This window comes from Streptomyces sp. E11-3, from assembly GCF_046540415.1.
Classification (GTDB): Bacteria; Actinomycetota; Actinomycetes; order Streptomycetales; family Streptomycetaceae; genus Streptomyces.
Window position 1 is genome coordinate 258,039 of record NZ_JAZGRL010000003.1, and the last position, 113,681, is coordinate 371,719.

Consider the following 113,681-nt stretch of genomic DNA (forward strand, 5'->3'; position numbering starts at 1 on the left):
GGGAGGGGGTGCGCGGGGCCTCGTCGAAGGGGGAGCGGTAGGCGGCCGTGAAGCGGTGGTGGTCCAGATAGGCGCGTACGCCGGTGATGCAGTTGGCGAAGGTACGGAAGGTGGCGACGCGGGACGAGCCGAGCAGGGTACGGCGGTAGGCGTCCTCGGTGCCGACCGGCGAGCCCCACACCACGCACACCAGTTTGTCCGTCTGCTCCGCCGCGTCCACCAGGTCCTGCGCCAGCTTGTCGCTCATCGGCGGGAAGGGGCCGGTGATCGGGCAGATCAGTACGCCCACGGACGGGTCGGCGAGGATCGCGTCGATGATTTTGCGGCCGCGCCAGTCGCCCACCGGGTGGCCGCCGTTGTCGACGGGGTTGGCGACGTTCAGGTACTCCGGTATCCACTGGTGGAGCTCGTCCTGCTTGGCGGCGGGCAGGGTCGGCAGGCTGAGCCCGGCCTCCGTGGCCAGGTCCGAGAAGTGCGCGCCCGTGCCGCCCGAGATCGAATACACGACGACGCCGTCGGCCTGCGGGGTGCGCGCCCTGGCCAGCAGGGCCGCGGTGTCCTGGAGTTCGTCCAGGCCGTCCACGCGTAGCACGCCGAACTGGCGCATCGCCGCGTCCACCACCGCGTCGGCTCCGGTCAGTTTGCCGGTGTGTGAGGCGGCCATCCGGGCCCCGGTCTCGGTGCGGCCGACCTTGACCGCGACCACCGGGACGCCGCGTCGGGCGGCGCGGTCGGCGGCGAGCAGAAAAGAACGGCCGTCCTTCAGGCCCTCCACATAGCAGGCGATGGCGCCGACCTCGGGCCGCTCGGCGAAGTACGCGAGGAAGTCGGAGGTCTCCAGGTCGGCCTCGTTGCCCGTGGGCGCCCAGTGGGAGAGGCGTACGCCGAGCTCCTGCATCGCGAACACCGGGCGGCCCTGGTGTCCTGACTGGGTGATCAGGGCGATCGCGGGACCTTCCAGGTCGTCCCGGAAGGTCTCGAAGGCGTTGAGGTTGGTGTTGGGGCCGAGTAGCCGCATCCCGGAGCGCTCGACGGCGGCGGCGAGACGGGCCTGGGCGAGGGCGCCCTCGCTCCCCGTCTCGGCGAAGCCGGAGGCGAAGGCGACCGCGAACCTCACCTTGGCCTCGGCCAGTTCCTCGATCACCGGAAGGGGGTCACCGACCAGCAGTACGGCCAGATCGACCTGCTCCGGCAGGTCGGCGACGGAGGGAGCGCAGGGTATGCCGAAGACGGACTGACGGGTGGGGTGCACCGGGTACAGCCGGGCGCCGACCCGCTCGGCCCAGGCGATCAGCTGGCGGGTGATGCCGGTGTTGGGTCGGCCATCGGTGTCCGATGCGCCGATCACGGCCACCGACTCGGGGCGGAAGAAGCGGTCCAGGTCGGGTACGTCGGCGTGCAGCGGGCGGCCGCTGACGTCCAGGTCGGCGGCTGGTCTTTTCGGCCTGCCGGTGCTGTCGGTGTCGGCCGTACTGCTGTGCACGGCCGGCGCCGGGCGCTCGCCGCAGGCCACCACGCGGGCCGGGCGGGAGTCGGTGGTGAGGGTGCCGTGGGTCGATCCAAGCATCGCTGACGCCCGCCTCCTGTAACGGTCAACAGAACTGACGCATAGTCAGATTACTTAACTGACACGCCGTCAGGAACAGGCTTGCGCGGAATGCCGTGTGGAGGGGTCGTGCCCTCCTGTGCGGGCGCCTCGGTCGCGTCCTACTACGCGGGCGCCTCGGTCGCCCCCTTGGCCGCCCTGTCGGCAGCCTTCGTGACTGTGCCCTCGGCTGCCCCCTTGGTCGGTGGCTTGGTGCGGGCCTTGGTGCGGGCCTTCGGCTGTTGCTTGGCACGCGTCTTGGCCTGCTCCCGTGCCACCGTCTTCGCGATCTTCCTGGCGTCGAGGGCCAGTTCGCGGAGCATGCCGCTGATGGGGGTGGTGAAGCCAGTGAAGTACAGGCCGGGGGCCGCGTCGGGTGTACGTCGGCCGTGGGTCACTGGGCGGCCGTTGGTGTCCAGTACGCCGAGGTGGCCGACCAGGGGCTCCAGGGCGGTGCGGTAGCCCGTGGCCGCGATGACCGTCTCGGGGCTGATGCGGGAGCCGTCCGCGAGGGCGACCTCCCCGCTGCCGAACGAGGCGACGGCGGCCACCGGCTCGACGCGCCCCCGTCGCACCGCGTCGACCAGACCCATGTCCAGGACCGGGACCGTGCCCTCCCTGGCCCGTACGCGCGGGCCGGTGGTGGGGCGCGGCAGGCCCTGCGCGGACAGGTCGGGGGTGGCGAGCTTCGCGAGCGGACGGCTCAGCCGGTCGGCCAGGCCTGCCGGGACGCGCCAGAACAGGACGCCGCTGCGCTGTGCGGACCAGCCGAGTGTCGAGCGCCGCAGGATGTACGGGGCGGTGCGGACCGCGAGCCTGACCCGTGCCGCGCCGCCCTCGACCAGGTCGACGGCGATCTCGGCGCCAGTGTTGCCGACGCCCGCGACGAGGACGTCCTGCCCGGCATACGGCGCGGCGTCGCGGTACTCGGCGGCATGCAGCAGCGTGCCAGGGAAGGCGTCGTGGCCCGGCCAGTCAGGGAGGCGGGGGGTGTGGTTGTACCCGGTGGCGATCACTACCGCCGAACCGGTCAGCTCCCGGCCGCCGCTGCCGTGCAGCAGCCAGCCGTCGCCTGCGGGCGCGCGGTCGATCCGGGATATCTCGACGCCGGTGACGATCTCCAGGTCGTGGAAGTCGGCGTACTTCTCCAGGTAGCGGACCACGTTGTCGCGGGACACCCACCGCCCGAAGGAGCGCGGCATGGAGAGTCCGGGCAACCCGGAGAGCCGTCGGGTGGTGTGCAGCCGGAGCCGGTCGTAGTGCCGGCGCCAGGAGGCGCCGATGGAGTCGGACCTCTCGAGCACGACGGCCCGTACCCCCTGTGTGCGCAGGGCGGCCGCGGCGGCGAGTCCGCCTGGACCGCCGCCGATGACGTATACGGGGTGTTCCGGGTGAGGTTGCGAGATGTCGGCCATGAACCGGAGCGTAATGGTCCAAGTGGTTGAGGTGGCCAGGTCAAGAGGGAAACCGGTTGCGAATCGATCACGGTGCGTGGCTGGGAGGTGCGGTCTGGGTGCGCACCCCTTGCGCACCCCTTGCGTACGCTGCGCCTCATCCGTAGAACTGACGTACCGTCAGATAGGGGTTGGGGCATGCAGACGATCTGGCTCGGTGGCGCCGAGTGGCTCGCGGTGCTGCGCATCGGACTCGGCCTGTGGTGGCTGGAGAGCTGGCGACACAAGGACAAAAAGGGCTGGTTCGAGCGCGGTACGGGTATCGCCTGGGCCGCGGACGTGGCGGGCAAGCACAGGTGGCCGGTGGTGAAGACGGGCTTCGCGACGGTCGTGGAACCCCGCCCGAAGGTCATGGCGTACCTCGTCGTATACGCCGAACTGGCGGTGGGGCTGGGCCTGATATCCGGCTTCCTCACGCCGATCGCCCTGGTCGGCGGGCTGCTGCTCAACCTCCTCTACCTCGTCCTGATGATCCACGACTGGGCCGAGCAGGGGCAGAACGCGATGATGGCGCTGATCTCCCTGGTCGCGCTGTTCGCGATGTCCTGGCAGACCTGGTCCCTCGACCACGCGATCGGACTCTTCTGATGCCGCCCACGGACGTACGGTTCGATCTTCCCGAAGCCGACGCCTTCACCCGGCCGTACTGGGACGCCGCCGCCGACGGGCGACTGCTGCTGCGCCGCTGCCGCGCCTGCGCCCGTGCCCACCACTATCCGCGCGAGTTCTGCCCGCACTGCTGGAGCGAGGACGTGCGGTGGGAGACGGCGAGCGGCCGGGCCACGCTCTACACCTGGTCCGTCGTCCACCGCAACGACCTGCCTCCGTTCGGCGCGCGCACCCCGTACGTCGCGGCCGTCGTCGACCTCGCGGAAGGGCCGCGGATGATGACCGAGGTCGTGGACTGCGCGGAGGCCGAGCTGCGGATCGGGATGGAGCTCGCGGTGGCGTTCCGGGAGGAGGAAGGGGCGGTCTCCGTGCAGGTGTTCCGGCCCCGGTAGGTCCCGGTGTTCCGGCTCCGGTAGGTCCCGGTGTTCCGGCCCCGGAAAATCAAGGTGCAACGCCTCCAACCGTGTTGATACGTTCCTTCTCGACGCGGGCGGCTCTCAGGTGTGCTTCCTTCTCTCACTCTCCTTATGAATGAGCGCACCACCCTTCCGCCCGCGCCCAGCTTCGGCACCGCGCCCGCCACACCCGGCGGGCGCGATGCTTTTTGCGGCGCGACCGCCGCCGGACGAGGGGGAACGGACGGACATGACCACCACGACGCGACAGGACCGCGCACAGACCGGCACCCGCGGCCTGGCCGCCGTGCTGCTGTCCCGTCGCGGCAGCGTCTACCTGCCCGGCGTCGACGCCCCCAGGGCCGCCGACGCCATGGCCGCCGACCCCGTGTCCTCGTCCGCGGACGCCGTGTCCTCGTCCGTGTCCGCGTTCGCGTCCGCCGGTGTCGTACTCCTCGAAGCCGATCTGCTGGAGCGCGGTTACCTGCTCTCCGCGCCGCTGCGCGCGGCGTACACCGCTCTGAGCCCCACCGACCTGTCCGCCGCGGGCCGTGCGCTGCTCGCCGACCTCGACGAGGCGCTCGGCGCCGACCGGGACCACACGCCGCTGTTCCGCGGCTTCCCGGGCAGCACGCCCCAGGACACGTACGCCTTCTACGTCGACCGGGTGCTGACCCTGCTGCTGCAGAACCCGGAGCAGCCGTGCGTCCTGTGTGCCGCCGTGGGCACCGTCCACGCCGTCTCGCCCTGCGCGCACCTGGTGTGCCGTAGCTGCTTCGACGGAGCGGACTTCGCGGCCTGCCCTGTCTGCCACCGCCGCATCGACGGCGACGACCCGTTCCTGCGGCCCGCGGCACGCCGCCCCGAGGCCGATCGGCACCGCGCGCTCCCGGACCGGATGCGGGTCCTCGCCTTCGGTGGGGACTCCGCCGCCCGTGACACGGCGGCAGGCGAAGAGCTGCGCGGCCTCCTCGGCCGTACCGCCGCCCTCTCCCCGCAGGATGCCGACGACCTTGCCGCGCTCCTGGACACCCGCAGCCGTACGGACCTCAGCTGGCTGCCGGAGTCCCTGCCCGGTCGGGAGACGAAGGCGCGCGTACTGTCCTGGCTCCTGCGTCCGTTGGCCGTTCGGGCCGTTCGGGCCGATCGGGGTGATCAGGTCGACCAGGTTGATCAGGCCGGTCCGGGTGATCGGGCCGATCGGGGTACGCAGGTCGATCGCCCCGCTGCGCTCGCGGCCGTCACCGCGCGGCTCGACACAGCGACCGACATCCTGCGCCTGCTCGCCGTCTGGTCCGGCGGCGACCCCGGCCTGGTGGACAGGCCGCGCCTGGTCGCCGTTCCGCGCCCCGTACGCCGCTGCCTGCTCGCCGCGCTCGACGCGCTCGACCCGGCACTGGCCGTCCCCGACATGCGCCGTCGCCGCCGCGCCTGGACCGCGGCGGCGCACGCCCTGCACCCCTTCGAGTACGCGACCCGCTACCCGCGTGCGGCCCTCGCCGTCGCGGCGCTGCGTGACATCAAGCTGCCGGACGACCAGCGCGACCAGCGCGACCCGCTCGGCGCCGCCCTGCGTTCCACCGCGGCCCCGCTCCCCGGCATCGACGCGACCGGCACCAAGGTCACCGTCGAGACCTGGGGCGGCAAGGTCGAGTCCGCTCTCGCCGACGGCGACACCGCTGCCGCTACCGCCCTCCTCGCACAGCGCCCCGGCGAACTCCTGCGCCGCCTCGACCACTTGCTGCGCCTGGCCGGACCGGACGCGGACCACGTACTGGACGCGCTGCCCGCCGCCCTGCCGCGGGTGTCGCCCGCGGTGCTCCTGTCGGCACTCGGCGCGATTCGCAGCCGCCGTCAGCCGCCGCGTACCCGGGTGTTCTTCCCCAAGGGTGGTGACGCCAGGGCGTACGTGACGGCGGACGAGCGCGCCAAGCCGACCCCGGCCGCCGTGGAGGCCGCCGTCGACGCCCTCACCACCGAGGTCCTGCGGCGTGCGGCCGCCGAAGGACCGGCCGAGCTGGCCGTCATCGACACCGCCCTGGACGGCGTCATCGCGCCGTTCACCGAGCGCACCGCCTCGCGCGCCTTGGTGACGCTGCCGCGCGGCAGTGAACTGGCCCTGCCCGAGGGCAAGTCGCTGCGCCTCTTCCTGCACTGGATGGAGAGCGCCGAGTCCGGCACATCCGATCTGGACCTGTCCCTCGCCCTGTTCGACGAGCAGTGGCAGCACATCGGCACCTGCGACTACACCGAGCTGCGCTTCGCCGACACCGCGGCCGTGCACTCCGGCGACCTCACCAGCGCCCCGGCCCCCGCGGGCGCGAGCGAGTTCATCGATCTGGACCTGGACCGGCTGGAAGAGGCGGGCGCCCGGTACGCGGCCGTGGTCTGCTTCTCGTTCAACGACATCCCCTTCGTCGAACTCGCCGAGGCCTTCGCCGGGTTCATGACCCGCTCCGAACCGGGCGACAGCGGCCCGGTGTTCGACCCGCGCAGCGTCGAGCAGCGCTTCGACCTGATCAGTGGGTCGCGGGCCGTGGTCACGCTCATCGTGGACGTCCCCGGCCGGACCATGCGCTGGCTGGACACCACCCAGGGCGTGTCCGGCACGCACCACGCCATCCACCGGCACGCCGACCTGCTGGCCGTACAGGGCCAGTCCCTCACCGAGCTGTTCGCCTCCGGTGCGCGCGTCGGCCTGGGCGAACTGGCCACCTGGCAGGCGGCGGCCCGCGCCGCGACCGTCGCCGTCCGCCACACCGACGGATCGGTCATCGCCTACCGGCGCCGCGACGGCGAGACGCCCGTCGCGTTCGCGGCCCGTATCGCCACCCCGGACCACGACGACGCCCACGGCATCGACCTCACCCGGGCCGACCTGGCCTACCTCCACCGGGGAGACGTCCGGCTCGCCGACGGCTGCGAGGTGTACGCCCTGCACCCGGGCAGCCTGGACGCGGGCTCGGTCCGCCTGCTGACGGCGGCCGATGTGGTCAACGGGCTGGCGGCGCGCGGGTAGGGCCGACGGGGGTGCGGCGCGATGGAGGTCAGCGCGACAGGGGTCGGCGCGACGGGGTGCGGGCCGCCGCGTTGCCGTACGAAATCGGGGTGCCCGCGGTACGGCAGCGGGTTTGAATGGCCTGATGACCGAGACCATCGAACCGTCGCCGCCCACCGAACTGCGGGCCGACGAGCTGCTCCTGCGCCCCTGGCGGCCGGACTCCACCAGCGACGCCGAGGCCGTGCTGCGCGGCTTCACCGACCCCGAGTTCCGGCGCTGGAACACCCCGAACAAGCCCGTCGACACCCTCGCCGACGCCCAGGGCATGCTCCAGCGGCAGGCCGAACGCCAGGGGCGCGGCGAGCAGGCGTCGTTCTGCGTCGCCGACGCGAGCTCCGGCACCGTACTCGGTCACATCTCCCTCAACTCCATCCAGCCGCACATCCGCACCGCGAACGTCGGCTACTGGGTCCTGCCGGAGGCCCGCGGCCGCCGCGTCGCCGCCCGCGCCCTGGAGCTGGTCAGCGGCTGGGGCTTCGGGACGGCCGGGCCCGGACTGCACCGCATCGAGCTCGACCACGCGGTCGGCCACGACCTGTCCTGCCGAGTCGCCGAACGCTGCGGCTACCTCTACGAAGGCACCCTGCGCGGCGCGTCCCCAGCATCCGGGAACGGCGACGCCTTCCGTGACGCGCACCTCCACGCCCGCCTGGCGACCGACCCCTGGCCCGCACAACCCGGCGCGTGAGCCAATCCCGCCACCGCGGCTACGGCCACAGCAGGCCGGTGCGCCAGTCCGTACCGTCCCGCTGGTACCGCAGTCTTACGTGCTGCCGGCTCGCGTCCCCCTGAAAGAACTCCACCTCGTCCGGCTCCAGGACGTACAGCGTCCAGGACGGCACCGGCGCCGAGGGTTCGGCCGCGGCTCGGTCCCACGCCGCCTCCGAGGCCCGCGCCAGCTCATCCCGCGATGCCAGCGCCTCGCTCTGGTGCCCGACCAGTGCCGCCGCCAGCGCGCCCGTCGAGCGCGCGTGCAGGTCGGCCTGGCCCTCGGCGGGCGACGCGGTGGTGACCCGGCCCCGTACCCGGATCTGGCGGCCCTGCGTCACCCAGTAGAAGTGCAGCGCGGCAGCGGGGTTGGCCGCGATCTGGCGGCCCTTGCGGCTGCTCGCGTGCGAGGCGAAGTGCCAGCCGCGTTCGTCCGCGTCGTGCAGCATCAGGGTCCGCACGTCGGGCCGCGACGGCGACCCGGACCTGGACCCCGGCTCGGACCCGGACCTGGACCCCGGCTCGGACCCGGACCTGGACCCCGGCTCGGACCCGGCCCCGGACCCCAGCTCAGACCCGGACCCGGATTCGTCCACCGTGGCCAGCTGCATCACATGGGGCTCCGGCTGCCCCGCCGCCACGGCCTCCGCGAACCACTGGCGGAAGAGCGGGAGCGGCGCGGAGGGCGCGGCCGCCACGTCGAAGGCGGGCAGCTCGGTGTCCCACACTCGCTGGGCGTGCAGGAGGCGGCGAAAGGTGGTCGCGGCGGCCTGCGAGTCGTCATTGCGCATAAGGCCCATTGTCGCTCTGCTGCGGACCCGGGGGATGTCCGATATTCGCCGTATCTGGCTTCATACTGAGAAGTAACGGACCCGTTTTCGTTGCGGTGTGGCTTCATCTCTTGACGCTGCGCGGACCGCCGAGTTTGGCTTCGAGCCACCTCGGCCGCACCTCCGCGGCCATGTCAGGGAGGTATCCGTAATGAACTCGCGAATGCGATGCGCTGCCGCAGCCAGTGCCGCATCCGTCTTGGTGGTCTCGCTCTCGGCCTGCGGTGGTGTGCTGTCAGGCGACGACAGCGACAGCAGCGCGCCCGTGCGCAAGGGCAACGACGTGAAGATAGGTCTGCTCCTTCCCGAGAAGGAGACCGCACGCTATGAAAAATTCGATCACCCCATCATCAAGAGACAGGTGTCGGAACTCACCGAGGGTGAGGGGCAACTGGTCTACGCCAATGCCGGGAATGATGCCGGCCTCCAGAACAAGCAGCTGGAGAAGATGATCGAGGGCAAGGTGGACGCGCTGATCGTCGACCCGGTCGACGCCAAGCTCATCTCGGCCTCGGTACAGAAGGCCAAGGACGCGGGCATCCACGTCATCGCGTACGACCGCCTCGCAGAGGGTCCGGTGGACGCCTACGTCGGCTTCGACAACGAACACGTCGGCCAGACCCAGGCCAGGGAACTCGTCGCGGCCCTCGGCGACGAGGCCGGTAAGAGCAGCAAGATCGTCATGATCAACGGCTCGCCGACCGATCCGAACGCGGCGGGCTTCAAGGCGGGCGCCCGCGCGGCACTGTCCTCGGTGACCATCGCGAAGTCGTACGACACCGAGGGCTGGAAGCCGGAGAACGCCAAGGCCCATATGGAGCAGGCCATCTCGTCGATCGGCGCCTCCGATATCGCGGGGGTCTACTCGGCCAATGACGGCATGGCGGGGGGCGCCGTCCAGGCGCTGAAGGAGGCGGGGCTGACGGAGCTGCCGCCGATCACCGGCCAGGATGCTGAACTCGCTGCGGTTCAGCGCATCCTGACGGGGGATCAGTACATGACCGTCTACAAGCCCTACTCCGACGAGGCCGCGACGGCCGCCGAGATGGCGGTGCGCATCGCTCAGGGCCGCAACATCGAGTTCGAGTCCCTCGCGCCGGACAAGACCGACAGCCCGACGACCAAGAACGTCCGGACGGCGAGCGTACGGGTGGTCGCGCTGACGCAGGACAACATCAAGGAGACCGTGGTGAAGGACGGCTTCTTCAAGGTGTCGGAGATCTGCACGCCGAAGTATGCGGCGGCCTGTGCCGAGGCCGGGCTGAAGTAGTCCCATTGAGGGAGCCCTGCCGCCTGGAGGCCCTGCCGGTCCGTCCGGCCCGGCAGGGCCCTCCTGTGGGCCCTGCCCGTCTCGTGCTAGCTCTGACCAGCTGAGGGCAGCGTGCCGAGCTGCTTCCACTCGCCGTCTTCGAAGCGGTCCAGCCAGAGGGGCCGTACCGCGACGGAGTAGCCGCCGTTCGGCGAGTAGGCGCCGTCGAGACCGTCGACGTGCCCGCTGGACAGTGCTTCCCACAGCTCCGTCCTGGCTTCGCTGACCGAGGACGTCGACTTCACCGACTTCAGCGCCGCCGCGACCGCTCTGGCGGCCTGGAGCTCCTCCAGCGCGCCGGGCTGGTCGGGCAGCTCGCGCACTTCGCGGCAGAAGTCGCGTGACGTGTTCACACAGTCCGCGTCGGATACGTCGCGGGAGACGGGCCGGAAGCGAAGGGTCCCCGGCGGGGCGGCGGCGTCACGATCGTCCTCGCCGGTGGCACAGCGCGCTGGGCCGTGGTCGTCGGAGACGAGGATCTTGCCGGTGAATCCCGCGTCCTTAAGGAGCCGGGCGGTGGTTCCGCTGACCTCCGGTGTCGCGCCGTCCACCACCACGGCGTCCGGGCGGTGGTCGTCGAGCAGTGTGCGGGCGTCCTTTGCGGTCTTCACGCTCTGGAGCCCCGCGAGGGTCGAGTGGTGTCCGGGAGAGTTCCTGGCGAACACCCGGTTCAGGCGGTCGGGCAGGGCGCGGACGATGTTCGCGGTGCGATAGTCGCCGTTGTCCCACAGGACCAGCAGCCTCTTCGAGGAGAGTGTGGTTCTGAGGTAGGTGTTCAGCTGGTCGGCCTGCTCGTCCAGATCGGGCTGCAGGGCGAGATGGCGGTCGTAAGCGGCATCGGACAGGATGTTCCCCCGGTAGCAGGTGCTGATGACCGGAATCGAGGGGGCACTCCCGGGTCGCACGTCGGACGTCTGGCCGACCACGGCGAGCAGTCTCGGGTACCTGTCGCTGATGTCCTCTACGGAGCCGAAGGCGCCGCGGGCGTTCACGTTCATGCTCACGATCCGTGGAGGCGGCTGTTTGGGGTCGATCGCCTCCTCCAGGTGCTTCCGCAGCAGGCTGTCGCGCGGGTAGTTCTGATCGCTCGTGACGACCGCGATGACGTCCCGTCCCGGCCGCTCGTCCGACCCGTCCGACCCGACCGACTCGGGGTTCTCGGCGCCGGAAGAGCTGGTGTAGTGCTCGACGTTCTTGCCGACGAACAGCCCGGCGAAGATCAGGAGCACTGTCACCGCGATCGCCACGGTGCGTCGGCGCGGGTCCGTCGGAGCGTCCGGACGGGAGGCCGGTACCGGAGTGCTCCGGACGTACCGGACCCCTGCTCTCGGTATGGGTCTCAAGGCGGGCTTCGGCGCCTCGCCCGGTACGGGTGCGCTCCGGACATACCTGGGCCTGGACGAGTCTGGCGGCGCCTCGACCTGGGGCTGAGGCTGGGGCATCGGCGTCGAATCCGGCTCGGGCGCGGGCTCGGGCTCGGGCTCGGATGCAGCGTCCGCCTGCCGTACCCCCTGTGCCCCCCGAAGCCCCCGAACCCGTTCCAGCGCCTCTGCCGCGTCCCGGGGCCGGTCCTCCGGGTCCTTCGCCATCAGGTCGAGGATCAACCGGTCCACGTCCGGGCCGAGTTCGGCGCGGGCACGGCTCGGGCGGAGTGGCACGTCGTTCATGTGGTTGTACATGACCCCGGCCGCCGGGCCCACGAACGGCGGGCGCCCGATGAGGAGTTCGTACAGCACGCACCCGAGCGCGTACAGGTCGACGCGTCCGTCGCCGCGCTCCATGCGGAACTGCTCGGGGGCCATGTACAGCACGCTGCCGATGGGCATGTGGCCCGTACGGGTCAGCCGGGACGCCGACTCCGCGCCCTCCAGGAAGGTCGCGATGCCGAAGTCCATGACCTGGACCGTGCCGTCGGCCCCGGCCATCAGGTTGGCGGGCTTGATGTCCCGGTGGACGACGCCCGCCCCGTGCGCCACTTCCAGCGCCCGGCAGATCTGCTCGGTCCAGTCGAGCGCGGTGTCGAGCGCGACCCGGCCCTCCTCGCGCAGGACTTCGTGGAAGGCGCGCCCGGTCAACAACTCCATGACGAGGTACGGGATCTCCGTGCCGCCCTCGCTGTCACCCTCGCCCTCGCCGTCGTCTGCCCGCCCCGTGCCGTGGTCGAAGACCGTGACGATGTGCGGGCTGCTCAGGGCCGCCGCCGCACGCGCCTCGCGCCGGAAGCGGGTGAGCAGCTCGGCGCGTTCGGCGGCCTCGATGTCGCCGGGCGGCGAGAAGAGCTTGACCGCGACCTGGCGCCCCAGTTCCTCGTCCCGGGCCCGCCACACCTCGCCCATGCCACCGGCCCCGACGGACTCCTCCAGCCGGTACCGGCCGTCGAGCAAGCTCCCCCGCATGACGTTCCCCCGTCCCCGTACGCCGCTCTCCGCGAGCGTAGTCGAGGAGTCGGCAGGCCGGGCGGTTAGCGTCGCGGTTCTCCGAGGTCCCGCCCCCGGTACGCTGCGGATCTTCGCGGGGCAGCTAGGGGGCGTCCCGAGACGCGTGGGGGGTTGCCTTGAGCGGTAAGAGCGGTAAGAGCGGTAAGAGCGGTAAGAGCGGTAAGAGCGGTAAGAGCGGCAGAGCTGACAAGGCGAGACCCGCGAGCTGGACGGCGGCGCGGAGTCGTCGGCGCCGCAGTCTGATCCTGATGTTCATCTTCGTGCTGGTGCTCGCCGGAGTCGTGGCACTCGCCGGGGTGGTCGGGAACACCGAGCGGGTCAGCAGGATGTGGGTCAGCGCCGAGGTCGCCAAGGACGGCAGCGCCCGCATCACCGAGGTGATCGACTACGACTTCGGGTACCCCGAGCACCCCAAGCATGGCATCTACCGTGACATCCCGGGCCTGTCCTACGACGATTCGGAGACCGAGACCAGCGCCACCGTGGACGGCGCCCCGGTCCCGTACGAACTCACCTACGGCGAGACGACGGACCGGAGCATCAGGGTGGGCGACCCCGACAGCACCGTGACCGGCCTCCACCGCTACCGCATCCAGTACACGCTCCAGAACGTCGTCCGTGACGGCAAACTCGCCTGGGACGCGGTCGGCACGGGCTGGCAGACCGACCTCGACAACGTCGAGATCCATGTCGTGGCCCCGTACGACGTCACCGGAACGCGCTGTGTGCAGGGCAGGACCGGTTCCCAGCAGAGCTGTACGGTCGCCGAGCCCGAGCCGGGTCATCTCGTCGTCGAGCTTGACCAGCTCAAAGCGGGCCGGGGCACCACGCTGTACGCCTCCGGTGCCGCGAGCGGGACCGGAGGCCAGGTGGCCGCTCCCATACCGCCCTCCGGGGCGGCCGACGGCGACGTGATCGTGCACCCGTTGCGGACCATGCTGTGGGTGGCAGGCCTCGCCCTGGCCTGCGCGCTGCTGGTGGCGTGGCTGTTGCGCTTCGTCGGCCGCGACCGGCTCGCGACGGACGGACCCGTCGGATCCCCGTCGGATATCAGCGGTGGCGGCCGGGAGCGGCGCGTCGACATCGACAGGATCGCGGCCTCGCTCACCGCGAGGTCCGTCCCGCCAGAGGGGTTGAGCCCGGCGCAGGGCGGCATTCTGCTCGCCGAGCGGGTCGTGCCCCGGCACCAGGTGGCGTGGCTGCTCAGTGCGGCCATCGACGGTCACATCACTATCGAGGGCGCCGAGCGGTATCCGACCGTGCGCCGTAACGCCGAGAACACGCCGACCGATCCGGCCACCGAGGCCGTGCTCGCTGAGATGTTCGCGGGCCGCGAGGAGTTCACCCTGGGCCTGTACGACCAGCGCTTCCGGACGGCCTGGCAGACCCTCGGCGCCCGGATGACGGAGTGGCAGCGGACCGGCGGTCTGTGGGACTCGACCGACGAGGGCCGGGAACGCACGGAGCAGCGGATCGGCACGGTCGCCACACTGCTGGGCCTTGTCGCGGCTTGCTTCGGCAGCGTGCTCAACGCCTCGACGAACTCGGCGGGTTGGCCGACAGCCATCGTAGGCGCGGTGGCCATGGGCACCGGCCTCGCGGTGCGCCTCCGCTCCTGGGAGCTGCGGTCCCGTACCGCCCGCGGCACGGCCCTGTGGCTCCAGGTGGAATCGTTCCGGCGCTTCCTGGCCGACTCGTCCTTGCAGCCGGCCGACGCGATGACCGATGACGACCAGCTGGAGCTGTACACCGCGTGGGCGGTGGCACTGGGCGAGGTGTCCCGCTGGCAGCCGGCGGTCACCGCGTCGACGTCGGCACCCGCCGCCACCCACACCGTCCGCCGCTCGACGGCGTTGGCACGGTACGGTCCGGCACTGGCGGTGGGTCTGGTCGCCGCCGCGACGATCTCCGGAGGATCCTCGTCCTCCAGCGGCACCAGCTCTGGCGGCTCCGGCGGTTCCGGCGGCTCCGACGGAGGGGTCGGCGGCGGCGAAGGGGGAGGCGGCGGAGGTTCGTGGTGACCCTCCGCGCGCGGAGGCAACGATCGGCCTCAGATCGGCGGTCGCCGGATCAGCCCCTATGGCCGGGCCAGCGGGCGCCGCGGTGCCGCGGTGCGGCGGGAGCGGATCAGTGCCACCCGGCCGAGTACCACGGCGATCAGCCCCACCATCAGTGCCACGATGGCCCCGCCCAGCCCGTTGCCGGTGCCGAGGCCCCCGTCGGCCGTGGCTACCACCAGGCCGCCGATGGCCATGGCGATCAGTCCGGCCGTCTGGGCCACGGTCGCTCCGAGTGGCCCGTTGCCGGTGCCGAAACGACTGGCGGGGCGGGCCAGCGCCAGTCCCCCGATGACGGCGCCGAGCAGCCCCAGCAACGCGGCCGATGTGGCCCCGATGCGCCCGGCGCTCACGGTGGTGACACTGGCGGCGGTCTGCTGGACCGAGACGTGCGCGGCTGCCGGTGCGGCGAGCGCGAACACCACGAGCGGGGCGGCTCCGACCACGGCAAGCACCCGTCGTACCCGTTGTACTGGCCGTACCCGTTGTACTGGCCGTACCCGTCGTACCGGCCGTACCCGTCGGGCACGTATGACTGACGCCAGGGATCCTGATGAGCTCATGTCCCTGTCCCCCTTCTCTTCTCTTCCGCTTCTCGGATGTCTTCCGAGCATGTCGCCGGGCGCGCCGCCGGTCGTCGTGCGGACGGAGGCACTTCGCGCTGCCGCGGCTGGCGCACCCGGTTGCCGCGGATGCCGCAGGCGCCGCGGAAGTACTGCGTGCGCGGTAGGCGACCGCTCGTCCGTAAGCCGGACTCGACCGCACCGGCATCCGGTTAGGGTGCGCGCATGAGTACGGGACTGACCGGTGTCGGGGCCGGTGCCAGAGACTGGGCGATCGCCGTCTGCGTGGCGGCGACGCTGCTGGTCACCGGGGTGTCCGGGCAGCGCTCCGGAACGAACCTAGACCTGCTCGGCTACGTGCTCCTGGTGGCCGGAGGCCTGGCCCTCGCCGCGCGCCGCCGAGCCCCGGTTCCCGTGCTGGCCGTCACCGGGCTGTCCGCGCTCGGATACCAGGCGGCGGGTATCGACGTGCCCGCCGTGGCGTTCCTGTTCGCGGTGTACGCCGCTGTACGGGAAGGACACCGCACCCTCACGATCCTGGCGAGCGTGACCCTGGTGGCCGCCCTGCCGCTGGCCGCCCTGGCCTCCCTGCGCGATATGGGCGAGGCGTTCGCGCAGGCCCGAGGCGCCCTTGAGATCGCCTGGCTGGTCGCGGCCGGTGCCGCGGGGGAAGCGCTGCGGCAGGCCGAGCGGCGGGCGGACGAAGCCGAGCGCACCCGCGAGGAGATGGCGCGGCGCCGCGCCGACGAGGAGCGGCTGCATATCGCGCGGGAGCTGCACGACTCCCTCACCCACCAGATCTCGATCATCAAGGTGCAGTCCGAAGTCGCCGTCCATGTGGCCCGCAAACGCGGCGAGGAGGTGCCCGAGGCCCTGCTGGCGATCCAGCAGGCCGGACGTGAGGCGAACCGGGAACTACGCGCCACCCTGGAGGCGTTGCGCGACGACGACACGGCCCCGCCGCGAGGGCTCGACCATGTCCCGGAGCTGGTGCGGCGGGCCCGTACGATCGGCCTGGACGCGACGCTGACGATCGACGGACAACGGGACGACGTTCCGGCCGCGGTGGGCCGGACCGCCTACCGGATCGTTCAGGAGTCGCTCACCAACATCGCCCGGCATGCCGCAGCCGGTTCGGCGTCGGTACGGATCGACTGCCGTCCGGACGCCCTCGCGATACGCGTAGACGACGACGGCAAGGCGACCCCGGACACCACCCCCACGCCCGGCGTCGGACTGCTCGGGATGCGCGAACGGGTCACCGCACTCGGCGGTCGCCTGCGCGCCGAACCGCGCGGCGATGGCGGCTTCACCGTCCAGGCCGAACTCCCCGTGGACCGTACGTCGTGATCCGTGTCCTGCTGGTCGACGACCAGCCGCTCCTGCGCAGCGGATTCCGCGCGCTCCTCGACCTCGAAGACGACATCGAGGTGGTCGCCGAGGCCGCCGACGGGCAGGAGGGCCTGGCCCTCGTCAGGGAACACCTCCCCGACATCGCCCTCATCGACATCCAGATGCCGGTCGTCGACGGTATCGAGGCGACCCGGCGCATCGCCGCGGACCCGGCCCTGGCCGGGGTGCACGTCGTGATCCTGACCAACTACGGCTTCGACGAACACGTCTTCAACGCGTTGCGCGCGGGTGCGGCCGGGTTCCTCGTCAAGGACATCGTGCCGGAGGACTTCCTGCACGCCGTACGTGTGGCCGCTCGCGGTGACGCCCTGCTCGCACCGTCGATCACCCGCAAACTGATCAACCGGTACGTGGCCGAGCCGTTCCCCACAAGCGCCGACACGGCGTTGGAGGGGCTGACCAACCGCGAACGGGAGGCCGTCGCCCTGGTCGCGCAGGGCCTGTCCAACGACCAGATCGCCGACCGCATGGTGATCAGCCCAGTGACCGCGAAGACCCACGTCAACCGGGCCATGGCCAAGCTCCACGCCCGCGACCGCGCGCAACTCGTGGTGCTCGCCTACGAGTCCGGCCTGGTGGTCCCGCGGGTCCCGCGGGCTCCGCGGTGACGCTCAGACCGAGCCGAGGTCCGCCGACAACCAGCGCTGGGGGCGCATCCGGACAACCACGTTGTCGCCGAGGCTCTCCTCGGAATACTTCACATACCCGTCGACCTTGTCGGCGGGCAGGTAGCGGGCCGTCATCTCCACGAGCTGGTCATGGGTCCCGGGGGTGATGTCCAGGACCGGGCCCTCGACGGAGACGTACCGGATGGTGGGCGTCTCGCGGTCCACCATGAGACTGAACCGGCCTGCGGCGGCCAGGAATTCATGCTTGCGTGAGTCGCGTCCGGTCAGCACCCAGACATCACCACCCGGCGTGTACTGGTACCAGATCGGGACGGTGAGCGGGGCCCGCCCCTCTCCGGCGTCCACGGCCAGCGCGGCGATGTGGGACTCGGCGAGGAACTGCTCACGCTCTTCACGGGTCAGGGCCACCGGAACACTCCTTCTGCGGGCATGCGTAGTCCGTACGCATGCCCAACGAGCGCCGCAGACACGGGTATTCCGCCGTCGCTCATCATCCTCGCCCCAGTACGACCGTCCCCGAAGAGCAGAACCAGCCGCCCGTGCCCGAGGCCACCGCAAGCTCCGGCAGTCGTCCGCCCGCCTTGTGTACCTGCCGCTCGCCCGCCTCGCCGCGCAGTTGCCGTACTGCCTCGACCAGCAGGAACAAGCCCCGCATGCCGGGGTGTTGGGCGGACAGGCCGCCGCCGTCGGTGTTCACCGGGAGGTCGCCGGTGAGGGTCAGGCGGCCCTTCTCGACGAAGGCGCCGCCCTCGCCCTTGGCGCAGAAGCCGAGGTCTTCGAGGGTCACCAGGGTCATGTAGGTGAACGCGTCGTAGATCTCGGCGATGTCGACGTCCTGCGCGCGTACGCCCGCCCGTTCGAAGGCGATGCGGCCGCTGACGGCTGCCGGGGAGACGGTGAAGTCGTCCCACTCGGACATCGTGGTGTGCGAGACGTGCTCGCCCGCGCCCAGGACCCACACCGGGTCCTTCGCGCAGTCGGCGACGTACTCCTCGGCGACCAGGAGCACCGCCGCGCCGCCGTCGCTGCGGATGCAGCAGTGCAGCTTGGTGAAGGGGTCGGCGATCATCGGTCCTGACAGGACGTCGTCGACCGTGATCGGGTCGCGGTACATCGCGTCCGGGTTGTGCGCGGCGTTGGCCCGTGCCTGTACGGCGACCTCGGCGAGCTGCTCCAGTGTGGTGCCGTACTCGTGCATATGGCGGCGGGCGGCCATCGCGTACTTGGCGATCAGCGAGTGTCCGTAGGGGACTTCGAACTGGAGCGGGCCGCGGGCGCCGAAGGAGAGGTTGGAGGTGCGGCGCTTCGCCTTGATGTCGGCGCGGGCGGTGGAGCCGTAGACCAGGAGCACGGCGTTCGCGCGCCCGGCGGCGATGGCGTCCGCGGCGTGGGCCGCCATGACCTCCCAGGTGGAGCCCCCGACGGAGGTCGAGTCGACCCAGGTGGGGCGGAGTCCCAGGTACTCGGCCACCTCGATGGGGGCGAGGGTGCCCAGGCCCGCCGAGGCGAAGCCGTCGATGACGCTCTTGTCCAGGCCGGAGTCGGCCAGGGCGCGGCGGGCGGCCTGGGCGTGCAGGGAGTACGGGGTGGCTTCGTCGACGCGGCCGCAGTCGGCCAGGGCGGCGCCGACTACCGCGACCTTGCGCGCGGGGCTGGCTGGTGCTGATGGCGACGGCATGAATCTGACGGTACATCAGATAGTCGGTGCGGGGGTCGAGAGTCGCCTGTACGGGCTCTGTGCATCTGGGGGCTATCGGCCTAGCATGACGGCCCGTCAGATCGAGGTAGGTGCAGCCGCCTGGCCGCGCCCGCCTCTGAGGGGAGGACCCGTCGATGGATGCCGCCTTCACCGCGGAGCAGCACGAGATCCGCCGCACCCTGCGCGAACTGATCGCCAAGCGCTGCGGCCCGGACGAGGTCAAGGCGGCGGTGCGCACCGCCGCCGGGCACGACGAGGAGCTGTGGCTGACCCTGGCGCGGGAGCTGGGCCTGCCGGGGCTCGCGCTGCCGGAGGAGTTCGGCGGGGTGGGGTGCTCGGTGACCGAACTCGCCCTGGCCTGCGAGGAGACGGGCCGCGCGCTGCTGCCGTCGCCGCTGCTCGCGACGGCGGCGCTGGCGGCCCCCCTGATCGCCCGGCTGGGGACGGAGTCGCAGCGCGCAGCGTTGCTGCCGGGTGTCGCCTCCGGGGAGCTGACGGGGGCGTTGGTGGTGCCGGGCGCGGTGCTCGCGACGGCGCTCGGGCTGTCCGGGGCCAACGCCGGTCCGGCCGCCGGGGACTGGGCCGGTGGCGGGCGGGCCGGGGGTGTGCAGGCCCGGTGCGACGAGGACGGTTGGCGGTTGTACGGGCAGGCTGAGCAGGTGCTCGACGGGCACCGGGCCGGGCTGCTGATCGTGGCCGCGCACACCGGGGGCTACGCCAGGTCCCGTACGCTCCTCTTCCTCGTACGGGCGTCGGGGGCCGGGGTCGCGGCGGTACGGCAGACCTCGCTGGACGAGACGCGGCCGCAGGGTCGGGTCGAACTGCGGGACGCGGCAGCGGAGTTGCTCGGGGAGGATGACGCGGGGCTGGTGGCGGATGCGCTGGCCGCGACCGGGCGTACGGCGGGCGCGGTGCTCGCGGCCGAGGCGGTGGGGGCGGCGGACCGGGCGCTGGAGCGGACCGTCGACTACGTACGGCAGCGGGAGCAGTTCGGGCGGGCGATCGGGTCCTTCCAGGCGGTCAAGCACCGGCTCGCGGATGTGTATGTCGCGGTGCAGGCCGCGCGCTCGGCGGCGTACTACGCGGCGTGGGACCCCTCGGCCGCCGGGCTGGCGCTGGCACAGGCGCTGGAGGCGCTGCGTACGGCTGCGGCGGAGGCGGTGCAGTTGCACGGGGGGATCGGGTTCACCTGGGAGCACGAGGCGCATCTGTACTTCAAGCGGGCGGCGGGGGACGAGCTGCTGTTCGGGCCTGTGCACCGGCTGCGGGCGCATGCGGCGGAGGGGGCGGGGCTCTTCGAGGTTCCCGGCGCCGCCGAGGGGGTGGCGGTCTGATGTCGCCTGTGGGGCTCCGGATGATGCAGAAGGTGTCATCGACGCGGGCCTTCGCGAAGGTCGCGCCGCATTTCGTCCCTGCGATGGACCGGGTGGTGCACCGGCTGACGCGGGGCAAGGTGCTGCTGAGCGCGCGGATGCTGCCCGGGGTCATACTCACGGCTCGCGGCGCGAAGAGCGGCCTGCCTCGGCGTACGCCGCTGGCCTGCATGCCGGAGGAGGCGTCCGGGACGTGGGTGCTGGTCGGGTCCAACTTCGGGCGGCCCGGGCATCCTGCGTGGACGGCCAACCTGCTGGCGCATCCGGAGGCCGAGGTGAGCTGGAAGGGGGCGGATATTCCGGTGCGGGCTCGGTTGCTGGTGGGGGAGGAGCGGGCGGTGGCGTGGGCGGCGGTGCTGGAGTTCTGGCCGCCGTACGCGACGTATCAGGCGCGGGTGTCTCGGGAGATCCGGCTGTTCCGGCTGGAGCGGCGGGGTGCGGCGGGCTGACGGTGGTCGTCGGGTCGGGGGGCAGGGCCGCGAGGCGAACCGGCGGCCGCGATGTTGCGGGAACTCCTGGACTCCCGGATCCACACCGGCATATCCCTGCGCGAGGCCGCCACCACCCTTCACGTTCACTCCACCCACGTGATCCGCTGCTTCAAGCAGACATACGGCCTGCCGCCGCACGCCTACCTCACCGGCAAACGCATCGACCAGGCACGTCGGCTCCTCCTCGACGGCCGCCGGCCCGCCGAGGTCGCCACGACGGTGGGCTTCCACGACCAAGCCCACCTGAACCGCCACTTCAAACGCCATGTGGGCACCACGCCCGCGCGTTACGCGCGCTAGACCCAGCTGGTTCTTGATCATGGCGAAGACCCCCGGTGTGGTGGCCGAATCTCCCCCCACAAGCCAGATGCCGGCAGCGGCCACCTGAAAACACGGTGGCCGCTGCCGGCATCGGCAGACAGGACAGAGAGAGGCAGGGGGCGAAGGGCGCCCGGGCTACTTCGTCGGCTTGCGGCCCGTGATGCCCAGGTGCACCAACAACGCCAGGTTCGGCTTCAGTTCGGCCTGCTTCACGCCCCAGGTCTGGAAGCCCTTCTGGTGTGACGCGACCGCCGCCAGCATCGCGACCAGCGAGCCGGACATCGCCGCCGCGCTGACCTCCTTGTCGACCTTCCCCTTGGCCTGCAGTTCCTTGACCGTGTCCGTAAGGGAGTTGGTGACCGAGTTCAGGATCTTCATGCGGATCTTGTAGAAGCGTTTGTCGCCCTCGGCCGCGCCCAGGTCGACCACCCGCAGAATCGCCTCGTTCCTGCGCCAGAAGTCGAGGAACCCGTCGACCAGGTCCTGCGCCGCCTGCCAGCCGGCCTTGCCGACCCAGGAGCGGCCGGTGAGGACCTCGGTCAACCCCGCGCCCTCCGCCGCCATTTGCTCGGCGATCTCGAGGACCGCGCCCTCGACGTCGGGGAAGTACTGGTAGAAGGTCGCGGGCGAGGTGCCCGCCTTCCGGGCGACGTCGATCACCTTGACGTCCCGATAGGGGGACGAACTGAGCATTTCGCTGAGGCAGTCGAGCAACTTCTGACGCGTCGCCTGACCGCGCCGCCCGGCGACTCGGCCGTCGACGGTACGTACTTGTCCTGTCATGCCGTCAGCTTACCGAGGGGCGATCGAGGCGCGATTCGGCCGACTGCAAATGGGGTTCAAGCCACAGAGGGGAATGGGTGTTCGATTTGGGTTGCCGTGCGGAGCGGGAGTCCCCGTTCCCCGTTACGTTGAGTGTGTGCCGGGCAGCGCAGAGCCCCGCCGTACGGGAAGGACCAGGCCCATGGCCGACGCAGCCGCAGAAGGAGCCGCAGACAGCGCTGCAGACGGAGCCGCAGCCGGAGCAGCGGCGGGGTACCCCGAAGGCGCCCCCTGCTGGGTGGACGCGCTGCTCCCCGACGTCGAGGCGGGCAAGCGTTTCTACGGGGAGCTGTTCGACTGGACCTTCGACGAGGGCGCGGGGTCGGAGTACGGGCGGCGGTATGTGCGGGCGTACAGCGAAGGGAAGGCCGTCGCGGCGCTCGCGCCCAAGAAGGACGGGCGGATGCCCACCGTGTGGACGGTGTACTTCGCCACCCCCGACGCCCGCGCCCTCGCCGCCCGCATCAGGGACGCGGGCGGCCAGCTGGTCACGGATCCGCTGCCGGTCGGGCCGTTCGGGACGATGGCGCTGGCCACAGACCCGGAGGGGGCCGTCTTCGGGCTCTGGCAGGGCGGCAGCTATCCGGGCTTCGAGAAGAAGGGCGAGCCGGGATCGTTCTGCTGGGCCGAGGTGTACTCGCGCGACCCGGCACTGGTCGACCCCTTCTACGAGGGCGTCTTCGGCTTCGGCGGCTTCGACCTCAAGGACGCGGGCGTCGACTTCCGTACCTGGTCACTGCCCGGCAGCGAGCCGGGCCCGGAGACCGCGATCGCGGGCCGGTCGGTGGTCGCGGGGACCTTCCCGGCCGAGATGCCCGCGCACTTTCTGACGTACTTCACCGTCGCCGACTGCGACGCCGTGGCGGCGCACGCCCAGCGGCTCGGCGGACGTGTCCAGGCGGCACCCTTCGATATTCCGTACGGACGGATGGCCGCGCTGGTGGACAATCAGGGGGCGGCCTTCGCCATCCTGCAGGACTGAGGGGGATTGAGCGGTACTGGGATCCTTTGCCCGTATATCGGCTCTCCTGGGGGAGACACCCCGATCCGGCCCCGGGTTCGCAACCCTTGCCCCGGACAGGAAGAATCAGGGTGCGTGCCGCCGTTGCGGCGCGGTGGTGAGACGCTGACCGAAGGCCGTGTGTCGAGGCCGTATGGCGCGGCGCTCGCGCGTTCTTGTACGGGGAGGTGGCAGGCAAGGTGATGGAGCAGCTGACGCAGCACGATCCGCGGCGGATCGGGCCGTTCGAGGTCCTGGGCCGGCTCGGTGCCGGCGGCATGGGTCTGGTCTATCTCGCGCGCTCGGCGTCCGGCCGACGCGTGGCGATCAAGACGGTCAGGACCGAGCTCGCCGAGGACCAGCTGTTCCGCGTCCGCTTCACCCGCGAGGTGGAGGCGGCCAGGGCCGTCTCCGGCTTCTACACCGCCGCCGTGGTGGACGCCGACCCGCGCGCCGCGGTGCCCTGGCTGGCCACCGCGTACGTCCCCGCGCCCTCGCTCGAGGAGATAGTGAACGAGTGCGGGCCGCTCCCGGCCGAGGCGGTGCGCTGGCTGGCGGCCGGGATCGCCGAGGCGCTGCAGTCCATCCACGGCGCCGGCCTGGTACACCGCGACCTCAAGCCGTCCAATGTGCTGGTCGTCGAGGACGGGCCGCGCGTCATCGACTTCGGCATCGCGTCCGGCGTCTCCAACACCCGGCTGACCATGACCAACGTGGCCGTCGGCACGCCCGCGTACATGTCGCCCGAGCAGGCGAAGGACTCCCGTAGCGTCACCGGCGCCAGCGATGTCTTCTCGCTCGGCTCGACCCTCGTCTTCGCGGCGACCGGGCATGCGCCCTTCCATGGCGCCAACCCCGTCGAGACCGTGTTCATGCTGCTGCGTGAGGGCCCCGACCTGGAGGGGCTGCCGCCGGAGCTGCGGCCGCTCATCGAGGACGTCATGCACATGGAAGCGACGATGCGGCCCAGCCCCGCGGATCTGCAGGCCCAGCTCGCGCCGCATCTGTTCGCCTCCGGCTCCGACGACAGCGGTACGGCGTCGGCGTGGCTGCCCGAGCGCTCGGTGGCGATGATCGAGGCGCGCCGGGGCGGACGGCCGAAGGTCAGCGCGGCCGGTGGCGGCGGTGCGGGCGCGTCGGCGCGTGGCGGTGGTGGTGCCGGGCGCGGGCCCGGCGCCGTGCTGCCGCCCCCGCCGCAGTACACGCCTCCGGCGCCCCCCGCGCACGCCCCCGATGACTGGGACGCGGCCTGGCGCGGCGGTCCCGCACCGCTGGCCCAGCCCGCCGCTCCCGACGCGGGTCCGGTGCGGCTGCCGGGTGCCGCGGTGCCGATCGGCCCCGGACCGCGTGTGTCCGACGCGCGGGAGGCCGCGGTCAAGGCCGCCGTGCCCGACGGCGGGCTCGTCGACTCCTGGTCGAGCGCGTCGAAGGCCGCGGTGAACGGCGCGGACTCCGCACTGCCGGGACCCGTCGGGCCGCCCGCCGCGCCGCCCCCCGCGCCTGACGGCGCGCCGTGGCGGCCCTGGCGGTTCCGGATGTCCAACGACGTGTGGGGAACCCCGTACGTCGCCGGTGACCAGGTCTATGTGACCTCCTTCGAGGTACACGCCCTGGACGTGGCCACCGGGCGGCGGCGCTTCAAGACACGGGACGTCGCCTGGTCGATGGCCGTCACCGACGGACGTATCCACGCGTCCGACGGCCCCTCGCTGTACGCGCTCGACGCCAAGGACGGCTCCGACCTGTGGCGGGTCCAGACCGCCGCCTGGGTCTACTCGCTCCAGGCCGACCGGGGCACCATCGTCACCGGCACCCGCGGCGGCGGCGTACAGGCCTACGAAGCGGTCAACGGCGAGAAACTGTGGGAGCTCACCGGCGCCCAGACCGACTTCGAGACGCCGCAGGCGGGGCCGGTCATACAGGACGGCACGGTCTACGTCTGGCAGGACGCGAGACTGCGCGCCCTGGAGGCCCGTACGGGCGTCGAGCGCTGGTCGTACCCCGTCGGGGACGCGGCGTCCTGCGGCGGTGCGCCGGTCCGGCTCACGCAGGCCGAGGACGGCTATGTGTACGTGGTGGCGGGGACGAGAGCGCTGGCCATCGATGTGGCCGCGGGGCATGTCCGCTGGCACTTCGAGGCCCCGGCCGTCTTCCTTTCGCCGCCCGCGTTCGCCCCTGGTCCCTCGGTGACCGGCGGCGGTGTGTACCTCGCGGACTACCTGGGCACGGTCTACGCGCTCGACGCCACCGACGGCCGGGACCGCTGGCGGATCGCCACCGAGGCCCGCTCGTCGATCGAGCCGGTGCTGGTCACGGGCGGTCATGTGCACGTCGGCAGCGGCAACGGCCTCTACACGCTGGACGCCGTCACCGGCACCCCGAAGTGGCGCTTCCAGGCGGGCGGCGAGGTGATCGGCGCCCCGGTCGCCGCCGAGGGCCGTATCCACTTCGGCTCCGCCGACCACTGCCTCTACACGCTGGACGCGGACGGCGGGCAGCTCCGCTGGAAGCTGGCCACCGGTGGCGAGATCACCGGGTCCCCGGTGGCGCAGGCGGGTGTGGTGTACGCCTGCAGCAAGGACCGGTGCGTGTACGCGCTGGACGCGGTGAAGGGCACGGGCACGGCGCGCTGAGCGCGGTGGGTGCGGTGCGACGGCCGTCGTACCAGACACGGAAGGGACTCCGGACGGCGGCCGTCGGTCACGACGCTACGCCGGGTGGGTGGGGCCCGCCAGGCGGGGAAGTGCCTGCGCCGGGCATCACGGCCTGTCGTACCGCGACCGTGATGCCCCAGGAAGGACCCCGATGACCGCGCAGCACATCGATCCCAGCGAGCCGATCGTCCCCAGACCTGAGCGGACCCCCGCGGCGCTGCGGGTCGCGCTGGCGCGGTTGGCGCCCCACCGGCTGGCCGAGATGGAGCGGCAGAAGGACGAAGCCGTCGCGCTGGCAGCGCAGACGGGCTCACTCGGGCCGATCACGCAGTTCCTGGAGTCCTGGGCGGTCGCCGTCGAGATCGCCCGCATGCCCGCGGCCGCCGCGCGCCTTCGTACCGCTGAGTACACGGCGCAGACGGCAGAGCGGGACGACTCCGCCTGGCGAGCGGCCATGGACGCGATCAAGGACATCCACACGGCTGCTCGGGCGGCGCTTGCCGATGGGTAGCTGGCGCTGGGAGTACGGCCCCGACGAAGCGCACGTCATAGGCGGCGCGACGCCCGCACCCGCCGCCTTCGTCGCGGAGGTGGAGCAGCGCGCCCGTGAGATCGTCCGGGCGGCCGAGGCCCTACACCTCGACGGCACGGCCTACCAGGGAGCGGGCGAAGGCGTACAGACCGCGTTCGTTCCCGGCGGCATGTTCCTGTACCTGACGGTGCCACGGCACGAGTGCGTGGACGTCCTGCAGGTCAGCGCCTGGCCCACCTGATCCCCGGAGCGCTCGACCACCCCGCGGGCCCTCGGCTCAGCGCACCCTGAAGCCCGCCCGCCGGGCCCCGAAGAGGTCCGCCTGCCGCTCCGGGGGCAGATTGCCGAGCGCGATGAGGTGCGGCGCGTGCGTGAGGGCCTGTGCGCGCGCCGCCTCCTTCGCGGCCCAGACGGCCCGGACGGTGCCCTGCACGGCCTCGGTCGGGTACGAGGCGATGGTGCGCGCGCAGGCGACGGCCGCGTCCCGTGCCCGGCCCGGCGCGGTGAGCTCGGAGACCAGGCCCGTCTCGTACGCCCGCTGGGCCGAGACCCGTTCGGCCGTACCCATCAGCGCCATCCGCGCCACCTCACCGAACGGCATCCGCTGGGCCATGAAGACGGACTCGTACGCGCTGACCATCCCGTAGGTCGTGTGCGGGTCGAAGAAGGTCGCGTCGTCGGCGGCGACGACGAACTCCGCCTCGCCGAGCAGATAGAAGGCGCCGCCGCACGCCATGCCGTTCACGGCGGCGATCACGGGCTTGAACAGGTCGCCCGCCTTGGGTCCGATCGTGAGCAGCGGATCGTCGATCGTGTACGGGGACGAGGGCTGCGGCACCTCGACGGAGCGGTCGATTCCGGTGCAGAAGGCCTGGTCACCCGCCCCGGTGACGACGATCGCGCGCACCGTGTCGTCGAAGCGGAACCGCCGCCAGGTGGCAGCGAGTTCGGCGGCCGTCGCCAGGTCGATGGCGTTGTGTTTCGCCGGGCGGTCGAGGGTGACGACCGCGACCCCGGTCTCCTTGTCGGTCTCGGTACGCAGCGTGGCCATGCCGCTCACCGGTCCCGGTCCAGGACCCAGCGCGGTACGGAGATCCCGCCGAGGTCGCTGAAGACGACCTGGACGCGGGCGCCGATCCGCAGCCGGTCGCCGGGCACGGAGTTGAGCGGCGCCTCGGGGCCGGTGACGAGGTTGCCGACCAGGCGGATACGGGGCGCGTCGGCGAGCTCGACGACGATCGCGTTGTACGGGGCCTGCTCGGCGTAGGCGGGGAGCAGCGGCGGGTGCGCGACGACGTACGACCAGATGCGGCCCTTGCCGCTCATCGCGCGCCACTCGCTGTCGAAGGACTGGCAGCGCGGACAGCAGGGGCGGGGCGGGAAGCGTAGTTCGCCGCAGTCCGGGGCGGCGCAGGCCTGGACGCGTAGCTCGCCGCGGGCGGTGTACTCCCAGAAGGGGGCGCCGTCGTCGTCGGGGACGGGCAGCAGGAGACCGTCGGGCGGCAGCGGTCCGTCGGGCGGCAGCGGCCCGTTGTCAGTGGTGGCCTTCATAGTGGAGGGCATGAGCGATCAACTCCTCAGCAGGACGGCCGAAGTGGGTACGCCCTCGCCCGCGGTGACCAGGCAGGTGGCGGCGTCGGGTATCTGCGCGGTGCTGGTGCCGCGCAGTTGCTTCACGCCCTCGGTGATGAGGTTGAAGCCGTGGACGTACGCCTCGCTGAGTCCGCCGCCGCCGGTGTTGAGGGGCAGCCGTCCGCCGATCTCCAGGGCGCCGCCCTCGGTGAAGGCCGCGCCCTCGCCGCGGCCGCAGAAGCCGTAGCCCTCCAAGGACAGCGGGATCAGCGGGGTGAAGGCGTCGTAGATCTGGGCCACATCGACGTCCTGGGGGCCGAAGTCGGCCTGCTTCCACAGGTGTCGGGCCGCCGTCCAGGCCGGTCCCGAGAGCGGGTCGTCGTTCCAGTAGTTGACCATGCCGTGGTGCTGGGACGGCAGCCCCTGGGCGACGGAGTGCAGGTAGACGGGCTTGTGGCGGCAGTCGCGGGCCCGCTCGGCGGACACGATGACGCAGGCCAGGGCCCCGTCGGTCTCCAGGCAGTTGTCGAAGAGGCAGAGCGGCTCGCTGATCCAGCGCGCCGTCATATACATCTCGCGGGTGAGGGGGCGTTCGTACATCATCGCGGCCGGGTTCTGGTTGGCCCGGTTGCGGCAGGCCAGCGCGACATTGAAGAGGTGGTCCCGAGTGGCTCCGTACTCGTGCATATAGCGGCGGGCCAGCATGCCGATCTCGTCCGCGGGGCGCAGCAGTCCGAACGGCCTGGTCCACTGGGCGGGCGTGGGCAGCTGAGCGGCGGTGTTCTTCCAGGGGCGCGGCCCGCTGCCGCGCTTACGCGACCGCCAGGCGACGCCCACGCTCGCCTGCCCGGTGGCGATCGCCGCGGCCAGGTGCGCGAGGGTCGCGCAGGAACCGCCGCCGCCGTAGCCGACCTTGCTGAAGAAGGTCACCTCACCTGCGCCGATCGCCTTGGCGATCTCGACCTCGTCGGTCTCCTCCATGGTGTACGAGGCGAAGGCGTCCACCTCGGACGGAGCGATTCCGGCATCGTCGAGCGCGCCGACGATCGCCTTGCAGGCCAGGGCTTTCTCGGACTCCGGTAGGTGTTTGGCAAAGGGGGTCTGGCCGATGCCGACAATCGCTGTAGCGTCCTTGAGCCCCGCCGCCGTCATCGCCGCCATCGCCCGCCTCCGCGATCAACTCGCCTGCGTCACTGCTGACAGCGGGGAAGGCTACAGCTAATCTGACGGATAGTCAGCTACTGGGCCGGCGATCGAGTCGGCCACTGAGTGGTCTACTGCGGTGGGAGGGCTTGCGATGCGTGCGACGCCTGCGATGCGCGGCGACCTGGAGTGGGGCAGCATCCCGAAGCTGGTGCGCTCGGCGGCACAGCGGTACGGCGAACGGGAGGCGGTGGTCGACGGCCGCACCCGGATCTCGTACGCCGAACTGGGCGAGCGGGTGGAACGGGCCGCCGCGGCCTGTATCGCGAGCGGCGTACGGACCGGCGACCGGGTCGCGGTCTGGGCGCCCAACACCCTGGACTGGATCGTCTCGGCGCTCGGCGCGGTCTCCGCGGGCGCGGTCCTGGTGCCGCTGAACACCCGCTTCAAGGGCACCGAGGCGGCGTACGTCCTGGCCCGCTCCCGCGCGAAGCTGCTCTTCGTCACCGGCACTTTCCTCGGCACGTCGTATGTCGCGTCCCTGCGGCGCGCGACGACGGAGGGAAGCGGCACAGGTCCACTCCCCGGCCTCCCGCACCTGGAGCAGGTCGTGGTCCTCGCGGAGGACGCCCCGGAGAACTTCCGTACCTGGAAGGACTTCCTGGCCGACGGCGAGAGGGTGAGCGCCGCCGAGGTGCGTGACCGCTCCACCGAGATCGACGCGTCATCCCCCTCCGACATCATCTTCACCTCAGGCACCACGGGCCGCCCCAAGGGCGCGGTCATCACCCACGCCCAGACCCTGCGCTGCTACGACGTGTGGAGCGAACTGGCGGGCCTGCGCGAAGGTGACCGGTATCTGATCGTCAACCCGTTCTTCCACACCTTCGGCTACAAGGCGGGCATCGTCGCCTGCCTGATGCGCGGCGCGACGATGGTCCCGCAGCCCGTGTTCAACGTCGACACCGTCCTGGCCAACATCGCCGCCGAACGCATCTCGGTCCTGCCGGGCCCGCCCACCCTGCACCAGTCCCTCCTCGACCACCCGGCCCGCAGCAAACACGACCTCTCGGCGCTCCGACTGGTGGTCACCGGCGCCGCGGTCGTCCCCCTCCGCCTCGTCGAACGACTGCGCTCGGAGCTCCGCATCGCCACCGTACTGACGGCCTACGGCCTGTCCGAGGCGAGCGGCATCGTCACCATGTGCCGCAGAGGCGACGAGCCGACCGTCATCGCCGCCACCTCGGGCCGCGCCATCCCCGACACCGAGGTACGGGTGACGGACGGTTCAGGGCAGCCGCTGCCCCCCGGCCAGCCGGGCGAGGTACTGGTCCGCGGCCACCACGTGATGCGCGGCTACTTCGAGGACCCCCAGGAGACCAAGAAGGCCATCACCGCCGACGGGTGGCTGCGCACGGGCGACGTGGGCGTACTCGACGAGGCGGGCAACCTGCGCATCACCGACCGGATCAAGGACATGTTCATCGTCGGCGGCTTCAACGCCTACCCCGCCGAGATAGAGCAACTCCTCGGCCTGCACCCCGACATCGCGGACGTCGCGGTCATCGGAGTCCCCGACCCGCGCCTCGGCGAGGTCGGCAAGGCGTACGCGGTACGCCGCCGTGGCTCGACCCTGACAGCGGACGACCTGATCGCCTGGTCCCGCCGCGAGATGGCCAACTACAAGGTCCCGCGGGAGGTCGAGTTCGTGACCGAGCTCCCGCGGAACGCGAGCGGGAAGGTGCTGAAGCGGGAGCTGAGGGTCCACTGACCGGTTTGTCTGGACTTACCGGAACCTGGTTGGGAGGATGGTCGGTATGAGCGCCCAGCCCGCTGAATCGGCCATCCCCGCCGACTACCCGAGCCTCCGCGCCTTCGCCGACGACATCGCCGCAGCGGCGGAGCGGCGCGGCGAGCGCGCACGTGTACAGATCGCGAACCATGAGGTCACCGTCACGATGATGTCCCCGAGCACTCCTCACCGTCTCATCGTGAACGAGCTGATCCTTCAGATCGCGGGTCAGGACCCGACCGTCCGCCCGATGAACGACACCAATGTGGAGCACCCCGCCGTCGGCATCCTCAAGGTCCCGGACCTGTTCGTCGTTCCCAAGGACACCATGGACGACCAGCCCGAGGACGGCGTCGACGCCACCACGGTCCTCCTGGTCGTTGAGGTCGTCTCGAAGACGAACCCCGGCAACGACCACATCACCAAGCTCCGCGACTACCCACGCATGGGTATCCCCGTCTACGTGATCATCGACCCCCGGGACGGCACGATCACCGTCCACGAGGAGTCGACCACGGTCAGCGGCCAGGCCCGGTACGCCGACACTCCGCGCCCCTACAAGTTCGGTGACACAGCCGTCCCCATGGGGCGCTGGACCATCGACACCAGCGGATTCCGCCGCTACAAGGCGGCCTGACGGCGTCGCCGCACGGGGCTCACCACAGGGGGTCGATCAGCTCGACGGAGCGCCGTGCCGCGGTGAGCGCGGTGGTGTCGGCCACATCCACCGCCGTGTCCGTGAACTTGATGGCGTGGTCGTCGCCGTGCGCGGCGGCCGCCTCGAAGATCTCATCGGCGGTGAGCGACGCCCCCGCCGGGGAGTACGCCACGCCCTCCGCGGGCCGGTAGGCCGCGGTGACCGCCGCGGCCGCCGTCCAGGCCGCCGCCAGCGAGGCGGGCCACAGCTCGCGGGGGAGTGCGGGCAGGGTGCGCAGTACGGCGTTGGGCGCGGTCGCGGAGTGCACCAGCATGACCGGCTCGCCGTGCCCGTGGGTTGCGTACCGGTGGACGGCGGCGGTGACCAGTTCCTGGAGAGCGTCCCGCGCGGCGTCGGGGTCCGTGGTCGCGACCGCGGACCAGTCGGGGAAGGCGGAGAGCTGCGCGAACCGGTTCCAGATGCCGGGACGCTGCTCCGGAATGGCCTCCACCGCCTCCAGCGCGGCCGCTGCGTCCGGCACCGGCGCCAGGGACTTCACTTCCGGCAGCAGCCGGTGCCGGGCCGCCCAGTACCCGAGGCTGTAGGCGAGTTCGGTGAGCCGCGGGCCGTCGTCCCCGGCGTCGCCGCTCTGCAGGGTGCGTACCGCGTGCCCCACGCGGATCACCGAGTGCGTGGAGCTCGCCGCGATGCCCGGCAGCAGCCTGGGCCACCACTCGGCCAGCACCTCCTGCCAGGCCCGCCCCTCACCGATCTCGCGCTCGAAGTAGGTGATCCAGTCCGCGACGCGTCGCGGATCGCCCAGTGCCTCGGACCAGTTGGCCGCGGTCACCGGGTCCACCTGCTCGGGCAGCTCCTCCAGCTTCGTGCTGTAGCGGTCCAGCCACCGGTGCACGGAGGCCGCCTGCCCATGCCGTACGAGCGCCTCGACGGCCATCGGCCCGTGGTTGCTCAGACCCTCGTTGTACTCGGGCCCCAGGGTGTGCAGCCGCTGCAGTGCTTCGTCGAGGATGCCGGTCGTGTCGTTGTCCGTCGTGTTGGTGCGCTTGTCGCCGTCCATGATCGGAATGCTAGACGCGAGCCCGCGCCCGCGTAACGGGCTACGGCCCTAGGACTTGAGTCGCAACTCGACCCAGGGGACGCTCTCGCCCGGCAGCACATAGCGCTCGAACTCGACGAACCCGCGCGCCTGGGCGAACCGCAGCCCCGCCGTGTTGGACTCCAGGACGACGGTCTCGACCACCCGCGCGCCAAGCTCTCTCGCCCGCTCCATCCCGTGCGCGTAGAGCTGCTCCCCGAACCCCTGCCCCCGGTGCGCGGGCAGCACCCGCGCGATCACGGTGGCCGTGGCCGTGTCACCAGTAGGCGGCCGTACGGTCGTACAGCCCACAAGCGCATCGCCGAGGTAGGCAACGTCCAGGTGGTAGCGCCGATCACGCTCCCGCACGTCCTCAAGCGACATGGCGGCAGGCGGCACGATCACGTTGTGGACGTGCCGCCAGTCCTCAAGCATGGCGTCGCCGGTGGGCGCTTCGATACGGAGCCGATGATCAGTCATCCCCGTACCCAACCCGTGGGCGGCAACGGCCGTCAACACAATTCGGGGCCCGGCCCCACCGGAGACCGGACCCTGACGCACGCTCAATCCACCGGCGCGGGGCACTTCACGGTCGGGTTCCACTCGGCGAACAGGCCGCTGGGGTTGTGCTTGTGGAGCCAGACGTGCAGGTCGTAGTGGATCGGCATGCCGGGCCCATGGCCCTCCATCGGCCCGGCGAACTCCTGCCCGAAGAGCGTCGGCCGGTCGTCGTCCGTCGCGAGGTCCTGGTCGTCGTCGACGACGAGGTACTCGACCCCGACCAGCCGCCGCTTGCCGTGCTTGTCGTCCTCGTACAGCAGCGCCGCGGGCTTGGCCGGGTCGAGGGAGTCGATGTGGTCCAGGTTGATGTAGTGGTAGCCCATGCCACCCTCGGGCGACGCCGCGCACTCGTCGGTGCGCATATACCCGTCCTTGATGGCCTTCTTCTCCGAGTGGTACTTCGTCGTCGCCTTGTACGCCTTGGACAGCTGGGCGTGCACCTTGTCGTGGGCGTCAGGGACAGGCGCCGGGGCGGCACCCAGCGCCATCGAGGCGAGGGCGGTGAGGCCGATGGCGGCTATCAGCGGTCGCGGTCGTGAGGACATTGCTCTGCTCCTAGGGGAAGCGCGGATGGCGCGGACTGTGGGCGGGTCCCTCCCCGGCCCACCGGAAGCAGTCTGTGACGCATGCGTGACACTCCGCACCCGGAGCGGCTCATTGGGCTTACGCCCCAGGCGGGTGAAACCCGTGACTGAGGGTGTGCGGGCGGCTGCGGCTGGCGGTATGGTCGATGGTATGGCAACCAAGAAGTACACGGTCACGCTGCCGGAGGAGCTGGCGGAGGAGATCCGCAGTGAGGTCGGCTCGGGGAACTTCAGTGCGTATGTCACGCACGCCATAGAGCGGCAGCGGGAGCAGGATCGGCTCGGTGAGCTCGTCGTGTGGATGCTGGAGGAAGGCGGGCCGCTGACCGAGGCGGAGAAAGCGGCGGCTGAAGCGGAGCGCCGTGAGAACGAGCGGTGGTTCGCGGAACGCGCGGCGACGGAAGTCCAGGATCAGTCGGCGACGGAGCCCCCGGGCCGCCAGGCGGCTGGCTGATGGGCGATCTCTGCTACGTGCTGGACTGCGAGGCCCTGTCACGGGCGGTGTCGCGCGAACGCGTGATGTCCGGTCGCCTCAGTGACGCTCATCAGGCGGGCATCCGTGTCGTGACGAGCTCCATGACCCTGATCGAGGCCTACCACCACAAGTTCCGCCGTCCGGCTTGGAACTGGGCGATGTCCCGGATCATCGTGGAGCCGGTCACGCGGGACGTGGCCGAGGCGGGGATCGCACTGCTGGCGGAGGCCGGGCTGCACGGCCACAAGTACGCGATCGACGCGGCGCTTGCGGTGATCGCGGGGCGGCAAACAGGGAACGTGGTGCTTTACACGTCAGACGAAGACGACATGCGGCAGCTGTGTGGGGCAGGGGTGCTGGTCAGGAGGCTGTGAGGCGATCGATCTGACGCGGCACAGGAATGGGGGCCGAGCGAGAGGTCCGGTCCCCATGCCTCGCTGCCGGCGGATCAGGGGATGTGGTTGTCGAGCGGCGCGACAGGGATGTGGTTGTCAGCCATGGCCGGGGCGGCCGTGCCGACCGCAGTGGCGACCGCGATGGCAAGCGTGACGAAGGCCTTCTTGGTGCGGGCCATTCCAACTCCTGTTGAGGAGGGGCTTCCTGGCCCACAGGGGCGCTTGCGGCATTGGCCCGAACCTCCTGCGGACATGCGTCGGGCGCGGGGGGGCCCCCCCCCCGCCCCCCCCCCCCCCCCCCCCCCCCCCCCCCCCGACCCCCGTCGGTGTTGGTCTCTGGATGCCTGGTTACGGCATGTGGTTGTCCTGCGGCTTCAGGATCGGGTCGTCCGTCTTCGGCTCGCTGGGCAGCTGGTTGTCCTGCGTGGTGATGTCCACGGGCTCGCTGGGCATGTGGTTGTCCTGCGTCGTGACATCCGTGGGCTTCTGCGTCTTCGTCTTCTTCTGCTCGCTCATGGTGTGAGCTCCCCTGTTGAGTGGTGAATCGAGGTGGGAACGCCCGTCCGGCAACTCCCCCGAGGGCCGCCGGACGGGCGCTCGGAGCCGTTCACCCTAGCGGTTCGGCTCCTCGCCAGACCGTCTGCCCCCCGATGCGACGGTTCGACTAAGTAAGAGAGTGCCGTGCGGCGATAAACGAATGATGAACGCCCGGACTAAGCGGCCGTGGCGGGAACGAGCAGCCCGCGAATCTCGTCCGCCTCCTCGGCGCCGCACTGCTCGTACAGGGCGAGCGCTTCTTCCCAGCAGACCTTCGCCCGGTCGAGTTGGCCAAGCCCCGACAGCGCCTTGCCCAGCAGGGTCAGCACGTTGCCACGCATCCGGTCGCCGCCGATGCACCGTAGCGCGAGGGCCTGTTCGGCGTGCTGGGCCGCCTGCAGGTGGCGGCGGGCGGCGAGATGGACCTCGGCGATGCGGAAGTGGGTGGTTCCCTCCCAGAGCTGCTGCCGGTGGTCGGTGAAGATGTTGAGGGCGTCCGAGAGTTGGCGCAAGGCGTCGGTCAGGCGGCCTGCCCTGGTCAGTGCGATACCGAGCGAGTAGTGGCCGTTCGCCGCGCGCAGGGTCGGGCCCATCTCGTCATAGATGTCGATGCCCTGCTGAGCGATCTTCACCGCCGTAGTGGTCCGCCCCAACCCCAGGTGCGCCCGCGAGAGGTTGCACAGGGCCGTGGCCTCGCTGGGGCGGTTGCCTGCCGCGCGGGAGCTTTCTATGGCCTTGTTGAAGAAGCCCTCGCCGTCGGCGAACCGGCTCTGGTGCAGGGAGATGATGCCGCGGTCGTTGGCCACCCAGCACACCGCGGCGGTGTCGTCGGTGGACTCGGCGAGCAGCATCGCCAGCCGGGCCTCCTCGTCCGCGTCCGTGATGCGTCCGGACACCAGCAGCACGTTGGTGAGGGTCGTACGGGCCCGGCCTTCGGCGTGCACGTCGCCCGCGGTCTGTGCCGCATCCCGTACCGCGACGGCCGTCGTCTCGTACCGGCGCGAGTTGGCGCCCGATTCGGCCAGGTCCTTGGCCGCCCACAGCAGGTCGACCGCGCGCCGGAGGCTGCCGGGGTCGCCAGCGGACTGCCGTACGCAGGCCAGCAGGCAGTCGGCCTCGGTGTAGAGCCAGTCGCGGGCCGCGCTGCCGTCGGTGAAGTCCAGGCCGGTGAACTGGGTGGGTTCCAGGTGGTCGACGAGGCGGTCGCCGGGGCGCTCGATGGCGTACACCCGTGCCGTCGTGGCCAGGTAGAAGTCCAGGAGCCGGGACAGCGCGGCCGTCCGCTCGCTCGGCGGCTGCTCGTCGCGTTCGGCACAGGCACGCGCGTAGAGGCGTACGAGGTCGTGGTAGCGGTACCGGCCCGGTGCGGCGGACTCCAGGAGCGAGGTGTCGACCAGCGATTCGAGCAGGTCCTCGGTGTCCTCGACCGGCAGGTCCAGGAGCGCGGCGGCCGCGGCCACCGAGATGTGGGGGCTGTCGGCGAGCCCCAGCAGCCGGAACGCCCGCGCCTGCGCCGGCTCCAGCGCCCCGTACCCCAACTCGAACGTCGCCTTCACCGCCAGGTCGCCCGCCTGGAGTTCGTCCAGGCGGCGGCGCTCGTCGCCCAGCTTCGCGGCCAGTACAGAGACCGTCCAGGTGCGGCGGGCCGCCAGGCGGGAGGCCGCGATGCGGATGGCCAGGGGCAGGAAGCCGCAGGCCGCGACCACGTCGAGCGCTGCCTCGCGTTCCGATGCCACCCGCTCCTCACCCACGATCTTGGTGAAGAGCTGGAGTGCCTCCTCCGGGGACATCACATCCAGGTCGACCAGATGGGCGCCGACCAGGTCGACCATGCGTACGCGCGAGGTGACCAGGGCGGCGCAGCCCGCGGTGCCCGGCAGGAGCGGCCTGACCTGGGCCGCGTCGCGGGCGTTGTCGAGCAGGACGAGCACTCGGCGGCCGTCCAGGAGGGAGCGGTACAGGGCCGCGCGTTCCTCCATGGAGTCGGGGATCGCGGAGTCGGCGGTACCGAGGGCGCGGAGGAAGGAGCCGAGTACCGTCTCCGGTTCGGCTACGCGGGGGCCCGCGCCCTGGAGGTCCACGTAGAGCTGGCCGTCGGGGAAGTGGGGGCGGACCTCGTGGGCGACGTGGACCGCGAGGGTGGTCTTGCCGACGCCGCCGATGCCGGCCAGGGCCGAGACCGCCATGACCCGGCCCTCCGCAGAGGACAGGACCTCGCCCAGCTCCGCCACGAACGAGGCACGGCCGGTGAAGTCGGGCACCGTGGCGGGCAGCTGGGCCGGGCGTACCGGGGTCGGGGCGGCCGAAGCCGGGGAGGCCGCGGGCTCGGCCAGGGCCGGGTCGGCCTGCAGGATGCGCTGCTGGAGTTCGGCGAGCCCCGGGCGCGGGTCCACGCCGAGCTCGTCCGCGAGCAGACGGCGGGTGTCCGCGTACACGGCGAGGGCTTCCGCCTGGCGACCGGAGCGGTACAGGGCGAGCATCAGCAGCTCGCGCAGACGTTCGCGCAGGGGGTGCGCCGCCGTCAGTGCGGTCAGTTCGGACACCGACTCGGCGTGGCAGCCCTGCTCCAGGTCCATGTCCAGGCGGGTCTCCAGGAGTTGCAGGCGCCACTCCTCCAGGCGGGTGCGCTGGGTGTCCGCGTAGGGGCCCGGTACGTTCGCGAGCGGCTCGCCGTCCCACAGGTCCAGCGTCTCGTTGAGCAGGGTGCGGGCGTGGCAGAGGTCGCCCGTGCTCCTGGCCTTCTCCGCCTGGGCCCACAGGTCCTCGGCGACGGCCAGGTCGAGCGTGTCGCCCGGCAGCCGGATCGCGTAGCCGCCCGACTCGCTGGCCAGGACGTCAGGGGACAGCGCCTTGCGCAGCCGGGAGGCGTAGGTCCGTACGGCCGCGAGGGCCTGCGAGGGCGGTTCCTCGCCCCAGATCGCGTCGATCAGCTCGGCGGCGGTCGCCGTGCGGCCCTCACGCAGCAGCAGTGCCGCGAGCAGGGCACGTTGCTGCGGAGATCCGGTGGTCAGCGGCTCGCCACCGCGCCAGGCACGTACCGGTCCGAGCACACTGAACCGCAGTGCCTGCGACGCCTCGGGGCGCCGCTGCTCGGGTACTCGCGGTACACCGTCCATCCTTGTCCCCCTGCCGAACCCCTGACGAACCATGACGGTTCCTTGCAAACCCTGGCGACCCGCCGATATTCCCGCCCCGGCTGCCTTCCGGGCCGACCTTGTCGAACGTGGGAATCGACGCTGGAATCGACGCTGCCAGTTTGCCTTGTTCGCGGCGGATACGTCAGCCGTGGGAGACACCTCTCACACGGTCCACCCAAGGGCAACCCCCGACATCCCCGGCGGGCAAGCCGTCGACAAGCCGCGTACGACTAGCTGACGGTTCGTCAGATCGGCGCTACCGTGGTGCGCATGGAGACCTTCCCGAAGATCATCTCGGTGGACGACCACACGGTGGAGCCCCCCAACGTCTGGCAGGACCGGCTCCCGTCGAAGTACCGCGACATCGGTCCTCGTGTCGTCCGTGCCCCACTGAAGGAAATGACCTTTATGGGTGGGAAGTTCGCACCCGTGATGGGACAGAAGGGGGACGACGGGCCGATAGGCGACTGGTGGGTCTACGAGGACCTGCACCGGCCGCTCACCCGGCTTGACACCGCCGTCGGATACGACAGGGACGAGATCAAGCTTGAGGTGATCACGTACGAGCAGATGCGGCCGGGGTCGTTCAGCGTCCCTGAACGACTGGCCGACATGGACGTGAACCATGTCCAGTCCGCCGTCTGCTTCCCGACCTTCCCGCGGTTCTGCGGCCAGACCTTCACCGAGGCCAAGGACCGCGAGCTGGGCCTGCTGGGGGTCCGCGCGTACAACGACTGGATGGTGGAGGAGTGGTGCGGTCCGCAGGCGCGCGGACGGCTGGTTCCACTCACCCTCATCCCCCTGTGGGACGCGCGGCTGGCCGCCGAAGAGGTGCGCAGGAACGCCGCGCGCGGTGTGCGCGCCGTGGCCTTCTCCGAGATTCCGCCGCACCTCGGACTGCCGTCGATTCATACCGATGACTGGGACCCGTTCCTCCAGGCCTGCGACGAGACCGGGACGGTCGTCGCCATGCACATCGGGTCCTCCAGCAGAATGCCGTCCACATCGGCGGACGCACCGCCCGCCGTCGGGTCCACGATCACCTTCGCCAACTGCTGCTTCTCGATGGTCGACTGGCTGATGAGCGGCAAGTTCGAGCGCTTCCCGAACCTGAAGATCATGTACGCCGAGGGCCAGATCGGGTGGATCCCGTACATCCTGGAGCGGGCGGACGTGGTCTGGGAGGAGAACCGCGGGTGGGGCGGGGTCGCCGAAAAGGTGCACCGGCCGCCGTCCGAACTCTTCGCCGAGCATGTGTACGGGTGCTTCTTCGACGACGCCTTCGGGCTGCGGAACCTGGACGCCATCGGGGTGGGCAACGTGCTGTACGAGACCGACTACCCGCACTCCGACTCGACCTGGCCGAAGTCACGGGAGGTCGGCGAGTCCCAGATGGGGCATCTCGCGCCGGATGTGGTGGACCGGATCGTCCGCCGCAACGCGATCGATCTGCTGGGGCTGACGGAGGACGGGCTGTGGGGGCCGTCCGCGCCCTGACCGGCAGCGCATCGTCCTTCAAGGGGAGTCAGTCCTTCAAGGGGGCCAGTCCTTCAAGGGGAGTCAGTCATGGTGCACGTGCACGTACTACCGCAGGGGCGGCTGGTCTACGGGATGCAGCTCCCCGTCCAGTCGCAGAGCAGCATCTACGCGGAGCCGTGGGAGGCGGGCGCCGGGCCGGCCGACCTCGTGGAGATCGCGCGGACCGCGGACCGCTCCGGGTTCGCGTACATCGCCAACTGTGACCATGTGGCGATCCCGAGGCGGCTCGCGGCCGCGATGAGCACCGTCTGGTACGACCCGGTGGCCACGCTCTCCTTCCTCGCCGCGGTCACCGAACGGGTCCGGCTGCTCAGTCACGTCGCCATCGTCGGGCTACGGCATCCGCTGGTCACCGCCAAGCAGTACGCCACCCTGGACCGGCTCAGCGGGGGCCGCCTGGTCCTCGGCGTCGGCGCCGGGCATGTGGCGGAGGAGTTCGACGCGGTGGGCGCGGACTTCGCGGGCCGCGGGGCCGTGCTCGACGAGACGGTCGACGCGCTGAAGGCCGCGCTGGGACAGGAGGAGTACCCGGAACACCACGGCGAGCGCTATGAGTTCAGCGGTCTCGGACAGCAGCCCCGGCCCGTCCAGGAGCGGGTCCCGCTGTGGGTGGGCGGCTCGTCGCCCGCCGCCGTACGCAGGGCCGCGACCCGAGGCGACGGCTGGCTGCCGCAGGGCGATCCACGCGACAAGCTGCCCGCGCAGATCGCGAAGCTCAGGCGGCTGCGGGAGGCGGCCGGGGTGGCGGAGCCGATCACCGTCGGCGCCATCACCGAGCCGCTGTACGTGGGCGAGCCCGGCTGGGACGTGGGGCGCAGGACGCTGAGCGGCAAGCCGCAGGCGCTCGCCGAGTCGCTGCGGGCGTACGCGGCGATGGGCGTGGACCAGATCCAGGTGCGGTTCCGCAGCCGGAGCCGGAGCGAACTCACCGACCAGATGACGGCGTTCGGCGCGGACGTCGCGCCGCACCTCAACGACTGAGTAGCCGAGTATGTGAAGGGGCAGGCATGGGCAAGCTGGACGGGCGCGTCGTCATCATCACCGGCGCCGCACGCGGGCAGGGCGAGCAGGAGGCGCGGCTCTTCGCCGGAGAGGGCGCCAAGGTCGTCCTCGCGGACGTACTGGACGACCAAGGGGCGGCCGTAGCCAAGGAGATAGCCGAGGAGGCGGGCGAGGACCGGGCCAGATACGTCCACCTGGACGTCGGCCGCGAGGACGACTGGACCGCCGCCGTGGCCGCCGCGAAGGAGGCCTTCGGCAAGGTCGACGGGCTGGTGAACAACGCCGGGATCCTGCGGTTCAACGCGCTGGTGGACACCCCGCTGGACGAGTTCATGCAGGTGGTGCAGGTCAACCAGGTGGGCTGCTTCCTCGGCATCAAGGCCGTCGCGGGCGAGATCGGCGCGGCGGGCGGCGGGACGATCGTGAACACCGCCTCGTACACCGCGATGACCGGGATGGCCGCCGTCGGGACGTACGCGGCGACCAAGCACGCGATCCTCGGGCTGACCCGGGTCGCGGCGATGGAGCTCGCGCCGAGCGGCATCCGGGTCAACGCGATGTGCCCCGGCGCGATCGACACCCCCATGTCCAACCCCTCGCAACTCGACCCCGAGGCCGACTCCGCCGAGACCTCGGCGGCCCTGGACGAGCTCTACCGAAAGCTCGTGCCGCTGGGGCGGGTCGGGCAGCCGCGCGAGGTGGCGGACCTGGCGCTCTTCCTCACCGGTGCGGACTCCTCGTACATCACGGGGCAGCCGTTCGTGATCGACGGCGGGTGGCTGGCCGGGGTCAGCGTTATCTGACGCATCGTCAGTATTGACGAGTCACGCCGACGGTGGAACAGTCGACGACATCCAAATCTGACGGTACGTCAGAAATGAAGAGGCATGAAAGAGGACGGTGAACCTCCTTGGAATTCGGGCTCTTTGTACAGGGATACGTGGGCAAGCGCGCCGAGACCGACCCGCTCGCCGAGCACAAGGCGCTGATGGAGGAGACCGAGTACGTCATCCAGGCGGACAAGTCGGGGTTCAAGTACGCCTGGGCCTCCGAGCACCACTTCCTGGAGGAGTACTCGCACCTCTCCGCGAACGAGGTGTTCCTCGGCTACCTCGCCCACGCCACCGAGCGCATCCATCTCGGCTCCGGCATCTTCAACCCCCTGGCGCAGGTCAACCACCCCGTGAAGGTCGCCGAGAAGGTCGCCATGCTCGACCATCTCTCCGAGGGGCGCCATGAGTTCGGCTCCGGGCGCGGGGCGGGCTCGCACGAGATCCTGGGGTTCATACCGGGTGTCACCGATATGAACTACACCAAGGAGATCTGGGAGGAGACCATCGCGGAGTTCCCCAAGATGTGGCTCCAGGAGGAGTACCCCGGATTCCAGGGCAAGCACTGGCAGCTCCCGCCGCGCAAGATCTTCCCCAAGCCGTACGGGAAGTCCCACCCGGCCATGTGGTACGCCGCCGGGTCCCCGCCGTCGTACGCCATGGCCGCGCGCAAGGGGCTCGGAGTGCTGGGCTTCAGCGTCCAGAAGGTCTCCGACATGGAGTGGGTGCTCGAGCAGTACAAGACGGCCATCACGGACGCCGAGCCGGTCGGTGACTTCGTCAACGACAACGTCATGGTGACGTCGACGGCGATCTGCGCGCCGACGCACGAGGAGGCGGTACGGATCGCGGCGGGCGGCGGGCTCCACTACCTCCAGTCGCTGGTCTTCCGCTACCACGACACCTTCCCGCGGCCGGAGGGCTTCCCCGTCTGGCCGGAGACCCTGCCGGAGTTCAACGAGGAGATCATCGAGCTGCTGATCGCCGAGGAGCTGCTGATCTGCGGGGACCCGGACGAGGTGCTGCGGCAGTGCAAGCGGTGGGAGCAGGCGGGGGCCGATCAGCTGTCCTTCGGGCTGCCGATCGGGATCTCGCGGGAGGACACGCTCCAGTCGATCAAGCTGATCGGCGAACACGTGATCCCGAAGATCGACACGGATCCGGTGCATCGGACTACGCGGTTCCGGCAGGGCGCGGGCGCGTAGGGCTGGCCGAGAGTTTTCACCCCACCCCGCCCCTTCCCGAAGTCCTCAATCGCCGGACGGGCTGAATTTTCAGCCCGTCCGGCGATTGAGGACGAGCCCGAAGGGCGATATCCCAGCCCGGCCGACGTTTGAGGCCAATTTGTGAGCCCGGCCGGCGAGGCCTTTCGGGAAGGGGCGGGGTGGGGGCNTTGAGGACCGGGGTCTGGGGCGGAGCCCCAGTTACGGGACCCGCACCCGAAGGGAACTCGCATGCTTGACCACCTCATCCGCGGAGCGACCGTCGTGGACGGCACCGGTGCCCCCGGATACGTCGCCGACGTGGGCATCAAGGACGGCCGGATCGCCGTGATCGCCGAGCCGGGCGGCACCGTGGCCGAGGACGCCGCCACCACCGAGGACGCCACCGGCCACATCCTCACCCCCGGCTTCGTGGACCCGCACACCCACTACGACGCCCAACTCTTCTGGGACCCGTACGCCACCCCGTCCCTCAACCACGGCGTCACCACCGTCGCCGGCGGCAACTGCGGCTTCACGCTCGCCCCGCTCAACCCCGACCGCCCCGAAGACGCCGACTACACCCGGCGGATGATGTCGAAGGTCGAGGGCATGTCCCTGGTCGCGCTCGAAGAGGGCGCCCCCTGGAACTGGCACACCTTCGGCGAGTACCTGGACGCCCTGGAAGGCCGTATCGCGGTCAACGCCGGTTTCATGGTGGGCCATTGCGCGCTACGACGGCACGTCATGGGCCCCGGCGCGACAGGCGGCGCCCAGCCCACCCCGGCCCAACTCGACGACATGCTCCGCCTGTTCCACGACGCCATGGACGCCGGAGCCTGGGGCCTGTCCACCACCCAGTCATCCACCCACTCCGACGGCGACGGCCGGCCCGTAGCGTCCCGTCACGCGGGCCCGGACGAACTCCTCGCCCTCGCCCGAGCCGTGGCCGAACACGAGGGCACCCAGCTCGAAGCGATCGTCGCGGGCTGCCTCGACCAGTTCAGCGACGACGAGATCGACCTCTTCGTGGAGATGTCCGCGGCAGCCGGCCGCCCCCTCAACTGGAACGTCCTCACCATCGACGCCGCCGTCCCCGAGCGCGTACCCCGCCAGCTGATCCCCAGCGAACGCGCCCGCAAGGCAGGCGGCCGCATCGTCGCCCTCACCATGCCCATCCTCACGCCCATGAACATGTCGCTCGGCACGTTCTGCGCGCTCAACCTCATCCCCGGCTGGGGCGAGATCCTCGCACTCCCCGTCCCCGAGCGGATCGCGGGGCTCCGCGACCCGGACGTACGGGCCGAGATGCTCCGCCGCGCCGACTCCAGGGAGGCCGGGGTCTTCCGCCGCCTCGCGCACTTCGGCCGGTACGTCATCGGCGACACGTACTCCGACGAGAACAAGGGCCTCACCGGCCGCGTCGTACGCGACATCGCCGCCGAACGCGGCCAGGACCCGTTCCACTGCCTGGTCGAGATCTGCGCCAACGACGACCTGCGTACGGTCCTGTGGCCGATGCCCACCGACAACGACCCCGACTCGTGGGAGCTGCGCCGCCAGACCTGGGAGCACGAGGACGTCCTGCTCGGCGGCTCCGACGCGGGCGCCCACCTGGACCGGATGTGCGGCGCCCCGTACACCACGCGCTTCATCGGCGACTGCCTGCGCGGCCGCAAGCTCGTCTCCCTGGAGCAGGCGATCAAGATGCTCACGGACGACCCGGCGCAGCTCTTCGGCCTGCGCGAGCGCGGCCGGATCGCCGAGGGCTACCACGCGGACCTCGTCCTCTTCGACCCGGAGAAGATCGACGCGGGCAAGGCGACCCTCGTCCACGACCTGCCGGGCGACAGCCCGCGGCTCGACTCGAAGGCGATCGGGATCAACGCGGTCTGGGTGAACGGCGTGGAGTCCATCCGCGAGGACGTGGTGACGGGCGCGGTACCGGGGAAGGTGCTGCGCTCCGGCCAGGACACCAGGACGGTGAGCACGAGGTGACCGATGCCCAGGGCGCTCAGCGGCTGCTGATCGGCGGCGAGTGGGTCGAACCCGACGCCGGGCACTACGAGGTGCTCGACCCCGCGACCGAGAGCGTCGTCGGACTCGCCCCCGAGGCCACCCGCGAGCAGGTGTACGCCGCTGCCGCCGCCGCCCGCGAGGCGTTCGGGCCCTGGTCGCGTACCCGGCCCGAAGAGCGCGCCGCGATCCTCGACCGGGCCGCCGACCTCATGCAGCGCGACACGGCGGCCAACGTCGAACTGGCCCAGGCCGAGACCGGCGCCACCACCGGGACCGCCCGCGGCATGCAGGTCGCGGTGGGGGTGTCCCGCTTCAGGCGCTATGCGAGGGGGGCCCTTGAACCGGTCGAATCCGCCCATCCACCCCAGGTCAACGAGGCCGGGCCGATGGGCAAGGCAGGCGCGTTCGGTGCGCTGGCCGTACGTCAGCCGGTCGGCGTCGTCACCTGCGTCACCTCGTACAACAACCCTTGGGCGAACCCCGCGGGCAAGGTCGCGCCCGCGCTGGCCATGGGTAACACCGTGGTCGTGAAGCCCGCGCCGCAGGACCCGCTGTCGGTGTACCGGATGGCGGCGGCGCTCACGGAGGCGCTGGCGGAGGCCGGGGCGCCGCCGGGTGTGGTGAACGTGGTGTCCGGGGCGCGCCCCGAGGTCGGCGAGGCGGCCGTGGACTCCCCGGACGTCGACATGGTCAGCTTCACCGGCTCCACGGCGGTCGGGCAGCAGATCGCCGAGGTGTGCGGGCGCGGCATGAAACGGCAGCTGATGGAGCTGGGCGGCAAGGGCGCGGCGATCGTCTTCGACGACGCCGACCTGGACGCGGCGGTCATGGGCATCGGCACCACCTTCGCCTTCTACAGCGGCCAGATCTGCACGGCCCCGACCCGCGTACTGGCCCAGCGCGGCAGCTACGACCAGCTGCTCGCCAAGCTCACCGAGTACCTAGCCTTCATGAAGGTGGGGGACCCGAGGGAGCAGGGCACGGTGGTCGGCCCGGTTATCTCGGCCGCGCACCGGGACCGCGTCGAGTCGTACATCGACCTGGGGCGGAAGGAAGGCGCGCGGCTGGTGGTGGGCGGCGATCGCCCACCCTTCCCCCGCGGCTTCTACGTCGCCCCGACCCTCCTCGCCGACTGCACCCACGACATGCGGGTGGTCCGGGAGGAGATCTTCGGCCCGGTCGTCGTGGTCGTCCCCTTCGACGGCGACGAGGAGGAAGCGGTGTCGCTCGCCAACGACTCCGACTACGGCCTCCTCAACTACGTCTGGTCCGGCGACGTGGCCCGCGCCTTCCGGGTCGCGCGGCGGCTCCGCGCCGGCGGGGTCGGCGTCAACACGATCGGCCGGAACATGGAGGCCCCGTTCGGCGGCTTCAAGCGGAGCGGGGTCGGCCGTGACTGCGGCTCGTACGCCCTGCACGCGTACAGCGAACTCCAGTCGATCATATGGACTACGTAAAGTAGTACGGTTCCGGGTGACCTGTGGGTGTCCTGTGGACATCCACGGCCACCGGGACGCGGGACCATCCGTGGGGGACATCCGGTGGCGCACCAGCCGCACGACACCGGATGAAACGGGGACGCCCGACCCATGGCGCTGACCACGCTGCGAATAAAGAAGACCGCTGTACGGGGGAGGACGGCCGCGCTCGCAGGCGGCGCGGCCCTCGCCGCGCTGCTGCTGAGCGGCTGCGCGGGCTACGACTCCACCACGCCGTCCGACGCCCGAGGCAAGGCGGACGACGGGACCAAGGTCACCGCCGGGGCCGTGGACTGCGACAAGGCCAAGTGCATCGCGCTGACCTTCGACGGCGGCCCGGGCCCCAAGACCCCCCAGCTCCTGGAAACCCTCAAGAAGGAGAAGGTCCCCGCGACCTTCTTCCTCCTCGGCAAGAAGCACATCGAGCGCTACCCCGACACCGTGCGCGCCATCGCGGACGCGGACGAGGGCCACGAGCTCGCCAACCACACCTGGACGCACCCCCGCCTCCCCGACGTCTCCGAGGACGAGGTGCGCCGGGAGCTCTCCCGTACCCAGGACGAGGTGGAGCGCCTCACCGGCGTCAAGCCGACCCTGATGCGCCCGCCGCAGGGCCGTACCGACGACAAGGTCGAGAAGGTCTGCAAGGAGCTCGGCCTCTCGCAGGTGATGTGGTCCACCACGGCGAAGGACTACAAGACGAACGACTCCGCCCTGATCCAGAAGCGCACCCTGGACCAGGCGGGCCGCGACGGCATCATCCTCCTGCACGACATCTACAAGGGCACCGTCCCCGCGGTCCCCGGCATCATCACCGAGCTGAAGAAGCAGGGCTACACCTTCGTCACGGTGACGGACCTCCTGGCCCCCGCGAAGCCGGAACCGGGCAAGGTCTACAAGCCCTGAGCCTGTCCGAACTCCTGAACTCCCGAACTCGCCGAATTCCCGAACTCCCCGAACTCCCCGGCCTTCACTCCGGCGACGAAGGCGGCGTGGTCCGTTCGGCGTAGCTACGGGTGCTGCGGGGGCCGGGGCGGGGTGAGCGTGGGGGAATGATCGAGGGAGTTGTCGAGGAGAGCTGTCCCGGTGTGCCTCCTGTCCGGGAGTGGCCCGCGCAGGATCTCCAGGGAAGCNGCCGGAGCGTCACGCTCCGGCAGGCCGGTCAGGTACCACACCGGTCAGGTCCTACAGGTGCCTACCTGGCAGGTGTTACTTGCCGAAGTACGCGTCGCGGACCGACACGCTCGACTTGTTGCCCTTCTTGTCCACGACGGTGGCGCGCAGCGAGATGCTCTTGCCCTTCGCCGGGTTCTTCACGAAGATCATTCCCTTGCGGACGGTGACCTTCTTCCACTTCTTTCCGTCGTACGAGACCGACACGGCCAGCGACTTGAGGTTCTTGCCCTTCGCCGCGCCCTGCACGGACACCGGAACGGCCATCCGCTTGCCCGCGGCGGCCGTGCTGTCCAGGGCGAGCTTCGGCGCGAAGCGGACCGTGGAGACCGGCAGTCGTGCGTCGTTGGCCTTCTTGGAGGTGAAGGTCCAGCTCGCGTCGATCCGGCTCGTGGCCCGACCGGTCGTGAGGTCCCGCTTGACGGACGTGGTCAGGCGGTACTTCGCCGACTTGGCCGGGACCTTGAAGGACTGCCCGGTCAGCGGGTCGTCGTTCTCGCCGATCTTCTTGCCGTTGCGGTAGAGGCGGGTCTTGACCGACTTGTAGAGCGAGTAGCCCGCGTGGCCCTTGCCGTCGGCGAAGACCGGCAGCTCGCCCCTGATCTCGTTGCCGTCGCGGAAGACACCGAAGCCGGTGTTCAGGACGGGACCGAAGACTCCGGTGTTGGCCGTCTCCTTGTAGGTCTTGCCGCCCTTGAAGGTCTTCCCCGCGGCGAGCGCGTAGGCCGCGTCACTCAGCGGGAAGCCGTCCTCGTCCTCGCCGCCGATCTGCTCGAAGTCCAGGTCCCAGTTCACCTTGGCTGCGGTGGACAGATACAGGGTGCGGGTGCCCGGCGCCTTCTGCGGGATGCTCATCGACCAGCCGCCACCGGCGCCCGGCAGATTCCCGTAGGCCATGACGAAGGCCTTCTTGCCGGGGGCGGAGGCGCCCAGGCCGACCTTCACCTTCGCCAGCTCGTTCGCCTTGAAGCGCTTGGTGTAGCCGGTCGCGAGCCGCTGCACCTTCTTGCCGAGCGTGGTGTTGTACTCGGTCTTCTTGCCCTTGGTGAAGATGCTCTGCCACTGCTGGTACAGCGAGCCGTCGGTGATCTTCGGACCGCGGTGTGCGGTGCGGAGGTTGTCGTACGAGTCGGCCGCGACGCCGAAGCTGTAGTCGCTGTCCTTGGTCTCCAGCGAGTAGGACGGTGCCGCGAGTTCGCTCTTCGCGCCCTTGGCGGGCACGGTGATGTTCACCGGCTTGGTGGTACGGGCGTCGAGGGTGAGCTTGGTGTTCTTGGTGACGTTCAGCCTGGGCTGGGCGATCCAGTCGAAGCCCTTGGCGAAGTCCTCGGGGTCCACGGTGATCCCCGTGTCGACGAGATAACCGCCCTTGGGGAGGCGAATCTTGACCGCGCCGGGCTTGTCGGCGGTGGTCACCCACGTCTCCTTGGCCAGCCCCGACAGACCCAGCAGCTCGGTGGCGTACGACGTGGACGCCTTGCCGTCGCGCCCGATGTGCCGCAGCGTCACGTCGTACGACTCGATCTCACGGTCCACCGCGGCCGCCGTGCGGACGCTCTGGCCGCCCCCGGTCGCCACCACGTACGCCGAGTACAGGCCGTCGGCTTTGCCGCCGAGGCGGGTGTTGGCAGTCAGGTCGGCGGCCGCGGTGCCGCCCGCCGGGACCGTCAGCTTCCTGGCGCCGAGCGTGAAGAAGCCCTTCGGTGCGGGCTTGCCCTTCGGGCCGGTCGCGGTGACCGCCAAGTCCAGGGTGACGTCCTTGTCACCGAGGTTCTTGTACGTGACCTTCTTGGTGACCGGCTTGTCGTCGGTGTGCGGCCACTGCTGGACGCCGAAGGACAGCGACACCGGCTCGGCGATCACGGTCTGCTTCAGCGCCTTGTCGACGGCGATGCGTCCCGAACCCTGCTCGAAGGGCGTGTACTTGCCGGGCTTGGTGGACGCGGTGAGCGCGCCCTTCAGTTCGGGCTGCGCCCAGTCGGGGTGCTGCTGCTTGAGCAGGGCGGCGGCGCCCGCGACATGCGGGGTCGCCATCGACGTACCGGAGATGCTCAGGTAGCCGTCCGGCTTCTGGCCCACCTCGCGCTCGATCTCGCTGCCCGGGGCCGCGGCGGCGGTGGTGTCCACGCCGGGTGCGGTGACATCCGGCTTGATGGCGCCGTCGCCGATCCGCGGGCCCTGGCTGGAGAAGTCGGCCAGTTTGTTCTTGTCGTCCACGGCTCCCACGGTCAGGGCCTCGTCCGCGCTGCCCGGCGAGCCGACCGTGCCGGGCGCTCCGTCGTTGCCCGCCGCGATGGCGAACAGGACGCCGTTCTCCTTGGAGAACTTGTTGACGGCCGCCTCCAGCGGGTCGACCTCCGGGGTGTCCCAGCCGCCCAGGCTGAGGTTCACGATGTCGGCCCCCTGGGCGACGGCCCACTCCATGCCGGCGAGGATGCCGGAGTCGTCGCCGAAGCCGCCGTCGTCCAGGACCTTGCCGTCGAGGATCTTCGCGCCCGGTGCGACGCCCTTGTACGCGCCGCCCGACTTGGCGCCCGTGCCCGCGGCGGTCGAGGCCACGTGCGTACCGTGTCCGACGCGGTCAACGGCGTCCTTGGAGCCGGTGAAGTTCTTCTCCCCGATCTCCTGTTCCTTGAGGTCCGGGTGGGTCTGGTCGACGCCCGTGTCCAGTACGGCGATCTTGACGCCCTTGCCGTCGTACCCGGCCGCCCAGGCCTTGTCCGCGCCGATCTGCTTGGTGCTCTTGTCGAGGCTGGCCTTGCGGACGCCGTCCAGCCAGACCTGCCGCACCCCGGAGGCGGTGGTACGCGTCTCGGAGCCGCGCTGCTCGCTGGTGAGCGCGTCCCACAGCTCGGCCGAGTCGTCCTCGGGAGCCGTGACGGCCTCGGCGTTCAGGGTCTTGAGGGTCTTGGTGACCTCGGTGTCGCCCGCGGCGCGCACTCGCGCCTTCGCCGCCGCGACGGGCCCCTTGGCGCCCTTGTAGCCGACGATGACCCTCAGGTCGACCTGCTCCTGGGACGACTGGGACCCGCGGCTCTTGGCGGCCCTGGTCAGCTCGGTGAGGTCGAAGAGCCGCTTGTCCAGCTTGCCGGAGGCGATGAGCCGCTGGGCGTCGGCGGGGATGACCAGGGTGCGGTCCTTGGCGCGCTGCACCCGGATCGGTATGTGGGCACGGCCCTTGGCCCGCTCGAAGGCGACCGGCTTGCCCTTGGCGTCCACGACGACCCGGTCACCGGTGATCAGTACGACGCGCTGCTTGCCCGCGAGCGCGGCACCGCCGGCCGTCTGGCCCGCCGCCGTGCGGTCCGCCTTGGCCAACGCCGGGGTGGTCATACCCGCCGTCAGAGCCACGGCGGCCGCCGCGGCGATGGTGGACGCGCACGCTCTTTTCACTTGTCTGCGCACGATCTCCCCCTGGAGATGAGTGGTTCACGTCAGGGGGATGGTCAAGGCGTGTACATGCCTACCCCCTGCGCAGGAGGACGGTGGCAGGGGGCAGTTGGTTCACCGCGGGCGCCGAGAGTGGCCGGAAATCCCGGGTCAGCGGGGTTCAGGCGGGGTTCAGGCGGGGTTGAGGCGGGGTTCGGAAACAGACTCTCAGCGCCGGCCGAGGAACACCGGGTTGGTAAAGGCCGCCAGCGGCCCCGGCAGGCCCGGCACGACCGGTGGGTGGCGGACCTCGGCCCGTACGTACGCGGCGTACGCGGCCGTGGTGCGCCACTCGGCCGTACCCGACCCGTCCGCGTCGAGCGTGGTCGTGAAGAGCCGGCCCTGGTCGGTGACGAAGTGGACCGTGCAGCCGGGCGCGCCCTGCGTCTCAAGCCGTACGGTGACCGACTCGTCGGGACCCACGGCCAGCCGCCCGCCGATACCCGCGTGCTGCCCGCGGCTGCCGGCCGCGGTGAAGGCGAGGGTCACCTGCGACGACTCGGCGACATAGCTGCGGCCCGCCCTGATCCCGGCCAGGATCGCCTCACGGGTCAGGTCGTCGGCGAGTACGACGGTCTGCGGGGTGCCGACCGGGTCGGGGTCGCGGTGGGCGTCGCTGTTGCCCATGGCCGGAATCCAGGAGCCCGCCGCCTTGCCCGAACGCGCCCCCGACACCAGCGTGTTGTCCCACTCCGCGAGCGACACCTCGTCGTCCGGGGTGTACGGGCCGTTCCACACCTCGACCGCGTCCGCGTCGCCGAAGCCGAACTTCCAGTTGCAGCCGATGCAGGTGGCGTGCGGATGGGCGGGCACCACCAGACCCCCGCTGGAGCGGATCTTGCGGGCGTAGTGGCCGAAGCGGTTGTCGCGGGCGCGGTAGCGCCAGTCCACGAAGGTGCCGGGGTCGGTGCCGAGGGCGACGATGTGGCCGTTGCGCGTGGTGACCTCCTCACCGAGCAGGATCAGCAGGTCGTCGCCCGCGAGCTCGGCCCACGCGGCGTGCGCGGCATGCGTGTTGTGCTCGGAGGTGTTGATGAAGTCCAGGCCCGCGGCGCGGGCGAGCGAGGCGATCTCGGCGGTGGTGCGGCGGCCGTCCGAGTAGACCGAGTGCAGATGGCAGTCGCCGCGGTACCAGGCGCGGCCGCGCCCCTTGGCGCGCTCGGGCGGATAGACGGGCTTCGGGGCGGCGTCCGGCTTTCCGTACGTGAGGGTGATGGTCACCTCGTACGCGAGTCCGTCGGGCGCGACCGTGTAGGGGCCCAGGGCGATGTTCCAGGTGCCGCGGCGGATGGGGCCCGGGATATAGCCGGGCGTCGCGTCGTCGGCGCGCAGGAAGAACTCGCTGCGCGCGCCGCCCGACCAGCCGCGGAAGCCCTTGCCGCCGAGCTGGGTGCCGCGCTCGTCGAAGATGCCGATGTCCAGGGCGTTGCCCTGGGTGCCGGGCGGCGTCCGCGGCCGCTCGTACGTGTACGAGACGTCGATCTGCCGTACGCCGTACGGCACTTCGACGGGCAGGTACACATAGTCGGGCGACCCGGTGGGCAGGGTGCCCCGCACGGTCCTGCTCTCCCGGCCGCTTGTGTCACCCTGGCTGCCCGCGGGTTCGCGCTCGTCGGCGCCGGCGAAGCTCACACTGTTCAACGTAAGGGCGGCAGCGGCTCCCGTCACGAGGAGTGCGCGTCTGTTCGGGTGGTGTTGCGCGCCGCTTTCCGTGCCGTGTTCCTCGCACATGCCGTCGGCTCCCCAGGGTGTCGGAAGGGACAGTGGTGATACGTGACAACCCTGGTATTGAGCCCTGAACCCTTCCCGAAGGGAAGGCTGTTGACAGCTTTCCACCGCGTGGCGAACTGTTCCAGCCAGCATCGACCCCGGAGGCCTCCCGTATGCGCTTCGCGACCACGATCTTCCTGACGGACGAGACGATCACGCCGGTACGGCTCGCGCGCGAGCTGGAGCAGCGCGGCTTCGCCGGGCTCTACCTGCCCGAGCACACCCACATCCCGGTGAGCCGGCAGACCCCGGCCCCGATGGGCGGCGAACTCCCGCGCGAGTACGGCCGCACCCTGGACCCCTTCGTGGCCCTGGGCCAGGCCGCCGCGGTGACCACCACGCTCTCCGTCGGCACCGGCATCACCCTGCTCGCCCAGCACGACCCGATCGTCCTGGCCAAGCAGGCCGCGACGCTGGACCATCTTTCCGGCGGCCGCTTCACGCTGGGCCTCGGCTTCGGCTGGAACGTCGAGGAAGCCGCCGACCACGGCGTCGACTGGCACACCCGCCGCGCGCTCGTACGCGACCGCATGGCCCTGATGCGCGCCCTGTGGTCAGCCGAGCCCACCGCGCACAAAGGCGAGTTCTGCTCGGTCAGCGCCAGCCATGCCCACCCCAAGCCGGTACGCGGGCCCCGCGGCCCGGTCGTCGGCCCCCGCACCCTGATCGGCGGCGGCGCGGGCCCTCTTCTGTTCGCCCACATCGCGGAGTACGCCGACGGCTGGCTTCCCATCGGCGGCCGCGGCCTCACCGAGACCGTGCCGGTCCTGCGCGAGGCCTGGGCGGCGGCGGGCCGCGATGGCATCCCCGAGATCGTCCCGTACGCGGTACGCCCCAGCCCCGGCAAACTGGCCCACTACGCGGAGCTGGGCGTACCGGAGGTGGTTCTGCAACTGCCGCCCGGGGACGAGGCGGAGGTCCTGCGGACGCTGGACGAGTACAGCCAGTACCTGTGAGTCCGGTGCCTGTGCGTTTCCGCGCGCCCAGCGGTCGGTAATTCCCCGAGTCCGAGTGATCATCGGCACGTAACGCCCCGCAGACACTGTCAGTGGCCGCTCGTATGCTCGGTTCATGACGGATCAGCAGCCCGTACGACCGAGGCCTACCGAGAACGCCATGCGGCGTGCCCTCAAGCGTGCGCGGGACGGGGTCGCGCTCGATGTCTCCGAGGCGGCCGTACTGCTCCAGGCGCGGGGGGACGACCTCACGGACCTGGCCGCTTCGGCCGCGCGGGTGCGGGACGCGGGGCTTGAGGCCGCCGGGCGGCCGGGGGTCATCACGTACTCGAAGAGCGTGTTCATTCCGCTCACCCGGCTCTGCCGGGACAAGTGCCACTACTGCACGTTCGCCACCGTGCCGGGGAAGCTGCGGCGCGCGGGACACGGGATGTTCATGTCCCCCGACGAGGTGCTGGACATCGCCCGGCGCGGCGCCGAACTGGGTTGCAAGGAAGCGCTGATCACCCTCGGCGACAAGCCGGAGGACCGCTGGCCCGAGGCGCGTGAGTGGCTGGAGGCCGAGGGGTACGACGACACGATCACGTATGTGCGGGCGATGGCGATCCGCATCCTGGAGGAGACGGGGCTGCTGCCGCACCTCAACCCCGGGGTGATGTCCTGGACCGACTTCCAACGGCTCAAGCCGGTCGCGCCGTCCATGGGGATGATGCTGGAGACCACGGCGACACGGCTGTGGAGCGAGCCGGGCGGGCCGCACTACGGCTCGCCCGACAAGGAGCCCGCGGTCCGGCTGCGCGTACTGGAGGACGCCGGGCGCTCGTCCGTCCCCTTCACCAGCGGACTGCTGATCGGGATCGGCGAGACGTACGAGGAGCGCGCCGACTCGCTGTTCGCGCTGCGCCGGGTCGCCCGCTCGTACCACGGCATCCAGGAGCTGATCATCCAGAACTTCCGCGCCAAGCCGGACACGGCGATGCGCGGGATGCCGGACGCCGAGCTGGACGACCTGGTCGCCACGGTCGCCGTCGCCCGGCACATCATGGGCCCGTCCGGCTGCCTGCAGGCCCCGCCCAACCTCGTCGACGGCGAGTACGAGCGGCTCATCGGCGCCGGGATCGACGACTGGGGCGGAGTCTCGCCTCTCACCCCGGACCATGTGAACCCCGAGAAGCCCTGGCCCCAGCTGGACGAACTCGCCGAGCGCTCCGCGGCCGCGGGCTTCCGCCTCTCCGAGCGCCTCTGTGTCTACCCGGAGTTCGTCCAGCGCGGCGAGCCCTGGCTCGACCCGCGTCTGCTGCCGCACGTGAACGCACTCGCCGACCCGGAGACGGGCCTGGCGCGCGATGTGCGGCCCCAGGGCCTGCCCTGGCAGGAGCCCGACGAGGGCTTCACCGCGACCTCCGCCGGCCGCACCGACCTGCACCACACCATCGACACCACAGGACGCACCTCGGACCGCCGCGACGACTTCGACGAGGTGTACGGCGACTGGGAGGCCCTGCGCGAGCAGGCGGCCCCCGGCATGGTCCCCTCGCGTATCGACGGCGACGTACGGAGCGCTCTGCGCCAGGCCGCCGACGACCCCACCCGCCTCACCGACGACGAGGCGCTGGCCCTGCTGCACGCGGACGGCCCGGCGCTCGACGCGCTCTGCCGGATCGCCGACGACCTCCGCAAGTCAGTCGTGGGCGACGACGTCACCTACATCGTGACGCGGAACATCAACTTCACCAACGTCTGCTACACCGGCTGCCGCTTCTGCGCCTTCGCCCAGCGCCGCACGGACGCCGACGCGTACACCCTCTCCCTCGACCAGGTCGCCGACCGCGCCCAGCAGGCGTGGGAGGTGGGTGCGATCGAGGTGTGCATGCAGGGCGGCATCCACCCCGACCTGCCGGGCACGGCGTACTTCGACATCGCCCGCGCCGTGAAGAAGCGCGTCCCCGGTATGCACGTCCACGCCTTCTCGCCGATGGAGGTCGTCAACGGCGCGACCAGGACCGGGCTTTCGATCCGTGAGTGGCTCACCGCGGCCAAGGAGGCGGGACTCGACTCCATCCCCGGCACGGCCGCCGAGATCCTCGACGACGAGGTGCGCTGGGTCCTGACCAAGGGCAAACTGCCGACCGCCACCTGGATCGAGGTCGTCAAGACCGCCCACGAGCTGGGCATCCGCTCCTCCTCCACGATGATGTACGGCCACGTGGACCAGCCCCGCCACTGGCTCGGCCACTTCCGCACCCTGGCCGCGATCCAGCGGGATGCGTTGTCCAAAGACGTGGACGGCTTCACGGAGTTCGTCACGCTCCCCTTCATCCACACCAACGCCCCGGTCTACCTGGCCGGAATCGCCCGGCCAGGACCCACAACGCGCGACAACCGCGCGGTGGTCGCCATGGCCCGCCTGCTCCTCCACCCCCACATCCCCAACATCCAGACCAGCTGGGTGAAGCTGGGCACGGAGGGCGCGGCGGAGATGCTGCGCTCGGGCGCCAACGACCTGGGCGGCACGCTGATGGAGGAGACCATCTCCCGGATGGCCGGGTCGAGTTACGGCTCGTACCGCTCGGTCAAGGACCTGGTCGCCATCGCGGACGCGGCGGGCCGCCCGGCCAGGCCGCGCACGACGCTGTACGGCGAGGTCCCCGAGGAACGCCAGCGTGCGGCGAGGGCGTCGGACGGCCACCTGCCGGAACTCCTCCCGGTCCTGGAATAGGGGACGTTGCTGCCCATGACCCTCATCGACTGGCAGTCGACAGCCGCACACGACTTCCCCTTCCCCTCCTCCATACCGACCACTCAACTCGCCGACGAACTCTCGGCGATGCTCGTGTCCCCCGACCCCGAGGTACGCGACGACCACGCCTACACGGCCGCCGCGCGCTGGATACGCGAGGGCCACCTCGACGGGGCCCTGCCGGACCTCGGCAACACGGCGGCGGCCCGCCTCGCCCACCCCGAGATCCAGGCCCGCACCTTCGCCCCGCTCGCCCTGCGCTGCGTGCTGGCCCGAGGACAGTCCGCCCCCGGCACGGTTCCCCAGCCGACCGCGGAACGCTGGTACGCCGCGTTCGCCGCGTGGTACCCGGCCGAGCGCGACACCCGCGGCTGGGACGACTCTCTCGGCTGGCTGCACGCGGTCGCCCACGGTGCCGACGCGGCCGCCGCGTTCGCCGAGGCCCTACCGGCCCGCCGCACCGACCTCCTGGACCTGTGCGCCCACCGCATGACGGCCCCGCACGCCGACTACCGCTACGCCCAACTCGAAGACGCCCGCCTGGCCCGCGCCCTCACCCGCATCCTGCTGGGCCCCGACCTGACCGCCCCCCAGTCCACCGACTGGCTGACCGTGGTGAGGAAGGCCCTGGAAGGCGGCGGTCCAGGCCCCGTGCCCCCATGGGCCTTCAACACCTTCGCCACCCTCCAGTCCCTCCACCTCCACCTGACCCGAGGACTGGTGGAGGAGGGCATACCCGCACACGCCCCGGCCATCGCCGCCGAGGTCGCCTCCATCCTCCGCCTGCCCTACGGCTGGCTGGCCTGACCGGCTACAGGGGGCGCTCGTAGCGGAGACCGGGGCGCCCTTCGATCCTGACGTCCGCCACCTCGGCGAAGCCGCTGCGCTGGAGGACGGCCTGGGACGCCGGGGGCCCGCGCCTCCTGCGCGACTCCCGGGGTCGTCACGTACTCGCGATGAGCTCGGCCATCTCTGAGTGGTACACGCCGCACCAGACGACGTCCCGGTCCTCCCAAAAGTGAATTGCGAGGCCACATTTCGCATAACCTCGCCGCCTCCAAACGGACGTTCCCGGTCGATTACAGTGCTGCGGGACTGGGGGTACCGGAGGGAGGGGCGCGATGGGCGCAGCGGCCACGGCCATCTGGGGCCGGGCGGAGCAGCAGGACTTCCGCAGCCGAGTGCGCGGCACGCTGCTCGGTTCCGCGCTCGGTGACGCGCTCGGGGCGCCGCTGGCCGGGCTCGGGCTCGACGCGATACGTACCGCGTACGGCGCGGACGGGCTCACCGACCTCGCCCCCGCCTACGGCAGACGCGGTGCGGTGACCGCGGCGACCCAGCTCGGTCTGTTCACCGTCGACGGGCTGATACGCGCGCAGGTGCGGCGCGACACGGGTGCCTGGCATCCGCCCACCGACGTGCACCGCGCGCATCGCCGATGGGCCGCCACGCAGCACGAGTGGGGGCCCGACGAGCGGCGCAAGGACGACGGGTGGCTGGCGCGTGAGGAGTGGCTGTACGCCCGCCGCGACCCTGGCCGGGCCTGTCTCCTCGGGTTCGGCGACGAGGCGATGGGCACGCTGGACGCGCCCCGCAATCCCGCCGAGCTCGGTACGGGTGCGGCGGTGCGGTCCGCGCCGTTCGGGCTGCTCGTCGGGTGGGAGCCGCAGCTGGTACTGCAGCTCGCCGTCGAGTGCGCCGTGCAGAGCCATGGCCACCCCGCCGCGTATCTCGCCGCGGGGGCGCAGGCCGTCCTGGTGCACGGTCTGGCCCGCGGGGAGTCCCTGGACGGCGCCGTCCAGCACACCCTGGCCCTGCTGGCCACCAGGCCCGGGCACGAGCCGGTCACCTCGGCGCTCCGGCAGGCGCTGGGCGCGGTGCGGCAGGGGATGCCGAGCGCGGCGCGGGTGGAGGCGCTGGCGCTGCCGTCCGTGGACGGGGGAGCGGGGGATGTGCTCGGCGCCGCGGTCTACTGTGCGCTGGTCTGCGAGGACATCCGGCACGGGCTGACCCTTGCGGTCAATCACGGGGGTGACTCGGTGGGTACGGGGGTGTTGGCCGGGGCGCTTCTCGGCGCCCTGCACGGTGAGACCGCGCTGCCGCCGGGGTGGCTCGCCGAGCTGGAGGGCCGCCCGACGATCTTGTCGCTCGCGGACGACTTCGCGATGGAGATGACGCAGGGGCCCGCTCTGCACGGGCCGGGGGCGTCGGCGCCGGGGTGGCTGGCACGGTATCCGCGGGGTTGAGGAGCAGGCTCTGAGGTCAGAGCCCCGCCTACCGCATCAGCTCGCCTGCGTTCACCAGCAGCGATTGGCCCGTGATCGACCGGGCCCGGTCCGACGCCAGGAACGTCACCGCGTCCGCGACGTCGCCGTCCGTCGCCAGTGACGGGAGTGCCATGCGCTCCGTGAGGCGGGCGAGCACCGAAGCCTCCGGTACGCCCTCGCGCTGCGCGGTGAGGCGGACGTACGCCTCGACCGGTGGGCCCCACATCCAGCCGGGCAGCACCGTGTTGACCCGGATATGGTCCGGCCCCAGCTCTCTCGCCAGGGAGTACATCGCCGATGTGAGCGCCCCCTTGGACGCCGCGTACGCCGCCTGCCGCACCTGCGAGGGCGCGGCGACGGCGGACTGCGTACCGATGATGACGACCGAGCCGCCGCGCTCCCTGAGCGCCGGCAGACAGGCCCGCGTCATCCGCAGTGTGCCCAGCAGGTTGACATCGATGACCTGCTGCCACGTCGTGAAGTCCGCGTCCGTGAGCCCCCCGAAGTAGCTGTCCCAGGCCGCGACATGGACCACCGCGTCGATCCGCCCGAACCGTTCGAGCGCCAGCGCGGCGAGGGCCTCGCACTGGCCCTCGTCGGTGATATCGGTCGAGCGGTACGCGGTCCTGCCGCCTTCGGGGTCGATCTCGGCCGCGGACTTGGCGAGGTTCGCCTCGGTCCGCGCCCCGAGCACGGCCCGCCCCCCGTCGTGTACCACCGCCGCCGCGACCTCGTGGCCGAGCCCGGCGCCGACCCCGGAGACGAGCACGGTCTTTCCCTGCAGCATCAGCACGGACGCCTCCGCGAGTCTGGTGGATTGTCTGACGGGGCGTCAGAGTAGGTCCGTTCAGGGAAGGACGGAAGGGGACTGGGGACTGATGGGTGAAGAGACGCGCAGTGAGGTGTACGCGGAGCTGGCGGCCGTGGGGCCGTACGGGACGCATCCGGGGCACGCCCTGATCACCATGGTCGAACCGCATCCCGGCCATGAGTACGCGTACAACCGCTGGTACGAGGACGATCACTACTACGCCGGTGCGATGGCCATGCCCTGGATGTACGCCGGACGCCGCTGGGTCGCCACCAGGGACCTCCAACTGCTCCGGTATCCGGAGGAGTCGGCCGTCGCGCAGCCGGTGACCGCGGGGTGCTACCTCTCCACGTACTGGATCACCGACGGACGCTACGACGACCACATGAAGTGGACCGTCGGCATCAACAAGCGGCTCAACCGGGACGGGCGGGTCTACCAGGACCGTACGCATGTCTTCACCTCCTTCCAGGATCACTTGGCGACCGTCTACCGGGACGGGGCGGCCGGGCCGCGCGATGTCCACGCGCTCGATCACCCCTACCGGGGGCTGGTCCTGGAGGTGATCGACGCCGAAGGTCCTGAGCGGCGGGCGGAGTTGCTGGAGTGGCTGCGGGCCAAGTGCCTGCCGCGCGGACTGTCCGGGTCGCCGGCCGCGATGGTGGTGGTGTTCGGGCCGACGCCGCTGCCGGGGGACCGGATGTCGTACGTGAAGCAGGTCGAGGGGGTCGACACACGGCTCACGCTGCTGTGGTTCCTGCAAGCGGATCCGAGGGAGTGCTGGTCCGAGCACTTCGCGAACCAAGCCGAGGAGGTCGGCAAGTCAGGCCTGGGGCGGGTCGAGTTGGTGGCGCCGTTCATCCCGACCGTGCCGGGTACCGACACCTATGTCGATCAGCTACGGCAGTCGTAGGGGCATGCGTCACGCGCGCATGGCCGAGCCCCCTCGGCCGGGACGGCGGGCCAGTCGAGAGGGCTCTTCGATGATGCGATGTGGTGCTATGCGGTTGTGGTCGCCAGTACTTCCGCCTATGGCGCGATCTCTGGGATCTCTCCGCATCAGGCGAGGTCGGCAGTCCCCCCGCTGACCTGTCCGATGAACGCGTTCCAGGAGTCGGGGCCGAAGGCGATGGCCGGACCCTCGGGGACCTTGGAGTCCCGCACGGCGATCGCGTGCAGCACGGGGGACTTGACCTCTACGCACGCGCCGTTTCCGGTGGAGTACGACGACTTTGTCCAGGTGGTCGTGGTTCCTTGCTGAATTGCCATTTTTGCTCCGTCTAGCAGTTGTCGAGATTCGATCTGCCAACGAACTTGTTGGCGTGATCGACGCTACTCGCGAACTTCGGTGAGTGAAGCTGCCATTCACTCGACCGGATGGCATATTCCAGCTAGGTCTTCCCTCTTGACGCCGTGTAGGTGTACGGTTCGGCGCCTTCTGACGGAGGGTGATCCGAATCGGCCGGACCGGCGCGTGGCGTGCGGGTGTCAGGTCAGCGGTTTGGCGTACTCCTTCGCGATCTCCGTAATGAACTGGCGAGTTTGATCCACATTCAGGGCCTGAGCCCGGAGATGCTCGTACATGACGCTGTATTTCTGTACGTCATGGGCCTTTTCCAGATAAAGGTCGCTGGTGACACCCTCGATGTAGACGACGCTCGAATCGGCGGCGTCCGGGAACTCGAGTACGGCGTACTGCCCGTTCACGCCCGGGTGCGCCCCCATCGTGAACGGCATCACCTGGACCGTCACATGCGGCAGCTGCGACACCTCCACCAGGTGATCCAGCTGGTCGATCATCACCTGGCGGTCGCCGACGGTCCGGCGCAGCGCCGCCTCGTCGAGTACGGCCCACAGCCGCAGCGGGCTCTCCTCCGCGTTGATCCGGTCCTGGCGGCGCATCCGTACCTGGACACGCTTCTCGATGTCGGTCGGCGTGGTCTCCGGCAGCGCGCCGTTGATCAGGGCCTCCGCGTAGGCGCGGGTCTGCAGCAGGCCGGAGACGACCTGGGGCTCGTACACGCGCAGCGACGCCGCGTCCGTCTCCAGGCCGATGTAGACGCTGTACGGAATGTCGCCGTAGGCATGCCACCAGCCCTGCTGGCGGCTGTCCTTGGCCATTTGCATCAGCGAGTCGACGATGCGGTGGTCATCGACCTCGTACACGCCGCACAGGTCGCGTACGTCTCGCTGGCTGATGGAGCGCCGGCCGTTCTCCAGGCGGCTGATCTTCGACTGGGAGACCAGCAGGCGCTCGGCCACCTCCTCCGCCGTCATGCCCTTGAGCTCGCGGAGCCGACGCAGCTCCTGGCCCAACCGGCGTCGTCTGACGGTGGGATTGACGTTGGACGCCACGGGAAGTGCACCTCCGGCTGAAGCCTCTTTGCGTATCTGGTGTTCAGCAGATTGCCACCAAGAGGTGACTCAGCGCTGGGAAACAGCGGATGACGTGCGGGGACGTGTAGTGCTGCGCCCTGTGGGGCCACGGTGGCGGGGCCCGGCCGGACATGCGGGTGCGCGGGGCGGCGGACCGGCTCCGTCGTCCTGGACGGCCGGTCACCACCCCGCGCGACCCAGCGGCTCCCGAACCGGGTCTGTGGGGACTGCGGTGCGGCGTTGGTAGCGGGTGGTGCGCGGTGCTCGTACTGCTTGCCGTGCTTGGCCTTGGCCGTGCTTGCCGTGCTTGGCCTTGGCCGTGCTGGCGGTGCGTGCGCGTGGTGCTTGAGGGTGCGGTGCGGGTGCCGGCTCAGCTCAGTGGGCCACGGCCCGTGCCATGGAACCCCGGCGCGGCTGCATCGGGACGCCGTTGGCATTCGCGGTGTCCGGTGCGGCGGTGGCCCTGGCCGGTTGGCGGCCGACCGGTGCCGGTGAGCGGCGCGGCTGTGCGGCCACGCCGTTCTGGACGTCCATCACGGCGTGCGCCACGAGGCCGCCCATGGGGTCGTGCCTGATCAGATCCCGGAGCCGGGAGCGCGATGAGCGCCCTTCGTTCCCCGGGTAGAGGTGCTTGCCGAGTCCGACCGCGTGGGCCAGTGCGGCGAGCGCCGCGGTCCGCGGGTCCGGTGGTACGCCGGTGCGGATCGCTGAGTCCAGCCGGGCCTTGATCTCCCGGCTGATGGCCGTGTCCGTCGCCTGGTAGCGAGTCGTCGGCAGCACTCCGCACATCTGGCCCGCTACGGCATGCACCATGCCGCACCGTTCCAGATGCGAGAGATAGGTCTGGCGCAGCCCCAGGCGGGGCCCGCCGATCCAGTTGACCGCGCGTACCGGAGCGCCACGCCTGCGTAGCAGTTCCAGTGCACAGTCCAGTGTCGGATCTCCAGTCGGCCGTGGTACGACCACGGCGATACGATCCCCGTCAGGGGCTATCCGTCCGGCCAGTGCCAGCTCTACTAGCTGTGCTCCGGCCAGACCGAGGTCGAGCGACTGCGGCTGCGCTGTGGTACCCGTGGTCGGGTCCAGAGCGAGCAGCAGAAGCTCCTCCGGAATTGTTCTGCGGCTCCTGCCCATCCATGCCTCCCCGCGTGGATGAATGACAGGGTGACCCCTCTCACATTCATCTGTCGAGAGCACGAGGGTTGTTTGTACGGGAACCGGCAGGTATGTCGTTCTCGTCTACCACGGGGGTTAAGCCCCCACACAGGACACTGGTACATGGTTCGGACACGGGGTTCGGACGCGCGGGGCGCTCCCGCGAGGCGTAGGGCGTACGGGCGTAAGGCGCATTAGAGGAGGCATCGGTGGCGGGCGAGACCCCCGACAGGTCGGAGCGACGGAAGTCCTCGGGGAAGCCCGCGGCGGGGGAGAGTGATCCCCGGCTCGCGGTGTTCCGGGACGCGCCGGGTGGGGACGACTCGTCCTCCGGGGCCGATGCGTCCTCCGAGGCAGAGGCGTCCTCTGAGGCAGAGGCGTCCTCCAGGGTCGATCAGCCGACGGCGGTCTTCTCTACGGCGGATCTCGGGGCGACCGCCGCGAGGTCCGAGGACGCGCGGCTGCGGGCGGCGGTGGCGGCGTGGGTCGCGAGCTCGTCCGACGCCGATGCGTCCGCAAAGGGTGACGCCGGGGAGTCGCCCGCCTCCGCGGACGACTCCGGGTCCGCGGACCCGGAACCGGAGGCCGCGGACGCCGCCGCCTCCGGGGCGGGTGGTTCGGAAGGGGCGTCTGGCGACGCCCCGGACGCTGAGGAGTCCAGCGCGCCTGCCGGTGCCGGTGAGTTGTTGGCTGCCGCGAAGGCTGGCGGGCCCGATGGTGCTGGGGAGTCCGGTGCGCCGGACGGCGACCGTGCGGCGTCGGCTACCGCCGAGGCCGCCGAGGCGGAGGGTGCCGCCTCCGACGCCGACGAGGCCGTAGCGGGCGAGGCCGCCGCTGACACGGCCTCCGCGTCGGACGCCGGTGCGGACGACGGCTCCGGTGCTGGCGCGGCCGCGGCCGCGGAACGACCGTCCGAGGCCGATGCCTCGGACGCACAGGAGTCCGGTACGTCCGGTACGTCTGGGGCCGACCCCGCGGCGTCGGCTGCTGAGCGGGCCGCCAAGGCGGACGATGCCCACGCCGACGAGTCCGCTGCGCCAGTCGAGGACGGCACGGCGCCCGCCGCCAGGAAGGCCGTCCCGTCCGCCGACGCCGACGGCGCCGACGCGGCCCCCGTCTCCGCTTCCGGCGCCGATGCCTCGGACGCCGAGGAGCCCGGTACGCCGGGCGCTGCCCGCGCGGCGGCGGCTGGCGCGAAGGGGGCCCCGGTAGGCGACGCGGGCACCAGCGCCGCGTCCGGGGCCGACGCCGGTGGTGGCAAGGGTGCCGGGCGGCCGTCCGAGGCTGATGCCCCGGACGCCGGGCAGTCCGGTGCGCCGGGCGTTGCCCGTGCGGTGGCTCCGAAGGGGGGCCCGGTGGGCGACGCGGGCACCAGCGCCGCGTCCGGGGCCGATGCCGGTGGTGTCACCGGTGGTGGCAAGGACGCCGGGCGGCCGTCTGGGGCTGATGCCTCGGATGCCGGGGCGCCGGGTGCCGACGGACCCGCGGGGGATCAGGCCACCACCGTGTTCAAGGCCGTATCCGCATCCGCGCGCGGTGGGGATCAGCCGACCGCCATGCTGAAGGCCGTGCGGCCGGAGGGCGCGGGTGAGCGGACCAGTCAGTTCGTCGCGCTCAAGCCGTTGGACGGGGCCGAGCCCCCCACGCCGGAGGCGGCGGCGGAGGACCCCGTGGAGCCGGAGCGCACCACGCAGCAGCCGATGCCGCCCAGGCCCCCGCTCGACCTGCTCGCCGAGCTGACGAACACTCCGCCGAAGCCGGAGACCCCGATGCGTACCGCGGTGCGCCGGGTCAAGATCTGGACGCCGTTGCTCGTCCTCGTCGCCGTGGTCTTCGCGGTCGTACAGGCCGCGCGCCCGCTGCCCACCCCCGGCATCGAGCTGACCGCGGCCGACACATTCACGTTCGACGGGAAGAAGCCGTCGATGCCCTGGCCGACCGAGGGCCAGGCGGTCGTCGAGGTGGACGGGCTCGGCAGCCTCGGCACGTACGGCGAGCAGAAGCCGATCCCGATCGGCAGCGTCGCCAAGACGATGACGGCGTACGTGATCCTCAAGGACCACAAGCCCGACGAGACCCTGACCGTCGACAAGCAGGCCGAGGACGACTACGTCAACGGCCTCGAGGAGAAGGAGTCGGTCGTCAAGGTCGAGGAGGGCCAGGAGATCACCGTCAAGGAGGCCGTCCAGGCCCTGATGCTCCCGTCCGCGAACAACGTCGCGCGGCTGCTCGCCCGCTGGGACAACGACGGTGACGCGGAGGCGTTCGTCGACAAGATGAACGAGGCCGCGAACGACCTGGGCATGAAGGACACCACCTACACGGACCCCAGCGGGCTCGAGGAGAGCACCGTCAGCTCCGCCGCCGACCAGGTGAAGCTCGGCAAGGCCGCCATGGACATCCCGGTGTTCAAGCAGATCGTCCGGCAGCCCGGCTACGAGTCGACCACGTCCAACCAGAAGGAGAAGAACTACAACAAGCTCGTCCCGCTCTACGGCGTCGTCGGCATCAAGACCGGCTCCACCACCAAGGCCGGCGGCAATCTCCTCTTCGCCGCCGAGAAGAAGGTCGGCGACAGCACACAGCTGATCATCGGCGCCGTGTTCGGGCAGCACGGGGTGCCGATCCTGGACACCGCGGTCGACAAGAGCCTGGAGCTGATCCAGCGCACACAGAAGCTCCTCGAAGCGGAGACCGTGGTCAAGAAGGGTGATGTCGTGGGCGTTGTCGATGACGGCCTCGGCGGTACGAGCCCGGTGGTCGCCACCAAGGACGTCACCGCGGTCGGCTGGCCGGGCCTGACCGTCAAGCTGGAGCTGACCGACGGCGGCAAGACCCCGCCGCACTCCGCCAAGGCCGGAACCAAGGTCGGCGTACTGAACGTCGGCGACGGTAACGGGGGTGCGGTGCAGGTCCCGGTCGCCCTCCAGAACGACCTCGCGGAACCGAGCTTCTCGAAGAAGCTGACCCGCGTCGGCTGACGCGAAGAAGCCGACCCGGATTGGGGGAGCCTCGCCGGGGCTCCCCCTGACGGTGGCGCGTGCTAGCGTCCCGAGGATCGGGGCGGGGACGCGACACGGGACGGCGCGGGACGCCCCCAGAGCACGCGCCACAGCACGACACCACAGCACGGAACGACACGGGGAGAGCCTTCAGTGGCCACTGCGGGGCCGACGCGCGCAGACGACGACGCCAACCCTGGCGAGGGCGGCGCCGCCGCGCGAATACGGCTGCCAGAGCAGCGCACGGGTGCCGCCGTCGACGACGCGGGCGCGGGCGCGGACGGCGGTACGCCGGACCAGTCAGGTCGCGCCGACCAGCGTGACCCTGTCGGCGAGCCCCGCCTCCGCCGTCTCCTGAGGCACCCGGTCACCGTCGTCACCCTCGTCGCCGCCGTACTCCACATCGTCTGGTTCTTCACGTTCGCCAACAGTGGTGGCGACCTCGCCGCCCAGGACGCCTGGGCCGAGTTCGTCGGCCGGCACCCGGCGTCCGCGTACAACCTCGCCTGGTACGGCGGGATGCACCCGGTGTCGTACAGCGTGGTGTCGCCGTATCTGATGCACGTACTCGGCGTGCGGACCACGATGATGATCGCCGGGACCGTGTCGGCCGGGCTGCTCACGCTGATCCTGATGCGCAGCCGGGTGGTCAAGAAGCCGCTGCCCCCGGCGCTCGCGGGTGTCTTCGCGCTGTTCTGCAACGCCGTGTCGGGCCGGGTCACCTTCGGCCTCGGCATGATGTTCGGGCTCGGCGCGGTGGCCGCCGTCTTCTGCTGGCCGCACAGGTGGCGCCACAACCGCTGGGCGAAGGCCGCCGTGGCCGCCCCGCTCGCGGGGATCGCGACGGCCGCGAGCCCGGTGGCGGGCCTGTTCACCGGCCTGGTCGCGGCCGCGCTGTTCCTGCAGGGCAGGCGCCCGGGCGCGTACGCCCTGGGGCTCGCCCCGGTGGCGGTCGTCGGGCTGTCCTGGTGGTTCTTCCCGTTCTCCGGTACGCAGCCGATGGGGATCGCGTCGGCGATCCTGCCGATCCTCTTCGGGGGCCTCGTCTTCGCCCTCTCGCCGAAGCGGTGGAAGACGGTACGGATCACCGCCGCGGTCTACGTCGTCAGCGTCGTCCTGGTGACCGCGCTGGAGTCGCAGATCGGCTCCAACATCACCCGGCTCCCCATGCTCTTCGCGGGCGTCGCGCTGGTCGCCGCACTGCCGTTCACCGTGCCGCGCACCGTCAAGTGGTACGCGCTCGCGGTGGCCGCACTCGGGCTGAACGCCTGGATCGGCTTCAAGGGGCTCGACGACGTACGGAACACCACCCCGAAGGCCTTCTGGGCGCGCGAGCTGGCGCCGCTGCTCAACCAGCTGCAGAAGGTGGACGCCCACAAGGGCCGCGTCGAGGTGGTCCCCGCCCGCAGCCACCGCGAGGCATCCGCCTTCGCGCCGTACGTGAATCTCGCACGCGGCTGGACCCGCCAGGCCGACATGGAGCGCAACCCGCTCTTCTACGACGACACGCTGAACTCCGCGAACTACCGTGAGTGGCTGCACCGCTGGGCCGTCCACTACGTGGTGCTTCCCAAGGACGCGCTGGACGGCGACGGCGGGCTGCGCGAGCGGGAGCTGATCGAGAAGGGCCAGCCGTATCTGAAGCAGCTGTGGGGCGACAAGAACTGGCAGCTGTTCGAGGTCACCTCGCCCACGCCGCTCGCCGACCCGCCCGCGAAGGTGCAGCGCGCCGGGCAGGGCAGTTGGACGATCGAGGTGACGGAGCCCGGCCGGGTGCTGGTCCGCATCCCGTACTCGCCGTGGCTCGGGCTGGTCGACAAGGACGGCAAGCGCGTGGAGCGGCCGCAGGAGACCGAGGAGTCCAAGAACCGCGCGGAGGGCGAGCCGAAGACGTTCGACAACGTCAACGGCTGCCTGATCGAGACCGAGGAGGACGCGGCGGGCGACAAGTGGACGGAACTGCTGGCGCCGCGCGCCGGTACGTACCGGCTGGGCGCGCCGTACGCAGCCCCTCGGGGCACCCCGTGCCCCGAGGAGCTCCGCTGACCTGGTCCTAGTTCGCGACCTCCACGACCTCCACGGGGAAGGCGATGTCGCAGACCTCGTCCTCGGGGCCCGCGGCGCACCAGTCGGCGAAGTAGATCTCCCGGCAGGGCCCGGCGATCGTCATGCCCTTCTGCTGCCCGATCCACTCCTCGACCGCCTCGAAGGCCGAGTTGATCTGCGGATACGCGACCTGCGCCTTGGTGACCCGGGTGTACGCGAGGCGCCGGGCCGGTTCCACCCGGGTCTTCGCGCCGCGGGCGCCCTCGGCCCAGGCCCGCGCGGCCGCCGCGTCGGCGACCGGCACACAGGACTCGGCCGGGCCGTCGCTCTCCTGCGTCACCTCCGCGTAGTACGCGACGAACGGCGCGCCGGTGAGGCCACCGCACTCCCGCGCCGCCTTCTCCAGCCGCTCCAGCGAGGCGCCGATGAAGGTGGGCAGTTCGTCGGACAGGGTGTGCCGGGACTCGGTGATGACGTACTGCTCGGGTACGTCGACGACCTTGACCTCGAATTTTCCGTACATCTCGTGGCTCCTTCCGGAGAGTCGGCCACGGAGGTAGTCCGCGAGCGTGCGCTGTCCGGCGATGCGCTCCTCCACGTCCGTCCAGTACGCCGCGACCGCGTCGGCGGCCTGCGGGTCCGGCAGCGTCAGCACCTCGCTGATCCGCGCCAGCGGCATGTCGAGCTGCCGCAGTAGCGCGACCAGCCGGGCCCGCTCCACCTGGTCCGCGCGGTAGCGGCGGTAGCCGCTTGTCTCGTCCACGTGGGCCGGGGGCAGCAGCCTGAGGCGGTCGTACAGCCGCAGGGCCTTGGGCGACAGCCGGGCGCGGCGGGCGAACGCCCCGATGGTGAGCAGCTCGGTGTCGCGGTGGCTGGCGGCGGCGTCGTTCACGGGCCCATCCTCCGTCACCGGGCGGGCTCTCCGCCCGGTGCGGAAGACGATGGGCTCTGCCCCAAGGACAAGGTCAACCCTGGCCGTCGTGGTCGTCGCGGCCGGGGAAGAAGTCCGCGCCCTGCACGTACTCCATGGCCTTGGTGAACTCCGGATCGCCGTAGCGGCGCTCCAGCTCCTCGGCGTCGACGTCCTCCACGCGCGTCTGAATCCACCAGAGGTTGCCCAGCGGATCGCGGACCCGCCCTACCCGGTCACCGAAGGCCAGGTGGGTGACCTCGGTGACCGAGGTGCCGCCCGCCGCCACGGCCTGCCGGTGTACAGCGTCGGCGTCCTCCACGTAGAGCCGGATGAGGCCGGGCGTGGGCGGCCACTCCGGGGCCGCGTCGAACATCATGATCACCGAGTCGCCGATCCGTACCTCGGCGTGCCCGATGCGTCCGTCCTCTCCGGTGAAGCGGCCCAACTCCCGGGCGCCGAAGGCGTCCTGCACGTACGCGATGAGCCGGGCGGTGTCGCGGGAGATGATCCACGGGGTGACGGTGTGGTAGCCGTCGGGCACGGGCTTGACGTGAGGAGAAGTCATGACGCTCACGCTAGCCCTCAACTAGGACGGATCCAGTCCTAGTTGAATAGGGCTCACATGCCCCCTGCCACGCGCAGCACCGCCCCCGTCGCGTACGACGCGTCCCGGGACAGCAGCCAGGACACCGCCCCGGCGATCTCCTCCGGCTGCCCCGCGCGGCCCATGGGGATGGTGTCCGCGAGCTTCGCGGGGCGCTCGGGGTCCTCGTGGAAGCCGGTCCAGATGACGCCGGGGGCCACGCAGTTGACGCGGATGCCGTCGGCGGCGACCTCCTTGGCCAGGCCGACCGTGATGGCGTCCGTCGCGGCCTTGGTGGCCGCGTAGTGGACGTACTGGCCGGGGCTGCCGAGGGTGGCCGCCGCGGAGGAGATGTTCACGATGGCGCCGCCGCCGGACGCGGCCATGTCCCGTACCGCCCGGCGCGCACAGAGCAGATAGCCGAGTACGTTGACCTCGATCGCGTCCCGCATTCCCTGCGCGTCGGCGTCGGCCAGGCGGCCGTTGGGCCCGCTCACCCCGGCGTTGTTGACCAGCCCGGTGACCGGGCCGAGTTCGCCCGCGGCGTCGAAGAGCCGGTCCACGGACGCCTCGTCGGCGGTGTCCACGGCCACGGTGAGGCAGCGGTGTCCGGCGCCGTGGAGCTCGTCCGCTACGGCTTCGGCCGCGGCGGCGTCGGAGCGGTATCCGACGACCACCGCATGCCCGTCGGCGGCGAGCCTGCGGCAGATCGCGGCGCCGATACCGCGGCTTCCGCCGGTGACGATGGTGACGGGTCGCTGGCGCCCGCTACCCTGCTGCCCGTCTTCCGGCTGCCGCTCTCCCGGCTGCCGGTCTGGCTGCTGCTGCACTGGACGCTCCTTGCGCGGGTGCTCCGTCGGTCAGGTCTCAGGGTGACCTCATCACATTCGTCGGCGGCCGCTGGTCCTGCCCGGGCAGGTCGCGGCGGTTACGCACCGGAGAGAGGAGGACCGGCAGGAAGGCGAGGGCCATGCACACCCCGCCCGCCCACAGTGCCGTGCGCACCCCGGCGAACTCGCCGATCACCCCCGCCGCGGCCGAGCCGACGGCGAGCGCACCCGTGAGCACGAACCGGAAGGTGGCGTTCATCCGGCCCAACAGGGGACCGGGGGTGAGCCGTTGCCGCAGGCTCACCGCGAGCACGTTGTCGCAGCCCACCTTGAAGGTGACCAGCAGCCAGCCGATGCCCGCCGGATACAGCCAGGGCCCGCCTCCGACGAGCGGCACGAGCAGCGCGGCAGGCGCCGTGCACAGCCCGGCGAAGCCGAGCGTACGCCCGAGGCCGAACCGCCCGGCGAGCCGACGGGCGCAGCGGGCACCGAGGAAGGCGCCGACTCCGCCGACCGCCCAGTACAGGCCGAGTACGCCCGCCGGAAGACCCAGTTCGCGGGCGAACAGCACCGGGAGCAGGGTGTTGACCAGCTGCGCGCCGAAGTTGGTGAGGGCGGCGCCGAGAGCGAGGGCGCGCAGCTCCGGGTTGCCGAGGACATGGCGCAGGCCCTCGGCGATCTCCGCTCCGAGCCGGGGTGGCCGCTCGGCGTGGGGCGTGGGTGCGGGTGTCTTCGGGATGCCGGTGAGGCGGAGCGCCGAGCCCACGTAGCTGACGGCGGTGGCCACCACGGCCAGGGGTGCGGTGAGCAGTTGCACCAGGCCGCCGCCCGCGCCCCGGCCCGCCACGTTGCCCACGGCGTGCAGACTGACGAGGGCGGCGTTGGCCCGTACCAGGTCGTCCTGGCCGACCAGGTGCGGCAGCACGCTCTGCGAGCCGACGTCGAAGAACACAGTGGCACAGCCGTTCAGCAGCACGACCGCGTAGAGCTGCCCGAGCGTGAGGGTGCCGAGCCACCAGGCCACCGGTACCGACGCGAACAGCGCGGCTCGCACCAGATCCGCCGCGATCAGCACGCGCCGGTGCCGCATCCGGTCCACCCAGGCCCCGGCGGGCAGCCCGATCAGGAGGAAGGCGGCCGTGCTCAGGGCGGCCAGCAGGCCGACCTGCCCGGCGCCCGCGTCCAGTGCGGAGACGGCGATCAGCGGTACGGCGACGTATCCGATGTTGCTGCCGAGCTGGCTGAGGGCGGACGCGGTGAACAGCGCGCGGAAGTCGGGGACGTGCCACAGGGAATCGGAGACGTGCCGCGGGGAAAGGGGAGAAAGGGAAGAGGAGTCGGGAGGAGACTTCATGGGGCGCAACCTGCCGTACGCCCCTCGCCCGCCCGAATGATTTAGCGTGAGCTAAATGCTGCAGATCGAGTTCACGGCCGAAGATGTCGCCCGTACGCGCTTCGCCGTCTCCCCGCTGTGGGAGGTGGTGGCCTGCCTGCGGGTTCTCAGGGGCGCCGACGAGCAGGGCCTGCACCGGCGTTGGGTGGAACAGGTGAGACCGCGGATCGCCGCGGCCGGGCTCGACCTCACACCGCTCTCCCGCCTGGTACCGATGCCCACCGACAGCATCCCGGGCTTCCTGGTGCCGCCGCCCACCACGCCGCAGCCGTCACTCGCCGTCGAGCTGGCGACGCTGCGCGCCACGCCGTACGCCTCGCTGCGTACGACATCGGACCGTGCGCGGCCGGGAGTTGACGCGCTGCGCGAGGACCCGGAGCGCGGACTCGGCCGCCTCGCGGACACCATCGGCGCGTTCTGGGAGGTCGCTCTCGCGCCGTACTGGCCGCGCATCCGCACGCTGCTCGAAGGCGACATCCTGTATCGCGCCACCCGGTTCGCCGAGGGCGGCGCCCGACGGCTGTTCGACGACCTCGACCCGCAGGTCGGCTGGGACGCGGGAGCGCTGCGGATGGTCCACCGCCGTGCGCGCGGGGAGCGCAGACTGGACGGCCAGGGGCTGTTGCTGGTGCCGTCGGCGTTCATCTGGCCGCGGATCTTCTCCACGGTCGCGAGCGGCGTCGGCCAGCCGACGCTGCGCTATCCGCCGCGTTCACTCGGCGATCTGTGGCAGCCGCGCCGCACCACCGCGCCCGAGGCGCTCGCCGCGGTCATCGGCCGCTCCCGCGCGCTACTGCTCGCCGAACTGACCGCACCGGCCGCCACGAAGGAGCTCGCGCGCAGGACCGGGCTGACCCCCGGCGGGGTCTCCCAGCAGCTGACCGCGATGCGGTCCGCGGGCCTGGTGACGGCCCACCGCACGGGCCGCCTCGTCCTGTACGCGCGCACCAGCGTGGCGGAGACGCTGCTGACGGCGGCGGCGGACTGACCCGGACGACCTCAGGGACCCTGACGGCGGTTAGTTCTCCCGCTACTCCTTCTCCTTCTCCTTGAAGGTCACCGGCTGGTCGTCTCTCAGCTCGGCGAAGAGCTTCTTCGCCTGCGGGCCGTCCCACTTCACGGCGCTGCCCTTGGAGGTGCGGAAGCCGATGCTGGACACCGGGACGTTGATGCGCTTGCCGGTGCCCGCCGTGACGTTCCGCATCCCCTGGAACATCGACGTGAGCTTCCGTAGATCCATGTCCTTGTCGACGATGAGCGTGTCCAGGCCCGCGTTCATGGTCGGGTAGAGCTTGGACGGGTTGAGCGCGACCCGTGGGGTGGCGGCCTTTTCGGCGAGGGCGGCCAGGAACTTCTGCTGGTTCTGGGTGCGGCCCAGGTCGCCCTTGGCCTCCTGGTGGCGCTGGCGGACGAAACCGAGTGCCTGTGAGCCGCTCAACGTGTGACAGCCCTGCTTCAGGTCCACGTTCGCCTTCTCGTCCTTGATGTCCCTGTCCAGGCACATCTCCACGCCGCCGACCGCGTCCACGACGCCCACGAAACCGGCGAAGCCGATCTCCGCGTAGTGGTCGATGCGCAGGCCCGTGTTGTGCTCGACGGTTCGGACGAGCAGTTCGGGGCCGCCCAGTGAGTACGCGGCGTTCAGCTTGTCCTTGGAGGCGCGGTGCAGCTTGCCGGTCAGCGGGCGCGTGAAGGACGGGATGGTCACCCACGAGTCGCGCGGCAGACTCATCATCGTGGTGCCGTTGGCGCCGGTGTGCAGCACCATCATCGAGTCGGTGCGGCTGCCTTCGGCCGAGCCCGTGTGCAGATCCTCCTTGTCCTGGTCGGAGAGGCCTTCGCGGCTGTCGGAGCCGACGATGAGGTAGTTGGTGCCCTTGCCGTGCGGCGGGCGCTCGTCCACCTTGCCGAGGTCGACCTTGCGGGTGAGCCCCGTGTCGGCCCAGACGTACGTGCCGACGGAGGCGACGAGCAGCACCAGCACGAGGAGGAAGACCGCCCGGACGATCCGGCGGAACCGGCTGGGGCGGCCTCGGGAGGCTCGGGGGGCTCTGGCGGGACGGGTGGGGCGAGGCGGGACGGGTGGGGCGAGTGGATCGCGTGGGTGGGGTGGATCGCGTGGGGCCGCTCGGGCCGCCGGGCCCGGAGGGCGCCGACGGCTCCTGGAGCGGGTACGTGGCCTGGTGCCATGCCTGCCCCGGGATGACCCGCGGCCGCTGCGACTCGGTGTCGTACGGGTGGTATGTCTCGTCGTACGGGCGGTCGTGCTGTCGGTCGTACGGGCGGTCGTACGGGCGGTCGTACGGGGGGCCGTACGGGTGGTTCGTGTTCATGGTCATCGCGATGACAGCTCCGGTGAAGCGGCTGGTTGACCGATGTGCTGTGCGGCTGTGCCGGAGCGCTGCATACGCTGCCATTTCAGCCGGGTGCCGAGCAGCATGGCGACCACCGACTGGATGACCACCAGATACATCAGCTGCCGGTAGACGAAGAGTTGGAAGGGCATCACCCACAGGGACCGCACCCGCTCACCGTCCAGCCGCAGCGCGTACCCGGCGCTGGCCAGCTGGATGCCGAGGAAGCCGAGCCACACCCCGGCCGCCTGCCACGGGTCGTGGAAGAGCGCACCGTACAGCGCGAAGACGTCGACGATCGGCGCGAGCAGCGGCAACGCGACCTGGAAGAGGGCGAGATAGGTCAGCCCGCGGCGGCCGAAGCGCCCGGCCGGGCCCACCTCGACCAGGGCGCCGCGATGCTTCCACATCGCCTGGAGCGTGCCGTAGCACCAGCGGTAGCGCTGCCGCCACAGCTGGCGCAGCGAGGTGGGCACCTCGGTCCAGGCGATGGCGGACTCCTCGTAGACCACCCGCCAACCGGCCCGCCACAGGGCCATCGTGAGGTCGGTGTCCTCGGCGAGGGTGTCCTCGCTGACCCCGCCGACACCGATCAGCGCGTCCCGCCGGAAGGCGCCGATGGCCCCGGGGACCGTCGGCATGCACTCAAGGACCTCGAACATACGGCGGTCGAGGTTGAACCCGAAGACGTACTCCAGGTGCTGCCATCTGCCCAGCAGTCTGCGCCGGTTGCCGACCTTGGTGTTGCCGCTGACCGCGCCGACGGCCGGGTGGGCGAGCGGCTGGATGAGCCGGTGCATGGCGTCCGGCTCGAAGACGGTGTCGGCGTCGACCATGACCACGATGTTGTATCTCGCGTTGGCCAGACCGGTGTTGAGGGCGGCGGCCTTGCCCGCGTTGGGCTGCCGGATCACCTGCACGCGGGGGTCGTCGATCCAGGTGGCGAGGTCCGCCGTCTGGTCCGTCGACCCGTCGTCGATCACGATGATCTGCAGGTGCTGATGCGTGGAGTCGAGCAGCGAGTGGATGGTCGACTCGATGCCCGCCTCTTCGTTGAAGGCGGGGATGAGGATCGTCACCGGTTCGTTGACCTCGCGCAGCCAGGGCGAGCCGGGGCGGAAGCGCGTAAGACGCCGTACGTGGAGACGGGCGAACAGGACGAGCGTCAGCAGCCGCAGCACGCCGAGCCCGCCCGCGATCGCCAGCACCCACATCATGACGCCGGTGAACGCTTGCCCGATGGCCTTCCCCCAGATCAGGGCCTTGCCCTGCCCGCGCTCCAGGAGGGAGACCGAGCTGTTGGCCGAGGCCTGCCCGAGCCCGTCCGTCACCGTCGTGAACGCGTCGACCTTCGGGTTCCCGAGCAGCTTCTTCGTCTCTTTGTACGCGAGGTCGGTGTGGCTGTACTGACGGACCAGGCCCTGCGCTGGCTTCCGGGACGACCGGTCGGCGGCGACCAGTACATAGCCGTCCGCCGCGGCGCGCTGTGCGGCCTTCCACTCGGCGCCGCACAGGGTGTCCGCGGAGGTGGACAGCGGCAGCCGCAGCAGCTTGGTGTGGACGCCCGCGGTGCCGGCGAGCGCCTTCTGCGTGAGCGTCAGCTCAAGGCGGGAACGGATGGCCGACGACGAGCCCAGCGCGGCACCGGTGTAGGTGTTCGAGCCGATTTCATGGCCCTCGTCGCGAATGCGCCGTACCAGGTCGGGATGTTGGGCGGCCTTGGCGCCGGACAGGAAGAACGTGGCCCGCGCGTCACGCTCGCGCAGCAGGTCGAGCAGCTGTGGGGTCCATACGGGATCGGGCCCGCCGTCGTAGGTGAGCGCGACGGTACGGGCGGGCATCGCCGCGGAGTCCACCCGGTCCCCGTTGATCCGCAGCACGGGCCCGCCCCGGTCCACGCTCGCCGGTGCCGGTCTGGTGCAGTCGCGCCGCGTCTTCGCGGCGTCGACCTCGTGGTTGGTCCAGCCCTCGAAGAGCAGGACGCCGAACATCGCGGGCAGGACGAGTATCAGCAGCAGCCAGTGCGCGCGCGGATCACGGGACCGCTTGTGCCGGGCCTTCCTTGAGCGGCTCAACTTCGCGACCCCCACATGGCGTTAATCACAGTGAGGTCGGCGCTTATTCGGCGGGCAGCCGCCCTCCGGAACGCCGTTGAAGCGCACGAAAGGCCGCGACGACCACCAGCGGGCTCCCGGCGCGGAACGCACCCCGCCGCGGTGTCCGCACGCTGCGGGGCCTTTCTGTACCGACCGGCAGCAATGACGCGTAGATCGCCCGAGTTGTACTGCTTTACATTCCGGCTGCCTGAGGACATGCGAGGGGAGTGTAGCCATCCTGTGTGGCACGGGTGTGGCCGAGGAAACGACGGCGCTTACCCACGCTCGCGCCGCTGTAACACCTGGTTTCACCGGGGCGCTGGTATAGGTACAGGCGGCAGTGTGTGGTCAGTGGCGCGGGTGGGTTTCGTACATGCGGAAGGCCACCAGGAGGCCGGAGGCCGCGGTGAGGGCGGCGACCGTCCAGATGGCGGCGGTCAGTCCGTACGCTCCGGCGATGGAGCCGGCCAGCAGGGCGCCGACGGCGAAGCCGCCGTCACGCCAGAGCCGGTAGACGCCGACGGCGCGGGCGCGCCAGGCGGGGTGAGCGACGTCACCGATGACGGCGAGCAGGGTGGGGTAGACCAGGGCGGTGCCGAGCCCGAGCAGGACCTGCGCGGCGGCCCAGACGGCGAAGGTGGTGCCGAGCGCGACGAGTGCGATGGCGGCTGCCTGGACGAGCATGCCCGCGGTGATCAGGTGTTTGCGGCCGACGCGGTCGGACCACCAGCCTGTGACGAGCTGGCCCGTGCCCCAGACGGCGGGATAGAGCGCGGCCAGGGCGCCGACCTGGGCGACGGACATGCCGTGGGCGGCGAAGAGGAGGGGGAAGATGCCCCACGCCAGCGCGTCGTTGAGGTTGTTCACCAACCCCGCCTGGCTGGCGGCGGACAGGGCCTTGTCGGAGAAGCTGGTGCGCCGGGCGACCTGGGCGGTGGTCAACTCGGTGTCCGCGTCGCTCCGGGCGGGGTGCAGCGCCGCCTCCGCGCGGGCGTGGCCGCGCGTCTCCCGTACGGCGAACACGGACAGACCGAGACCCAGCGCGGCATACGCGGCGCCGAGCAGGAAGGGTTCGGGGCGCAGCCCGGCGTGTGCGGCGATGGCGCCGGTGGCCATGGCGGTGACGGCGACCGCGCCGTATCCCGCGGCCTCGTTGAGGCCCATGGCCAGACCGCGCCGCTCGGGTCCGGCCAGGTCGATCTTCATGATGACCGTGGTGGACCAGGTCAGCCCCTGGGAGGCGCCGAGCAGGATGTTGGCGGCGATGATCCAGCCCCAGGTGGGGCCCCAGGCCAGCATCGCGGGTACGGGAACGGCGAGCAGCCAGCCGCCGATCAGGACGGGTTTGCGGCCGTAGCGGTCGGAGAGGGTGCCGGCGAAGAAGTTGGTGGCCGCCTTGGTCGCCCCGAACGCCAGGATGTACGTCAGCGCGGTGGCGGAAGCGGCCAGCTGGAAGACCTGGTCGGCGAGCAGCGGCAGGACCACCCGCTCCTGGCCGAGCATGCCGCCGACCAGGGCGTTGACGGCGACGAGCAGGGTGAACTGGCCGAGGTTGGCGCGCAGTCCGAGCCGGATGCCGTCGCCGGTCGTGGCACGGTCGGTCACGTGCCCTCCTCCAGCGGGCGTCCGGTGGCCGTGGCCCAGTCGCCCGGTCCGCCGTCGAGGACCGCGAGATCCCGGCGCCCGGCGCGCTGGAGCAGGCTGGCGGCGGTCATCGCGCGCTCACCGTGCCCGCAGGCGACGACGGCGCCGTCCGGTGCTTCGCCGCTGCGTGCGGCCAGTTGACCGAGCTCGATACCGATCGCTCCGGGGATGTGTCCGGTGGAGTGTTCCGCGCGCTGGCGGATGTCGAGAACAGGGCGGTCGGCGACGCGCTCCGCGGTGAGCAGCTCGACGGTCTGGCGCTGTCCACCGTCGGCGGTCCACGCGGCCATGCCGCCGTCGAGGTGTCCGGCGAGGCGCTCGTATCCGATCTTCCATGCCTGCCAGGTGAGTTCGGCGAGATCCTGTCCGGGCGCGGTGACGAAGACGAGCGGGGCGTCGTCGGGCAGCAGCCAGCCGAGCCAGGTCGCGAACTGGTCGCGCAGCGGGATGGACAGGGCGCCGGGGACATGGCCCGCGGCGAAGTCCGCGATCGGGCGTACGTCGACGAGCTGCGCGCCCTGGGCCAGCAGCCCCCGCACCGTGGCCACCGTGAGCGGGGCGAGCCCGGCTGCTGTCGTCAGCACGGCCGGGCCGCGCCGGTTGATCTCGCCGAGGCGGGCGAAGTACGCCGGATAGGAGCCGAGGCTGCCGAGCAGGTCGCGTACGAAGGTGTCCTCGTCGGGGGCGGCGAGCAGCGGGTTGGCCCGTCGCTGGGCGCCGATGGTGGTGGTGCGCTCGGCGCCCGGTGGGGCGGAGCAGAAGGACCCGGCGCCGTGGGTGGGCCACACCCCCGTCTGCTCCGGGAGCTCGGCCAGGCGGCGCAGCGAGTGGTACTGGGCGCGGGCCAGTTCCTCGGTGCGGGCGGCGCCGAGCAGGTCGGTGCGGGCGGCGGAGCCGACGATGAGCGAGCCGCCGGTGAACACGCCGAGTTCGTGGCTGCCGTCCAGGAGCAGGAAGGACAGGTGCTCGTCGGTGTGGCCCGGAGTGGCGAGGGCCCGCAGGGTGAGCCCGCCGAGGTCCGTTTCGTCGCCGTCGCCCAGCCGGCGGTGCGGGAAGGTCCGGTGCCCCGCGGCGGAGGCGAGCACGGTGGCCCCGTCGTCGTGTGCGAGCTGCACGGCGCCGGACAGGAAGTCGGCGTGCAGATGGGTGTCGGCGGCGTACGCGACCGTCAGGCCACGGTGCTCGGCGGCCGCGCGCAGGGCGCGCAGATCCCGGCTCGCGTCCACGGCCAGGGCACGGCCGTCGCCGAGATCGACGAGGTAGGCGCTGTTGCCGAGGCCCGCGTCGACCAGCGGTACGAGGTGATCGTCGGCGAAGCCCATGAGGTCCTCCAGGTGTCGCGGTGCGGTCGGCGTGAGGTCGGCCGGGTCCGCTGCTCGCATCAGCTCCCCGCCTTAGCTACAATATTCCATGGATTTATGGAAGATGGGAGTTCGGCATGGGAGACGCCACGCGGAAGGCCGCGCTGTACGACGCCTTCGCCCGCACCGGCAAGGCGCTGAGCAGCGGAAAGCGACTGGAACTGCTGGACCTGCTGGCCCAGGGGGAGCGCACCGTGGACGCACTCGCGAAGGCTGCCGGGCTGAACCTGACCACCGCGTCGGCGCATCTGCAGACCCTCAAGCAGGCCGGGCTCGTCGCCACCCGCCGCGAGGGGGTGCGCATCCACTACCGGCTGGCCGGAGACGACGTCGCCGCGCTGTACGCCCTGCTGCGCCAGGTCGCCCAGGCCCACCAGACCGCCGTGGAACCCGCGCGCGCCGCCTACCTCGGTACGGACGAGGCGGCGGACGAGGTGGCGGAGGTCGACCGCGCGGACCTGCTGGCCCGCGCCCGGTCGGGCGAGGTCGTCGTCCTCGACGTCCGGCCCACCGAGGAGTACGCCGCTGGGCACATCCCCGGCGCCCTCTCCATCCCGGTCGACGAGCTCGCCGACCGCATCGCGGACCTGCCCGCGGACACCGAGGTCGTGGCGTACTGCCGTGGCGCCTACTGCGTCCTCGCCTACGACGCCGTACGCCTGCTGCACGAGCGCGGCCGCAAGGCGGTACGGCTGACCGACGGGATGCTGGAGTGGCGCCTGGCCGAGCTGCCCGTGGCCACCGGAGCCGCCGCCTGAAGCCCGAGCACCAGGCTCTAAGGGGCGGCCGAAGTTGCACCGCGCCGGAGGCAGGGCCACCGTGGTTGCGAGACGAGGTGGTCGGTAGTGGCTGAGACCCCGCACATCGTGAGCGATGTGATGACCCAGACGGTCGTGGCCGTCGGACGGGACGCACCCTTCAAGGAGATCGTCCGGACCATGGAGCAGTGGAAGGTCAGCGCGATGCCGGTGCTGGAAGGCGAAGGACGCGTCATCGGCGTCGTCTCCGAAGCCGACCTGCTGCCCAAGGTGGAGTTCCGTGACAGCGACCAGAGCCTCTACGAGCAACGCGAGCGCCTGTCCGACGTCGCCAAGGCCGGGGCGGTGACGGCGGAGGAGGTCATGAGCACCCCCGCCCTCACGGTTCACGCCGGCGCCACGCTGGCCCAGGCGGCCAGGATCATGGCAGTCCGGCACGTCAAGCGGCTGCCCGTGGTCGACGACGAGGGCATGCTCCAGGGCGTGGTCAGCCGTGCCGATCTGCTGAAAGTCTTCCTGCGGTCGGACGAGGACATCGAGGAGGAGGTCCGCCGCACGGTGGTGGCCTACCTCTTTCCGGCTTTCAGCCACGCCATCCACGTGAACGTGCACGAAGGGGTCGTCGCCCTTCGTGGACACGTCCACGACACGTCACTCGTCACGGTCGCCGTGCGCCTCGCGCGTGCCGTGGAGGGTGTCGTGGACGTCGAGTCCCAGCTGACCGGCGGGCCAGCCAGGCCGGGCGAGCCGGAGGCGCGCGGCGACGCGCCGGTCTGAGCGGACGGCGTCGGTCTGAGCCGACGGCGTCGGTCTGAGCCGACGCTCCGGTCTGAGCCACGCTCCGGTCCGAGCGCGGCACATCCACTAGCCACCGACACGTGATCACCACCGGCTGTCCCCATCCGGAACGGAGAGGCGACATGCACCACCGTACGGTCGCAGAGCTCATGACCCGAGACGTAGTGCGGGCCCGGCGCGACATGCCGTTCAAGGAGATCGTCAAGCTGCTCGCGGAGAACGACGTCACCGCCGTGCCCGTCATCGACGAGCTGGACCGCCCCGTGGGCGTGGTGTCCGAGGCCGACCTGCTGCGCAAGTCCTCCACCCAGGACGACTCGTTCGCCCCGATGCCCGTTCCGAGCGCCGAGGCGTGGGAGCGCGCCAAGGCCGAAGGAACCAGAGCCGAGGAGCTGATGTCGGCGCCCGCCGTGTGCGCGCGTCCGGAGTGGACCGTGGTCGAGGCGGCTCGCCTGATGGAGCTCCACGGCGTGAAGCGGCTGCCCGTGGTGGACGAGGCGGACCGGTTGCAGGGCATCGTGAGCCGCCGTGACCTGCTGAGGATCTTCCTACGTGGTGACGACGCCATCCATGACGAGATCAGCAGGGACGTGCTGCGCGGGACCCTGGGCGCCGTCGCCTCGGGGGTGACGGTCGAGGTACGCGAGGGGCGGGTGAACCTCGGCGGATCCGTCGAGGTCGAGACGCTGATCCCGGTGATCGAGCGGTTGTGCCGAAGCGTTGACGGCGTGGTCTCGGTGTCCGAGCACATCGCACGCCCCTGACGGCCGGGTGGGCCGGTCATCCTGGCGGGCGAGTGGACCGGTCATCCTGACGGCCGCGTGGGCCCTCATCCTCACGGCCGGGCGGGCCGGTCATCGACGGAAGCGCGAGGACCACACAGGTTCCACCAGGTCCCATTCGGCGTCCCACCGCGCGTACCTGCTCCGGTCCAGCGCGAGACGCATGCCACTTCGCGCGGCGACCAGGCCCACGTACCCGCCGACCGCCGTCATGGCGCCCACCAGCCAGCCGGTGGCCTGCGCGCTCTCCGAGGACATCGGCGGCTCCTGAACGGTCTCTTCCCGGTCCACCCAGATCGGGACGGTCGAACCCGCGGACTTGTCCAGCGCCACGAGGGCGGTTCCCGTCCGCTGTCTGCCGTCCGCACCGGTCCAGCTGACCTGCACCCTCTGCTTCTCGTCCGCGGCGCCGCTTCCCGCCGCTCCGGGGTCCGAGGTCAGCCGGGCGGAGACCTGGTGCCGTTCGGCGGCCTGCGCTTCGACCGTACGCATCGCGGACCCGTAGGCCGCCAGCCCCGCGCTCACCGAACCCACCGGCAGTCCGATCAGGAGCACCGCCAGCAGGAAGCCTGACCACCAGGCTTCGATCCGGTCGGAGGTACGCCGCAGCGGGTTCACTCCGTTGGAAGAGGGCTCCTGGTGCGGTCGGTGGGGCGACCCAGAGGCGTGCGGCGAATCCTGTGCACTCATGATCTGGCCTCGATCCGCTACCGGTGCGACCCCCGCCACTTCCGTCTCCCTCACCAAGGTCCAACGCCAGTGGAGCCCGGCCACAGGGCCGAAGGTCCTCGCTCACCCACCACTCGGCCCTGGCCCGGCATCGATCAGTGGCGGACGAGGTCGGGCTCGACAAGGTCACGGTGTCCGCGCTCGCGCGGACACGAGCCGCTCTACGGCCCGGCAAGGCTGCTGGCGACACTCAGCTGAGCGCGGGCATCACAATCCGGAACCGATGACGGCCCCCGGCATACGACTCCCTCGCCGACGCGCACCGCGGACTCATACACTCCGCCTCTCCGGTCTCACCGGTCTCTCCGGTCTCACCGGTCCTAAAAAGACGGCCCGTATACGTACTTGGCGTATACGGGTGGTCGCGTCCGCGCATCGCAGGGGAGAAACACATGATCACCCTGACCGTCCCAGCCATGATCACTTTCGGAGTCTTTCTGATTGCGATGGTCATGATCGGGATCATGACGCAGAGGGAAATGGCCACCTTCGCGGACTTCACGGTCGGCGGCCGCCGGCTCACCGCCCCGATGGCCGCCCTCTCCGCCGGAGTCAGCGACATGTCCGGCTGGCTGTTTCTGGGCCTGCCCGGCGCCGTGTACATGGCCGGAATCGGCGCCACCTGGATCGCCGTCGGCCTGATCATCGGCACCTATCTCAACTGGCGGCTCGTGGCACCTCGTTTGCGTACGTACACCGAGCTGGCCGGTGACTCCGTGACCCTGTCGTCGTACCTGGAGGAACGTTTCGAGGACCGGACCCGGGTGCTCCGGCTTCTCTCGGCCGTCGTCACGGTCGTGTTCTTCACCGTCTACGTCGCCAGCGGCCTGATCGCCGGCGGTCTCCTGTTCACCGAGATATTCGGCGCCGACTTCGAGTCCGGGCTCACCGTCTTCGCCGTGGTGATCGTCGCCTACACCATCCTCGGCGGCTTCCGGGCCGTGAGTATCACGCACTCCATCCAGGGCACCCTGATGCTCCTCGCGGCGCTCGCCCTCCCCGCGCTCGCGCTCTGGCAGCTCGGCGGCTTCGGCGCGCTGCACGACACGCTGACCGACACGGCCCCGGCACTGCTCGACCTGGGAGGCGAGGCGTCCTTCGCCGACAAGGCGTGGACGGCCGGCGAGCCACTCGGCGCTGTCGCGATGATCTCGCTGTTCGCCTGGGGGCTCGGCTACTTCGGCCAGCCCCACATCCTGACCCGCTTCATGGGTATCCGCAGCAGACAGGACATACCGCTGGCCCGCCGTCTGGGCGTGGGCTGGGTGGTCGTCGTACTGGCGGGTTCCTCGCTCATCGGGCTCGCCGGGATCGCCGTGCTCGACGAGCCGCTCGACAACCCGGAGACGGTCTTCATCGAACTGTCCACGCAGTTGGTCAGTCCCTGGATCGCGGGGATCCTGCTGGTGGCCGTGCTGGCTGCGATCAAGTCCACGGTGGACAGCCAGCTGCTGGTCTCGGCCACGTCCCTCACCGAGGACTTCTACCGGGCGTTCCTCAACCGACGGGCCTCCGACACGTTGCTGCTGCTGGTCGGACGGCTGAGTGTGGTGGCCGTGGCCGTGGTCGCCTACCTGATCGCGCTGAGCGGCGGCGCCGTGCTCGACATCGTCGCCTACGCCTGGGCGGGATTCGGTGCGGCCTTCGGCCCGGTGATCCTCCTGTCGCTGTTCTGGCCGCGGATGACGGCGGCCGGGGCGATGGCGGGCATGGTGACCGGTGCGCTCACCGTGCTCTTCTGGGAGGACATCGACCCGCTCCTCGGCCCGCTGGAAACGGGCGTCTACGAGATGGTGCCGGGCGTACTCGCCGCCACCGCGGCGGCACTGCTCTTCGGCAAGTACGTCGGACATCCCCCGGGGCGCACCTGGACCGGCACGATGGAGCACGCCACGACGGCGTACACCACGACGGCGCCCGGCTCAACGGAGCACGCAACGCCGGCATACGGCACGGCGGGCTACGGCTCAACGGGCTACGGCGCGGCGGGCTATGGCTCGACGGACTACGGCTCAAGGGGCTACGGCCCTTCCCAGGGAGCACCGCGGAGCAGCCAGGACCGGTGGCGCCCATAAGTGCTCGGTACTCGACTAGATCCGGGGAGAGCGGCAGGCCACGCTAGCAACGAACGTGCCGTGCAGGGACTGCGCCCCGACATCGCCCTGGTCCCGCTGGCGTCCAGTCCGGCGACCCACCGAGCCGGTGCGGCCGGACTCGCAGCAGGCTCTCGACACCCTTCTCGCCGAGCTGCGCCGGGAGAGCCCGTACAGCAGGATCGTCGTACCGGACTACCGACGCGTTTACGGGGCGGATCTGCGGCCCCGGCCCCGGCCCGGCGCTGCCCCTGGGCGGGTCAGCCGGTCAGCCGGTCACGAGCGGCATGGGCCGCGGAAACGCAGCACCCGCCGGGGCTCGACCGGCGGGTGCTGGCGGTGCGGGTGCAGGGGCAGGCGCGGGTTCGTGTGTCAGCTCGCAGCCGCGGTCGCCCGCGACTCCGGAGTCTCCGCCGCGACCGCCGAGTCGGAACTCGGCACGAGGAGCCGCTCCGCGAGGTGGCCGAAGACCAGCCCGAACGCCACCCAGAGAGTTGCCTGGACGGCCAGGGCCGCGAGCCGGAACTTCCACACCAGAGTGGCGGGGAAGCCCAGCTGTACCTCGTTGACCGAGGGGAGGAAGACGTACGCGAGTCCGACGGCCACCAGGAAGGCGGCCGAGGCGGCGACGGTGGCGTTCCAGTTGCCCAGCCGGGGGGCCAGGCGCTTGCCGAGGATGACCGCGGCGACGCCGAGCAGAACGCTGAGCGCGATCATCAGGAAGTACAGCGTGGTGCGTTTGGCCAGGGTGTCGGGGTCGCCGACGGCCGGCGGGGTCGCCGGGTACTTGAGGAACGGCACGACGTACACGGTCAACAGCGCGCCGACGGCGACCAGCGCGGCGGTGGCACGCGGGCCGAACCGGCCGATGCGGCCGAGCGCGACGCAGAAGGCGAGCGCGGCGATGCCGCCGACCGCGACGCCGAAGACCAGCAGACCGGTGGCGAGCCCGCCCGTGGACTGCATGGTGCGGCTGACGAGTTCCTCGCCGCCGTGCTCGTGGCCGCTGTTCGCCTCCTCGATCGCGATGGCGGCGTCCACCTGGGGCTCACCGAGCAGATAGGCCACGACCATGGCGAGCGCGCCGGCGGCCAGACCGGCGAGCATGCCGCGCACGAGCAGGCTTCTGACGGAGCTGGAGTTCATGCCGGAGTTCATGCTGGAGTTCATGGGGATTCCCCTGGGGTGTCAGTGGCAGGGGAAGCCGAGCAGGTGACGTCCGTCGTGGACCCACTCGTGTACGCCCTCACCGGAGATGAGGGCGGTGGCGCCCTGCTCGGCGCCGACGAAGTACAGCAGGACCAGCATCAGAACGCCGAAGAAGACCGCCCACGGAGCGATCGTCTTGAGCGAGATGGGGGTGATGGCGGCCGGTGCGGCAGCTGGTGTGGCGACTGGCGCGGTGGCAGGCGCAGCAGACTGAGCCATGGCAGAACCTCCTGGGGGAACACGCGTCCCGATCGTGGTGCCTTGGACGAAGGTGCCGGGTCTGACTTCCCGCAGGGGTGGTACGGGTTCACAGTGGCGCGACCGTGCCGGATTCTCACCGGCTTCCGTCACACCTTCGTCATGTCCACGCGACCGTACCGCCTCCCGGCCCGGGCGGCTACGGCGTACGGGGGCGTAGGGGAGCGCGTCGACACCTGTGGTGTGCTTGCGGCGTGGGGCCCTGATGGGACCCCGGAGCGGAGAGGAACGTACGGCATGACGGTACGGGTGATGGTGGTCTCACCTGCGATGAGTGCGGCGTTGCGGGAGGCCCGCTTCGACGGCGACGTGGCACTGGACGAGGCGGGCGCCCGGCGCGCGCGGTCCGCCGCCGGTGCGCTGCCGCGCGCCGACCGCCGACTGGTCGGTACGTCGGCACGCTGCGCCGAGACGGCCGCCGAGCTGGGTCTACGAGCGGGAGAGCCCGAACCGGCACTCGGAAGCTGGGACATGGGCCGCTGGCGGGGACGGCGCCTGGAGGAGGTGAGCGCGAGCGAGCCGGACGCGGTGTCGACGTGGCTGACCGACCCGTTGGCCGCCCCGCACGGCGGCGAGTCGCTGCTGGCGCTCTGCGACCGGGTCGGCAACTGGCTGGAGTCACTGCCGGGCGACACCGGCGATGTGCTGGCGGTCGCCGAGCCGGCCGCGGTACGGGCGGCGATCGTACGTGCGCTGGCCCTGCCGGTCGAGGCGTTCTGGCGCCTGGACGTCGCTCCGCTGACCCTGACCGAGCTCAGCGGCCGGTCCGGACGCTGGAACCTGCGCTGCGGACGTCCACTGGGACCCGAAGCGAACGATCCTTCGAACAGGGCCAGTTGACCCCCGAACAGGACCGGTTGAGCAGCGCCCCACGAGACTGATGTGGAGCGCCCCGCGCCAACGAGCGCCAACGAGCGCCAACGAGCGCCAACGATCACCTACGGCTCCAGATGTACCGCGGCGTTCGGGGGCAGCGCAGCGGGTGAAGGCACGACCATGCTAGTCGGCTGGCAGAGGGCGAGCGCGATGTCGTCGGTCGGCGCGCGGCCGGTGTGCGTGGCGACCATCTCGTACAGCGTGTCGAGCGCGTCGGAGGGAGAGAGTGCGGCCATTGCGTCACTGACCCGTTCCAGGAGCGGGAATTCGGCGCCGTTCGCGTCGCGCGCCTCGCTCAGGCCGTCGGTGTAGAAGAGGAGCCGGTCTCCACTCTGCAGATAGAAGCGCTGCGGCTGCGGCTTCGGATGCAGGCCCAACGGGGGCGCCGGCTCAAGTGGTTCCAACAACCTGACCTGCTTCCCTGCCCGTATGGGCGCGGGATGCCCGCAGTTGACGATGCGGACCTCGCCCGGTGCGAACTCGGCGAGTACGGCGGTGACGAAGTCCTCCGGTCCCAGTTCCGGGGTGAGCCTGGCGTCCAGGGCCGTCGCCAGGTCGGCCAGGCCGGGGGTGAGATAGGCCAGGTCCTTGAAGGCCCCGATGGTCGCCGCGGTGGCCCGCAGAGCGTCCAGGTCGTGGCCGCGTACGTCCCCGATGAGCAGGCGCACTCCGTACGGGGTGTGGACGACGTCGTACAGATCCCCGCACACCGACGCCCCCTGCACGGCGCAGCGGTGCTGGGCGCACACCTCGATGCCGCCGAGTTCCACCGACATCGGCCGCAGGATCGCGTTCTGTGACGCGTGTGCGACGTCGGTGGCCCGGGCCAGTGCGGCCGCGTTGGCCGTGCGCCGGGCGGCGTCGCGGACGGCCAGTGTGCCGCCGGCCAGCAGGACGAGGAACTCGATGCCGAAACCCGGAGTCAACATGAGACCTCTCGCGGCGCCTGCCCCGAGGGCGAGCGACAGCGCCCAGCCCGACACCGCCGCGGTGCGCCGTGCGTCCAGGCGGGCGCAGGCCAGTACGGGGCCGATGACCAGTACGGCGACTCCCAGTTGCCAACTGCCCAGCCCACTGAGGACGGCGAGCAGGACGCTCACCCCCAGCGCGAGCACCAGTCGGCCCCGGCTGCGCCAACTCCGCGTGCTCGTCTCCCGCCACCACCGCCCGACTTCGCTGACGGTCATGCGCAGCCCCTGCCTCCCCCTGCGTCTTGTGAGTTCGCGGCAGAGGGCGGCCACTCTCGTCCAACGTGCCGCTGGATGGGACTGGTTGACCGGAGTGGACCGAGAGGTGATCGGGTGTGTTTGCCGTGGTGCGGCCATGTGAGCGCCTTGCGCGAAGTAGAGGGCATCTCGTGACATGCGCGGCCCGGGGACGGAGCCGGGGGGCGGACTCGGGCGAGGTTACCGTGGCGCAGCGCGCCCGCGTCCCCGCTTCGCGACGCCGCCTCCCGCGGCGCCCGGGTACGCACAAGGGTCGGCGGTGATCCGGGACCGTCGCCCCGGATCACCGCCGCCGTCTTCTGTGACCTCTTATCCCTGGAGCTTGGCCAGGGCGAAGTCCAGCCCGGTGCTGCTCGATGTCGCGCCGCCGGCGATGATGATGTCGTCGCTGCCGGNCCCGGGCCCCGCCCCCCCGCACCCCCGCCGCCGTCTTCTGTGACCTCTTATCCCTGGAGCTTGGCCAGGGCGAAGTCCAGCCCGGTGCTGCTCGATGTCGCGCCGCCGGCGATGATGATGTCGTCGCTGCCGGTCAGTGCGATGCCGCGAGCGACATCGGCCCCTCCGGAGAAGTCGACGGTGGCGATGCCGTCCCCGCTGAATCCGGTGTCCAGGGTGCCGTTGGCGTTGTAGCGGATGACGAGGGCGTCGCCCGCGACCGGGTCGACGGGGAAGACGACGGACTCGCCGGCCAGTCCGGCAATCACGATCTTGCCGTCGCTGTCCACGGCGACATCGCGTGCCTCGTCGGCGAGCAGGGTGTGCACGTCCGTGGTCACCTTGCCGTCGCCGCTGAAGCCGGTGTCCAGGCTGCCGTCGGAGTTGTAGCGGACCACGCCCGCCTTGATGGGGCCGGTGATGCCGAACGGCTCGGGGGCGTCGACCGCGCCCGCGATCACGTAGTCGCCGCCGGGCGCGCGGGCGAAGCCGAACGCGAGGTCGGAGAACCCGTTGAAGTCGGTGGTCACGATGCCGTCGCCGCCGCCGAAGGAGGTGTCGAGGGTGCCGTCGGAGTTGTACCGCACCAGCAGGAAGTCGCTGTTGGCGCTACCGGCCGCGATCATCTTCCCGGTGGGCAGCTCCTCCAGCGCGAAGAGGTGGTCACCGGTGCCGAAGTCCGTGATGACGATGCCGTCGCCGCCGCCGAAACCGGTGTCCAGGGTGCCGTTGGCGTTGTAGCGGGCGATGAAGGAGTCCGCCCCGGCCGCCCCGGCCGCCAGGATCTTGCCGCCGCTCGTCTCGCTGAGGCCGCGGATACCGTCGCCGAGCCCGCCGGTCAGGTCGGTGGTGACCTTGCCGTCGCCGCCGCCGAAGGAGGTGTCGAGGGTGCCGTCCGAGTTGTACTTCGCCAGCGCCAGGTCGGCGATCTGCTCCCCTCCGGTGAGACCGCCCACCAGGACCTTCCCGTTGCCGACCTCGATGATCGACCGGGCCAGCGACAAGTTGCCGCCGAAGCTGGTAGCGACCGTGCCGTCGCCGCCGAAGCTGGTGTCCAGCGCGCCGCTGGAGGTGTACTTGGCCACGCCGAAGGAGTTGTCCGGGCCGACGCCGGGGATGTTGAAGCCCCGCCGCCCGGCGACGAACAGGGAGCCGTTGGCCGTACGCAGCAGGTCGTTGCCGACCTCCGGCTCTGACGGGGTGGCACCGAAGTCGGTGGTGACCTTGCCGCCGGTGCCGAACCCAGTGTCCAGGTCACCGGGCGCCGCCACCGCCGTGGGCGCGAGGGCCACCACCAGGCCCACGGCCAGTGCGGACACTGCTGCCACGTGCGCTCGCCACGCTGGGCAGCTCTTGACGGGCGGAAAACGTCTGGTCATGAGCGTAACTCCTCACATTCGGTGGACATATGCCCCCGGTGTGGGCGGCACCATTCCGTGGCCCTCGCCCACGCACAACCGGCGCACCGGCGGCGCCTGGATGGATGGCAGGGCGCGCTGTCCGTTCACCGGAGCGCGCAGATGGCAACGCTCCGTGGTGTGCGCTGTGCGCCCTGCGGTTCCACCGGTCGTGGGTGTCGGCGAGCTGATCGCCACACGCCCCGAAGTGAACAGAGCACGCCCCGAAGTGAACAGAGAAGGCATGGTGACGCCGTGTTTCTGTCCACGTACCCGGTGCCCTGCCCTACGGGGTCGCTGCCGGAGCAGACTGAGCCGGGTTCGGCCAGGAGCGGGGCGGAGCGGGGAGGGAACACCGTGTCACATGGCGTGCCGGGAGAGACGGAGCTGGGCGAGTGGTGGGGGAACCTGCCGCCGGAGGATCGCAGCTTCATCGGGCGTCAGGACGAACTCGCCCGGCTTGACGTCATGCTGCGTCCTGACGGTGGTCCGAGCGAGGGCGGCGAGGGGCAGCGGTTCCGCGACGGCGGCCCGAGCGGCCGTGGCGAGGGGCAGCGGGCCCGCGACGGTGGTCCGACCGAGGGTGGCGAGGGTCAGCGAGGCAGTGACGGCGGCCCGAGCGGCCGCGGCGAGGGTCAGCGCAACCACGACGGCGGGCATCGGCTGGTGACCCTCCTGGGACCGGGTGGGGTCGGCAAGACGCGGCTGGCGGTGGAGGCCGCGCGCCGGATGCGGTCCGCCTACCCGGACGGCGTGTGGCTGGTGGAACTCTCCGCCCTGCACGGCGTCGGCATGGCCGGCCCCGGTGTGCTGGGGCTGATGGCGATGGAGGCGCTGCGGGTGGCCGACCAGACGACGCGCGCGGCGATGGAGGCCCTGGCCGCGTGGATCGCGGACAAGCGACTGCTGCTGGTCCTCGACTCGTGCGAACACCTTCTGGAGGACTGCGCGGCCTTCGTCGACATGCTGATGCACGCTCCGCATGTGCACATCCTGGCCACCAGCCGCCGGCGGCTCGGGCTGCCAGGGGAGCAGTGTGTGGAAGTCGAGCCGCTGCCGGTGGACGAGCCGGGTACCGAGACACGGGACGACGCGGTGACCCTGTTCGCCGACCGAGCGGCCACCGTGTGCTCCGGCTTCGTACTCGACGAGGCCACCCGGCCCGTGGCGGCCTCCGTCTGCCGGTACCTGGACGGCATCCCGCTGGCCGTCGAACTGGCTGCGGCCCGGCTGTCCACCCTGTCGCTCACGGAGCTGGACGACCATCTCGGAACGCGGACGGACCACCGACTGGCCCTGCTGGCCTCGGACAACGGCACCAGGGACGCGTCGCGCCACCGGGCCCTGCGCACCACCATCGGCTGGAGCCACGAGCTGTGCGCTCCGCTGGAGCGGCTGCTGTGGGCCCGGCTGGCGGTGTTCACCGGCGGCTTCGACATCGAGGCCGCCCAGGAAGTGTGTGCCGGGGGCCCGCTGGCGGCCGGACAGGTGCCCGTCCTGCTCGACGAGCTCGCCGCCCAGTCCATCGTGCAGCGCGACCAACACACCGGCATGACCCGCTTCCGGATGCTCGACACCGTGCGCGAGTACGGCGCTGACTGGCTGCGGGAGTTGGGCGAGGAGGACGCCGTACGGCTGCGCCACCGCGAGTACTACCGGCGCCTGGCCCGCGACGGCTGCGCCGAGTGGAACACCGGGCGCCAGGTGCAGTGGTGCGAACGGGTGCTGACCGAGCACGCCAACCTGCGTGCCGCGGTGGACTGGTCCCTCGACCGGCCCGACCGGCGCGCCGCCCTGGAGATCGCGGGCACGGCGGGCTTCCTGTGGCGGCACTGCGGCCATGTGCGCGAGGCGCACTACTGCCTCGACCGGGCGCTCGCCGCCGATCCGTCTCCTGGGCCCGACCTCCTGCGGGCCCTGTGGACGCGCGGCGCGGGAGCGATCATGCAGGGCGACATGGACACCGCCGCCGAGTACGGCCGGCGGTTCACCGACGTGGCACGACAGCAGGAGGACCCGGCCGCGCTCTCCGTCTCCGTCTTCCTCACGGGCGGCCACCTCTCCCTGCGCGGTCGGCCGGCCGAGGCGGTCGGCCCGATGTCCGCTGCCGCCCGCCTCCCCGTCCGGGACGACTGGCTCGGTTCGGCCCAGCTTCAGACGATCGGCGCCTTGGCGTACGCGCACTTGATGAGCGGCGATCACGCATCGGCCCGCGCGGCGGCCGAAGAGCTCCGCGCCGAGTGCGTCCGACGCGGCGAGCACTGGACGCGCTCGACCGCCGACGTGATCGTGGCGATGCTGGACCTCGCCCGCGGCGACATCGCCTCGGGGGCCCGCAACGCCGCCCAGGCCGTTGCCGCGCACCGACTGCTGCACAGCGCCAGCAGCCTCGCGGCCCTGACTCTCGACACCCTGGCATCCGCCACCACCGCCGCGGGCGAAGCTCACCGGGCGGCCGAACTCCTCGGCATCGCCCAGCGCCTGTGGGACCGCGCCGGCGGCCGCGCCCAACTGAACTCCCCGGACCTGATCGCCGCCCGCCAGGCCTGCGAACGCACCATCCGCGACAAGATCGGCGCCTTGGCCTACGAGCACACGTACGAGGCGGGCCGCGCCATGTCGTACGAACAGGCCATGACCTACGCGACAGAAACCCCACCCCACACATCGAGCTGAGCCCGCCCCCGCCTCGCTAGGGGGCGTCTCCCCGATCTTCGCGGGCCCGCGACGCCTGGCACGGCACCTCGACGCACGGCCGAACCCCCTGGTCAGTCAGCCCGGTGCGGAGTTCAACATCACCGGCCCCGGCGGCTACGACGAGAACGTCACCGACGACATGGCGGCCCCCGACNCCCCGATCTTCGCGGGCCCGCGACGCCTGGCACGGCACCTCGACGCACGGCCGAACCCCCTGGTCAGTCAGCCCGGTGCGGAGTTCAACATCACCGGCCCCGGCGGCTACGACGAGAACGTCACCGACGACATGGCGGCCCCCGACGAGGACCCGGGCACCGGCGAGGTCTGCGTCTCCGGGCTCGAACCCGGCACGTACACCGTCAACGAGACGTCGCCGCCCCCCGGCTACGGCAACGCGGGCCAGTCGGACGTGACCGCCGAGGTCGTCCCCGGGACGGACTGCGGGGACAACCCGCCCGGCGCGGGCGCGACCGCCTCGTTCACGAACCCCCCGCTCGCTGACCTCATGGTGCGGGTGGACGGCCAGGAGTCGGGCGAGATCACGTCCAAGATCGAGTGCAACGGCAACAGTGCCGGCTTCTCCGACCCGGTGCGGCTGGACGTCAACAACCTGCCGCCGGGTGAGTACAACTGCAAGATCCTCATCGACCCGTGATCCACAGCGGGTGACGGAACGGCGATGAACAGCTGAACAAGAGGGCGGATCGGCTGGGGCACCAGCCGACCCGCCCTCCGCGCTGCGGCGGAACCCCGCTACACCCACGTGTCCAGCCACATCCGGGCCCGCCACGAGTCCACCGGAATCGGCGTCCAGCAAGACCTGCGCTCACCCCACGCGTGCGGACTGACAGGGCCCGTAAGGCAGGGGTTCAAGGTAGGCAGCGGGCGCGTTCCATGGCGCGTAGCAGCGCCGAACGGCAAGCCCGAACCGCCGGGTGGCCGCCGCTGCCGTGCCGTACGGCCGTGAAGAGCCGCCGCGCGCGGCCGCCGTCTGGCAGCCGCAGCAGCCGAACGCTCGGCGCGCTCCCGCCCCACAGAAGGTCCGGCAGGAGTGCCACCGCGTGGCCCTGCTCCACAAGGCGCAGTTGAACCAGCAGGTCAGGTGATTCGAACCGTACGTCGGGCTCGAAGCCGGCATCCCGGCACAGGGCCGTCGCCCACCGCCGGGACGCGGTGTCTGCCGGTTCCATGACCCAGGGGCGGCCCGACAGCTCGCGCAGCGCGGCTTCTGGCTCGTACGAACCGCCGGCGCTGTCCGGCGGGAGCGCGATTCGCATCTCGTCGCCGCACAGATCCGCCGAGTCGATCTCGGCGGAGCGGGCGACCGCGTGCCCCGGGTACTCCTCGGCTACGACCAAGCGCCGCCTCCGGTTCCGCCTGCGTGACATGCGAGACGGTCGACGCTGGCTGAGAATGGGTGCAGCCCGAACCACAATGGGTGGAGCCCGAACCACTTCGGGAAGGAGCGCACGAGAAGCGCGGGGCCATCGATACTGATGGTCCGACTCCTGAGCGCCGCGGGCAGCTCGGCGGTCTCTATGGTCGATCGGACGTCTCAGCCAGCACTCGCTCCGGATGTCCATCTGGGCGACGACCGGCCCGAGCTCCTCCCCGGCGAGAGCCAGGTGGCACTCCGCGAGTGATCCCGGCGTACGGTCACAAATGATCCGAATGCTGGACGCGAGTCGGATGGGAGTCACCGATGCAGACCGGCCTAACCGAGTTTCCGCTCTTCGACGCCATCGTTGGACGCCGCGCCCGACGTTTCGGGCTGGGCATGGAGATCCCGTCGGGGCCCCTCGCCTACAGGTCCGAAGCCGAGCCGGTGCCGCTGTCGGAGCTTGAACGCTCGGTCCTCGTCGCTGCCGGAACCGGGGTCACAGGCTGGAGCTTCGGGGTGCCCTTCGGCCCCGACCGTCCCGAGGAGCATGCGCACTACACGCAGCGGTTCACGGGCCGTACGGCGCCGACCGCCGCCGGGATCGGTACGCCGATGCTGTTCGCGACCGACGACTCGGGGACGTATCTGACGAACACACGGGATCTCCTTCCCGCCCGGCCCCGTGAGGTCACCGGGAACCGCGATGACGCCCTTGAGGCCATGGTCGAGACGGTGCGCACGCACACGGAGCAGCTGTCCGAACGGCGGCTCGACCTCCCCGCGGCCACGCCGCACATGCTCGAACCGAACCTCTGGATGGCGAACGCACCGGGTTCTACGCTGTTCATGCCCGTGGGCGATGCCAGCGAGCAGGTGCTCGGCCTCATGGCCATGGCCCTGGCGAACGGGAACATGCTCGTCGACGACATCGCCGGTCGCCCCGCCGGCGACCTGGCACCCTTCGTCCGCAGCGGCCTCCTGCAGGAGGGCAAGCGCGTCCCGTTGACGGTGCTGCAGCAGATGGCCTACGAGGCCAACGTCGCCGAGCTCGCCTTCATGGGCCACAACATCATGCTCACCATGCAGGCGATGGGGCTGGGCGGCCTGTATTTCAACGGGCTCAACCGGTGGAGCGTCCTGGGCGCGTTCAACGAGAGCGGGATCGACGGGCTCGGGTTCCGCTTCGTGCAGGACACCCGTTGGACGCTGCCGAACCCCGTCGGGCTCGACGGCCACATCGAGGGGCTCTGCCCGCCGTACGTATCGGACATGCGCGAGGCCGTGAACATCTTCGTGGAGCGCAAGTTCGGTCCCGAGGGTGCCTACGACCCCAGCACCCCTGGTGCCTGGAGGGATACCGAGGCGATCAAGCAGGGGGTCACGCCGTACTCCGAGGAGTTCATCGACTGCCTGAGCGAGGTCGCACAGTACGTCTACGACACCTACGGCAAGTTCCCGAACACCTTCACGACGATGGTGCTCTCGGGCTACGTCCAGGCCGTGCACCTCGACACCGACTTCTATGACACCCACTACCAGCCCGGCGCCTACCTCCCGACGCACCAAGACCATATGGAGCGTTGGCACGCAGACGGTTCCCAAGCGTGACGCTGGCCCGAAGTTGCCCTGCCTTCTTCCTGAGCCTCGCGCCGATCGGCGAACCGGAAGCGGCCGCCTACCTCACCATCCGCAAGACGCCCCAGGCCGTCGACACCAGCAGCGACCCGCCGGATGCACTGATTGCTGCCACCGCCCTGGCCAACGGCTGGACGGTGGCCACACGCGACATCCAGCACCGCCCAGGACAGGGTCCAAGCCGGTGCTGCTCACGACCGTGTGGCGGTCCCGCATCCCGCATCGCCGGCTTCCCGCATGCGTGCGTCCATCGACGTGCTCCGGTCGTACGGGTCGACCTCGGGGCCGTCTCCCGGGCTCTTGGCCGCGCGCTCAGCGCTGAACTCGGGGGTGAAGTAGCCGGTGAAGGTGTCGCAGCCGCCGTTGGTGGTGTCGGACTTGTAGGAAACGAGGGAGAACGTCCCCGGCTTGATGACCACCTTCGCCGGGTCGTCCCAGCTCATCACGACCTCGCGGCGCACGATGGTGCGCGCGACCTCGTCGCTTCCCGCCGTAGCGCGTACCACCGGATAGACGTACGTGACATCGGTGGTCATCTCGACCGCACCGCGCTCACCTTCCCGGTACGTGATCCGCCCTCGTGACTTGACCACGTCCCCGACAAGCCGCACCTTCGTGTCGAACCGGCTGAACAGCAGCAGAGGATCGTTCTCCCGATTGGGCGCGCGGAACGCGGTCGCAAGGTAGTCCTGGACGTCCTGCTGATGTGAATTGATCAACGCGATCGCCTTCGCCGGACGCTCCCCGCGCAGCACGTTGGGATCCAGACTGGACGCGGCGAGGAAGTCACGGGTCCGATCGAGCGCGTGCGCGACCTGCTTCTTGCTCATCCAACCGGTCGCCCGTGCCACAGGCAGGCTGATCCCTCCCGTCCCGTCACCCCACCGTGCCGCAGGCGACCCCCTGAACGGCTTCTCCACCGTGGGCCGTTGGGCTGCCGCCTCCGTCGGCGGCGGCTGATCCGGACGCTCCGACTCAGCGGTGAGCGGCGCACTCTCGGCGCCTCCGCCTCCGCCTCCGCCTCCGAACCATCCAGCCACTCGCCCCGGATCCAGTGCCACAAGCAGCAAGCCGATCGCAACCAGCAGACCGACCACGTACCAAGCCTTGCCCCGTCGTCGCCGGGGCGATGGGTGCGCCCGCCACGGCTCCGGCGGGCCGGTCTCCTCGCGCAGCCGCCGCGTCACCATCCGGGCCCGCGCCGACGGCTCCTTGGGCGCGCCCTGAGTCCCGGCCTCGGCCTCCCGTAGGAAGCGCTCCCACTCCTCGTCCGATATGGACGCCTCGCCCTTGCCCACGATGCGCTCCCGTCCCTTCTCGCGCACCCGGTCCCTCCCCAGGACCCGCCATGATCCGTGCATCATCACACAGCTCGCCTCGGTGCCGAGATCCGCGCCGGTGGGGGAGGGCCGCCCGCCGCAGGGGATGTGGCATCCCCGTGGCCTCAGCGGCACGCGTGTTTTCCCTGGTCAGCAGCAAAGCGGCCGCGTGCTCGGTCCGACGCATGATGCCCTGTGCTGGGCAGTCCGCTCACGCATCGCGCACGCACGGAGCCCGCGGATGGAAGCCGAAACCGGGGAGATCCGACCTACGGTGCTGGCGAATCTCGCACCAAGGGATAGCCGCGATCAGTTGGCACCACGCCGGAAGGCCGCGCGGTAGTCCCTTGGGCGTTGTCCGGTGTGCTTGGCGAAGAGAGCGGCGAAGGTCCCGGGGTCCTTGTATCCGACCGTGGTGGAGATGCTGGCGACGGTTCGATCCGTGGTCTCAAGCAGGTGGCGGGCACGGCGGACGCGCGATGACTGTAGGTACTCAAGAGGACTCCGGCCGGTCTCGTCAGCGAAGCGCCGCAACAGCGTCCGAGCGCTGACCCTGAACGCGTCCGCCAACGCCGCGAGGTCGTATCGGGTGGCGAGGTCCTGGTCGAGGCGTCGCATGACCCTGCGGGAGAACTGGTTTCCGGGCTGCGGAAGAAGTCGCGCGTCGACGTATGGAGTCTGGGAGGACCGTGCGTCGTCGACGAGCGCCACCCGCGCGGTTGCCCGTGCCACGTCAGCACCGCTGTGTTGGCGGATCAGTTCCAGCGCGAAGTCGTACATGGCACTGAAGGCCGCGGTCGTCGTCACCCCCTTGTCGGTGACGACCAGACGTTCGGGCCGGACGTCGGCTTCCGGGCAGCGTTGAGCCAGTTCGTCGGCGAGAAGCCACGCCGTCGTAGCCCGGCGCCGGTTGAGAAGCCCTGCCTCGGCGAGCAGGAAGGCGCCGACACAGATCGAGACGACGGCGTTACCCGCAGCGGTGTGTGAGCGGATCGCCGCGATCTCAGGGGCGAGGGCCGTGAGTTTCGCGTCCACGTCGAGACCCGGCACCAGTTCGAATCCCGGCACGACAAGAACGTCGACCTCGCGGAGTGGAGCGACGGCCAACGCCGCACCGCCCGATGCGGTGATGCGACGGCGAGGTGAAATCACCGACACCTCGTAGCCCGAGCGGTCCGGACCGGCAACGTGCGTGGCCATCGTCAACAGGTCGGGCACGCCGAACACCTCGGACGCGAAGCAGCCCGGGTAGGCCAGAACGCCAACCCGCAGTGCGCTCATGGTCGCCTCCTGACCACCAGCCTGTGGCGAGATCACCCCTCTATATGGCGGTTCAGCCTATCGCCTTGTGCGGGTTCATCAGTCCACGCTGTCGCCATGACCACTTCCAACGGACGTCTTGGCGACGCGATCACGGACTTCTCCCACCGGCTGGTGGACGTGGCCGGGGTGGTGAAGACGGTGCATGTCGCCGGTTCTGGGCCGGCCGTCGTATTGATGCCGGAGATGCCGGGTATCAGCCCCGACGTCCTTCGGTTGGCGCGGTGGGTGCGGGATGCGGGTTTCACCGTGTACCTTCCCTCGCTCTTCGGGACCGACGGTGCCCGTCCCACGGTCGAGGGTGGGCAGGAGGTGATTCGCCGGGCGTGTGTCAGTGCCGAGTTCCGTGCCTTTGCCGGGGGTGGTACCAGCCCTGTCGTGGCGTGGCTGCGTGGGCTGGCGCGCCAAGCCCACGCCGAGTGCGGCGGTCCCGGAGTCGGTGCGATCGGACTGTGCTTCACGGGCAACTTCGCACTCACCATGGCGATGGAGCCTGCCGTCATCGCGCCGGTGGTCAACCATCCGTCACTGCCGTTGGATGATCCCGCCGGACTGGAGATGAGTGAAGAGGACGCGCACGCGGTCCAGGAGCGCGTTGCACGCGACGGACTAAAGGTCCTCGCCTACCGCTTCGACAACGACCGTTGGTGTACCGGGCAGCGTTTCGCCGCGTACCGAGCCCTGCTCGGCGACGCCTTCGACGGCCGCGTCCTTCCAGGTGGTTCCGCGAACACGAACCCGCCCCCGTTCTTCCGTGATGTGGTGGGGTCCCCCCACAGTGTGGTTACCGCCCACCTCGTGGACGAGGACGGACATCCCACACTGAAGGCCAGAGACGAGATCCTCGCCTTTCTGACCGAACGGCTGAGCCGGACCGGGCACTCGGAGGCCAGTCGTCAAGGGCTGTAGGCCACGTGAGGCCACGTGAGGCCATTGACGTCGCAACAGTTCGCCCCGCACGCGGGACACGCCGCCGTGGACGCTCGATCGCAGGCCTCCCGCACTGGGCCCACGCGCGGGTCGAGGCCATCGGGGTCGTGGGCCGAACCGTCCGCGTCCGGCGCAACACGCAGCAGCCCCCTCTGGCCTCTACCTGCCCGATCTCCACCGCAGCCAACTGCGGAAGCAACGTCGACAACTCGATGTCGAACGCCCCAGCCTGGCAGTAGAGCTGGCAGCCCGTCAGTGGGTCATCTGGCCCTCCGCCACGGCGCGGCTTGTACCGTGCGCCCGCGCCACCTCCGAGTCCGTCCGCTCACGCAAACGGCCCCGGACGGGGAGTCCGGGGCCGAATAGAGCGCCTCTCTGGGGGATAGACCCCAGGTCAGCGGCTTAGCGCGCTGTGCCCCGGCAGGATTCGAACCTGCGACACCCGCTTTCTCCTCGTTCTGGGGCTTGGCGGGTGACAGCACGGCGGTCTGCGAGCCGTGCCATGGTCAGGCAGTACAGCGGTGCGAAGGCGAGTTCGAGGGCGAGGGCCTGCCAGGGGGCGTCGGCGGCGGTGCTGTCGTCGGCGAGTTCACCGAACGCGGCTGCCAGGCTGAGGGCCCAGGCGTTGTTGGCGATGTGTAGCGCGATCACCGCCTCCAGGCCACCGGTGCGGATCACCAGCCAGCCCCACCACATCGCGGAGTAGAACAGCAGGGCGAACCCGGAGAGTTCACCCAGCCCGTGCGCGAGGGCGAACAGCAGCGACGCGACCACGATGCCTGGCCACGGGGAGCGCACGGCCCGTCCGATCACCTGGACCAGCCAGCCCCGGAAGACGTACTCCTCGGCGGCCGCCTGGAACGGGACCACCGCCCACAGCGCGGCCAGGCTCACCAGGAACATCGGCCAGCCGGGAAAGCCCTGCCCCACGTCCCCGGACGGCCCACTGTCCCAGGTCCACGCGACCAGCAGCCCGATCTGCAGCGCCATCAACGGGAAGGCCACGGCGGCGCACCGCCCCAGCCAGCCCCAGCGCACCCGACCGGCAACTGATGAGACCGTGCCGGATGGGCGCTTGCCCAGGTAGCGCACGCCCCACAGGACCACGGGTAGGCCGACCGCGAGTGCGGCCAGGTTCACGGCCATGTCCGCGAGCGGGTCCGCGAAGACCTGCTCGCTGTCCGCCGACGTGGGTCCCGCGTCCAGCACGGCCGCGACGACCGCACCGGCCAGGTAGACGCAGAGCATCCCCACCACGACCAGCACCATGACCAGCAGCAGCTCGCCCAGCCAGGCGAACCTGCCGCCCTGGCCGTTCCTTCCCTGCTCGTGATACTGGGAGCCAGTCGGAGCCCGGGCCGGGCCGGGCTTGGGCACGGGCCCTGACGGGGGCAACGCCCAGCCTTGCCAAGCTGGTTCGGGAGAGCGGGGAGACTGCTCGTCGGGCAGGGGCACTTCAGATTTCACAGCAGCAGTCGCCTTCTGTCGTCAACAGGTCCGGTTTCGTCAGCCACGGCAGGTATCACGCCAACAGTGCCTGGGCGTCGCGTTGTAGCGCCGTTACGAGGTCCGACCGGGCGAGCGGCTGGCAACGCCGCCGCTGATGAAGACGGGAGCTTCGGTCCAGCGCGGAGCTACAGATAGCCGTTGACCCACGCCAGGATCGTGAGAACGATCCACATCGCGGCGAAGATCCAGTCGAAGCCGGACGTCCAGCGGCGCAGTGCAGTGCGAGTGATGGTGACGGTGGCGACGATTCCCGCTCCGGCTGCCCAGTGCAGTACCCGGCCGATGGTGACCAGGGTGTCGTGGTGGCGGGCGTCCGCGATGAACAGGAGTAGGAAACCGACGAACGCGACGAGGAGGAAGGAGCCGAAGAGGCTCTCGGTGCGGTTCCCCGGCGACGGTGCGGCCGCCTTGCTGGGGGTGGGGGTTTCGGAGGGGNACAGGAGTAGGAAACCGACGAACGCGACGAGGAGGAAGGAGCCGAAGAGGCTCTCGGTGCGGTTCCCCGGCGACGGTGCGGCCGCCTTGCTGGGGGTGGGGGTTTCGGAGGGGGGCATGGGGTTTCCCTGTATATGGACGACGGCGAGGGCCGGACACGAGATTCGTGTCCGGCCCCTGGTTATGCGTGCGTGTCAGATCTGGTCGTGGACGAACTTCCACATCTGGTACTGGGCTTCAGTGCCTGCGGCGTACCAGGCGATCCTGATCGGGTTGTACCACTTGAGGCCGTTGACCCAGTTCCGGAAGGTGCTGTACTTCCCGGCCGCCTTTTTCGCGGCCCTGACGGTGCCCGAACCACCCTTCTTGATCAGCTTCCAGAAGGCTTGGATGACGCCCCTGCGCGCGGCGTCCCGCTGCGCCTCGGTGGCGGTACCGTCGGCGACAGCCCGCAGATCCGCCTCAGCTCGCGAGCTGACTTTTCGGCCAACCGAAGCCGCGAAACGCCTGAGGCCGAGTCTGAGTGCGATGACGTGGAGGATTCCGGTCACCGGCGGCGGTGCCTGACGTGGACGTCTGGCGTGTGCGGGGCGCTGATGGTGTGGTGGGCGCATGTCGGGGCTCTACATGCTGATGGCGGCGACGGTGACGTCGGCGGACAGGTGGGCGTCAGCGCCGACGAGTGCGCGGTTGACGCCGATGCGGTGGCCCAGTACGGAACCTTCGCCGATGAACGCCTTGGTTACCTCGCAGTTGAAGCCGACCGAGACGCCCGCGCAGAGGACGGGAGCCCGCCCGGACGGTGGAGAACTCCCAGACGCGGGCGTGGGGTCCGATGATCACGTCGTCGCCGATGACCGCGTTCGGGTGGACGTACGCGGTGGGGTGGACGCGGTGGGGGAGGTGGGCGACCGCCTGGCGGTGGAGTTCGTCCCAGGCGGCCGGGATGTCGGTCAACTCGTAGGCAGCCAGTTGGCCGTACGGGGTGTGGGGCAGGTCGTGGTCGGCGCGGGCGGAAAGGTAGTCGCACCCTGGTCGCACTACGGGGCCGGCGGCTGCACCTGCTGACCAGCAGAAGCAGCGAGGGCGCACCCCGCCGTTCGGCCTGGGCAGCCTGCACCGGCTGGTCCCCGACATCACCGAACGCGACGTGTAAGTGTTGGGTCATGCCGGGTGGTGCTGTCCTTGCAGGTCAGCACCACCCGGGGGTGATCGCTGGTCCTGCTTCTGGTGGCTCGTGCTCCACCGTCCGCTCACGCATCGCTCACGCGTGGAGAGAAGAGCGCGCTATTTCCACGCAGGGGCGGTGTCTCACCTTGTGTGATTGAGGGACGGGAAAAGAGCGCGGGCAAGGTCCGGACCCGGTACGACGAAGATGCCGTCCGTTTCCACCAGGAGGGTGGAGGGGGTCTCGGCTCATCTGGGCGATGGCGCCCGTCACCAAGATCTTCTGCGGTCGTCGGTTCCCGTAACTCGAGCGCTCGCCCGCAAGGGGGTCCAGGGGCACCGGCCCGTGGTAGCGCATTCGGAGTGAGATGGTCATGCCCGGGTTGTCGGTCGCGGCGCATGCCTACCCCATCAGTTCGTCGAGGAGTATGGCGCTGACGCCGCCGTGGCCGTAGCCGGGTGGCCCTTCGTGCGCGATGCCCAGATCGCACCGTCCCACGAAGCCGCCGTCAGCCGGAGTCACCCGCATCGGCGGCGCGAGCGGGCTGCCGGCGCCGGTAACGGGACCGAACATCCGTACTCCGCCCGGGAAGTCGTCCACCTCGGGTATCTACGCCGGTTGGCAGCGGTTGCCGGAGCGGCTCGTCGAAACGGGAGGCTGGGGCGTTGCCCCATCGTGCCGAGAGGCGTGGCACGTGGTCCACCCACGCCATGTCGGCCGTCGCGATGAGCGACTGGCCGGCCACGGCTGCGGGGGTCACGCCGGTGAACGCCACGACGTCCCGGTGTAGATGCGACTGGTCGGCGTAGCCGCAGTCGGCCGCGACCCCGGCCGCCTCCTGGCCCCCGGCCAGGCGGGTGGCGGCCCAGTCGAAGCGGACGAGCTTCACGGCGCGCTTGGGCGGCAGGCCGAGTTGCGCGTGGAAGCGGGACCACAGGCGCTTGCGGCTCCAGCCCAGCTCGTCGGCCAGCTCCTCGACCCGGACCTGGCCGTGCCCGGCGACGATACGGTCCCAGGCCCAAACCAGCTCCGGCTCGATGACGGGCCCCGCGGCGGTCAGCCGGGCGAGGAACGCTTCGACGAGTGCGAAGCGTTCCTCCCAGGCGGCCTGGGCCAGCTGCTCGCGCAGCCGGGCTGCCTGCCGCTCACCCCACAGGTCGTCCAGGGTCACCACGGAGCTCTCCAGCTCAGCGGGGCCCACACTCAGCACGGCGCGCGCGATGGCGGGGGACAGGCGCACCTGAATCCACTCGACGTTCGCGGCCCGCACCCGCGCCGCACCGCCGACGCCGAATCCGAGCCCGGTGACAAGGCTGCCGCGGTGCTGCCGCCCCGTCGACTCGTCGATGCCGAGCGCCGCCTCGCCGCAGGCCAGCGCCAGCGTCAGCACGGGGTGCGGGTCGAGCCGGTGGTCGACCGGAGCCGGGCCGCGGTCGCGCAGCCCCGCCAGGACGACGCCGGGTACGCGGCTGGGCCGGGCCGGGCGCGTGACCTGCCACACAGGGGCAGCGACGCGCTGACGCACGGCAGTTGACATGCGTCCATGCTACGGGGCCGCCCGGACGGAACATTTCTTCAATCCAGCGGGCCGCACCCGCGGCGAAGGTGAGCGCATGACTTTCACCGGAACCACCGCGCCGCCACCACCGGGCGTGGCCCGTCTGTTGCGCCCGTACGCGGGCGGCTTCGCCGTCGTCGTCGTCCTCCAGGTCATCGGCGCTGTCGCCGGCCTGGCGCCGCTGCTCGCGGTCGTCGAGCTCGGCCGTACGCTGCTGTCGCCGGGACCGGCCGACGACGGGCACGTGCGCAACGTCGTGATCGCGGGCGCGGCAGGGCTGCTCGTACGGCTGCTGTTCACGGCCGCCTCGTCCGGTGTCGGACACCTCCTCGACACCCGGGTGCAGCTGTCGCTGCGCCGGCAACTCGCCGCGCGGCTGGGGCGGGTGCCGATCGGCTGGCTGGCACGGCGGCGCAACGGGGAGCTGGCGAAGCTGGTGGGTGAGGACGTCAGCGCCGTGCACCCGCTCATCGCGCACACGCCGGGCGAGCTGGTCTCCGCCTTCGTGGTGCCGCTGGTCTCGCTCGGCTACCTCCTCAGCGTGGACTGGCGGCTGACGCTGATTACGCTGATCCCCGTGCTGCTGGCGGTCGCGCTGGTGCCGCTGATGATGACCCCTACGCGGCTGCGCGAGCAGAAGGAGTTCGACGCCGCGATGGGGCGGATCTCGGCGTCGGTGGTCGAGTTCGTGCAGGGCATCGCGGTGGTGAAGGCGTTCGGCGGGTCTGAGCGGGCGCACGGCACGTTCCGTACCGCGGTGGGCGACTTCACCCGGAGCTTCTACCGGATGGTGCGCGGTCTTTCCGGGGTCGCCGCCGGGATGCAGGTGGCGCTGTCGCCGCCGTTCGTGCTGCTGGCGGTGCTGACCGGCGGCGCGTACCGGATCACCGGGGGCGGCCTCGCCCCGGCGGACCTGCTGCCTTTCATGCTTCTCGGCCTCGGGCTCACCGCGCCCGTGGCCGCGCTCGGGCACGGCTTCGACGACCTGCAGGCCGCGCGGCGCGCCGTCGGCCGCATCCGGGACGTACTCGCCGAGCCGTCGCTGCCCGAGCCCGTACGGCCGGTGGCGCCCGAGGGACACCGGGTGGAGCTGCGGGACGTCCGCTTCGGGTACGAGGGTGCCGCGGCTGGGCGCGAGGCGCTGCGCGGCATCGACCTGGTGCTGGAGCCGGGGACGGTTACAGCCGTGGTCGGGCCGTCCGGCAGCGGCAAGTCCACGCTGGTGCAGCTGCTGCCGCGGTTCTACGACCCGACGCACGGCTCCGTGCTCCTCGGCGGCGTCGACCTGCGCGAGGTGGGCAGCCAGGAGCTGTATCGGCGGGTGTCCTTCGTCTTCCAGGACGTCCGGCTGCTGCGCGCCTCGGTCGCGGACAACATCGCCCTCGCCGTCCCGCACGCCGACCGCGACGCCGTCGTCCGCGCCGCCCGCCGGGCGAGCATCCACGACCGCGTTCTCGAACTGCCCCGGGGCTACGACTCGGTGATCGGCGAGGACGCCCGCCTCTCCGGCGGCGAGGCGCAGCGCGTCTCGCTCGCCCGCGCCCTGCTCGCAGACGCCCCCGTCCTGGTCCTCGATGAGGCCACCGCCTTCGCCGACCCGCAGACCGAGCAGGCGGTGCGCGAGGCGCTGGCGCAGACCCGGGAGAAGCGGACGACGCTGGTCATCGCCCACCGCTTGGAGACGATCGCCGACGCCGACACCATCGTGATGCTGCGCGACGGCGAGATCGTGGAGCGGGGCACGACCGCGGAACTCCTCGCGCTCAACGGCGCATTCGCCGAGTTCTGGAAGATCCACGCCGGTGCCGTGGAAGCCGGTGCCATGGAAGGGGAAGAGGCCCGATGATCAGCACATTGCTGCGTGTGCTCGGCCACGAGTACGCCGGGCCGGTGCGCCGCACCGTCGCCCTGATGACGGCGACCGCCCTCGCCGAGGGACTGTCGTACGCCCTGCTGGTACCCGTGCTGCGCGCGCTCTTCGGCAGCACACCCGAGGATGCCCGGCCCTGGCTGGCCGCCTTCGGCGCTGCGGTCGTGGTCTATGCGGTGCTGCGGTACGTCAGCGACCGCTCCGGTTTCCGCGTGGGCACGACGATGCTGCACGGCATGTACGAGCGCCTCGGCGAACACCTCGCCCGGTTGCCCATCGGCTGGTATCAGCCCGGCCGCACCGGCGAGGTGTCCGCCCTCGCCAGCCAGGGCGTGTTGCAGGCGATGAGCGTGATCGCGCACCTGCTGGCGCCGTTCATCTCCGCCTGTGTGACACCGCTGACGATCGTCGCCGTGATGCTCGCCGTCAACTGGCAGCTGGGGCTTGCCGGCCTGGCTGCTGTGCCGTTGGTAGCTGCGGTCCAGCTGCGCACGGCCCGTGCGACGACGGCGACCGACACGGAGCGCGTGGAACGCGAGCGCGCGGCCACCGGCCGCGTCATCGAATACCTCCAGGCCCAGCCGGTGCTGCGCGCCGGCGGCCGCACCGGCGAGCGGTTCGGTTCGCTGGACGACTCCCTGGAGGAACTGCGCCGCGCCTCGCGTCGCTCCACCATTTCGGCGCTGCCGGGCGTGCTGGGTCTTGCGGTCACCGTGCAGGCGGTGTTCACCGCGCTGCTCGCACTCGGCGCGTACCTCGCCCTCGGCGGGGACATCGGCGCGGCCGAGGTGCTTGCAGTCCTGGTGCTCGCCGCCCGTTGCGCCGACCCGCTGCTGTCCCTCGCCGAGATGAGTGGTGGCATCCGCGCCGCCCGCGCCGAACTCACCCGCCTCGACGACGTCCTCAACACCAAGCCGCTGCCGGAGCCCCGCGCGCCGCGTGAACCGGCCGGTCATGACATCGCGTTCGACGCGGTCTCCTTCCGGCACGGAGACCGCGCGGTCGCCGACGGGGTGACGCTGTCCGTACCCGAGGGCCGGCGGCTCGCCGTCGTCGGGCCGTCGGGCGCGGGCAAGACGACGCTGCTGCAGCTGCTCGCCCGCTTCTATGACGTCGACGCGGGCGCGGTGCGGATCGGCGGCGTGGACGTACGGGAGATGGGCACCGCGGCGCTGATGGCGCGGATCGCCATCGTCTTCCAGGACGTCTACCTCTTCGACGGCACGATCGAGGAGAACGTGCGCCTCGGCCGCCCGGACGCCACCGACGCCGAGGTACGGGCCGCGGCCGCCGCGGCCCGTCTCGACGAGGTGATCGAGCGGCTGCCCGGCGGCTGGTCGACGGACGTGGGCGAGGGCGGGGCGCTGCTGTCGGGCGGCGAGCGGCAGCGCGTCTCCATCGCCCGCGCGCTGCTGAAGGACGCGCCGATCGTGCTGCTCGACGAGGTCACTTCGGCCCTGGACCCGGTGAACGAGGCGGCCGTGCACGCCGGCATCGAGGAGCTGATGGCGGGCCGGACCGTGGTGCTGGTGGCGCACCGCATGAGGACCGTGCGCCGGGCCGACTGCGTCGCGTTCCTGGACGCCGGGCGGGTGGTCGAACAGGGCAGCCACGAGGAGTTGCTGCGACGCGCCGGCCGGTACGCCGCGTACTGGGACCTGTCCCTGGCCGGGGCGTCGCGGGACTGAGACGGCCGTGCGGGTTGTCGCCCCGGCCGCACAGGGCCTCGGTGGAGAAGACGACGGAACGGCCGACGAGGAAGTCCTCGGGATCCTTCAGCGGAGGGCCGGGCCACGGAGATCACCGGGCAGCGGAGTTTGTCGTGGCTGGCGTAGCGGCGGTGGCTGTTCTCGGTGTCCTCGACGACACCCAGGATCTGGCCGGAGAGATGGTCGCACAGGGCGTCGAGCGCAGGGGCGAAGCAGCCGCCGACGTCGAGGAGGACGATGTGGCTCCCAGCGGCGCGTTCTTCGAGGTGGCGCAGGGCCCGGTCGAGGTGGGCGGCCACGGGGCGCGGACAGGTCGCGGTGAGCTGTCGCAGGCGTAGCCGTCGCCTTCGACCTGGCATAGCGCCTGGCCGTGGACGGACTTGGGCTTGGGGCGCACCGCCCGCAGCTCGGTGACGGCACCCACACCGCGTACGGACGCGGGCCGCTCGGGTAGCAGGTGGGTGCCGGATACGGCAGGCCGCTGCCCGAGCCCAGGCGGGTGAGCGGTGGCAGGAGCCGACTTGCGTCTTCACTACCCGCACCGGGCGCCCGGTCGAGCCGCGCGACGTACCGCTCGCCTTGGGTCATGCTGATCCGTCGGATTCTTGGGGAATCAAACTCTGTCCGCTCACGCAAACGGCCCCGGACAAGGAGTCCGAGGCCGAGTGGGAGCCCTTCATGGAGGAGAAATCCCAGGTCAGAGCGGTCATGCATGGTGCCCCCGGCAGGATTCGAACCTGCGACACCCGCTTTAGGAGAGCGGTGCTCTATCCCCTGAGCTACGGAGGCGGGGCCTTGCCTGAAACGTGGCGGAAAACTCTGTGTGAGTATTCTGCCGCTCTCCGCAAGGTTGAGCCGCTCCGAAGAGCGGCTCAAGACAGGGTAGCGGATGCGTCTGGCGGGTGGGGCGGATGGCTGGGCTCAGCTGGCCAGTGCGGTGTTGATGCCGTCGCTTTCGTTGAGGGCGTTGGGTGCTTCGGCGTGGGAGTAGGTGCTCGGCCCGGTGGGGGTCTCTCTTCGCGTCGCTCCGGGCTGTCTCCCGTTCGCCGGCGAGCGGTCCACTGGGTGGGGTCGAAGCGGGCGTGGTGTACCGGTCCGTCCCTGTTCGAAGCGGCGCGGGCCGCTCCGGGGAGGTTCCCGGGGCGGCCCGCTCGTGGTTGCGTCAGTTCAGGAGGACGGCTTGCTCGTGTCCGCGGTGGGGCCGCCGATCTCGGAGTCCTCGTCGGCGTTGTCGGGGACGACCCACCACGCGCCGTCGGCCTCGCTGAGCTGGATGTACTCCGCGTGGCGGCCCTCGCCGGCGCTGCCGCCGAGGCGCACCGAGGCGAACTTCGGGCTGACGTCCTGTTTGACGTCGACCACGCTCAACTCGACGCCGTCACCGAGGGAGCCGACCAGGCGCTTCGCCTCCTTGGTGCGGCTGTCCTCGGAGTGCTGGGGGGCGTAGAGGTCCCGCAGCGCATCCTCGTCCCTGCCGTTGACCGCCTTGACGTACGCGTCCGCCGCCGCGCGCGGCGACTTCGCTCCGGAGGGATCGTTGTCCTCGGAGGAGCACGCGCCGGTCAGGAGGGCACCGCCCAGCACCAGGGCCAGGACAGCGGCGGCGCGGAGCCGCCCGGTCCGGTGAGTCACGGGCATTTCTTCCCCTCGGTCAGACGCGGTGCGCGTACCACTTGGCTTTCCGGTTCTCCTTGATGAGCCGGCTCAGCTTCTTGTTCTTGGTGTCAGTGGTGTGGTAGTTCAGGTACGTATCCTTCGTGCCCTTCTTGACCACGATCATGCTGTGGTCTTTCCCGCCACTGCCGTCCAGGTTGGCCTGCAACACGTCCCGGAAGGTGAAGCGGTGCGGGATGCTGGAGGACTCGAACTCCGGCTCGCCCTCGGCGACTTCGACGTGGTACAGCCGGGTCTCCTCGTGGGCCCGCGGCGTGGCCCCGTCGCCGCCGGTCTGTAACTTCAGCGAGTCGAGCGTCAGCTGGGCACTCCTGTTGCCGCCGTCGTTCTCGCGGTACATGTCCCGGCGGTCGGCGAGCGACGGCTATGCGCGAGGTCCTGAGGGTGGCCGCCTTGGGGGTGTTGTTGGCTTCCTGATCGCTGCGGTCACCGCTCGCCCGTAGCCGTAGCCGTAGTCGTAGTCGTGGGGGGGGGGGGGGGGGGGGGCCCGCCCCCCCCCCCCCCCNCGGCGAGCGACGGCTATGCGCGAGGTCCTGAGGGTGGCCGCCTTGGGGGTGTTGTTGGCTTCCTGATCGCTGCGGTCACCGCTCGCCCGTAGCCGTAGCCGTAGTCGTAGTCGTGGCCTGGCTGTCCTGGGCGGACCGGCCAGCCAGGCCACGGCTGTCCTTGTGGAGGTCAGACCTCTACGGACAGCGAGCGCTTGAGGATCTTGCCGGTGGGGCCCTTGGGGAGGGCCTCGACCAGCTGGACGATCCTGGGGTACTTGTACGGGGCGACGCGGGCCTTCACGAACTCGCGTAGCTCGTCCGTGGTGACCTCGGTGCCGGGCTTCGGCGTGACCACCGCGGCGATCTCCTCGCCGTGCACTTCGTGCGGGACGCCGACGACCGCGGCCTCGGCGACCGCCGGGTGCTCGTACAGGATCTCTTCGATCTCGCGCGGGTAGACGTTGTAGCCGCCCCGGATCACCATGTCCTTCTTGCGGTCCACGACGAAGTAGAAGCCGTCCTCGTCGCGCCGGGCGAGGTCGCCGGTACGGAACCAGCCGTCGGTGAAGGCGGCCTCGTCGGCCTCGGGGCGGTTCCAGTAGCCGGGCATGACGTTGGGTCCGCGTACGGACAGTTCGCCGACCTCGCCCTCGGGGACGTCCTGGCCCGCGTCGTCGAGCAGCCGCACCTGGACGCCCTCGATCGGGGTGCCGATCGAGCCGGGCTTACGTGGTCCGTCGAGCGCCCCGAAGGTCACCACGGGGGCCGTCTCGGACAGGCCGTAGCCCTCGACCACGGGGCAGTCGAAGGCCGCCTCGAAACGGTGCAGGACCTCGACGGGCATCGCGGAGCCGCCGGTCACCGCGAACCGGATCCCCTCGGTGCCCCCGGCGCCTGCCGTACCCGCCGCCTCCGCCGCCGCGAGCAGTCCGACGAACATGGTGGGTACGCCCTCCATGATCGTGACCCGGTCGCGGGCGAGGATCTCCAGCGCCCTGGCGGCGTCGAAGCGCGGCAGCAGCGTGACGCAGGCGCCGGTCTGGACGGCGGCGTTCAGACCGCAGGTCTGGCCGAAGACGTGGAAGAACGGCAGCCCGCCGAAAACGGTGTCGGAGGCGGTCATGCCGAGCATGCGGACCACCGTGGCGGTGTTGCTGCCCAGGTTGCCGTGGGTGAGGCGGGCGCCCTTGGGGCGGCCGGTGGTGCCGGAGGTGTAGAGCAGTACGGCCAGGTCGTCCGCGGAGCGCTCCACGACCTCGGTCTGCCGCTCGACGGCGGCCAGCGCGGCGCCGAAGTCCTCGGCGGTCACGTCGGTGCAGCCGATGCCGAGCTCGGCGGCGGCCTTGGCGGCCTCGGGCAGCGACATGCCCCAGGTCAGGATCGTACGGGCGGCGCAGTCCCCGGCGCTGTAGACGATCTCGCCCGACTTCAGCAGCGGGTTCATCGGCACGGCGACGGCCCCCGCGCGCAGCACGCCGTAGTAGACGACGGCGAAGTGCGGGATGTTCGGCAGCATGATCGCCACCCGGTCGCCGGGCTCGACGCCCTGCGCGGCCAGCCACGCGGCGACGCGGGCGCTCCGGTCGTCCAGCGACCGGTAGTCGAGGACCGCGTCGTCCAGGCGGATGGCCGGGCTGTCGGGGGACGCCGCGGCGGTCTCCGCCAGGTTGCGGGCGAGATTGGTCATCGTCGACCTCTCATCTGAGGGGGTGCTGAGGGTGTGCCGGATGTCCTGGATCATGCCCGTGGGGCGCCGCCTGTGCCTATGGGCGACGTCACAGCCTTGGCGATACGACCTCGGCGTCGCACCCTCGATGTCGCAACCCAGACGTCGCGGCCTCACGCCTCCAGCAGCTTGCGTTCCAGGTCGCGCAGGTCCTTGGCGATGGATGAGCGGACCTTGCGCGCCATGAGGGGTGCGGCCAGCCGGTAGTAGCCCGCGGCGTCGCCCTGGACGCGGATGGCCGCGAAGGTGCCGCGCGGGTCGGGGGTGAAGGTGTAGGTGATGTGCATCGACATCGGGCCGGCCACCGACACCATGTCCAGCAGCCTCGCGGGCTCGTATGCGGTGACGCGGAGTACGTAGTCGATGCGCTTGCCGAGGAAGTACGCGGTACGGGTCACCTCGGCGCCCACGCCGAAGCCGCCGCCGTCCGCCTCCCGGGTGAGCGCCGCCGTACGGATGCCCTGGGTCCACTCGGCGTCGTTGCGCCAGTCCATGGCGTAGTCCGCGACCTGGTGGGGCGGGAGCGGGATCACCCGTCGCGCCGTCTCGTCGATCGTCATCGCGTCCACGCTAAGTGGCCCTCGGCCGCTCTGCCTCCCGGAGGACAGGCTCTCAGCGCTTCCACCACCGCTTGCGGGCCCGGCTCCAGAACCAGCCCGCCGGTGGGTCGTCCGAGCGCCAGGGCTGGGGTTTGGGTGCGCCGTGCTTGCGCCAGCGGGCGGTGAGCATGCGGTTGCGGGCCGAGGGTTCGGACGTCTCGGCGGAGCGTACGAAGTCCTCGTCGAGGGTGATGTCGTCCCAGTCGGGCGGGGCGGGTTCCCGGGTGTGTTCCGGGGCCGGGTCCGGCGTGGGTTCCCGGGAGGGTTCTCGCGTGGGTTCCGGGTTGGGTTCCGGCGCCATGGTGAGCCTCCTTACCCCGGTGAGCCTCCTTACCCCGGCATTGTCCGACGGGCGGGTTCAAGCCGGGGTAAAGGCGTACGGCGTCGCGGCTCCCAGGTCAGCAGCCGCCGGACGTGGGAGCCGCGCCGATCTGGACCGCGGCCGGGGCGGCGCAGCAACCGCCGCCCGACGCCGCCTCGTCGGCCGAGGGCTCGTCGTACAGGCCCGACCCACCGCAGACGCCCGACTCCGCGAGGACCAACTCGACGCGCGCGGCGGCCTCGTGGTCGCCCGCCAGGGCCGCGGCGATCGAGCGGACCTGCTCGTAGCCGGTCTGGGCGAGGAAGGTCGGGGCACGGCCGTAGCTCTTCATACCGACCAGGTAGACGTCCTTCTCCGGGTGGGAGAGTTCGGCCGCGCCATGCGGGTAGACGGTGCCGCAGGAGTGGACGTTGGGGTCGATGAGCGGAGCGAGCTCGACCGGGGCCTGGAGGCGCTCGTCCAGGTTCAGGCGGAGCTCGCCGAGGTGGGAGAGGTCGGGGCGCAGGCCCGTGAGGGCGATTACCTCGTCGACCGGGGCGAGGCGGGTGCCGTCCTCGGAGACGAGGACGAGACCGTCATCGACCTGCTCGATGGCCGCCGTACGGAAACCGGTCGCCGCCTCCGCGTGGCCGTCCGTCACCGCCGCCTTGGCGCGCAGGCCCAGCGCGCCGCGCGCCGGGAGCTGGTCGGCCTCGCCGCCGCCGTACGTGTCGCCGCCGATGCCGCGCCGCAGAACCCAGACGGCATGTGTGCCGGGGGTCTCCTTGGCCAGGTCGGCGAGCCCGGAGAGCGCGGTGAACGCGGAGGCGCCGGAGCCGATGACCGCGGTGCGCCTGCCCGCGTAACGGGCGCGTACAGCAGGGTCCTTGAGGTCCGGGACGCGATAGCTGATGCGGTCGGCCGCGGCGCGCTCGCCGAGGGCGGGCAGGCCGTCGCCGCCGATCGGGCTCGGGGTCGACCAGGTGCCGGACGCGTCCAGGACGGCGCGGGCGAAGAGGCGCTCCTCGGTGCCGTCCGGGTGCTCGATCCGTACGGTGAAGGGCTGCTCGGCGCGGTCGGCGTCGACCACCCGGTCGCGGCCCGCGCGGGAGACGCCGGTGACGCGGGCGCCGTACCGGACGCGCTCACCGAGGGCGTCGGCGAGCGGCTGGAGGTAGCGCTCGGCCCAGTCGCCGCCGGTGGGGTACGTGGCCCTGTCGGGTGCGGTCCAGCCGGTGGGGGTGAGGAGCTTCTCCGCCACCGGGTCGATGACCTCGCCCCAGGTCGAGAAGAGGCGTACGTGGGCCCATGCGCGTACCGCAGTGCCCGCGCTGGGGCCGGACTCCAGGACCAGCGGTTCCTGGCCGCGTTCGATCAGGTGCGTGGCGGCGGCGAGGCCGATCGGGCCTGCTCCGATCACCACGGTGGGCAGGGCGGTGAGGGACGGTGCGTTCACGGTGGCGGTCTCCCCTGAGCCTGATTTGACGTTTGTCGATGCGCCGTGCGGGGTCAGCATGGCATCTACATCGACAGTCGTCAACATAGAAGGTCATCTAATCAGGGGCCTGGTTCAGTTGATTCGACATGTGCCAAAATAGATACATGTCGAATGCGAACGTCGTCGTGCCGTGCTGCCCGCCGCTCAACGAACGCCCGCTCACCGCCGACGAGGCCGAGCGGACCGCCGCGATGTTCAAGGCGCTCGGTGACCCGGTGCGGCTTCGGCTCTTCTCCCTCGTCGCCTCGCACGAGGGCGGGGAGGCCTGTGTCTGCGACATCTCCGATGTCGGGGTGTCCCAGCCGACCGTCAGCCATCACCTGAAGAAGCTCCGGGAGGCCGGGCTGCTCACCTGCGAGCGCCGGGGTACCTGGGTGTACTACCGGGTCGAACCGTCCGTACTCGCCGCGATGGGCGCGACCCTCGGCAAGTACGCGGCCTAGGGCAGGGCGAGTGCGCCAG

95 protein-coding genes, 1 tRNA gene, 1 pseudogene and 1 riboswitch are annotated in these 113,681 nt (G+C 71.0%); of the genes and pseudogenes, 46 read left to right on the forward strand and 51 right to left on the reverse strand.

Going from position 1 to position 113,681, the window contains the following annotated elements; translation table 11 throughout:
* Together U9R90_RS30765 and U9R90_RS30770 are read right to left on the reverse strand one after the other, a co-directional pair.
* On the reverse strand, window positions 1-1,567 hold a 1,567-nt coding region (locus U9R90_RS30765; RefSeq protein ID WP_411060172.1), incomplete at its 3' end, for a CoA-binding protein.
* Between the two features lie 143 nt (window positions 1,568-1,710).
* The gene (locus U9R90_RS30770) at window positions 1,711-3,000 is read right to left on the reverse strand and encodes a flavin-containing monooxygenase (RefSeq protein WP_411060174.1); all 1,290 of its coding nucleotides are present in this window, start codon (window positions 2,998-3,000) and stop codon (window positions 1,711-1,713) included.
* Window positions 3,001-3,177: 177 nt separating this feature from the next.
* Here U9R90_RS30770 and U9R90_RS30775 point away from each other — a divergent pair, with 177 nt between their 5' ends.
* From U9R90_RS30775 to U9R90_RS30790, 4 genes are all read left to right on the forward strand, one after another.
* A complete protein-coding gene (locus tag U9R90_RS30775) occupies window positions 3,178-3,627 on the forward strand; it encodes a DoxX family protein (RefSeq protein WP_411060175.1) in 450 nt (149 codons plus the stop codon).
* Window positions 3,627-4,040, forward strand: a complete 414-nt coding sequence (locus U9R90_RS30780) for a Zn-ribbon domain-containing OB-fold protein (protein WP_411060177.1) — start codon at window positions 3,627-3,629, stop codon at window positions 4,038-4,040. The genes U9R90_RS30775 and U9R90_RS30780 overlap by 1 nt, the downstream gene beginning before the upstream one ends.
* 253 nt (window positions 4,041-4,293) lie before the next feature.
* On the forward strand, window positions 4,294-7,062 hold the full coding sequence (locus tag U9R90_RS30785) for an MXAN_6230/SCO0854 family RING domain-containing protein (RefSeq protein WP_411060178.1): 2,769 nt from the start codon (window positions 4,294-4,296) through the stop codon (window positions 7,060-7,062).
* Between the two features lie 124 nt (window positions 7,063-7,186).
* Window positions 7,187-7,792 carry a GNAT family N-acetyltransferase gene (locus U9R90_RS30790; protein WP_411060180.1) on the forward strand — a complete coding sequence of 202 codons (606 nt, stop codon included), beginning with the start codon at window positions 7,187-7,189 and terminating at the stop codon, window positions 7,790-7,792.
* 19 nt (window positions 7,793-7,811) lie between these two features.
* On the opposite strand, the gene U9R90_RS30795 is transcribed toward U9R90_RS30790, so the two are convergent.
* Window positions 7,812-8,603 carry a pyridoxal 5'-phosphate synthase gene (locus U9R90_RS30795; protein WP_411060181.1) on the reverse strand — a complete coding sequence of 264 codons (792 nt, stop codon included), beginning with the start codon at window positions 8,601-8,603 and terminating at the stop codon, window positions 7,812-7,814.
* A 190-nt stretch (window positions 8,604-8,793) separates the two neighbouring features.
* On the opposite strand from U9R90_RS30795, the gene U9R90_RS30800 reads away from it, so the two are divergent.
* A complete protein-coding gene (locus U9R90_RS30800) occupies window positions 8,794-9,912 on the forward strand; it encodes a sugar ABC transporter substrate-binding protein (protein ID WP_411060182.1) in 1,119 nt (372 codons plus the stop codon).
* A gap of 86 nt (window positions 9,913-9,998) precedes the next feature.
* Here the strand turns inward: U9R90_RS30800 and U9R90_RS30805 are convergent, their stop codons facing one another.
* Window positions 9,999-12,347 carry a protein kinase domain-containing protein gene (locus tag U9R90_RS30805; protein ID WP_411060183.1) on the reverse strand — a complete coding sequence of 783 codons (2,349 nt, stop codon included), beginning with the start codon at window positions 12,345-12,347 and terminating at the stop codon, window positions 9,999-10,001.
* 290 nt (window positions 12,348-12,637) lie between these two features.
* Between U9R90_RS30805 and U9R90_RS30810 the strand changes: the two genes are divergently transcribed.
* Window positions 12,638-14,410: a DUF2207 domain-containing protein gene (locus U9R90_RS30810; RefSeq protein WP_411060184.1), complete on the forward strand. Its 1,773-nt coding sequence runs from the start codon at window positions 12,638-12,640 to the stop codon at window positions 14,408-14,410.
* Between the two features lie 56 nt (window positions 14,411-14,466).
* On the opposite strand, the gene U9R90_RS30815 is transcribed toward U9R90_RS30810, so the two are convergent.
* Complete coding sequence (locus U9R90_RS30815) at window positions 14,467-14,892, reverse strand: DUF6223 family protein (protein ID WP_411060186.1); 426 nt, start codon at window positions 14,890-14,892, stop codon at window positions 14,467-14,469.
* 342 nt (window positions 14,893-15,234) lie between these two features.
* Between U9R90_RS30815 and U9R90_RS30820 the strand changes: the two genes are divergently transcribed.
* The gene (locus U9R90_RS30820; protein ID WP_411060187.1) at window positions 15,235-16,359 is read left to right on the forward strand and encodes a sensor histidine kinase; all 1,125 of its coding nucleotides are present in this window, start codon (window positions 15,235-15,237) and stop codon (window positions 16,357-16,359) included.
* Window positions 16,356-17,030 carry a response regulator gene (locus tag U9R90_RS30825; protein WP_411060189.1) on the forward strand — a complete coding sequence of 225 codons (675 nt, stop codon included), beginning with the start codon at window positions 16,356-16,358 and terminating at the stop codon, window positions 17,028-17,030. Before U9R90_RS30820 ends, U9R90_RS30825 begins: the two co-directional genes overlap by 4 nt.
* Before the next feature lie 3 nt (window positions 17,031-17,033).
* Here U9R90_RS30825 and U9R90_RS30830 read toward each other — a convergent pair whose 3' ends face one another.
* The gene (locus U9R90_RS30830) at window positions 17,034-17,459 is read right to left on the reverse strand and encodes a pyridoxamine 5'-phosphate oxidase family protein (protein WP_411060191.1); all 426 of its coding nucleotides are present in this window, start codon (window positions 17,457-17,459) and stop codon (window positions 17,034-17,036) included.
* A gap of 82 nt (window positions 17,460-17,541) precedes the next feature.
* Window positions 17,542-18,729, reverse strand: a complete 1,188-nt coding sequence (locus U9R90_RS30835; RefSeq protein WP_411060193.1) for an acetyl-CoA acetyltransferase — start codon at window positions 18,727-18,729, stop codon at window positions 17,542-17,544.
* A 155-nt stretch (window positions 18,730-18,884) separates the two neighbouring features.
* Between U9R90_RS30835 and U9R90_RS30840 the strand changes: the two genes are divergently transcribed.
* The 3 genes from U9R90_RS30840 to U9R90_RS30850 are packed head-to-tail and all read left to right on the forward strand — an operon-like array spanning window position 18,885 to window position 20,914.
* Window positions 18,885-20,084, forward strand: coding sequence for an acyl-CoA dehydrogenase family protein (locus tag U9R90_RS30840; protein WP_411060195.1), 1,200 nt, complete (start codon window positions 18,885-18,887; stop codon window positions 20,082-20,084).
* A gap of 23 nt (window positions 20,085-20,107) precedes the next feature.
* Complete coding sequence (locus U9R90_RS30845; RefSeq protein WP_411060959.1) at window positions 20,108-20,572, forward strand: nitroreductase family deazaflavin-dependent oxidoreductase; 465 nt, start codon at window positions 20,108-20,110, stop codon at window positions 20,570-20,572.
* 51 nt (window positions 20,573-20,623) lie between these two features.
* Entirely contained in the window at window positions 20,624-20,914 is a 291-nt protein-coding gene (locus U9R90_RS30850) for a helix-turn-helix transcriptional regulator (protein ID WP_411060196.1), read from the forward strand.
* A 156-nt stretch (window positions 20,915-21,070) separates the two neighbouring features.
* Here U9R90_RS30850 and U9R90_RS30855 read toward each other — a convergent pair whose 3' ends face one another.
* Window positions 21,071-21,718, reverse strand: a complete 648-nt coding sequence (locus tag U9R90_RS30855; protein WP_411060198.1) for a TetR family transcriptional regulator — start codon at window positions 21,716-21,718, stop codon at window positions 21,071-21,073.
* Between the two features lie 181 nt (window positions 21,719-21,899).
* On the opposite strand from U9R90_RS30855, the gene U9R90_RS30860 reads away from it, so the two are divergent.
* The 4 genes from U9R90_RS30860 (at window position 21,900) to U9R90_RS30875 (ending at window position 26,184) form a co-directional block, all read left to right on the forward strand.
* Complete coding sequence (locus U9R90_RS30860; RefSeq protein WP_411060199.1) at window positions 21,900-22,739, forward strand: VOC family protein; 840 nt, start codon at window positions 21,900-21,902, stop codon at window positions 22,737-22,739.
* A 218-nt stretch (window positions 22,740-22,957) separates the two neighbouring features.
* Complete coding sequence (locus U9R90_RS30865) at window positions 22,958-25,390, forward strand: PQQ-binding-like beta-propeller repeat protein (RefSeq protein WP_411060961.1); 2,433 nt, start codon at window positions 22,958-22,960, stop codon at window positions 25,388-25,390.
* A gap of 172 nt (window positions 25,391-25,562) precedes the next feature.
* Window positions 25,563-25,922 carry a DUF6247 family protein gene (locus U9R90_RS30870; protein WP_411060200.1) on the forward strand — a complete coding sequence of 120 codons (360 nt, stop codon included), beginning with the start codon at window positions 25,563-25,565 and terminating at the stop codon, window positions 25,920-25,922.
* Entirely contained in the window at window positions 25,915-26,184 is a 270-nt protein-coding gene (locus U9R90_RS30875; RefSeq protein WP_411060202.1) for a hypothetical protein, read from the forward strand. The genes U9R90_RS30870 and U9R90_RS30875 overlap by 8 nt, the downstream gene beginning before the upstream one ends.
* A 36-nt stretch (window positions 26,185-26,220) precedes the next feature.
* Here U9R90_RS30875 and U9R90_RS30880 read toward each other — a convergent pair whose 3' ends face one another.
* Genes U9R90_RS30880 through U9R90_RS30890 form a run of 3 tightly spaced genes read right to left on the reverse strand, consistent with a single transcriptional unit; the run spans window position 26,221 to window position 28,676 of the window.
* The gene (locus U9R90_RS30880; RefSeq protein ID WP_411060204.1) at window positions 26,221-26,994 is read right to left on the reverse strand and encodes an enoyl-CoA hydratase/isomerase family protein; all 774 of its coding nucleotides are present in this window, start codon (window positions 26,992-26,994) and stop codon (window positions 26,221-26,223) included.
* Between the two features lie 5 nt (window positions 26,995-26,999).
* A complete protein-coding gene (locus U9R90_RS30885; RefSeq protein ID WP_411060963.1) occupies window positions 27,000-27,494 on the reverse strand; it encodes a Zn-ribbon domain-containing OB-fold protein in 495 nt (164 codons plus the stop codon).
* Between the two features lie 18 nt (window positions 27,495-27,512).
* Entirely contained in the window at window positions 27,513-28,676 is a 1,164-nt protein-coding gene (locus tag U9R90_RS30890; protein WP_411060206.1) for a lipid-transfer protein, read from the reverse strand.
* Window positions 28,677-28,830: 154 nt separating this feature from the next.
* On the opposite strand from U9R90_RS30890, the gene U9R90_RS30895 reads away from it, so the two are divergent.
* Together U9R90_RS30895 and U9R90_RS30900 are read left to right on the forward strand one after the other, a co-directional pair.
* Window positions 28,831-30,429 carry a FadD3 family acyl-CoA ligase gene (locus U9R90_RS30895; protein WP_411060964.1) on the forward strand — a complete coding sequence of 533 codons (1,599 nt, stop codon included), beginning with the start codon at window positions 28,831-28,833 and terminating at the stop codon, window positions 30,427-30,429.
* Between the two features lie 46 nt (window positions 30,430-30,475).
* Entirely contained in the window at window positions 30,476-31,087 is a 612-nt protein-coding gene (locus U9R90_RS30900; protein WP_411060208.1) for a Uma2 family endonuclease, read from the forward strand.
* A 19-nt stretch (window positions 31,088-31,106) separates the two neighbouring features.
* Here the strand turns inward: U9R90_RS30900 and U9R90_RS30905 are convergent, their stop codons facing one another.
* The 3 genes from U9R90_RS30905 to U9R90_RS30915 form a co-directional block, all read right to left on the reverse strand.
* Window positions 31,107-32,165: a questin oxidase family protein gene (locus U9R90_RS30905; RefSeq protein WP_411060210.1), complete on the reverse strand. Its 1,059-nt coding sequence runs from the start codon at window positions 32,163-32,165 to the stop codon at window positions 31,107-31,109.
* A 48-nt stretch (window positions 32,166-32,213) separates the two neighbouring features.
* Window positions 32,214-32,663, reverse strand: a complete 450-nt coding sequence (locus U9R90_RS30910; RefSeq protein ID WP_411060212.1) for a GNAT family N-acetyltransferase — start codon at window positions 32,661-32,663, stop codon at window positions 32,214-32,216.
* A gap of 83 nt (window positions 32,664-32,746) precedes the next feature.
* On the reverse strand, window positions 32,747-33,289 hold the full coding sequence (locus tag U9R90_RS30915; protein WP_411060214.1) for a hypothetical protein: 543 nt from the start codon (window positions 33,287-33,289) through the stop codon (window positions 32,747-32,749).
* A 190-nt stretch (window positions 33,290-33,479) separates the two neighbouring features.
* Here U9R90_RS30915 and U9R90_RS30920 point away from each other — a divergent pair, with 190 nt between their 5' ends.
* Window positions 33,480-33,782, forward strand: coding sequence for a hypothetical protein (locus tag U9R90_RS30920; RefSeq protein WP_411060216.1), 303 nt, complete (start codon window positions 33,480-33,482; stop codon window positions 33,780-33,782).
* A complete protein-coding gene (locus U9R90_RS30925; protein ID WP_411060218.1) occupies window positions 33,782-34,177 on the forward strand; it encodes a hypothetical protein in 396 nt (131 codons plus the stop codon). Before U9R90_RS30920 ends, U9R90_RS30925 begins: the two co-directional genes overlap by 1 nt.
* Before the next feature lie 74 nt (window positions 34,178-34,251).
* Here the strand turns inward: U9R90_RS30925 and U9R90_RS30930 are convergent, their stop codons facing one another.
* The 3 genes from U9R90_RS30930 to U9R90_RS30940 form a co-directional block, all read right to left on the reverse strand.
* Complete coding sequence (locus U9R90_RS30930) at window positions 34,252-34,377, reverse strand: hypothetical protein (RefSeq protein WP_411060220.1); 126 nt, start codon at window positions 34,375-34,377, stop codon at window positions 34,252-34,254.
* 169 nt (window positions 34,378-34,546) lie between these two features.
* Window positions 34,547-34,714, reverse strand: a complete 168-nt coding sequence (locus U9R90_RS30935) for a hypothetical protein (RefSeq protein WP_411060222.1) — start codon at window positions 34,712-34,714, stop codon at window positions 34,547-34,549.
* Window positions 34,715-34,911: 197 nt separating this feature from the next.
* Window positions 34,912-37,851, reverse strand: a complete 2,940-nt coding sequence (locus tag U9R90_RS30940; RefSeq protein ID WP_411060224.1) for a BTAD domain-containing putative transcriptional regulator — start codon at window positions 37,849-37,851, stop codon at window positions 34,912-34,914.
* A 291-nt stretch (window positions 37,852-38,142) separates the two neighbouring features.
* Between U9R90_RS30940 and U9R90_RS30945 the strand changes: the two genes are divergently transcribed.
* From U9R90_RS30945 to U9R90_RS30975, 7 genes are all read left to right on the forward strand, one after another.
* On the forward strand, window positions 38,143-39,369 hold the full coding sequence (locus U9R90_RS30945; protein WP_411060225.1) for an amidohydrolase family protein: 1,227 nt from the start codon (window positions 38,143-38,145) through the stop codon (window positions 39,367-39,369).
* Between the two features lie 69 nt (window positions 39,370-39,438).
* Window positions 39,439-40,392, forward strand: coding sequence for an LLM class F420-dependent oxidoreductase (locus U9R90_RS30950; protein WP_411060227.1), 954 nt, complete (start codon window positions 39,439-39,441; stop codon window positions 40,390-40,392).
* A 26-nt stretch (window positions 40,393-40,418) separates the two neighbouring features.
* Entirely contained in the window at window positions 40,419-41,216 is a 798-nt protein-coding gene (locus U9R90_RS30955; protein ID WP_411060229.1) for an SDR family NAD(P)-dependent oxidoreductase, read from the forward strand.
* A gap of 107 nt (window positions 41,217-41,323) precedes the next feature.
* Window positions 41,324-42,448, forward strand: a complete 1,125-nt coding sequence (locus U9R90_RS30960; RefSeq protein ID WP_411060231.1) for an LLM class flavin-dependent oxidoreductase — start codon at window positions 41,324-41,326, stop codon at window positions 42,446-42,448.
* A 249-nt stretch (window positions 42,449-42,697) separates the two neighbouring features.
* Window positions 42,698-44,443: an N-acyl-D-amino-acid deacylase family protein gene (locus U9R90_RS30965; RefSeq protein WP_411060232.1), complete on the forward strand. Its 1,746-nt coding sequence runs from the start codon at window positions 42,698-42,700 to the stop codon at window positions 44,441-44,443.
* The gene (locus tag U9R90_RS30970) at window positions 44,440-45,921 is read left to right on the forward strand and encodes an aldehyde dehydrogenase family protein (RefSeq protein WP_411060234.1); all 1,482 of its coding nucleotides are present in this window, start codon (window positions 44,440-44,442) and stop codon (window positions 45,919-45,921) included. Before U9R90_RS30965 ends, U9R90_RS30970 begins: the two co-directional genes overlap by 4 nt.
* 132 nt (window positions 45,922-46,053) lie before the next feature.
* A complete protein-coding gene (locus tag U9R90_RS30975) occupies window positions 46,054-46,848 on the forward strand; it encodes a polysaccharide deacetylase family protein (RefSeq protein WP_411060235.1) in 795 nt (264 codons plus the stop codon).
* A gap of 303 nt (window positions 46,849-47,151) precedes the next feature.
* Here the strand turns inward: U9R90_RS30975 and U9R90_RS30980 are convergent, their stop codons facing one another.
* Both U9R90_RS30980 and U9R90_RS30985 read right to left on the reverse strand, forming a co-directional pair.
* Entirely contained in the window at window positions 47,152-50,448 is a 3,297-nt protein-coding gene (locus U9R90_RS30980) for a S8 family peptidase (protein WP_411060966.1), read from the reverse strand.
* A gap of 264 nt (window positions 50,449-50,712) precedes the next feature.
* Window positions 50,713-52,275, reverse strand: coding sequence for a CehA/McbA family metallohydrolase (locus U9R90_RS30985; protein ID WP_411060237.1), 1,563 nt, complete (start codon window positions 52,273-52,275; stop codon window positions 50,713-50,715).
* Between the two features lie 152 nt (window positions 52,276-52,427).
* Between U9R90_RS30985 and U9R90_RS30990 the strand changes: the two genes are divergently transcribed.
* The 4 genes from U9R90_RS30990 to U9R90_RS31005 all read left to right on the forward strand — a co-directional run bounded on the left by U9R90_RS30990 (window position 52,428) and on the right by U9R90_RS31005 (window position 58,256).
* The gene (locus U9R90_RS30990; protein ID WP_411060239.1) at window positions 52,428-53,270 is read left to right on the forward strand and encodes an LLM class F420-dependent oxidoreductase; all 843 of its coding nucleotides are present in this window, start codon (window positions 52,428-52,430) and stop codon (window positions 53,268-53,270) included.
* A 115-nt stretch (window positions 53,271-53,385) separates the two neighbouring features.
* Window positions 53,386-55,989 (forward strand): bifunctional FO biosynthesis protein CofGH, encoded by a 2,604-nt coding sequence (locus U9R90_RS30995; RefSeq protein WP_411060241.1) that lies wholly within the window; start codon window positions 53,386-53,388, stop codon window positions 55,987-55,989.
* 15 nt (window positions 55,990-56,004) lie between these two features.
* Window positions 56,005-56,817, forward strand: a complete 813-nt coding sequence (locus U9R90_RS31000) for a DUF2785 domain-containing protein (protein ID WP_411060243.1) — start codon at window positions 56,005-56,007, stop codon at window positions 56,815-56,817.
* Between the two features lie 314 nt (window positions 56,818-57,131).
* Complete coding sequence (locus U9R90_RS31005; RefSeq protein ID WP_411060244.1) at window positions 57,132-58,256, forward strand: ADP-ribosylglycohydrolase family protein; 1,125 nt, start codon at window positions 57,132-57,134, stop codon at window positions 58,254-58,256.
* A 28-nt stretch (window positions 58,257-58,284) separates the two neighbouring features.
* Here the strand turns inward: U9R90_RS31005 and U9R90_RS31010 are convergent, their stop codons facing one another.
* On the reverse strand, window positions 58,285-59,070 hold the full coding sequence (locus U9R90_RS31010; protein ID WP_411060245.1) for an SDR family oxidoreductase: 786 nt from the start codon (window positions 59,068-59,070) through the stop codon (window positions 58,285-58,287).
* Between the two features lie 85 nt (window positions 59,071-59,155).
* On the opposite strand from U9R90_RS31010, the gene U9R90_RS31015 reads away from it, so the two are divergent.
* Window positions 59,156-60,001: a hypothetical protein gene (locus tag U9R90_RS31015; RefSeq protein ID WP_411060246.1), complete on the forward strand. Its 846-nt coding sequence runs from the start codon at window positions 59,156-59,158 to the stop codon at window positions 59,999-60,001.
* 146 nt (window positions 60,002-60,147) lie between these two features.
* Here U9R90_RS31015 and U9R90_RS31020 read toward each other — a convergent pair whose 3' ends face one another.
* From U9R90_RS31020 to U9R90_RS31030, 3 genes are all read right to left on the reverse strand, one after another.
* A complete protein-coding gene (locus U9R90_RS31020; protein ID WP_411060247.1) occupies window positions 60,148-60,357 on the reverse strand; it encodes a DUF397 domain-containing protein in 210 nt (69 codons plus the stop codon).
* A gap of 219 nt (window positions 60,358-60,576) precedes the next feature.
* On the reverse strand, window positions 60,577-61,443 hold the full coding sequence (locus U9R90_RS31025) for a helix-turn-helix domain-containing protein (protein ID WP_411060248.1): 867 nt from the start codon (window positions 61,441-61,443) through the stop codon (window positions 60,577-60,579).
* Between the two features lie 396 nt (window positions 61,444-61,839).
* Entirely contained in the window at window positions 61,840-62,598 is a 759-nt protein-coding gene (locus U9R90_RS31030) for a GOLPH3/VPS74 family protein (RefSeq protein WP_411060249.1), read from the reverse strand.
* Between the two features lie 230 nt (window positions 62,599-62,828).
* Here U9R90_RS31030 and U9R90_RS31035 point away from each other — a divergent pair, with 230 nt between their 5' ends.
* Both U9R90_RS31035 and U9R90_RS31040 read left to right on the forward strand, forming a co-directional pair.
* A complete protein-coding gene (locus U9R90_RS31035) occupies window positions 62,829-65,600 on the forward strand; it encodes a D-alanyl-D-alanine carboxypeptidase (RefSeq protein WP_411060250.1) in 2,772 nt (923 codons plus the stop codon).
* 174 nt (window positions 65,601-65,774) lie between these two features.
* On the forward strand, window positions 65,775-67,667 hold the full coding sequence (locus tag U9R90_RS31040; RefSeq protein ID WP_411060251.1) for an MFS transporter: 1,893 nt from the start codon (window positions 65,775-65,777) through the stop codon (window positions 67,665-67,667).
* Window positions 67,668-67,674: 7 nt separating this feature from the next.
* On the opposite strand, the gene U9R90_RS31045 is transcribed toward U9R90_RS31040, so the two are convergent.
* From U9R90_RS31045 to U9R90_RS31060, 4 genes are all read right to left on the reverse strand, one after another.
* Window positions 67,675-68,559, reverse strand: a complete 885-nt coding sequence (locus tag U9R90_RS31045) for a MerR family transcriptional regulator (RefSeq protein ID WP_411060252.1) — start codon at window positions 68,557-68,559, stop codon at window positions 67,675-67,677.
* Between the two features lie 73 nt (window positions 68,560-68,632).
* A complete protein-coding gene (locus tag U9R90_RS31050; protein WP_411060253.1) occupies window positions 68,633-69,145 on the reverse strand; it encodes a VOC family protein in 513 nt (170 codons plus the stop codon).
* A gap of 53 nt (window positions 69,146-69,198) precedes the next feature.
* The gene (locus U9R90_RS31055; RefSeq protein WP_411060968.1) at window positions 69,199-69,909 is read right to left on the reverse strand and encodes an SDR family NAD(P)-dependent oxidoreductase; all 711 of its coding nucleotides are present in this window, start codon (window positions 69,907-69,909) and stop codon (window positions 69,199-69,201) included.
* Window positions 69,910-70,030: 121 nt separating this feature from the next.
* Window positions 70,031-71,347, reverse strand: coding sequence for an MFS transporter (locus tag U9R90_RS31060; RefSeq protein ID WP_411060255.1), 1,317 nt, complete (start codon window positions 71,345-71,347; stop codon window positions 70,031-70,033).
* Between the two features lie 55 nt (window positions 71,348-71,402).
* On the opposite strand from U9R90_RS31060, the gene U9R90_RS31065 reads away from it, so the two are divergent.
* A complete protein-coding gene (locus U9R90_RS31065) occupies window positions 71,403-72,374 on the forward strand; it encodes an ArsR/SmtB family transcription factor (protein WP_411060257.1) in 972 nt (323 codons plus the stop codon).
* Between the two features lie 42 nt (window positions 72,375-72,416).
* Here U9R90_RS31065 and U9R90_RS31070 read toward each other — a convergent pair whose 3' ends face one another.
* From U9R90_RS31070 to U9R90_RS31085, 4 genes are all read right to left on the reverse strand, one after another.
* Entirely contained in the window at window positions 72,417-73,364 is a 948-nt protein-coding gene (locus U9R90_RS31070) for an LCP family protein (protein ID WP_411060259.1), read from the reverse strand.
* Between the two features lie 357 nt (window positions 73,365-73,721).
* The gene (locus U9R90_RS31075) at window positions 73,722-75,815 is read right to left on the reverse strand and encodes a bifunctional polysaccharide deacetylase/glycosyltransferase family 2 protein (RefSeq protein ID WP_411060260.1); all 2,094 of its coding nucleotides are present in this window, start codon (window positions 75,813-75,815) and stop codon (window positions 73,722-73,724) included.
* A 369-nt stretch (window positions 75,816-76,184) separates the two neighbouring features.
* On the reverse strand, window positions 76,185-77,441 hold the full coding sequence (locus tag U9R90_RS31080) for an MFS transporter (protein ID WP_411060261.1): 1,257 nt from the start codon (window positions 77,439-77,441) through the stop codon (window positions 76,185-76,187).
* On the reverse strand, window positions 77,438-78,862 hold the full coding sequence (locus U9R90_RS31085; RefSeq protein ID WP_411060263.1) for an MBL fold metallo-hydrolase: 1,425 nt from the start codon (window positions 78,860-78,862) through the stop codon (window positions 77,438-77,440). The genes U9R90_RS31080 and U9R90_RS31085 overlap by 4 nt, the downstream gene beginning before the upstream one ends.
* Before the next feature lie 56 nt (window positions 78,863-78,918).
* Here U9R90_RS31085 and U9R90_RS31090 point away from each other — a divergent pair, with 56 nt between their 5' ends.
* The 3 genes from U9R90_RS31090 (at window position 78,919) to U9R90_RS31100 (ending at window position 81,161) form a co-directional block, all read left to right on the forward strand.
* A complete protein-coding gene (locus U9R90_RS31090; RefSeq protein WP_411060265.1) occupies window positions 78,919-79,599 on the forward strand; it encodes an ArsR/SmtB family transcription factor in 681 nt (226 codons plus the stop codon).
* An 87-nt stretch (window positions 79,600-79,686) separates the two neighbouring features.
* Entirely contained in the window at window positions 79,687-80,376 is a 690-nt protein-coding gene (locus U9R90_RS31095) for a CBS domain-containing protein (RefSeq protein ID WP_411060267.1), read from the forward strand.
* Between the two features lie 143 nt (window positions 80,377-80,519).
* On the forward strand, window positions 80,520-81,161 hold the full coding sequence (locus U9R90_RS31100) for a CBS domain-containing protein (RefSeq protein ID WP_411060269.1): 642 nt from the start codon (window positions 80,520-80,522) through the stop codon (window positions 81,159-81,161).
* A gap of 90 nt (window positions 81,162-81,251) precedes the next feature.
* On the opposite strand, the gene U9R90_RS31105 is transcribed toward U9R90_RS31100, so the two are convergent.
* Window positions 81,252-81,869, reverse strand: coding sequence for a hypothetical protein (locus U9R90_RS31105; RefSeq protein WP_411060271.1), 618 nt, complete (start codon window positions 81,867-81,869; stop codon window positions 81,252-81,254).
* A gap of 455 nt (window positions 81,870-82,324) precedes the next feature.
* Here U9R90_RS31105 and putP point away from each other — a divergent pair, with 455 nt between their 5' ends.
* The gene (putP, locus tag U9R90_RS31110; RefSeq protein WP_411060273.1) at window positions 82,325-83,983 is read left to right on the forward strand and encodes a sodium/proline symporter PutP; all 1,659 of its coding nucleotides are present in this window, start codon (window positions 82,325-82,327) and stop codon (window positions 83,981-83,983) included.
* A 390-nt stretch (window positions 83,984-84,373) separates the two neighbouring features.
* On the opposite strand, the gene U9R90_RS31115 is transcribed toward putP, so the two are convergent.
* Window positions 84,374-85,147, reverse strand: coding sequence for a CbtA family protein (locus U9R90_RS31115; protein ID WP_411060970.1), 774 nt, complete (start codon window positions 85,145-85,147; stop codon window positions 84,374-84,376).
* Window positions 85,148-85,189: 42 nt separating this feature from the next.
* Window positions 85,190-85,429 carry a CbtB domain-containing protein gene (locus U9R90_RS31120; protein ID WP_411060275.1) on the reverse strand — a complete coding sequence of 80 codons (240 nt, stop codon included), beginning with the start codon at window positions 85,427-85,429 and terminating at the stop codon, window positions 85,190-85,192.
* A gap of 59 nt (window positions 85,430-85,488) precedes the next feature.
* Window positions 85,489-85,556: riboswitch (cobalamin riboswitch) on the reverse strand.
* 149 nt (window positions 85,557-85,705) lie between these two features.
* On the opposite strand from U9R90_RS31120, the gene U9R90_RS31125 reads away from it, so the two are divergent.
* The gene (locus U9R90_RS31125; protein ID WP_411060276.1) at window positions 85,706-86,308 is read left to right on the forward strand and encodes a histidine phosphatase family protein; all 603 of its coding nucleotides are present in this window, start codon (window positions 85,706-85,708) and stop codon (window positions 86,306-86,308) included.
* A gap of 98 nt (window positions 86,309-86,406) precedes the next feature.
* On the opposite strand, the gene U9R90_RS31130 is transcribed toward U9R90_RS31125, so the two are convergent.
* Together U9R90_RS31130 and U9R90_RS31135 are read right to left on the reverse strand one after the other, a co-directional pair.
* Entirely contained in the window at window positions 86,407-87,531 is a 1,125-nt protein-coding gene (locus U9R90_RS31130; protein WP_411060277.1) for a PP2C family protein-serine/threonine phosphatase, read from the reverse strand.
* A 482-nt stretch (window positions 87,532-88,013) separates the two neighbouring features.
* Window positions 88,014-89,333 (reverse strand): hypothetical protein, encoded by a 1,320-nt coding sequence (locus tag U9R90_RS31135; protein WP_411060278.1) that lies wholly within the window; start codon window positions 89,331-89,333, stop codon window positions 88,014-88,016.
* Window positions 89,334-89,771: 438 nt separating this feature from the next.
* Here U9R90_RS31135 and U9R90_RS31140 point away from each other — a divergent pair, with 438 nt between their 5' ends.
* Window positions 89,772-92,078 carry an ATP-binding protein gene (locus U9R90_RS31140; RefSeq protein WP_411060280.1) on the forward strand — a complete coding sequence of 769 codons (2,307 nt, stop codon included), beginning with the start codon at window positions 89,772-89,774 and terminating at the stop codon, window positions 92,076-92,078.
* A 160-nt stretch (window positions 92,079-92,238) separates the two neighbouring features.
* Window positions 92,239-92,754: a prealbumin-like fold domain-containing protein gene (locus U9R90_RS31145; protein ID WP_411060281.1), complete on the forward strand. Its 516-nt coding sequence runs from the start codon at window positions 92,239-92,241 to the stop codon at window positions 92,752-92,754.
* 214 nt (window positions 92,755-92,968) lie between these two features.
* On the opposite strand, the gene U9R90_RS31150 is transcribed toward U9R90_RS31145, so the two are convergent.
* The gene (locus U9R90_RS31150) at window positions 92,969-93,457 is read right to left on the reverse strand and encodes a LysR substrate-binding domain-containing protein (protein ID WP_411060282.1); all 489 of its coding nucleotides are present in this window, start codon (window positions 93,455-93,457) and stop codon (window positions 92,969-92,971) included.
* Window positions 93,458-93,801: 344 nt separating this feature from the next.
* Here U9R90_RS31150 and U9R90_RS31155 point away from each other — a divergent pair, with 344 nt between their 5' ends.
* Entirely contained in the window at window positions 93,802-95,088 is a 1,287-nt protein-coding gene (locus U9R90_RS31155; RefSeq protein ID WP_411060283.1) for a hypothetical protein, read from the forward strand.
* A 218-nt stretch (window positions 95,089-95,306) separates the two neighbouring features.
* Here U9R90_RS31155 and U9R90_RS31160 read toward each other — a convergent pair whose 3' ends face one another.
* Both U9R90_RS31160 and U9R90_RS31165 read right to left on the reverse strand, forming a co-directional pair.
* Window positions 95,307-96,413, reverse strand: a complete 1,107-nt coding sequence (locus U9R90_RS31160; protein ID WP_411060972.1) for a hypothetical protein — start codon at window positions 96,411-96,413, stop codon at window positions 95,307-95,309.
* A gap of 330 nt (window positions 96,414-96,743) precedes the next feature.
* On the reverse strand, window positions 96,744-97,715 hold the full coding sequence (locus U9R90_RS31165) for a GlxA family transcriptional regulator (RefSeq protein WP_411060285.1): 972 nt from the start codon (window positions 97,713-97,715) through the stop codon (window positions 96,744-96,746).
* 96 nt (window positions 97,716-97,811) lie between these two features.
* Here U9R90_RS31165 and U9R90_RS31170 point away from each other — a divergent pair, with 96 nt between their 5' ends.
* A complete protein-coding gene (locus U9R90_RS31170) occupies window positions 97,812-98,663 on the forward strand; it encodes a dienelactone hydrolase family protein (RefSeq protein WP_411060286.1) in 852 nt (283 codons plus the stop codon).
* 423 nt (window positions 98,664-99,086) lie between these two features.
* Here U9R90_RS31170 and U9R90_RS31175 read toward each other — a convergent pair whose 3' ends face one another.
* From U9R90_RS31175 to U9R90_RS31190, 4 genes are all read right to left on the reverse strand, one after another.
* Window positions 99,087-100,061: a CPBP family intramembrane glutamic endopeptidase gene (locus U9R90_RS31175; RefSeq protein WP_411060287.1), complete on the reverse strand. Its 975-nt coding sequence runs from the start codon at window positions 100,059-100,061 to the stop codon at window positions 99,087-99,089.
* A 761-nt stretch (window positions 100,062-100,822) separates the two neighbouring features.
* Window positions 100,823-101,179: a hypothetical protein gene (locus U9R90_RS31180; protein ID WP_411060288.1), complete on the reverse strand. Its 357-nt coding sequence runs from the start codon at window positions 101,177-101,179 to the stop codon at window positions 100,823-100,825.
* A 118-nt stretch (window positions 101,180-101,297) separates the two neighbouring features.
* Window positions 101,298-101,765 carry a hypothetical protein gene (locus U9R90_RS31185; RefSeq protein ID WP_411060289.1) on the reverse strand — a complete coding sequence of 156 codons (468 nt, stop codon included), beginning with the start codon at window positions 101,763-101,765 and terminating at the stop codon, window positions 101,298-101,300.
* A 539-nt stretch (window positions 101,766-102,304) separates the two neighbouring features.
* Entirely contained in the window at window positions 102,305-103,333 is a 1,029-nt protein-coding gene (locus U9R90_RS31190) for a helix-turn-helix domain-containing protein (RefSeq protein ID WP_411060290.1), read from the reverse strand.
* Window positions 103,334-103,409: 76 nt separating this feature from the next.
* On the opposite strand from U9R90_RS31190, the gene U9R90_RS31195 reads away from it, so the two are divergent.
* Window positions 103,410-105,200, forward strand: a complete 1,791-nt coding sequence (locus U9R90_RS31195; protein ID WP_411060291.1) for an ABC transporter ATP-binding protein — start codon at window positions 103,410-103,412, stop codon at window positions 105,198-105,200.
* Window positions 105,197-106,912, forward strand: a complete 1,716-nt coding sequence (locus tag U9R90_RS31200; protein ID WP_411060292.1) for an ABC transporter ATP-binding protein — start codon at window positions 105,197-105,199, stop codon at window positions 106,910-106,912. Before U9R90_RS31195 ends, U9R90_RS31200 begins: the two co-directional genes overlap by 4 nt.
* Window position 106,913: 1 nt before the next feature.
* On the opposite strand, the pseudogene U9R90_RS31205 reads toward U9R90_RS31200, so the two are convergent.
* The 8 genes and pseudogenes from U9R90_RS31205 to U9R90_RS31240 all read right to left on the reverse strand — a co-directional run.
* Window positions 106,914-107,396 (reverse strand): annotated as a pseudogene (locus U9R90_RS31205) (adenosylhomocysteinase); the annotation flags it as partial.
* A 250-nt stretch (window positions 107,397-107,646) separates the two neighbouring features.
* A tRNA-Arg gene (locus tag U9R90_RS31210) sits at window positions 107,647-107,722 on the reverse strand.
* Window positions 107,723-108,100: 378 nt separating this feature from the next.
* Window positions 108,101-108,571: a hypothetical protein gene (locus U9R90_RS31215; protein WP_411060294.1), complete on the reverse strand. Its 471-nt coding sequence runs from the start codon at window positions 108,569-108,571 to the stop codon at window positions 108,101-108,103.
* Window positions 108,572-108,584: 13 nt separating this feature from the next.
* On the reverse strand, window positions 108,585-108,947 hold the full coding sequence (locus U9R90_RS31220) for an amidase domain-containing protein (RefSeq protein WP_411060295.1): 363 nt from the start codon (window positions 108,945-108,947) through the stop codon (window positions 108,585-108,587).
* 335 nt (window positions 108,948-109,282) lie between these two features.
* On the reverse strand, window positions 109,283-110,782 hold the full coding sequence (locus U9R90_RS31225) for a long-chain-fatty-acid--CoA ligase (RefSeq protein WP_411060296.1): 1,500 nt from the start codon (window positions 110,780-110,782) through the stop codon (window positions 109,283-109,285).
* A gap of 152 nt (window positions 110,783-110,934) precedes the next feature.
* Complete coding sequence (locus tag U9R90_RS31230; RefSeq protein WP_411060297.1) at window positions 110,935-111,381, reverse strand: SRPBCC family protein; 447 nt, start codon at window positions 111,379-111,381, stop codon at window positions 110,935-110,937.
* A gap of 52 nt (window positions 111,382-111,433) precedes the next feature.
* Complete coding sequence (locus tag U9R90_RS31235; protein WP_411060299.1) at window positions 111,434-111,721, reverse strand: hypothetical protein; 288 nt, start codon at window positions 111,719-111,721, stop codon at window positions 111,434-111,436.
* A gap of 97 nt (window positions 111,722-111,818) precedes the next feature.
* Window positions 111,819-113,177 (reverse strand): NAD(P)-binding domain-containing protein, encoded by a 1,359-nt coding sequence (locus U9R90_RS31240; protein WP_411060300.1) that lies wholly within the window; start codon window positions 113,175-113,177, stop codon window positions 111,819-111,821.
* A 146-nt stretch (window positions 113,178-113,323) separates the two neighbouring features.
* Between U9R90_RS31240 and U9R90_RS31245 the strand changes: the two genes are divergently transcribed.
* The gene (locus U9R90_RS31245) at window positions 113,324-113,662 is read left to right on the forward strand and encodes an ArsR/SmtB family transcription factor (RefSeq protein WP_411060302.1); all 339 of its coding nucleotides are present in this window, start codon (window positions 113,324-113,326) and stop codon (window positions 113,660-113,662) included.
* The last annotated feature ends 19 nt before the right edge of the window (window positions 113,663-113,681 follow it).

Excerpts from the sequence above, each read along its gene's own strand:
- U9R90_RS31195 (WP_411060291.1), top strand. The coding sequence starts at position 103,410 with ATGACTTTCACCGGAACCACCGCGCCGCCACCACCGGGCGTGGCCCGT.
- U9R90_RS31050 (WP_411060253.1), bottom strand. The coding sequence starts at position 69,145 with ATGACTTCTCCTCACGTCAAGCCCGTGCCCGACGGCTACCACACCGTC.
- U9R90_RS31155 (WP_411060283.1), top strand. The coding sequence starts at position 93,802 with ATGCAGACCGGCCTAACCGAGTTTCCGCTCTTCGACGCCATCGTTGGA.
- U9R90_RS30860 (WP_411060199.1), top strand. The coding sequence starts at position 21,900 with ATGGCCGACGCAGCCGCAGAAGGAGCCGCAGACAGCGCTGCAGACGGA.
- U9R90_RS30940 (WP_411060224.1), bottom strand. The coding sequence starts at position 37,851 with ATGGACGGTGTACCGCGAGTACCCGAGCAGCGGCGCCCCGAGGCGTCG.
- U9R90_RS31065 (WP_411060257.1), top strand. The coding sequence starts at position 71,403 with ATGCTGCAGATCGAGTTCACGGCCGAAGATGTCGCCCGTACGCGCTTC.
- U9R90_RS31015 (WP_411060246.1), top strand. The coding sequence starts at position 59,156 with ATGGGTGAAGAGACGCGCAGTGAGGTGTACGCGGAGCTGGCGGCCGTG.
- U9R90_RS30805 (WP_411060183.1), bottom strand. The coding sequence starts at position 12,347 with ATGCGGGGGAGCTTGCTCGACGGCCGGTACCGGCTGGAGGAGTCCGTC.
- U9R90_RS31185 (WP_411060289.1), bottom strand. The coding sequence starts at position 101,765 with ATGTCGGGGACCAGCCGGTGCAGGCTGCCCAGGCCGAACGGCGGGGTG.
- U9R90_RS30795 (WP_411060181.1), bottom strand. The coding sequence starts at position 8,603 with ATGCGCAATGACGACTCGCAGGCCGCCGCGACCACCTTTCGCCGCCTC.
- U9R90_RS31190 (WP_411060290.1), bottom strand. The coding sequence starts at position 103,333 with ATGTCAACTGCCGTGCGTCAGCGCGTCGCTGCCCCTGTGTGGCAGGTC.
- U9R90_RS30785 (WP_411060178.1), top strand. The coding sequence starts at position 4,294 with ATGACCACCACGACGCGACAGGACCGCGCACAGACCGGCACCCGCGGC.
- U9R90_RS30845 (WP_411060959.1), top strand. The coding sequence starts at position 20,108 with ATGCAGAAGGTGTCATCGACGCGGGCCTTCGCGAAGGTCGCGCCGCAT.
- U9R90_RS30980 (WP_411060966.1), bottom strand. The coding sequence starts at position 50,448 with ATGACCACCCCGGCGTTGGCCAAGGCGGACCGCACGGCGGCGGGCCAG.
- U9R90_RS30855 (WP_411060198.1), bottom strand. The coding sequence starts at position 21,718 with ATGACAGGACAAGTACGTACCGTCGACGGCCGAGTCGCCGGGCGGCGC.
- U9R90_RS31235 (WP_411060299.1), bottom strand. The coding sequence starts at position 111,721 with ATGGCGCCGGAACCCAACCCGGAACCCACGCGAGAACCCTCCCGGGAA.
- U9R90_RS31120 (WP_411060275.1), bottom strand. The coding sequence starts at position 85,429 with ATGGCTCAGTCTGCTGCGCCTGCCACCGCGCCAGTCGCCACACCAGCT.
- U9R90_RS31125 (WP_411060276.1), top strand. The coding sequence starts at position 85,706 with ATGACGGTACGGGTGATGGTGGTCTCACCTGCGATGAGTGCGGCGTTG.
- U9R90_RS30885 (WP_411060963.1), bottom strand. The coding sequence starts at position 27,494 with ATGAAGGCCACCACTGACAACGGGCCGCTGCCGCCCGACGGACCGCTG.
- U9R90_RS31170 (WP_411060286.1), top strand. The coding sequence starts at position 97,812 with ATGACCACTTCCAACGGACGTCTTGGCGACGCGATCACGGACTTCTCC.
- U9R90_RS31165 (WP_411060285.1), bottom strand. The coding sequence starts at position 97,715 with ATGAGCGCACTGCGGGTTGGCGTTCTGGCCTACCCGGGCTGCTTCGCG.
- U9R90_RS31245 (WP_411060302.1), top strand. The coding sequence starts at position 113,324 with ATGTCGAATGCGAACGTCGTCGTGCCGTGCTGCCCGCCGCTCAACGAA.
- U9R90_RS31200 (WP_411060292.1), top strand. The coding sequence starts at position 105,197 with ATGATCAGCACATTGCTGCGTGTGCTCGGCCACGAGTACGCCGGGCCG.
- U9R90_RS30915 (WP_411060214.1), bottom strand. The coding sequence starts at position 33,289 with ATGTCCTCACGACCGCGACCGCTGATAGCCGCCATCGGCCTCACCGCC.
- U9R90_RS30975 (WP_411060235.1), top strand. The coding sequence starts at position 46,054 with ATGGCGCTGACCACGCTGCGAATAAAGAAGACCGCTGTACGGGGGAGG.
- U9R90_RS30995 (WP_411060241.1), top strand. The coding sequence starts at position 53,386 with ATGACGGATCAGCAGCCCGTACGACCGAGGCCTACCGAGAACGCCATG.
- U9R90_RS30820 (WP_411060187.1), top strand. The coding sequence starts at position 15,235 with ATGAGTACGGGACTGACCGGTGTCGGGGCCGGTGCCAGAGACTGGGCG.
- U9R90_RS31220 (WP_411060295.1), bottom strand. The coding sequence starts at position 108,947 with ATGTACCGCGAGAACGACGGCGGCAACAGGAGTGCCCAGCTGACGCTC.
- U9R90_RS31090 (WP_411060265.1), top strand. The coding sequence starts at position 78,919 with ATGGGAGACGCCACGCGGAAGGCCGCGCTGTACGACGCCTTCGCCCGC.
- U9R90_RS31100 (WP_411060269.1), top strand. The coding sequence starts at position 80,520 with ATGCACCACCGTACGGTCGCAGAGCTCATGACCCGAGACGTAGTGCGG.
- U9R90_RS31020 (WP_411060247.1), bottom strand. The coding sequence starts at position 60,357 with ATGGCAATTCAGCAAGGAACCACGACCACCTGGACAAAGTCGTCGTAC.
- U9R90_RS31030 (WP_411060249.1), bottom strand. The coding sequence starts at position 62,598 with ATGGGCAGGAGCCGCAGAACAATTCCGGAGGAGCTTCTGCTGCTCGCT.
- U9R90_RS30775 (WP_411060175.1), top strand. The coding sequence starts at position 3,178 with ATGCAGACGATCTGGCTCGGTGGCGCCGAGTGGCTCGCGGTGCTGCGC.
- U9R90_RS30850 (WP_411060196.1), top strand. The coding sequence starts at position 20,624 with ATGTTGCGGGAACTCCTGGACTCCCGGATCCACACCGGCATATCCCTG.
- U9R90_RS31115 (WP_411060970.1), bottom strand. The coding sequence starts at position 85,147 with ATGAACTCCAGCTCCGTCAGAAGCCTGCTCGTGCGCGGCATGCTCGCC.
- U9R90_RS30965 (WP_411060232.1), top strand. The coding sequence starts at position 42,698 with ATGCTTGACCACCTCATCCGCGGAGCGACCGTCGTGGACGGCACCGGT.
- U9R90_RS30950 (WP_411060227.1), top strand. The coding sequence starts at position 39,439 with ATGGTGCACGTGCACGTACTACCGCAGGGGCGGCTGGTCTACGGGATG.
- U9R90_RS30895 (WP_411060964.1), top strand. The coding sequence starts at position 28,831 with ATGCGCGGCGACCTGGAGTGGGGCAGCATCCCGAAGCTGGTGCGCTCG.
- U9R90_RS31060 (WP_411060255.1), bottom strand. The coding sequence starts at position 71,347 with ATGAAGTCTCCTCCCGACTCCTCTTCCCTTTCTCCCCTTTCCCCGCGG.
- U9R90_RS31215 (WP_411060294.1), bottom strand. The coding sequence starts at position 108,571 with ATGCCCGTGACTCACCGGACCGGGCGGCTCCGCGCCGCCGCTGTCCTG.
- U9R90_RS30790 (WP_411060180.1), top strand. The coding sequence starts at position 7,187 with ATGACCGAGACCATCGAACCGTCGCCGCCCACCGAACTGCGGGCCGAC.
- U9R90_RS31000 (WP_411060243.1), top strand. The coding sequence starts at position 56,005 with ATGACCCTCATCGACTGGCAGTCGACAGCCGCACACGACTTCCCCTTC.
- U9R90_RS30875 (WP_411060202.1), top strand. The coding sequence starts at position 25,915 with ATGGGTAGCTGGCGCTGGGAGTACGGCCCCGACGAAGCGCACGTCATA.
- U9R90_RS30810 (WP_411060184.1), top strand. The coding sequence starts at position 12,638 with ATGTTCATCTTCGTGCTGGTGCTCGCCGGAGTCGTGGCACTCGCCGGG.
- putP (WP_411060273.1), top strand. The coding sequence starts at position 82,325 with ATGATCACTTTCGGAGTCTTTCTGATTGCGATGGTCATGATCGGGATC.
- U9R90_RS31105 (WP_411060271.1), bottom strand. The coding sequence starts at position 81,869 with ATGAGTGCACAGGATTCGCCGCACGCCTCTGGGTCGCCCCACCGACCG.
- U9R90_RS30870 (WP_411060200.1), top strand. The coding sequence starts at position 25,563 with ATGACCGCGCAGCACATCGATCCCAGCGAGCCGATCGTCCCCAGACCT.
- U9R90_RS30900 (WP_411060208.1), top strand. The coding sequence starts at position 30,476 with ATGAGCGCCCAGCCCGCTGAATCGGCCATCCCCGCCGACTACCCGAGC.
- U9R90_RS30770 (WP_411060174.1), bottom strand. The coding sequence starts at position 3,000 with ATGGCCGACATCTCGCAACCTCACCCGGAACACCCCGTATACGTCATC.
- U9R90_RS30985 (WP_411060237.1), bottom strand. The coding sequence starts at position 52,275 with ATGTGCGAGGAACACGGCACGGAAAGCGGCGCGCAACACCACCCGAAC.
- U9R90_RS30920 (WP_411060216.1), top strand. The coding sequence starts at position 33,480 with ATGGCAACCAAGAAGTACACGGTCACGCTGCCGGAGGAGCTGGCGGAG.
- U9R90_RS31130 (WP_411060277.1), bottom strand. The coding sequence starts at position 87,531 with ATGACCGTCAGCGAAGTCGGGCGGTGGTGGCGGGAGACGAGCACGCGG.
- U9R90_RS30880 (WP_411060204.1), bottom strand. The coding sequence starts at position 26,994 with ATGGCCACGCTGCGTACCGAGACCGACAAGGAGACCGGGGTCGCGGTC.
- U9R90_RS30840 (WP_411060195.1), top strand. The coding sequence starts at position 18,885 with ATGGATGCCGCCTTCACCGCGGAGCAGCACGAGATCCGCCGCACCCTG.
- U9R90_RS30800 (WP_411060182.1), top strand. The coding sequence starts at position 8,794 with ATGAACTCGCGAATGCGATGCGCTGCCGCAGCCAGTGCCGCATCCGTC.
- U9R90_RS31230 (WP_411060297.1), bottom strand. The coding sequence starts at position 111,381 with ATGACGATCGACGAGACGGCGCGACGGGTGATCCCGCTCCCGCCCCAC.
- U9R90_RS30910 (WP_411060212.1), bottom strand. The coding sequence starts at position 32,663 with ATGACTGATCATCGGCTCCGTATCGAAGCGCCCACCGGCGACGCCATG.
- U9R90_RS30890 (WP_411060206.1), bottom strand. The coding sequence starts at position 28,676 with ATGGCGGCGATGACGGCGGCGGGGCTCAAGGACGCTACAGCGATTGTC.
- U9R90_RS30835 (WP_411060193.1), bottom strand. The coding sequence starts at position 18,729 with ATGCCGTCGCCATCAGCACCAGCCAGCCCCGCGCGCAAGGTCGCGGTA.
- U9R90_RS30935 (WP_411060222.1), bottom strand. The coding sequence starts at position 34,714 with ATGAGCGAGCAGAAGAAGACGAAGACGCAGAAGCCCACGGATGTCACG.
- U9R90_RS30925 (WP_411060218.1), top strand. The coding sequence starts at position 33,782 with ATGGGCGATCTCTGCTACGTGCTGGACTGCGAGGCCCTGTCACGGGCG.
- U9R90_RS30780 (WP_411060177.1), top strand. The coding sequence starts at position 3,627 with ATGCCGCCCACGGACGTACGGTTCGATCTTCCCGAAGCCGACGCCTTC.
- U9R90_RS31085 (WP_411060263.1), bottom strand. The coding sequence starts at position 78,862 with ATGCGAGCAGCGGACCCGGCCGACCTCACGCCGACCGCACCGCGACAC.
- U9R90_RS30955 (WP_411060229.1), top strand. The coding sequence starts at position 40,419 with ATGGGCAAGCTGGACGGGCGCGTCGTCATCATCACCGGCGCCGCACGC.
- U9R90_RS30990 (WP_411060239.1), top strand. The coding sequence starts at position 52,428 with ATGCGCTTCGCGACCACGATCTTCCTGACGGACGAGACGATCACGCCG.
- U9R90_RS30930 (WP_411060220.1), bottom strand. The coding sequence starts at position 34,377 with ATGGCCCGCACCAAGAAGGCCTTCGTCACGCTTGCCATCGCGGTCGCC.
- U9R90_RS30945 (WP_411060225.1), top strand. The coding sequence starts at position 38,143 with ATGGAGACCTTCCCGAAGATCATCTCGGTGGACGACCACACGGTGGAG.
- U9R90_RS30905 (WP_411060210.1), bottom strand. The coding sequence starts at position 32,165 with ATGGACGGCGACAAGCGCACCAACACGACGGACAACGACACGACCGGC.
- U9R90_RS31005 (WP_411060244.1), top strand. The coding sequence starts at position 57,132 with ATGGGCGCAGCGGCCACGGCCATCTGGGGCCGGGCGGAGCAGCAGGAC.
- U9R90_RS31225 (WP_411060296.1), bottom strand. The coding sequence starts at position 110,782 with ATGACCAATCTCGCCCGCAACCTGGCGGAGACCGCCGCGGCGTCCCCC.